The sequence below is a fragment of the Parafrankia colletiae genome (genome assembly GCF_001854655.1).
Taxonomy (GTDB): domain Bacteria; phylum Actinomycetota; class Actinomycetes; order Frankiales; family Frankiaceae; genus Parafrankia; species Parafrankia colletiae.
The window spans coordinates 1-88,661 of the sequence record NZ_MBLM01000135.1 but is presented as its reverse complement, the minus strand read 5'-3'; the positions used below and the strand labels follow the sequence as shown (position 1 = coordinate 88,661).

General features: G+C 72.5%; 71 protein-coding genes. 38 read left to right on the top strand and 33 right to left on the bottom strand.

Annotated elements, in window-relative coordinates:
• The 9 genes from CC117_RS22965 to CC117_RS22925 form a co-directional block, all read right to left on the bottom strand.
• Window positions 1-609, bottom strand: a 609-nt coding sequence (locus CC117_RS22965) for an HpcH/HpaI aldolase/citrate lyase family protein (RefSeq protein ID WP_131803121.1), incomplete at its 3' end; no start/stop codon positions are given.
• Window positions 610-1,149: 540 nt separating this feature from the next.
• Window positions 1,150-2,619, bottom strand: coding sequence for a class I adenylate-forming enzyme family protein (locus CC117_RS22960; protein WP_071087483.1), 1,470 nt, complete (start codon window positions 2,617-2,619; stop codon window positions 1,150-1,152).
• A gap of 63 nt (window positions 2,620-2,682) precedes the next feature.
• Complete coding sequence (locus CC117_RS22955; protein WP_241830336.1) at window positions 2,683-4,152, bottom strand: NAD(P)/FAD-dependent oxidoreductase; 1,470 nt, start codon at window positions 4,150-4,152, stop codon at window positions 2,683-2,685.
• Window positions 4,149-5,090 (bottom strand): acyl-ACP desaturase, encoded by a 942-nt coding sequence (locus CC117_RS22950; protein WP_071087480.1) that lies wholly within the window; start codon window positions 5,088-5,090, stop codon window positions 4,149-4,151. The genes CC117_RS22955 and CC117_RS22950 overlap by 4 nt, the downstream gene beginning before the upstream one ends.
• 21 nt (window positions 5,091-5,111) lie before the next feature.
• Window positions 5,112-6,050 carry an SAM-dependent methyltransferase gene (locus CC117_RS22945; protein ID WP_071087478.1) on the bottom strand — a complete coding sequence of 313 codons (939 nt, stop codon included), beginning with the start codon at window positions 6,048-6,050 and terminating at the stop codon, window positions 5,112-5,114.
• On the bottom strand, window positions 6,047-6,310 hold the full coding sequence (locus CC117_RS22940; protein ID WP_071087477.1) for an acyl carrier protein: 264 nt from the start codon (window positions 6,308-6,310) through the stop codon (window positions 6,047-6,049). Before CC117_RS22940 ends, CC117_RS22945 begins: the two co-directional genes overlap by 4 nt.
• Entirely contained in the window at window positions 6,310-6,927 is a 618-nt protein-coding gene (locus CC117_RS22935; protein WP_071087475.1) for a hotdog domain-containing protein, read from the bottom strand. Before CC117_RS22935 ends, CC117_RS22940 begins: the two co-directional genes overlap by 1 nt.
• Window positions 6,924-7,721: a ferritin-like domain-containing protein gene (locus tag CC117_RS22930; protein ID WP_071087473.1), complete on the bottom strand. Its 798-nt coding sequence runs from the start codon at window positions 7,719-7,721 to the stop codon at window positions 6,924-6,926. The genes CC117_RS22935 and CC117_RS22930 overlap by 4 nt, the downstream gene beginning before the upstream one ends.
• Before the next feature lie 129 nt (window positions 7,722-7,850).
• Window positions 7,851-9,668, bottom strand: coding sequence for an AMP-binding protein (locus CC117_RS22925; RefSeq protein ID WP_084132612.1), 1,818 nt, complete (start codon window positions 9,666-9,668; stop codon window positions 7,851-7,853).
• A gap of 247 nt (window positions 9,669-9,915) precedes the next feature.
• Here CC117_RS22925 and CC117_RS22920 point away from each other — a divergent pair, with 247 nt between their 5' ends.
• From CC117_RS22920 to CC117_RS22825, 20 genes are all read left to right on the top strand, one after another.
• Entirely contained in the window at window positions 9,916-11,166 is a 1,251-nt protein-coding gene (locus tag CC117_RS22920) for a cytochrome P450 (RefSeq protein WP_071087471.1), read from the top strand.
• Between the two features lie 151 nt (window positions 11,167-11,317).
• Window positions 11,318-12,253: a LysR family transcriptional regulator gene (locus CC117_RS22915; protein WP_071087469.1), complete on the top strand. Its 936-nt coding sequence runs from the start codon at window positions 11,318-11,320 to the stop codon at window positions 12,251-12,253.
• Between the two features lie 348 nt (window positions 12,254-12,601).
• On the top strand, window positions 12,602-13,471 hold the full coding sequence (locus CC117_RS22910; protein ID WP_071087505.1) for an MBL fold metallo-hydrolase: 870 nt from the start codon (window positions 12,602-12,604) through the stop codon (window positions 13,469-13,471).
• A 10-nt stretch (window positions 13,472-13,481) separates the two neighbouring features.
• Window positions 13,482-14,240, top strand: a complete 759-nt coding sequence (locus CC117_RS22905) for an HAD family hydrolase (RefSeq protein WP_084132609.1) — start codon at window positions 13,482-13,484, stop codon at window positions 14,238-14,240.
• A 157-nt stretch (window positions 14,241-14,397) separates the two neighbouring features.
• Window positions 14,398-16,308 carry an AMP-dependent synthetase/ligase gene (locus CC117_RS22900; protein WP_241830335.1) on the top strand — a complete coding sequence of 637 codons (1,911 nt, stop codon included), beginning with the start codon at window positions 14,398-14,400 and terminating at the stop codon, window positions 16,306-16,308.
• Window positions 16,309-16,439: 131 nt separating this feature from the next.
• Complete coding sequence (locus CC117_RS22895; RefSeq protein WP_071087465.1) at window positions 16,440-17,675, top strand: NAD(P)/FAD-dependent oxidoreductase; 1,236 nt, start codon at window positions 16,440-16,442, stop codon at window positions 17,673-17,675.
• A gap of 38 nt (window positions 17,676-17,713) precedes the next feature.
• Window positions 17,714-18,949 (top strand): acyl-CoA dehydrogenase family protein, encoded by a 1,236-nt coding sequence (locus CC117_RS22890; RefSeq protein ID WP_071087463.1) that lies wholly within the window; start codon window positions 17,714-17,716, stop codon window positions 18,947-18,949.
• Window positions 18,946-19,530, top strand: coding sequence for a YiiD C-terminal domain-containing protein (locus CC117_RS22885; RefSeq protein WP_071087461.1), 585 nt, complete (start codon window positions 18,946-18,948; stop codon window positions 19,528-19,530). The genes CC117_RS22890 and CC117_RS22885 overlap by 4 nt, the downstream gene beginning before the upstream one ends.
• Window positions 19,531-19,532: 2 nt before the next feature.
• Window positions 19,533-20,456, top strand: a complete 924-nt coding sequence (locus CC117_RS22880; RefSeq protein WP_071087459.1) for an alpha/beta hydrolase family protein — start codon at window positions 19,533-19,535, stop codon at window positions 20,454-20,456.
• Complete coding sequence (locus tag CC117_RS22875; protein ID WP_071087457.1) at window positions 20,453-21,103, top strand: SGNH/GDSL hydrolase family protein; 651 nt, start codon at window positions 20,453-20,455, stop codon at window positions 21,101-21,103. Before CC117_RS22880 ends, CC117_RS22875 begins: the two co-directional genes overlap by 4 nt.
• 90 nt (window positions 21,104-21,193) lie before the next feature.
• Window positions 21,194-28,093 (top strand): SDR family NAD(P)-dependent oxidoreductase, encoded by a 6,900-nt coding sequence (locus CC117_RS22870; RefSeq protein ID WP_407673575.1) that lies wholly within the window; start codon window positions 21,194-21,196, stop codon window positions 28,091-28,093.
• Complete coding sequence (locus CC117_RS22865) at window positions 28,090-30,387, top strand: hotdog family protein (RefSeq protein WP_071087452.1); 2,298 nt, start codon at window positions 28,090-28,092, stop codon at window positions 30,385-30,387. Before CC117_RS22870 ends, CC117_RS22865 begins: the two co-directional genes overlap by 4 nt.
• On the top strand, window positions 30,381-32,045 hold the full coding sequence (locus CC117_RS22860) for a PfaD family polyunsaturated fatty acid/polyketide biosynthesis protein (RefSeq protein WP_071087450.1): 1,665 nt from the start codon (window positions 30,381-30,383) through the stop codon (window positions 32,043-32,045). The genes CC117_RS22865 and CC117_RS22860 overlap by 7 nt, the downstream gene beginning before the upstream one ends.
• The gene (gene accD / locus CC117_RS22855) at window positions 32,042-33,868 is read left to right on the top strand and encodes an acetyl-CoA carboxylase, carboxyltransferase subunit beta (protein WP_071087448.1); all 1,827 of its coding nucleotides are present in this window, start codon (window positions 32,042-32,044) and stop codon (window positions 33,866-33,868) included. The genes CC117_RS22860 and accD overlap by 4 nt, the downstream gene beginning before the upstream one ends.
• Window positions 33,865-34,575 (top strand): acetyl-CoA carboxylase biotin carboxyl carrier protein, encoded by a 711-nt coding sequence (locus CC117_RS22850; protein ID WP_071087446.1) that lies wholly within the window; start codon window positions 33,865-33,867, stop codon window positions 34,573-34,575. Before accD ends, CC117_RS22850 begins: the two co-directional genes overlap by 4 nt.
• Window positions 34,572-35,918, top strand: coding sequence for an acetyl-CoA carboxylase biotin carboxylase subunit (locus tag CC117_RS22845; protein ID WP_071087444.1), 1,347 nt, complete (start codon window positions 34,572-34,574; stop codon window positions 35,916-35,918). Before CC117_RS22850 ends, CC117_RS22845 begins: the two co-directional genes overlap by 4 nt.
• A gap of 19 nt (window positions 35,919-35,937) precedes the next feature.
• Complete coding sequence (locus CC117_RS22840) at window positions 35,938-36,297, top strand: hypothetical protein (RefSeq protein WP_071087442.1); 360 nt, start codon at window positions 35,938-35,940, stop codon at window positions 36,295-36,297.
• 203 nt (window positions 36,298-36,500) lie between these two features.
• Window positions 36,501-36,842, top strand: coding sequence for a hypothetical protein (locus tag CC117_RS22835; protein ID WP_071087441.1), 342 nt, complete (start codon window positions 36,501-36,503; stop codon window positions 36,840-36,842).
• A 330-nt stretch (window positions 36,843-37,172) separates the two neighbouring features.
• Window positions 37,173-37,655 (top strand): cation:proton antiporter regulatory subunit, encoded by a 483-nt coding sequence (locus tag CC117_RS22830; RefSeq protein ID WP_071087440.1) that lies wholly within the window; start codon window positions 37,173-37,175, stop codon window positions 37,653-37,655.
• 16 nt (window positions 37,656-37,671) lie between these two features.
• Window positions 37,672-38,916: a cation:proton antiporter gene (locus CC117_RS22825; RefSeq protein ID WP_071087438.1), complete on the top strand. Its 1,245-nt coding sequence runs from the start codon at window positions 37,672-37,674 to the stop codon at window positions 38,914-38,916.
• 17 nt (window positions 38,917-38,933) lie between these two features.
• Here CC117_RS22825 and CC117_RS22820 read toward each other — a convergent pair whose 3' ends face one another.
• Entirely contained in the window at window positions 38,934-39,623 is a 690-nt protein-coding gene (locus CC117_RS22820; RefSeq protein ID WP_071087437.1) for an HAD family hydrolase, read from the bottom strand.
• Window positions 39,624-39,838: 215 nt separating this feature from the next.
• Between CC117_RS22820 and CC117_RS22815 the strand changes: the two genes are divergently transcribed.
• Both CC117_RS22815 and CC117_RS22810 read left to right on the top strand, forming a co-directional pair.
• Complete coding sequence (locus CC117_RS22815; RefSeq protein WP_071087435.1) at window positions 39,839-41,689, top strand: M3 family oligoendopeptidase; 1,851 nt, start codon at window positions 39,839-39,841, stop codon at window positions 41,687-41,689.
• A gap of 144 nt (window positions 41,690-41,833) precedes the next feature.
• Window positions 41,834-42,442, top strand: a complete 609-nt coding sequence (locus CC117_RS22810; protein WP_241830334.1) for a hypothetical protein — start codon at window positions 41,834-41,836, stop codon at window positions 42,440-42,442.
• A 119-nt stretch (window positions 42,443-42,561) separates the two neighbouring features.
• Here the strand turns inward: CC117_RS22810 and CC117_RS22805 are convergent, their stop codons facing one another.
• A complete protein-coding gene (locus CC117_RS22805; RefSeq protein ID WP_071087431.1) occupies window positions 42,562-45,783 on the bottom strand; it encodes an FG-GAP-like repeat-containing protein in 3,222 nt (1,073 codons plus the stop codon).
• A gap of 143 nt (window positions 45,784-45,926) precedes the next feature.
• The gene (locus CC117_RS22800) at window positions 45,927-46,754 is read right to left on the bottom strand and encodes an SDR family oxidoreductase (RefSeq protein ID WP_071087428.1); all 828 of its coding nucleotides are present in this window, start codon (window positions 46,752-46,754) and stop codon (window positions 45,927-45,929) included.
• A 197-nt stretch (window positions 46,755-46,951) separates the two neighbouring features.
• On the opposite strand from CC117_RS22800, the gene CC117_RS22795 reads away from it, so the two are divergent.
• Window positions 46,952-47,854 carry a MerR family transcriptional regulator gene (locus CC117_RS22795; protein ID WP_071087426.1) on the top strand — a complete coding sequence of 301 codons (903 nt, stop codon included), beginning with the start codon at window positions 46,952-46,954 and terminating at the stop codon, window positions 47,852-47,854.
• 72 nt (window positions 47,855-47,926) lie between these two features.
• Here CC117_RS22795 and CC117_RS22790 read toward each other — a convergent pair whose 3' ends face one another.
• The 12 genes from CC117_RS22790 to CC117_RS22735 all read right to left on the bottom strand — a co-directional run bounded on the left by CC117_RS22790 (window position 47,927) and on the right by CC117_RS22735 (window position 61,700).
• Window positions 47,927-48,892 (bottom strand): TIGR03564 family F420-dependent LLM class oxidoreductase, encoded by a 966-nt coding sequence (locus tag CC117_RS22790; RefSeq protein WP_071087501.1) that lies wholly within the window; start codon window positions 48,890-48,892, stop codon window positions 47,927-47,929.
• A gap of 118 nt (window positions 48,893-49,010) precedes the next feature.
• On the bottom strand, window positions 49,011-50,324 hold the full coding sequence (locus CC117_RS22785) for a folylpolyglutamate synthase/dihydrofolate synthase family protein (protein WP_071087424.1): 1,314 nt from the start codon (window positions 50,322-50,324) through the stop codon (window positions 49,011-49,013).
• A complete protein-coding gene (locus CC117_RS22780; protein WP_131803120.1) occupies window positions 50,318-51,598 on the bottom strand; it encodes a hypothetical protein in 1,281 nt (426 codons plus the stop codon). The genes CC117_RS22785 and CC117_RS22780 overlap by 7 nt, the downstream gene beginning before the upstream one ends.
• Window positions 51,595-52,251 carry an N-formylglutamate amidohydrolase gene (locus tag CC117_RS22775; RefSeq protein ID WP_071087420.1) on the bottom strand — a complete coding sequence of 219 codons (657 nt, stop codon included), beginning with the start codon at window positions 52,249-52,251 and terminating at the stop codon, window positions 51,595-51,597. Before CC117_RS22775 ends, CC117_RS22780 begins: the two co-directional genes overlap by 4 nt.
• A 173-nt stretch (window positions 52,252-52,424) precedes the next feature.
• On the bottom strand, window positions 52,425-53,285 hold the full coding sequence (locus CC117_RS22770) for a carbohydrate ABC transporter permease (RefSeq protein WP_071087418.1): 861 nt from the start codon (window positions 53,283-53,285) through the stop codon (window positions 52,425-52,427).
• Window positions 53,286-53,343: 58 nt separating this feature from the next.
• Window positions 53,344-54,294 carry a carbohydrate ABC transporter permease gene (locus CC117_RS22765; RefSeq protein ID WP_071087416.1) on the bottom strand — a complete coding sequence of 317 codons (951 nt, stop codon included), beginning with the start codon at window positions 54,292-54,294 and terminating at the stop codon, window positions 53,344-53,346.
• Window positions 54,295-54,471: 177 nt separating this feature from the next.
• A complete protein-coding gene (locus CC117_RS22760) occupies window positions 54,472-55,896 on the bottom strand; it encodes an ABC transporter substrate-binding protein (RefSeq protein ID WP_071087414.1) in 1,425 nt (474 codons plus the stop codon).
• 60 nt (window positions 55,897-55,956) lie between these two features.
• Window positions 55,957-57,102, bottom strand: a complete 1,146-nt coding sequence (locus CC117_RS22755) for an ABC transporter ATP-binding protein (RefSeq protein ID WP_071087412.1) — start codon at window positions 57,100-57,102, stop codon at window positions 55,957-55,959.
• Between the two features lie 263 nt (window positions 57,103-57,365).
• Window positions 57,366-58,310, bottom strand: a complete 945-nt coding sequence (locus CC117_RS22750; RefSeq protein ID WP_084132606.1) for a PDR/VanB family oxidoreductase — start codon at window positions 58,308-58,310, stop codon at window positions 57,366-57,368.
• A gap of 150 nt (window positions 58,311-58,460) precedes the next feature.
• The gene (locus tag CC117_RS22745) at window positions 58,461-59,426 is read right to left on the bottom strand and encodes a LysR family transcriptional regulator (RefSeq protein WP_071087411.1); all 966 of its coding nucleotides are present in this window, start codon (window positions 59,424-59,426) and stop codon (window positions 58,461-58,463) included.
• 412 nt (window positions 59,427-59,838) lie between these two features.
• Window positions 59,839-61,026 carry a cytochrome P450 gene (locus CC117_RS22740; protein ID WP_071087497.1) on the bottom strand — a complete coding sequence of 396 codons (1,188 nt, stop codon included), beginning with the start codon at window positions 61,024-61,026 and terminating at the stop codon, window positions 59,839-59,841.
• A 104-nt stretch (window positions 61,027-61,130) separates the two neighbouring features.
• Window positions 61,131-61,700 (bottom strand): PaaI family thioesterase, encoded by a 570-nt coding sequence (locus tag CC117_RS22735; RefSeq protein WP_071087409.1) that lies wholly within the window; start codon window positions 61,698-61,700, stop codon window positions 61,131-61,133.
• A gap of 257 nt (window positions 61,701-61,957) precedes the next feature.
• Between CC117_RS22735 and CC117_RS22730 the strand changes: the two genes are divergently transcribed.
• The 3 genes from CC117_RS22730 to CC117_RS22720 all read left to right on the top strand — a co-directional run bounded on the left by CC117_RS22730 (window position 61,958) and on the right by CC117_RS22720 (window position 64,966).
• The gene (locus CC117_RS22730) at window positions 61,958-63,247 is read left to right on the top strand and encodes a cytochrome P450 (protein ID WP_084132602.1); all 1,290 of its coding nucleotides are present in this window, start codon (window positions 61,958-61,960) and stop codon (window positions 63,245-63,247) included.
• Between the two features lie 238 nt (window positions 63,248-63,485).
• Window positions 63,486-64,778, top strand: a complete 1,293-nt coding sequence (locus CC117_RS22725) for a cytochrome P450 (RefSeq protein WP_026311008.1) — start codon at window positions 63,486-63,488, stop codon at window positions 64,776-64,778.
• Entirely contained in the window at window positions 64,778-64,966 is a 189-nt protein-coding gene (locus CC117_RS22720; RefSeq protein WP_071087407.1) for a ferredoxin, read from the top strand. Before CC117_RS22725 ends, CC117_RS22720 begins: the two co-directional genes overlap by 1 nt.
• 142 nt (window positions 64,967-65,108) lie before the next feature.
• Here CC117_RS22720 and CC117_RS22715 read toward each other — a convergent pair whose 3' ends face one another.
• On the bottom strand, window positions 65,109-65,747 hold the full coding sequence (locus CC117_RS22715; RefSeq protein WP_071087405.1) for a TetR/AcrR family transcriptional regulator: 639 nt from the start codon (window positions 65,745-65,747) through the stop codon (window positions 65,109-65,111).
• A gap of 159 nt (window positions 65,748-65,906) precedes the next feature.
• Window positions 65,907-67,247, bottom strand: a complete 1,341-nt coding sequence (locus CC117_RS22710) for an ABC transporter substrate-binding protein (protein ID WP_071087402.1) — start codon at window positions 67,245-67,247, stop codon at window positions 65,907-65,909.
• Window positions 67,248-67,675: 428 nt separating this feature from the next.
• On the opposite strand from CC117_RS22710, the gene CC117_RS22705 reads away from it, so the two are divergent.
• Window positions 67,676-68,539 carry an alpha/beta fold hydrolase gene (locus tag CC117_RS22705; protein WP_071087400.1) on the top strand — a complete coding sequence of 288 codons (864 nt, stop codon included), beginning with the start codon at window positions 67,676-67,678 and terminating at the stop codon, window positions 68,537-68,539.
• Between the two features lie 82 nt (window positions 68,540-68,621).
• Here the strand turns inward: CC117_RS22705 and CC117_RS22700 are convergent, their stop codons facing one another.
• Window positions 68,622-69,482 carry an LLM class F420-dependent oxidoreductase gene (locus CC117_RS22700; RefSeq protein ID WP_071087493.1) on the bottom strand — a complete coding sequence of 287 codons (861 nt, stop codon included), beginning with the start codon at window positions 69,480-69,482 and terminating at the stop codon, window positions 68,622-68,624.
• Between the two features lie 198 nt (window positions 69,483-69,680).
• On the opposite strand from CC117_RS22700, the gene CC117_RS22695 reads away from it, so the two are divergent.
• From CC117_RS22695 to CC117_RS22685, 3 genes are all read left to right on the top strand, one after another.
• Window positions 69,681-70,850, top strand: coding sequence for an acyl-CoA dehydrogenase family protein (locus CC117_RS22695; protein WP_407673574.1), 1,170 nt, complete (start codon window positions 69,681-69,683; stop codon window positions 70,848-70,850).
• A 168-nt stretch (window positions 70,851-71,018) separates the two neighbouring features.
• Window positions 71,019-71,945 (top strand): fumarylacetoacetate hydrolase family protein, encoded by a 927-nt coding sequence (locus tag CC117_RS22690; protein ID WP_071087398.1) that lies wholly within the window; start codon window positions 71,019-71,021, stop codon window positions 71,943-71,945.
• 40 nt (window positions 71,946-71,985) lie between these two features.
• Entirely contained in the window at window positions 71,986-72,363 is a 378-nt protein-coding gene (locus tag CC117_RS22685) for an SAM-dependent methyltransferase (protein ID WP_241830333.1), read from the top strand.
• A gap of 85 nt (window positions 72,364-72,448) precedes the next feature.
• Here the strand turns inward: CC117_RS22685 and CC117_RS22680 are convergent, their stop codons facing one another.
• The gene (locus CC117_RS22680) at window positions 72,449-73,210 is read right to left on the bottom strand and encodes an SDR family oxidoreductase (RefSeq protein ID WP_071087396.1); all 762 of its coding nucleotides are present in this window, start codon (window positions 73,208-73,210) and stop codon (window positions 72,449-72,451) included.
• 346 nt (window positions 73,211-73,556) lie between these two features.
• On the opposite strand from CC117_RS22680, the gene CC117_RS22675 reads away from it, so the two are divergent.
• From CC117_RS22675 to CC117_RS22645, 7 genes are all read left to right on the top strand, one after another.
• Window positions 73,557-74,780: an RtcB family protein gene (locus CC117_RS22675; protein ID WP_071087394.1), complete on the top strand. Its 1,224-nt coding sequence runs from the start codon at window positions 73,557-73,559 to the stop codon at window positions 74,778-74,780.
• Between the two features lie 295 nt (window positions 74,781-75,075).
• On the top strand, window positions 75,076-76,626 hold the full coding sequence (locus CC117_RS22670; protein ID WP_241830332.1) for an alpha/beta hydrolase domain-containing protein: 1,551 nt from the start codon (window positions 75,076-75,078) through the stop codon (window positions 76,624-76,626).
• Between the two features lie 967 nt (window positions 76,627-77,593).
• Window positions 77,594-78,547: an ABC transporter permease gene (locus CC117_RS22665; protein ID WP_071087391.1), complete on the top strand. Its 954-nt coding sequence runs from the start codon at window positions 77,594-77,596 to the stop codon at window positions 78,545-78,547.
• Window positions 78,544-79,491 (top strand): ABC transporter permease, encoded by a 948-nt coding sequence (locus tag CC117_RS22660; protein ID WP_071087389.1) that lies wholly within the window; start codon window positions 78,544-78,546, stop codon window positions 79,489-79,491. Before CC117_RS22665 ends, CC117_RS22660 begins: the two co-directional genes overlap by 4 nt.
• A 260-nt stretch (window positions 79,492-79,751) precedes the next feature.
• Window positions 79,752-81,314, top strand: coding sequence for an ABC transporter substrate-binding protein (locus tag CC117_RS22655; protein WP_084132600.1), 1,563 nt, complete (start codon window positions 79,752-79,754; stop codon window positions 81,312-81,314).
• 39 nt (window positions 81,315-81,353) lie between these two features.
• Complete coding sequence (locus CC117_RS22650) at window positions 81,354-82,367, top strand: ABC transporter ATP-binding protein (RefSeq protein WP_071087384.1); 1,014 nt, start codon at window positions 81,354-81,356, stop codon at window positions 82,365-82,367.
• Window positions 82,348-83,910, top strand: a complete 1,563-nt coding sequence (locus tag CC117_RS22645) for an ABC transporter ATP-binding protein (protein ID WP_241830331.1) — start codon at window positions 82,348-82,350, stop codon at window positions 83,908-83,910. The genes CC117_RS22650 and CC117_RS22645 overlap by 20 nt, the downstream gene beginning before the upstream one ends.
• Window positions 83,911-84,058: 148 nt before the next feature.
• On the opposite strand, the gene CC117_RS22640 is transcribed toward CC117_RS22645, so the two are convergent.
• The 4 genes from CC117_RS22640 to CC117_RS22625 form a co-directional block, all read right to left on the bottom strand.
• On the bottom strand, window positions 84,059-84,964 hold the full coding sequence (locus CC117_RS22640; RefSeq protein ID WP_241830330.1) for a PaaI family thioesterase: 906 nt from the start codon (window positions 84,962-84,964) through the stop codon (window positions 84,059-84,061).
• Window positions 84,965-85,198: 234 nt separating this feature from the next.
• Complete coding sequence (locus CC117_RS22635; protein ID WP_071087380.1) at window positions 85,199-85,861, bottom strand: nitroreductase family protein; 663 nt, start codon at window positions 85,859-85,861, stop codon at window positions 85,199-85,201.
• A 49-nt stretch (window positions 85,862-85,910) separates the two neighbouring features.
• Window positions 85,911-86,717, bottom strand: a complete 807-nt coding sequence (locus tag CC117_RS22630) for an HpcH/HpaI aldolase/citrate lyase family protein (RefSeq protein ID WP_071087378.1) — start codon at window positions 86,715-86,717, stop codon at window positions 85,911-85,913.
• 48 nt (window positions 86,718-86,765) lie between these two features.
• Window positions 86,766-87,260, bottom strand: a complete 495-nt coding sequence (locus CC117_RS22625; protein WP_071087376.1) for a MaoC family dehydratase — start codon at window positions 87,258-87,260, stop codon at window positions 86,766-86,768.
• A 476-nt stretch (window positions 87,261-87,736) separates the two neighbouring features.
• Between CC117_RS22625 and CC117_RS22620 the strand changes: the two genes are divergently transcribed.
• Window positions 87,737-88,417, top strand: a complete 681-nt coding sequence (locus CC117_RS22620; RefSeq protein WP_071087485.1) for an SAM-dependent methyltransferase — start codon at window positions 87,737-87,739, stop codon at window positions 88,415-88,417.
• Window positions 88,418-88,476: 59 nt separating this feature from the next.
• Here the strand turns inward: CC117_RS22620 and CC117_RS22615 are convergent.
• The coding region (locus tag CC117_RS22615) for a thiolase C-terminal domain-containing protein (protein ID WP_407673573.1) at window positions 88,477-88,661 on the bottom strand (185 nt) is incomplete at its 5' end.

Here is an 88,661-nt window from a genome sequence, read left to right as displayed (position 1 = left end):
CGCCTGCACACCCCGCGCCCGCGCCGCCTCCAAAATCTTGAACAGCACGTAGTGGAACGGATCCCCCGGATAGTCCGGGCTCAACGCACCCACCACCAGCGACGGCATGTTCATCGACGCCATGAAATCCGCCGGACCAAAGATGATCGTCTCGATCCGCGGACTCGCGAACGCGATCTCCTTCACGTTCGACAACCCCAACGCGTTCTCGATCTGAGCCTCGATACCGATCCGCCCCACCTCGAGACCCATCACCTCCTCGATCTGCGTCAACAACAGATCCAGCCACTGCACCTGCGCCGCCGTCTGCACCTTCGGCAACATCACACAGTCCAGGTTCGCCCCCGCACCCTCCACCACCGTCACGACATCCCGATACGTCCACTTCGTCGTCAGGTCATTGACCCGCACCACCCGCGTCTTACCCGCCCAGTCACCCTCGTTCAACACCGACACCACGTTCCCACGCGCCGACTCCTTCGCCCCCGGCGCCACCGAGTCCTCAAGATCACAGAAGATCTGGTCAGCGGGAAGGCCCTGCGCCTTACCCAGCATCTTCGGATTGGAAGCCGGAACCGCCAGACACGACCGGCGAGCACGCAGAGGCATTCTTCTCGAAAACTCCTTCATCGAGCCGGCCGCCGGGGCGCCGACGGGGCCGACGGGGCCGACGGGCGCCCCGGCGGCCGGCGAGGCCGGCAGTCACTGCTGGTCAGAGGTGCTGGTCATGTCAGTGTTGCTGGTCGGGTCATCGCGCGGCGGTGACGGCCGGGGAGCCGTCACGCCAGTCGCACGCTCCACACGAAATCAGGACGTTCCCGCGGCGTCCTGCCGGTGTGCCTGTCGTCACACTGGCACCCGTCACACTGGCACACCTGAGCGCTCCCGACGACCCGACGACCACGGGACCGGAGCCGGGAAAGAGCCCGGCCGTGTTGCGCCACCGTTCCGGACAATGCATTCCCGGCTGTCCGGGAGGCGTGATTCCAGGTCGGCGGGCATACCGGCCCCGAATCTCCCGCCCGGGTCACCACCAACCGGACCGGCGGTCCGCAAAGGAAACCGGCGCCGTTTGTCGACAAACGGCGCCGGTCCCTCGAAGCGGGTGAGCGGATGAACGGGCGAGCGGCTGACCGGTTCGGGCCGGGGTCAGCCGCCGCGGGTCGCGACGAGTGCCCCCCGGTTCACCTTTGTGGCCTCACTGCGCGGGATGGCGTCCACGATCTCCACCGTCTTCGGCACCTTGTACGGGGCGAGCCGGCTCTTGGCGTAGGCGATGACCTCGCCGGCTGTCGGCGGGCGGGACGGGTCCGCGGGCTGTATGACGGCGTGCACCCGCCGGCCCCACTCGGGGTCGCGCAGGCCGATGACGACGACGTCGGAGATCTCCGGGTGGTCGATGAGGGCGATCTCGACCTCGGCCGGGAACACGTTCGCCCCGCCGGTGACGATCAGGTCCACGCGGCGGTCGACGAGGAACAGGTAGCCGTCCGCGTCGAGGTAGCCGAGGTCGCCCACGGTCTCGTAACCGTCGCCGGTCCGGCGCAGCTGCGGCGCCTGGCCCAGGTAGGTGTAACCGCCGTAGCCGGCGCCGGGGGTGCGCAGGAAGATCTCGCCGATCTCGCCGGGCGGCAGTGGCTGGCCGTCGTCGTCCAGGATCAGGACCTCGGTGCCGCGCATGCCGCGCCCGACGCTGCCCTGGTGGCGCATCCACTCGTCCCCGCGCAGCGCGGTGATGCCGATCGCCTCGGTCATGCCGTAGGCCATCAGGATGCGCTCCGGGCCGATCAGCTTCGCCCAGCGGTGGACCAGCGACGGCGGCATCGGCGCGGCGCCCTGCAGGATCCACACGAGGCTCGACAGGTCACGGCCCTCGATGTCGGGCAGGTCGGCGATGCGCCTGAGCATGGTCGGTGTCGCCGTGAAGGTGCTCACCCGGTGCCGCTCGACCACGTCGACGACCCGGGCGGCGTCGAACTTCTCCATCACCACCAGCTGGTCCCCGCCGAGCAGGCTGTAGAGGGTGGAGAACCCGTTCGCGTGGTACATCGGCGCGAGCACCAGGATGACCTGCGGCCGCGGCACCGGTTCGGTGCCCCACAGGTCGATGAACGGCGTGGTGAACCGCGGGTCGAACACGGCCGGGCGGGTGTTGAGAATGACCTTGGGCGTGCCGGTCGAGCCGCTGCTGCAGATCCCGTTCATCTGCGGGGACGTCGCGTCGGGGAGCTCCGGGACGGCGAGCTCGGCGGTCGCGTCGATCCAGCCGAGGTCCGCGGCCCCCAGGTGGACGGGCGCGCCGACCGTCTCGCGTAGCCGGGAGAGCTCCCAGTCCGGCAGGTCCCAGCGCACCGGGACGGGGACGGCCCCGAGCTTCCAGGCGGCGAGCACGCTGAGGACGAACTGCGGCGAGTTGCGCAGGCCGAGGCCGAGCAGGTCCCCGGCACCCAGCCCGCGGGCGGCGAGTGCCCCGGCGAGCTGCCCGGAGCGGCGGTCCAGCTCCGCGCGGGTCAGGACGGCGGTGGAGCCATCCAGGGCGATATGACGTAAAGCAGGTTCATCCGGACGTTCGGTGGCGAGCTGATGAATGCGGCGTGCGTAGCTGACCTGGTCGTCCACGGCGCGTCCCTCCGTCAGTCCCGCCGACCCCCGCGGAGGGACGAATCGAAACCAGCGTAAAAATTAGCCGTTTTCGTTGTTCGGAGGAAGTGTCCGGATCCGTCGCAGGCCGAAGCGGACGGTACGCGCCAGCACCGCCGGCGCCAGCAGCGTGGACGACGGCTCGACCAGGTTCACCACCCGCAGCAGCGCCCGGGCCAGCACCGGGTCGGCCCGCGTCGCCGCCTGCACACGCGGGACGTACGCGTTGATCACCCGGGTACGCAGGCCACGCCGCCCGGGGATCTCCCGGTAGCGCAGGTCGGAGTCGGTGGCGATCGACCACGCTCGGGATGTCGGCCCCGCCGCCGCGGCGAAGTACCGGCGCGCCAGCCCGTCCAGCCTCGCCGCCCCGGCCAGCCCAGCCGCCCCGGACACCCCGGTCGCGGCTGACTGCAGGCAGTCGCGCAGCGCGAGCGCCTGCTGGGCCGCCACCGTCATCCCCTGGGCGTAGAGCGGGTTGAACGCGCAGAGGGCGTCGCCGATCGCGAGGAAGCCGTCCGCGCCCGGGCGCAGCCGGTCGTACCGCAGCCAGCGCGACGTCCGGAACCGGTAGCGCACCGGGTCGTCGAGCGGCTGCGCGCCCTGGATGAGTCGGTGGATGTCCCCGGCGGGCAGGGAGGCCGCGAACCGGTCGTAGCCGTCCGGGTCGACCGGCGGGTGATCGCCCAGCATGCCGGCCAGCGTGACGATCCAGCGGTCGCCCTCCTGCGCCACCGCACCGCCGCCGCGCCGCCCCGGCAGGGTCGAGATGATGACGCCGAAGTCCCCGCCCAGCTCCCCGGGCCGGCGCCGGTAGGTGCGGGACGCGTACGCGAGGTCCACGTCGACGCTGTCCGCGCGCGGCCGGGCGAGGCCCAGCTCCTCGAGCCACTCGGGCCCGCGGGTGCCCCGCCCGGTCGCGTCGACCACGAGGTCCGCGGCGAGGACACGGGCCGGTGCGTCCCCCGCGAGCGGCCGGATCCGCACTCCGGCGACCCGGGTGGTCCCGGCCGGGGCGAGGCCGACAGCCCGCACACCGGGCAGCAGGCGCGCCCCGGGCCGGGCCAGGGTGCGGGCCCGCAGCGCCGCCTCGAGCACCGGGCGGCTGGCCAGCACCGAGGTCAGCCCGGTCGACGCCGGGGCGACCCGGGCGCCGTCGAAGTACCAGCGGGTGCCGACCAGGGTCTCGGCCGCCGGGACCCCGCCGGCGGCGAGCTCGGCGGTCAGGCCGGGGAACAGCTCCTCCAGGATCTGCCGGCCCCGTTCCATCAGGGCGTGCAGGTGCCGGCCCTGTGCCGCCCCGCCGCGGTGCCGGCCGTGGGCCGAACCGGTGACGTCGTCACCCTCGACGATGATCACCTCGTCGACGTGGTCGGCCAGCACGCGGGCGGCGAGCAGGCCCGCGACGCTGGCCCCGAGCACCACCGCACGCGTTCCGGCCGGGCCGCCGTTCACCGCGTGCCCCGGGCCGCTGTTCACCGGGCCGCCGCCGTTCACGTCCGGCTGCGTCACGCCGGTGCCGCGGCACCGGAGCGGCACTCGGCGATGAAGCGGGTGAGCTCCTCGACCCGGTCCGTCCGGGCGTCCACCGCGCGGTTGACGATGCGGATCAGGTGGTCGTAGGCATCGGTGTGGTCGTAGCGGGCCGTGTCCGCGATGCGCAGCGCCCAGCGCCAGTAGCCGCGCATCGTGTCCGCGAGCGGCATCCGGAACCGGGCGATCACGTCGCGGATCGGCTCCACCACCGCGTCGCCGTGGGTCCGCAGGTAGCGCTCGACGACGTCGGCCATGAAGGTGAAGTGGCGCGCCTCGTCCCGGCTGAGCCGGCCGAGCAGCTCGGCCAGCACCGGGTCGCCGACGACGGCGCGCAGCTGCTGGTAGTAGATCTGCGTCGCCTTCTCCTGCACGAGCGCGTAGGCGAACAGCGCCACCGCGTCGTCGTGCGGGAGCTCGAAGGGCTTGCGGCCCTCCACCGCCAGCTCCCGGCGCAGGGTGTCGGCGTCGACGATGCCGGACTCGGTCTGGTAGCGGAACAGCGCCCGGGCGTGGCTGTCCTCCTCCACCGCCCAGCGGACGGTGAAGTGGTACAGCTCCCGGTGGTGGGCGAAGTCGGCCAGGTCGACGTCCGCCGTCAGGGGGAAGCGGCGGGTGTAGACGGCGAAGTAGCCCGGCAGGTGATCCTCGATCAGGGTCACGAACCGCACGGCGGAGCGCTGCCCGTCGGTGAGCCGGTCGGCGTCCGCGGCGGACCAGTTGACGGCGGACTCGACGTCCCAGCGCCGTGCGGGAGAGGTCGCCAGGTGGTAGGCGGTGACGGCCTGTTCCATGTCCCCGGGGGGCAGGAACGGCCCCCGCACCGGGCCGCGCAGCACCGGGTCCGACGTGCGGGACGGGGCCTGGGACGGCGCGGGCGGCGCGGGCGGCGGGGGCGGGGCACTCGTGTTCGTCATGGCGTCCGTCTCTCCGGCTCGTCAGCGCGACTTCTGGCAGACCAGCGCGTAGTGCTTGGTGGTGAAGCCCCAGCCGGCGTTGGCGACCTGCAGGTAGCGGCTCAGGGTCTGCGCCGTGCCGGGCCGGATCGCGTCGATCTGGTCCGCGTGCGCCGCGACGTTGTCCAGCCAGTGCTCGATGGTGTGGCGGTAGTCCTCGGTCAGGTCGTCGACGGAACGGACCGAGAAACCGGCGTCCTCGGCCGCCCGGATGAGCTCCGACAGCGGGCGCATGTCACCCCAGCCGAAGATCGAGTTCCGGACGAACTCGGTGCCGCCGCGGCGGTCGAACTCGGCGTGCGCGGCCGCGTTGCGGAAGCAGGACTCGGACACGTACAGCCGCCCGCCACGACGCAGGAGCGCCCGGGCCCGGCGGAACACCAGGTCCAGATCGGGCATGTGGACGATCGAGCCGAGCAGTGACACCGCGTCGAAGGACGCCGGCGGCAGGTCGAGGGTCTCGAAGTGGCCCTGGTGGGTCCGGACCAGCTCGGCGACGCCCAGCTCGGCGGCGCGGGCGGCGATGTACGCGTGCTGCCGCCCGGCCGGGCTGACCCCGACCGCGTGGCAGCCCAGCTCCGCGGCCAGGAACAGGACGACCGACCCCCAGCCGCAGCCGACGTCGAGCGTCCGCTCGCCGCCGCGCAGCCCGAGCCGCTCGGCGACGAAGCGCAGCTTGGCGAGCTGCGCGGACTCCAGGGTCGTGCCGTCCGTCCGGTACAGACCGCTGGAGTACTTGCGGCGCGAGTCCAGGAACAGGCCGAAGATCTCCGGGTCGAGGTCGTAGTGCTGGTTGGTGTCCGCGACGCCGGCACTGGTGCTGGCACCGGCACCGGCACCGGCACCGGCACCGGCACCGGCACCGCTGAGCGTCCGGGCCGTGGCGAGGGTGGCCGGTGCGGCCGGGAGGGCGGCGGTCATGCCGCCGTGCCGCCGGAGAGGGCGCGCTCGACGACCGCGGTCACCTCGCGGACGGTCGTCACGGTGAAGACGTCCTCGTCGTCGAGCTCGATGTCGTAGGCGCGCTCGATGCGCGCGATCATGCGCAGCACCTTCACCGAGTCGGCGCCGGCGACGGTGCGCAGGTCGAGATCGGGGTCGACGGTGTCCGGGCTGGTCGCCAGCTCGGTGGCGACGATGCCGGTGACGGTCGCGAGAACCGGCTCCGCGGTGGTGGGCATCAGGACTCCTCGGCTGCGGGAACGGCGGCGGGTACGGGTGTCGTGACAGGGGCGGCAGGGGCCGTGAGGGCATCTGCCAGGCGGCCGGCGGCGCGGTCGCTGAGCTGGATGCGGTCGCGGGCCGCGTCCAGGTCCACCGGCCGGTAGGTCGCACGCGCCGTGGCGACGAGGTCGCCGGCGGCGTTCAGGATGTCCGCCTCGGCGCTGATCAGCCCGTTGGCGGGCAGACCGCTGCCGGGCGGGTCGGCCGCGGGCAGCTCGGTGGTGATCCGGGCCCGGCACTCGTGCGCGACGTCCACCGGCATCGGCGCCAGGTAGCGCACCCGCATCGCCGTGGTGAAGGCCGGCCGGCCGGTCCGCAGGACGAGGAGGTTGCCCATCGTCTCGTCGCAGATCACGCCGACGAGCCCACCGTGGACCACGCCGGGATACGACTCGTGGGCGCGGCCGAGCCGGAAGGAGGCGGCGAGACCGTCGGGCCGCTCCCGGAAGCGCAGCTGCAGGCCGTGCGGGTTGTGGGGCGAGCAGCCGAAGCACTGGTAGTCGTCCAGGACGGCCCAGGGGGTCAGCAGCTCGTCGGAGTCGGGGGACGTGTTCTCGCCGGCCGGCGCGGTCACGCGACGACCTCGATGACCTCGGCGAGACTGCGGCGCACCCGGGCGTTGGTGGTCAGGTCGAGGCCGGTCATCCCGCCGAAGGCCCGGCGGATCTTGTCCTGCAGGTGGGCGAGCTCCCCCTCGGTCGCGACCTGGGCGAGGAAGAAGTCGAAGCCGGTGTCGATGGTGTCGTGGTCGCGCAGCGCGTCCAGCTCGCCCTTGAAGACGCCCACCGGGTGCTTGATGCGCTGCTCGGAGGTGTAGAAGAACAACGTCTCCAGCACGGAGGCCAGCTCGTCGGGATGCGCGGCGAGACGGCGGCGGGTGTAGTGGATGAACTCGCGGGYGTGCGCGGCCTCGTCCAGGCTCGCGTTGGTCATGATCCGGCGCAGCACCGGCTCCTGCACCCAGGCGGCGACCRCACGGTAGACGTGGTTCACCGTCAGCTCGGAGATGATGTTCGTGGCGAGGGTCGCTGCGGGCGTGGTGCCCGGCGCGTAGGGCTCCCGCATCGCCTCGACCGGGCCGGCCTCGACCGGCTCGCCGATCGCCTCCAGCCAGGCGCGGAAGGCGAAGTGGTGCTGCAGCTCCTGGTAGCCCCACAGGGCGACGAACGCGGAGAAGTCGTAGTCGAGGACGAACTCGTCGAAGAACCCGTGCTGGGCGGCGATCGAGTTCGCCTCGCCCATCACCGCGCCGCGCGCGATCCGGATGTACTCGGGGCGGACGGCCTCCGGCCGCACCTCGTCGAACGGGATGTCGGCGAGCCGCCACACCTGGCGCTCGTAGTGACGGAACACGTCATAGCTGTGCATCTGCCAGCACCTGCCTGATCAGACCGCAGGAGCACGGTCGGTGGACGAGGTCGGGACGGGCGGTCGGGACGGTCGGGCGAGCCAGTCGGGCGAGACGGTCGGGCGGCAGGTCCTCCGCGCCGCCGGGGCTCAGCCCGCCGGGGTGGTGTCGCGGGCGGCGAGGCGCCGGAACTTCCCGCTGGACGTCCGCGGCAGCGCGTCGGGGCCGACGAGGTGCACGGCCACCTCGCTCAGGCCGAGCGTGGCGCCGACCGCGGACCGGATCCGGACGACCAGCGCCGCCCGCTCGCCCTCGTCCTCGTCGGCCAGGGCCGTCTCGGCGATCACTGCCATGGTCTCCGTCCCGTCGGGTGCGACGTCGGCGCAGGCGACGCACCGCCGGCGATGGATGCCGGGCACCTCGCGGACGGCGTCCTCGGCGTCGTGCGGGTAGTAGTTCACCCCGCGGACGATCACCATCTCCTTGACCCGGCCGGTGACGTAGAGCTCGCCGTCGTGCAGGAAGCCGAGGTCGCCGGTGCGCAGCCAGCCGTCGGCGGTGAACGCCCCGGCCGGTGCGGCACCGGACTCGGTCAGATATCCACGGGTGACGGAGTCGCCGCGGATCTGGATCTCCCCGACCATGTCGTCGGGCAGCACCTCGACCCGCGGGTCGGCGCCGGCATCCGCCCCCGGTCCGGGGTCGCCGGCAGGGGTCGTGATGCGGACGCTCATCGCGCGCACCGGCCGGCCCACGCCGACCAGCCCGCGCGCACTCGGCGCATCCGACGGGACGTCCCGGACGACACCGGCGCGGGCGAGCAGGTCACGGTCCACCCAGCGGAACACCGGCCGCGCCCGGCCGGGCGGCGGGAAGGTGACCGCCAGCGTCGCCTCGGCCATGCCGTAGACGGGCAGCATCGCCGCCGGGGAGAACCCGGCCGGGACGAACGTCGTGAGGAAGCGCTCCAGGGAGACCGGCGACACCGGTTCCGCGCCGTTGAAGGCGACCCGCCAGCCGCTCAGGTCCAGACCGGCCGCCAGCGGGTCGGGCACGGCGTCCACCAGGTAGTCGTAGGCGAAGTTCGGCATCGGTGCGATGCTGGCGCCGCGGCGCAGGAAGTCCGCCAGCCAGCCGGCCGGGTCCTTCACGAAGCCGGCCGGTGACCACACCGTCATCGGCATCCCGGCGAGAATGCCGGCGAGCGTGCCGAACAGCCCCATGTCGTGGAACAGCGGCAGCCAGATGCCACCGCCGCCGTCGTTCTCGGTGAGCCCGGCACCGCCGATGATCGCGGCCAGCCCGGCCAGGATGTTGCGGTGGGTCAGGACGACGCCCTTCGGCGCGGCGGTGCTGCCGGAGGTGAACTGGACCAGCGCCTCGTCGTCCGGCGACACCTCGTCCGGCGGGATGATCGCCGGCCCCGTCCGGGCCGCCACGGCGCCGCCGGCGAGGAACTCGGCCACCGGCGCGATCCGCACGCCCCCGCCCACGTCGAACGCCCCGGCGAAGCGGCTCGCCAGCCGGGCCGTGCGCCCGCCCACCAGGACGAGGCTGATGTCGGCGACGGCCGCCGCGCGGGACAGCCGCGCCGAGTAGCCGGCGAGGTCCCGGGTGGAGGCGGGCAGCGGCAGCGGGCACGCGGCGCCGCCTGCCCGGTTCACACCGGCCAGCGCCACCAGGAAGTCGGGCCCGTTGTCGCTGAGCACACCGACCCGGGCGCCGGGCCGGACCCCGCCCGCGGCGAGGGCGGCGGCCAGTGCCTCCACCCGGTCGGTGAGCTCGCGCATCGTCAGCGTCTCACCGGATGACGGGAAGGCGATGCTGACATCGGGTCGTCGCGCCGCGACGACCGCGAGCGCGGCGTGCACACTACCGGCGGCCAGCGCCGCAGCGGCCGTCGCTCCCGCTACCGCCACCGCTCCCACGGCCGTCGAGTCGGATACCGCACCGCCCGTTCCTCCCATTGCCACCGGTGTCCTTTCCTCGCAACAGCCGGAACGCGTTGTGATGCCATCCCCGGGGAGAAATGTTTACGTACCGCGCGGTGCGCGTCAAACATTCGACTGCTCCGACTATGGGCCCATAAGGGTCTCTAATCGGCCTGTGCGGGGCCACGCGAAGAACGGACGATACGGCCGGCGTAATCGCGGGGCCGGCCGCGCACCGCGGCGACGGGAGACGTTAAGAATTCGACAGGACGGATATCACCTGATGTTCACCACGGAGAACCCGACCTCCCTGCTCGCCGAGCTCTTCGACCCCGCGACCAGGCCTGATCCCTATCCCGTCTACCGGCGGCTACGCGAGGCGGGAGCGCTGCACGCGACGCCGTTCGGGCTGCCGGTCGCGACCCGGCACGCCGACTGCGTGGCCATCCTCGCGAACCAGGACTGGGGGCACGACCTCGAAGCCCACCAGATGCACCCGACCCTGCCGGCGGAAAGCTTCCCGACCACGTTCCTGTGGATGGAGCCGCCGGACCACACCAGGCTGCGCGGCCTGGTCAGCAGGGGTTTCACCCCGCGCAGCGTCCAGCTGCTGCGGCCCCGTATCGAGGCGCTCGTCGACGAGCTGATCGACAACGCGCTCGCCGCGGGTGAGTTCGATCTCATCGAGATGCTCGCCTACCCACTGCCGCTCACCGTCATCTGCGAGATCCTGGGAGTGCCGGCGGCCGACCATCCGGCGGTGCAGGTCTGGTCGCAGGCACTGGCGCGGGCCTTCGACCCCGACGCCCTGATGAGCCCGCAGGCGCTGGCCGAGCGCAACCGGGCGATCCCGGAGTTCCTCGGGTACTTCAGCGAGCTGGTGGAGCACCACCGCAACGAGCCCGGCGACAACCTGATCTCCGTTCTCGCCCAGGTCGAGGACGGCGGCGACCGGTTGACCGCCGACGAGCTTCTCGGCACCTGCGTGACGCTGATCATCGCCGGCCACGAGACCACGGTGAACCTGGTCGGCAACGGCATGCTCGCGCTGCTGCGCAATCCGGACCAGCTCGCGCTGCTGCGCGCCGAGCCCGATCTGATCGGCCCGGCCGTGGAGGAGCTGCTCCGCTACGACTCGCCGATCCACCTCAACACCCGCGCCGCGAAGCGTGAGCTGACCGTCGGCGGGCAGGTGTTCGCGCCCGGCGAGGGTGTCGTCGCTCTGATCGCCTGCGCCAACCGGGACCCGGCGGCCTACCCCGACCCGGAACGGCTCGACCTGCGTCGGTTCGCCGGCGGGCCGGGCAGCTCGGGCGGACCCGTCGGCGGTGCCGGGGCACCCCGGCACCTGTCGTTCAGCCTCGGGCATCACTACTGCCTCGGCGCACCGCTGGCGCTGCTCGAGATGGAGCTGCTGCTGGCCGGGTTCACCCGGCGGGTGGCATCCGCGGAACTGCTCGACGACGCACCCGCGTACAAGCCGAACCTGCTCATCCGGGGCCTGGCCGAACTTCCCGTCCGGTTCCGCGCCTGACCCGCCTCGTCGGCGCCGGCCGATGTGGCGACCGGTCGACCTGACAACGCGCCGACTACCCGCCATCTTCCGGTTCCCCCGCCCACACATGCGCGTCACCGGCGGTTAGCGCCCGCCGGTAGCGTGGTGGCCGCCAAGTGGGAGGATGGCCATGGAACTGCGATATCTCACGTCATTCCTGGCCATCGCGGAGGAGCTTCACTTCGGCCGGGCGGCGGCCCGGCTTCACCTGGCCCAGCCGTCACTGAGCCAGCAGCTGCAGCGGCTGGAGCGCGACATCGGCGTCGAGCTGGTCGCCCGCACCTCCCACGAGGTGCGTCTCACCGCCGCCGGCCGCGCCTTCGAGGTGGAGGCCCGCCGGCTGCTGGACGCGACACAGCGGGCCGTCACGGTTGCCCGCGAGGCGGCGTCCGGGCGTACCGGCATGATCAGTATCGGGTTCAACTACCCGGCCGGGCAGCGGGTGCTGCAGCCGACGCTGCTGCGGCTGGCCGCCGACTACCCCGGGGTGTCGACCACGCTGTGGGAGGCGCGCAGCGGCCCGCAGCTGTCCGCCCTCACCGAGGGCCGCCTCGACGTCGCGCTGGTCTTCGCCGGCCCGCCCTCCGCGCAGCTGCGCTCGCAGCGGGTGGCGACCATCCCGCTGGTCGCGGTGGTCAGCCGCCGCCATCCCTGGTCGGCGCGGGCCGAGGTCCCGTTCCGGGAGCTCGCCGACCAGCCGTGTGTGCTGTTCCGCCGGGAGCAGAGCCCCGCGATGCATGATGCGATCCTCGCGGCGGCCGACCGCTGCGGCATCGCCCTGACGGTCTCCGACGAGGTGGACGACTCCGGGGCGACCGGCATCGTCGTCACCACCAAGCCGGTGGTCGGGTTCGCCTCGGCCGCCCGCGGCGCGCATCCCCCGGGGCACGGGCTGTCCGCCGTGCGCCTGGTCGACCCGGTCCCGACGGTGGGGATGTACGCCGTCTGGCGGCCGGATCCGCAGCCGGTGGTGAGCGCCTTCCTCGACTGCCTGGAGGCCGCCGGCCCCTTCGTCGACCGGCCCCCGGCCGCCGCCGCGACCCGCCCCGATCCGGCCGGCGCCTGACCCCCTTGCGGGTGACAACCCCCGGCACCTGACCATGCCCTGGCCCGGCTCCGCTGTGACCCCCGGCTCCGCTGTGGCCTGAACGTCCGCAGGACGACCCCGGAAGCCGGGGCGCGCACCCTGCCCACGGCGGACGATTGACATCCTGAATTGTCYGTTCGGGATTCATGCGTTGCCGAGGAACTGCGTGGCGCAGAACATCGCTCAAACGGGCGGTACCGGCTGGTCGCCGTACCGAGCCCTGCTGTTGTCCCAGGTCCGCGGCATGTATGACGGCGGCACCCGGGTCGCGGCGTTCACGACAGCGTCGCCGGAGTCCCGACGCTGCCCGACAGAATGGACACGGACATGCAGTTGACGGTCCTCGGATGCCGGTCGGGGATGCCCGGTGCCGGCCAGTGCAGCTCCAGCTACCTGGTGGAGACCGGTGCGGCCCGCCTGCTGCTGGACTGTGGCCCCGGGGCCGCCACCGCGCTCAGCACGATCATGCACCCGGACCGGCTCGACGCGGTCGTCATCAGCCACCTGCACCTGGACCACTGCTACGACCTGCTTCCCGTCGGGAAGACGCTGCTGGCCGGCCACGGCCGGTTCGCGAACCTCTTCCCGTCCCTGCCGGAGCTGGCCGCCCGGGTCCAGCGGGCCCCGGTGCCGCTGTACGTGCCGGAGGGGGGCCGGGAGCGGCTGCGGGCGCTGGCCGCGCTGTTCCCGGTCGCCACGATCCCGCTGCTGGACCGGGCCTTCGAGGTGGCGTTCGACGTCCGCGAGTACACGCCGGGTGACACCTTCGACGTCGGCGACGCCACCGTCAGCCTGCACGAGCTGCGGCACGCCGTCCCCAACTGCGGCACCCGGATCGACGGCGCGTCGGGCAGCCTCGCCTACACCGGCGACACCGGGGTGACCGCCGATCTGGTGCCGTTCGCGCAGGACGTCGACCTGCTGCTCGCCGAGTCGACCCTGGAGCTGACCGACACCACGGACCACGGCCACCTCAGCGCCACCGACGCCGGGACCGTCGCCTCGGCCGCCGGGGTGGGGCAGCTCGTCCTCACCCACTTCGTGACCGCCGAGCCTGCGTGGCTGCAGGCGCGCAAGGCCGACGCGGAGCGCGCGTTCGACGGGCCGGTGCACCTGGCCACTCCCGCCGGCCGCTTCGCCGCCCGCGACACCGGGCCGCTGCCCCGAGTCGCCCCCGAGCTGACCCCACGTGCCTGACAATTCGCCCATGACCGATCCGACCGTGGCAGCGAACGTGGCAGCGAACGAGGCACCCCCTGAGGCAGCCGACGAGGCCTCCGGGGGGCCGGTGGTACAGGCGGTGCAGGCGGTCTGGTGTGACTACGGCGGGGTTCTCACCTCCCCGTTGCACGGCCTGTTCGGCCAGGTCGCGGCAGCCGCGGGGGTCCCCGCGGACGAGCTCCTCGCCGCGATCCGGCGGGTCGCCGCCCCGTACGGGGGCACCCTCATCGAGCCGCTCGAACTGGGTCTGCTCACCCAGCGGGAGTGGGGCCTGCGGGTCACCGCGGAGCTGGCGCCCGCCTGGACGCCGCAGCTCGACCTGACCCGTTTCGGTGACCACTGGTACGCCGGACGGACCGCCAACACGGCGCTGTTCGAGCTGCTCGCCCAGGTGCGCGCCCGGGGCCTGCGGGTGGGGATGCTGACGAACAGCATCCGCGAGTGGGAGCCGCACCGCCGGGCGCTGGCGCCGGACGTGCGCCCGTGGCCGTTCGAGGTGACGATCAACTCCTTCGAGGTGGCGCTGCGCAAGCCCGACCCGGCGATCTTCGCGCTGGCCGAGTCGACCTTCGGGGTCCCGCCCGCGGCGTGCCTGCTGATCGACGACGTGGCGGCGAACTGCGCCGCGGCCCGGGCCCGAGGCTGGCAGGTCATCGAGCACGCGGACCCGCCCCGCACCCTGCGGCTCGTCGAGCACTGGACCGCCGCCGGCACGGGCCCGACATTCCCGCTGAAGAATAAATAGTTTCCATCGATCCATCGAAACGGCCAGCGGCAACGATTGACACCGTTTACGGATCGTTTGCGACAAAGGCATTGCCAACCACACCGTGCCGCACGGAGACTTGATTCGGAAATTCACCCAGGAATTCCCCGAAGCTCGTCACGAATAGGTGGTCGGTGTGTCGCAGTACACCCTGGGCGCGGGTCTCGTCCTGCCTGATGACCGTGGCCTGTACTCCCTTGTCCACGACCGGGCGCAGACCACCCCGGAGCTGGTGGCCCTCAGCCGGCCGGTGGCGGCGGGCTGGGCGGACGTCACCTACCGCGATCTCGACGCTCATGTCCGCCAGGCGGCCGGTGGCCTGCTGCGGGCCGGCGTCGAGGCCGGTGACCGGGTCGGCCTGCTGGGCCGGACCAGCTACGAGTGGGTGGTGGCCGACCTCGCGGTGCTCGCGGTCGGCGCGGTCACCGTCCCGATCTTCCCGACCGCGTCGGCGGTGCAGGTCGCCCACATCGTCACCGACTCGGGGATGCGCTGGTGCTTCGTCGAGACGGCGGAACACCTGGAGCTGGTGACCGCCGCCGCGGGCGGCGCCCTGCACACCGCCCCCTGGCCGCTGGCGGACCTCGACGGATGGGGCGCGGCGACCGGCGGCGACCCGGCCGGCACAGCGGAGTTCACCCGGCGGCGCGACGCCGTCCGCGCCGGTTCGCTGGCGACGATCGTCTACACCAGTGGGACGACCGGCATGCCGAAGGGCTGCATGCTCACCCACGGCAACCTGTTCGCCTCCAGCGCCAACACCGTCGAGCACACCGGCGACCTGTTCCGCCTGGCGGGTGACGGCGGCGGGCAGGCGTCGACGCTGCTGTGCCTGCCGCTGGCACACGTCTTCGGGCGGACGATCCTGGTCGCCTGCCTCTACGCCGGCACACGGACCGGGCTGCTGCCCGCCGTGACCGAACTGCTGCCCGCCATGGCGACCTTCCGGCCGTCGGTGCTGGCGCTGGTCCCCTACGGCCTGGAGAAGATCCGCAAGGGACTGCGCCGGGCGATCGACACCGACACCGAGCTGGCGGCGGTGGCCACCGGCCTGGCCGCGGCGACGGCGGTGGCGGCGGCTGGTGACAACACCAGCGGCGGCGCCGACGGGAACGGCGACGGCTCACCGGTGCGCCTCACCAGCCGGCCGGACCCGGCGGCCCTGGCTCGGGCCAGCGCGGTCTTCGGCGGGCGGCTGACCCATGTGATCAGCGGCGGCGCGTCGCTGGACACCACCACCGCGGCCTACTACCGCGGGCTCGGTGTGGAGATCCTCAACTGCTACGGGCTGACCGAGGCGGCGACCGCCGTGACGGTCAACCAGCCCGCGACGAACCGCCCGGGCACCGTCGGCCAGCCCATCCCGGGAACGACGGTCGCGATCGCCGACGACGGCGAGGTGCTGGTCGCCGGTCCCAACGTCTCCCCCGGCTACTGGCGGGCCGGCCAGGATCCGTCCGAGGTCGCCGCCGCCGGCGATCCGGGCTGGCTGCACACCGGTGACCTGGGCCGGCTCGACGCCGACGGCTTCCTGGTCATCACCGGCCGGCGCAAGGAGATCCTGGTGACCAGCGGCGGCAAGAACGTCACGCCGACGCTGCTGGAGGACCGGCTGCGGCTGCACCCCCTGGTCGCCGACGCCATGGTCATCGGCGAGGCCCGCCCGTACGTCGCCGCGCTCTTCACCCTCGAGCCGGCCGCGCTGCGCGCCCTGGCCGACACCGCCGGCTCTGCCGACACCGCCGGTATCGACCTGGACGCCGACGGCTGGTGGGAACACCCCGGCCTGCTGGACCGGCTGCGCGAAGCGGTGGACGACGCCAACGGCCTCGTCTCCCGCGCCGAGTCGATCCGGCGGATCCGGGTGCTGCCCGACCAGTTCACCATCGACGCCGGCCATCTCACGCCCTCGATGAAGCTGCGCCGCGCGCAGATCGAGGCCGCGTTCGCCGCCGAGATCGAGGAGCTCTACGCGGCGGCCCCGCCGGCGGTGGCATCCGTGCCGGCCACCGTGCCCGCGGCCACGGCCGCCTCGACACCCGCCTGACCACCTGGCCACTCGGCCGCCTGGCCGCCTGGCCGCCTGGCCGCCCAGGTTCGCCCGCTCAGGTTCATCCGAGCCGAACCCGCTCCGCCCGAACCCTCTTCCACCCGCCTGTACGACGGGAGCTCCCAAGGATGTACGACGTCATCGTGGTCGGTGCGCGCTGCGCCGGATCGCCCCTCGCCATGCTGCTGGCCCGCCAGGGCCACCGGGTCCTGGTCGTGGACCGCGCCACCTTCCCCAGCGACACCGTCTCGACCCACTACATGCACCAGACCGGGCTGGCCCGGCTGCGGGACTGGGGGCTGCTGGACCGCCTGGTCGCCACCGGTGTCCCGCCGCTGCGGCACCTGACGTTCTCCTACACCGGCATCTACCTGGAGGGCTTCGCCGACCCGATCGACGGTATCGACGCCGTCTACTGCCCGCGGCGGACCGTGCTGGACAAGCTGCTCGTCGACGCGGCCCGCGAGGCCGGCGCCGAGGTCGTCGAGGGCTTCACCGTCACCGACCTGCTGTTCGACGACGGCCGGGTGGCCGGGATCCGCGGCCGGGTCGGCGAGGGCCCCGAGCAGGAGTTCCGCGCCGGGTTCGTGGTCGGCGCGGACGGCCGGACGTCCACCGTGGCGGACAAGGTCGGCGCGGACTTCTACAAGGTGGTGCCCGCCGCCGGCTTCATCTACTACTCGTACTACGACGGCCTGGACTGRCCGATGCACCACCGGACGGGCTTCGGTGAGCAGCAGTTCGGCACCTGKCCGACGAACGGCGGGCAGCACATGCTGTCGATCATCCGCCCGCGCTCGGCGTTCAGCGAGTTCCGCGCCGACGTCGAGGGCAGTTTCCACGCCATCTTCGACAACGTCCTGCCCGAGCTGGGCGAGGACCTGCGGGCCCGCGGCCGGCGCGCGGAGGAGTTCCGGCCCATGCGGTACCCGGACAACTACTACCGGCGCTCGAGCGGACCGGGCTGGGCACTGGTCGGCGACGCCGGCTACCACAAGGACCCCTTCACCGGCTGGGGCATCACCGACGCCTTCAACCAGGCGCAGCTGCTCGCCGACCGGCTGCTCGCGGCGCTGGCCGGCGAGCGGACGCTGGACGACGCGGCGGCCGAGTACGTCAAGGTCCGCGACGAGGAGAGCCACGGCACGTTCCAGCTGACCTGCACCCTCGCGCACCTCGTCCTGCCGCCGTTCCTGGACTCGGTCTTCCGGGCCACCGCGGAAAGCCCGCGGTACACGAAGAGGTTCTTCGCCATGATCGCCGGCGGCATCCCCGGCCACGACTTCTTCCACCCCGACAACCTCGCCGAGCTCTACGAGGAGGTCGGCACGCCCACCGAGAAGCGCCTGCTGTCGGCCGGCTGAGCCGAAGGACCGAAGACAGAAGGATCGGAGGCAGGCTGATGAGTACCGATGTCGGCGAGCTCGCCCGGCGCACCCGGGCCTTCATCCAGGAGCAGGTCCTGCCGGTCGAGCGGGAGCTGATCGTGGCGGGTCGGCACATGGACGACGACGTCCGGGTCGACCTCCAGCGCGCCGCCCGCGAGGCCGGGGTGTTCGGGCCGCTCACCCCGGTCGAGCTCGGCGGGCTCGGCCTGGACAACGCCGGCCTCGCCGAGGTGCTGGAGGCCGCGGGGACGAGCCTCATCGGCCCCACCGCCGTCAACTGCGCGGCGCCCGACGACGGCAACATGCACCTGCTCGCCGCCGTGTGCACCCGGGAGCAGGCCGAACGCCACCTGCACCCGCTGCTGCGCGGTGAGACCCGCTCGGCCATCGCGCTCACCGAGCCGGCGCCCGGTGCCGGCTCGGACCCGTCGATGGTCCGCACCGCCGCCGCCCGCGTCTCCGGCGGCTGGGTGATCGACGGGGCGAAGCACTTCATCACCGGCGCCGAGGGTGCCGCGTTCACGATCTGCATCGCGCGGACCGGGGACGGCGGCACCACGATGTTCCTCGTCGACCAGGACAACCCGGGTCTGCGGGTCGGGCGCCGGATGCCCACCCTGGACCACAGCGCGGCCGGCGGGCACTGCGAGGTGACCTTCGCCGACTGCTTCGTGCCGGACGAGGCGGTGCTCGGCGATGTCGGCGCCGGCCTGCGGTACGCCCAGGTCCGGCTGGCGCCGTCGCGGCTGGCGTTCTGCATGAGCTGGCTCGGCCTGGCCGCCCGGGCGCACGAGATGGCCGCCGCCCACATCACCGGCCGGTCCTCGTTCGGCCGGCCGATCTCCGAGCACGGGATGGCGCAGGCCCACGTCGCCGACAACGAGATCGACATCGCCGCCGCGCGGGCGCTCGTGCGGTCGGTCGCGCGGGTGCTCGACACCGACGGGCTGGCGAGCTCCACCGCCCGCCACGGCGCGGCGATCGCGAAGACGTTCGTCGCCGAGGCGGTGTGGCGTGTGCTCGACCGGGTCGTCCAGCTCTACGGCGGGCTCGGGATCTGCGAGGACCATCTCGTCGCCCGCTTCCTCGTCGAGGCCCGCGGGTTCCGCATCTACGAGGGCTCGTCCGAGGTCCTGCGCACCTCGATCGCCCGCCGGGTGCTGCGGGCGCACACCACCCCCGCGCCCGCCGCCCCCATCGCCGCCGCCCCGGCGTCCGCCGCCCCCACGCCCGTCCTGGAGAGCCGATGACATCGACGTCCGCACCAGCCACGCCGCCGCGTCACGCCGTCGCCGGGCCGGCGGGCCCGGACCCGACCGCGAGGGATGCGGCCGGCCCGTTCGCGGTCTTCGGCCCGGCGACCGCCGACACGTCCGCACCGGACTTCGACCGGATCCGGGAGATCGCCAACGCGATCGTGCCGTTCCGGCGGTTCGTCGGCATCGACATCACCGAGATCGACGCCGAGCGTTCCGTCGTGGAGATCCCGGACCGGGCCGACCTGACCAACCAGCTCGGCACCGTCCATGCCGGTGCGCTGTTCCTCGCCGCCGACCTCGCCGGGGCCGCGGCGGTGGCGGGCGCGCTCGCGGCACGACTGAGCCGGTTCGAGAGCCTCGTCGTCCGCGACGCACGCTCGGCGTTCCGCCGGCCGGCCCGCGGCCGCATCCGCGCGGTGGGCCTGGTGGACGAGCGGGAGACCCGCCGCGTCCTCGCCGGCACCGGGCCGGAGCGGTTCGATCTCGACGTGCGCGCCGTGCTGTACGACGACGCGGATGTCGTGGTCGCCCGGTTCCACTTCGACTACGCCTGCGCGATCGCCGGGGACTGACCATGGCCACGACCGAGTCGACGAAGGCCGCCACGGGCCGTGTGCCCACCGAGAAGGTGCCGGTGCCGGTCGGCGACGGCATCACACTGATGCTGCGGATCATGGCGCAGGAGGACCGGACGTCCCCCGTCGTCGCGCTGCTGCCGGCGATGGCGCTGAAGGCGAAGTACTACTTCCCGCTGGCGACGGCGCTGCACGGCGCGGGGCTGTCGGTGGTGCTGTGCGACCAGCGCGGCCACGGTGACAGCACCCCGGGCCTGCGCGAGCAGCCGAACTTCGGCTACCGCGAGCTGATCGAGGTGGACGTCCCGGCCGTGGTCGCCACGATCCGGGCCCGCTTCCCCGACGCGCCGCTGTACCTGTTCGGGCACAGCCTCGGCGGCCAGCTGGCGCTGTTCCACGCGGCGTCCGCGCCGGGGAACGTCGCCGGCATCCTCACGATCGGCACCGGCACGCCCTACTGGCGGGCGTTCGCACGCCGGGACTGGTTCGAGGCGTTCTGGAAGATCCAGACGATCGGTCTGGTCGCCCGGGTGCGCGGCTTCTGGCCGGGCGGCATGCTCATCGGCGGGGCGATGTCCGGCCAGGTCATGGTCGACTGGGCCCGCCAGTCGCGGACGAGCTGGTGCCGGCCGCGCGGCTCCTCCCGCCGGCACGACGACGCGCTGCGCACGCTGGGCCTGCCCGTCCTCGCGATCTCGCTGGACGACGACCGGCTCGGCCCGGCCTCGAACGTCGACTTCCTGTGCTCCCGGATGCCTGCCGCACAGCTCACCCGCTGGCATGTCGTGGAGTCCTCCGGCGTCGAGAACCGGGACCACTTCGCCTGGGTCAAGGACAGCGCGGTGATCGGGCGCGCCGCCGCGACCTGGATCACCAGTGGCCGGCTGCCCGCCGGCACGGACTCCCACGGGGGCGGACGATGACCCGCGCACGGCTGGTCGTCCTCGGCGACAGCTTCGCCGAGGGCCGCGGCGACCTGCGGCCCGACGGCTCGTACGGCGGCTGGGTGCCGCGTTTCGCCGACCTGTTCGCGATCCCGCCCGGCGGCTACCGCAACCTCGGCACCCACCAGGCCACCACCCAGCACATCCTCGACCGACAGGTACCGGCCGCCCTGGTCAACAAGGCCACCATGATCGGGTTCATCGGCGGCGTGAACGACCTGGTCAGCGACTACGACCCGGGCCGCTTCGCGCACAACCTGCGGGCGATCCTGCGTCGCCTCGCCGGCCCGGACACCGTCCTGTTCACCGCGACCTACCCGGACATCCCCGGGAACCTGGACATCCCGGCGCCGTTCCGGGCGCTGCTGCGCGACCGTTTCGCCCGCGCGAACGAGGACCTGACCCGGGCCGCCGCGGCGGCCGGCGCGCTGTGCCTCGACATCGGGGCGGCGACCGAGTGGCACGGCCCGACGCTGTGGGACGCCGACGGTCTGCACCCGAACCCGCGGGGCCACCACCACTTCGCCGAGACCATGGCCGACTTCGTGGGCCTGCACACCGGCATGGCCCCGGTCGGCCGCGAGCCCGCGGGCGTCGGCGCCGGGGTCGGGCTCCTGTCCTACTGACGTCCTGTCCCACCTGTTGAGGAAAGGGCCATCGTGCGCGAGAGCGAACCGCCCCGGCGACTCGCCGACACACCCATAGCCATTGTCGGGATGGCGGGTCTCTTCCCGCATGCCCGTGACGCCCGTGAGTTCTGGCAGAACATCGTCGACGCCCGCGACTGCATCGAGGACGTCCCGGCCAGCCGCTGGAACATCGACGACTACTACGACGCGGACCCGACCAGGCCGGACCACACCTACTCGCGCCGCGGCGGCTTCGTCCCGGACGTCGACTTCGACCCGCTGGAGTTCGGTCTCCCCCCGAACCAGCTCGAGGTCACCAGCACCCTGCAGACCCTCAGTCTGGTCGTGGCGAGGGATCTGCTCCGCGACGCCGGCGCACCGAGCTCCGCCTGGTACGACGCGGAGTCGACCGGGGTCGTGCTGGGTGTCACCGGGCCCGTCCCGCTGATGCACCCGCTGGCCGCGCGGCTCACGACGCCGGTGCTGCGCGAGGTGGTGCGCGCCTGCGGGCTGACCGAGGACGACGCCCAGGCCATCGCCACCCGCTACGCGGAGGCGTTCGCGCCCTGGGAGGAGAACTCCTTCCCCGGTCTGCTGGCGAACGTCACCGCCGGGCGGGTCGCGAACCGCCTGGGCCTCGGTGGGATGAACAGCACGGTCGACGCGGCCTGCGCGGCGTCACTGTCCGCGGTGCGGATGGCGATCGCCGAGCTGGTCGACGGCCGCGCGGACATGATGATCGCCGGTGGCGCCGACACCGAGAACTCGATCTTCGGCTACATGTGCTTCAGCAAGACGCAGGCGCTGTCGAAGTCCGACCGCATCAGCCCGTTCGACGAGGGCGCCGACGGCACCCTCATCGGCGAGGGCATCGGCATGCTCGCCCTGCGCCGCCTCGCCGACGCCGAGCGGGACGGCAACCGGATCTACGCGGTCATCCGCGGGCTCGGCTCGTCCAGCGACGGCCGTTCGAAGAGCATCTACGCCCCGCGGGCAGAGGGTCAGGAACGCGCGCTGCGCCGCGCCTACGCCGACGCCGACTGCTCCCCGGCGTCCGTCGAGCTGTTCGAGGCGCACGCCACCGGCACCGCGGTCGGCGACCGCACCGAGCTCACCGCGCTGGACGGCGTCCTRCGCGCCGCGGCCGGCGGACACACGCACTTCGCCGCGATCGGCAGCGTCAAGTCGCAGATCGGGCACACCAAGGGCGCGGCGGGCACGGCCAGCCTGATGAAGCTGGCGCTCAGCCTCTACCAGAAGACGCTGCCGCCGACGATCAACGTCGAGCGGCCGGCCGGCCCGCTCGCCGACGACGCGACCCCGCTGTACGTGAACACCCGCACCCGGCCGTGGATCCGGGACCCGCGCCGGCCGGTCCGGCGCGCGGCAGCGTCCGCGATGGGCTTCGGGGGCACGAACTTCCACGTCGTCCTGGAGGAGCACAGCGCGCTGCGGCCGGCCGCCGGGATGGTGCACCGCACCGCCCGCGCATGGCTCTGGCATGCCGAGGACCCGGCCGCGCTGCGCGCCGCCCTCGAGTCCGGTGTCCCGCCGGTGGACGGCACCGCGGCACCGGTCCCCGCGGACCACGCCCGGATCGGCTTCGTCACCGCGCCCGGCGACGCGGACGGCGCGGACCTGCGCCGGATCGCGCTCGGGCAGCTCACCGCCGCGCCCGACGCCGACGAGTGGACCCACCCGGCCGGGGTGTACTACCGCCGCCGGGCCCTGCCCGACGCGCGGGTCGGGGCGCTGTACGCCGGCCAGGGCAGCCAGTACCTGGAGATGGGCCTGGACGCCGTCCTCGGCGTGCCGACCGTCGCGCAGGCCGTCGACGACGCGAACGCCGCGTTCACCGACGACGCGACCCCGCTCGCCGCGGTCATGTACCCGCCGCCCGTGTTCGACCCGGAGCTGCGCCAGGAGCAGGAGTCCCGGCTGCGCGCCACCCGGTACGCCCAGCCGGCGATCGGCGCGCTGTCCGCCGGCCAGTACCGGTACCTGACCGAGCTCGGCCTGCGCTGCGCCGGCCACCTCGGCCACAGCTTCGGCGAGCTGACCGCGCTGTGGGCCGCCGGGGCACTGGACGACACCGCCTTCTTCCGCCTCGCCCGCGCCCGCGGCGCCGCGATGGCACCTCCCGCCAACCCGGCCGACACCGCCGACACGGCTGCCAGCGGCCCCGAGGCTGCCGACCCGGGCACCATGGCAGCCGTCCAGGCCGGCCGGGAGCAGATCGAGGAGATCCTCGGCGCGTTTCCGGACGTGGTCGTGTGCAACCACAACGCGCCCGACCAGGTCGTCGTCGGCGGCGGCACGCAGGCCGTCGCCGAGGTGCTCGAGGAGCTGGCGCGGCGCGGCATGACCGGCCGGCTGCTGCCGGTCTCGGCCGCGTTCCACACCCGCCACGTCGGCCACGCGGTCGACCGCTTCGCCCAGGAGCTGGACGCCGTCGGCGTCGGGGTTCCGGCCTCGCCGGTGTACGCCAACACAGCCGGCGCTGCCTACGGCGCGGACCCGGCGGCGAACCGCGCCGTGCTCGCCGGCCAGCTGCTGGCGCCTGTCGACTTCGTCGCCGGTGTCGAGGCGATGCGCGCCGACGGCTGCAACGTCTTCGTGGAGTTCGGGCCGAAGCAGGTCCTCGCCCAGCTCGCCCGCCGCATCCTCGACGGCCAGCCGGTGGTGGTCGTCTCCACCGACGGTGGCCCGCTGCGCGACGGCGACGTGGCGCTCAAGCAGGCCGCGGTGCAGCTCGCGGTGCTCGGTCTCCCCCTGGCCGACATCAACCGGTACGACCCCGCGTCCCGCTCCGGCGACGCCGACGAGGCGCCTGCCCGCAAGGGCATGACCATCACGCTGACGGGCGCGGAGTACATCCCCGACTCCCGACGCGCGCTGTACGCGGCCGGCCTGACCGACGGTTTCCGGGTCAGTGCGCTGGCAGCACCGGCGTCCGTCGCGATCGCACCGTCCGCGGCTCCGTCCACCGCCGCCCCGCAGCCCGCGCCCGCTGAGCCGGCCGTCGCTGCGGCGCAGGCGGTGGACGGGTCGTGGGGCGGTAACGGATCCCACGCAGTCGCGCCGGTGGAGGCGGTCAGTGAGCCGCTGCTCGATCCGGCGGCGGTCACCGAGGCGGTGAACCGGCACCTCGACCTGCACGACCGTTACCTGGACGGGCAGCTCCAGATCGCCGGCGAACTGGTCGCCCTGCTGCGTTCAGGCACCGAGGCGGCGCTGCCGGGCTGGGTGCCGACGGCGGTCGAGCACGTGAAGGAGCAGAGCCTCGCCGCCGGCCGCACCCACACCCGTGCCAACGAGGTCCTCGCCGCGCTCGCGGGCCTGCGGCTGCCGGCCGGGCCGGACGGCCTCGCCGCCGGCGGCGGTACGCCGCCCGGCCGCACCGAGATCGCGCCGCCGGGCCCGGCCGTTCCGTTCGTGCCGCTGGTGCCGGCGCAGACCAACGGAAACGGGTACCGGCCCGAGGCGGCCCCGCCGGTCGCCGGGGCCTACGGCGAGGCCGGCAGCGGTCCCGTCGCCAGGTCGAGCGATGCCGGCCCCGCGGCGCCCACCGACGGCGTCAACGGCGCGGCCGCCGCGAACGGCGCGGCCCACGCGAACGGCGCTGTGAGCACGAACGGCGCGGCCGGCGTCAACGGCGCGGCCACCGTGAACGGGGCGACGGCTCCCGCGGGACCTGGGCCGGACGCGGTGCGCGCGGCGCTGCTGAGCGTCGTGGCCGACCGGACCGGCTACCCCGCCGAAATGATCGACACCACCATGGACCTCGAAGCCGACCTCGGCGTCGACTCCATCAAACGAGTCCAGATCCTCGGCGCCCTCCAGGAACACTTCCCCACCCTCCCCGCCGTCGGCCCCGAACGCCTCGCCGACATGCGCACCCTCGACCACATCACCAACCACGTCCTCACCTCGCTGACCACCGGCGCGCCCGGCATCCCCAGCACCAACGGCACATCCGTCATCACGGCCACCGCACCAGCCGCCGGGGCCGCGGTCTCAGTCAGCCCGGACGCGGTGCGCGCCGCCCTGCTCGGCGTCGTGGCCGACCGGACCGGCTACCCCGCCGAAATGATCGACACCACCATGGACCTCGAAGCCGACCTCGGCGTCGACTCCATCAAACGAGTCCAGATCCTCGGCGCCCTCCAGGAACACTTCCCCACCCTCCCCGCCGTCGGCCCCGAACGCCTCGCCGACATGCGCACCCTCGACCACATCACCAACCACGTCCTCACCTCGCTGACCACCGGCGCGCCCGGCATCCCCAGCACCAACGGATCCGCTGGCGGCGCCACCTCCACCCCCGTGGAGGCCGCGGACACGACAGCGACCGGCGCCCCCGCCGGCACCGGCCGACCGGACGAGGCCCCACTGGCCCGTCAGCGCGTCGAGCTGGTCGCGACCGCGGCTGTCGACATCCTGGACGCGAGCCCCTACGGGTCGGGCCCCGTCGCGGTTCTCGTCGACGCCGGGGGTGCGGCTGACGACGACGAGACCCTGGCCGCCCTGCGTGACGGGCTCATCGAGCGCGGCTTCACCATCCGCACCCTGTTCCTGCCTGGCAGTGCGCCCTCGGCCGCCGGTACCGGGTCGGAGGCGACCGACCTGGCCGACCCGTTCGCGGGCTGGGACGCGGCAGCGGTCGAGCAGGCTCTCGACGTGGCGCTCGGCGGTGACGGGACCGTCGACCTGTGTCTCCTGCTGCTCGCCGCGCCGCGGGTGGACACCGACTCCGCCGGGCCCGACGCTGCTGCCTGGGCGCCGGGGATTCGGCGTCTCGGCGAGGCCGTCCTGGTCGCCAAGCACGCCGCCGGCCCGCTCGCCCGCGCCGCGGCCCGCGGTGGCCGGGCCGCGTTCGCCACGATCACCCGGCTYGACGGCGGACTGGGGCTGCGCGGCACGGCACCCGCGGCGCAGGGCCTCCTCGCCGGGGTCGCCGGTGTCGTCAAGACGCTGGCCCGCGAGGAGACGGCCCTGTTCTGCCGCGCTCTCGACATCGATCCCGCCCACATGCCGGCAGCGCTGGCGCAGCTGGCACTGACCGAGCTGTGGGACGCGGCAACCGACCTGCTCGAGGTCGGTGTCGACGCGGACGGAACCCGCTGGACGGTGCGACCCGGCCCGTTCGGCGCCGGGGCACACCCCGGGGCCGGCCTGGCAGCGGACGCGGACGAGCCCCCCGCCGCTCCCGTGCTCGGCCCGGACGAGACCGTGATCGTCACCGGCGGAGGCCGCGGAGTGACCGCGGACTGCGTCAGAGCACTCGCGGCGCGGGTCCCGGCGCACTTCGTGCTGCTCGGGCGGACCGAGGCCGACGCCGATCCGGACTGGGCGGACGGGATCCCCGACGCCGGCCTGCTCGCCGCCGCCGCCGCGGACCTCGCGGCCCGCGCCGGCACGGGCGGAGGGCGGCCGACCCCCCGCCAGGCGGAAGCCGCCCGGCGCGACGTCCTGGCCCGGCGCGAGATCCGCGACACCCTGGCGGCACTGGAGGCCGCCGGTGCCAGCGCGACCTACCTCAGCGTCGACATCGCCGACCAGGCGGCGGTCGCGACCGCGCTGGCGCCCTACCGGGGCGTGGCCAGCGCGCTGGTGCACGGCGCCGGGGCGCTCGCGGACAGCGCGCTCACGGCGAAGACGCCGGACGCCGTCCGCCGCGTCCTCACGCCGAAGCTGACGGGGCTGCGCAACGTCCTCGAGGCACTCGGGGACGGGCCCGGCTCGCCGCTGCGCCACCTCGTCCTGTTCACCTCGGTCGCGGGTCTGATGGGTAATCCGGGCCAGGCCGACTACGCGGCGGCGAACGAGGCCCTCGGCCGCCTCGCCGCAGGGTGGAAGCAGGCCGAGCCCGCCCGGCACGTCACCGCGATCGACTGGGGCGCCTGGGACGGCGGCATGGTCGACGCCGACCTGCGGGAGCTGTTCCGCTCCCGGGGCGTCGCCCTGATCGACCGGGCGGCCGGGGCGCAGGCCTTCGCCGACCAGTTCACCCCGCCGCGCGACGGGGACGTCCGCGTTCTCATCGGCTCGGCCGAGGCGCTGACCGGCGCGGCGGGCAGCCGCCCCGCGACGGCGCTGGTGACCCGCCGGGACCTGACAGAGCTGGCCGCCGACCCGGTGATCCTGCATCACCAGGTCGGCGGGTTCCCGGTCCTGCCGGCGACGTTCGCGATCGGCTGGCTCGTCAACGCCGCCGAGCGGACCCATCCGGGACGCACCGTCGTCGAGGTCCGGAACTTCGACGTCCACAAGGGCGTCGTGTTCGACGGGACCGGGGAGCTGACCCTGCGCCTGCACGCGGCGGCGGCCGAGCCCGAGCCGGACCCGTCCGGTGACGGTGACCGGCTTGTCGTGCGGGCGAGTGTGCGCAGCCCGGGGGCGCGCCCGGTCGGGCTCTCCCGGTACGCGGCCACGCTGGTGCTCGCGCCGAAGCTGCCGGCTCCCGCGCAGGTGGAGGACTGGCCGCGGCTCGACGCCGTCTGGTCCGCGCCGGGCGAGGACGGGCTGGCGATCTACACCGGCGGCACGCTCTTCCACGGACCGCTGCTCCGCGGGATCCGGCGGATCCTCGACCGCGGCGCGAACAGCGTGCTCCTCGAGTGCCAGCTGCCCGCCGCGCCGGTCGCGCACGGCGCCTTCGCCGGCGCCGCGCACGACCCGGCGCTCGCCGACCTGCTGCTGCACGGCCCGTCCGTGCTCGGCCGCTGGCTGACCGGGCAGGCCTGCCTGCCACTGGCCGTCGGGCGGATCGACTACCGGGCGCCGCTGCCCGCGGGCGAGCCGTTCGCGGTGGTGGTCGACGAGGCGAAGGTCAGCGACACCGGCGTCGTCAGCCGGGTCACCGCCGTCGGCCGCGACGGGCGGATCCTCGTCCGCCTGCACGACGTGGCCATGGTCGGCACGCCTGACATGGCCGCGAAGTTCGCCGAGGGCGCCGCCCGCTGGCAGCAGGAGGTGACGGCATGACGCTGGCCGAGGACACCCTCCGGTTCAACGAGACCGTCCGGTTCGACGAGACCCTCGAGTTCGACGGCGAGCCGTTCGACCCCCTCCGTCTGACGGCGGCCGGCAGCAGCGCGCCGGTGGGCGCAGACCTGGCGCCCACCGGCGGGGCGGTGCCGGCCACGGTCCCGAGCCCTGGCCCGTCCGGCGGAAGCCGGTCCGCCGCGCAGATCGCCGCCGTGGTCAGGGAGGTAAGCGCTGCCGTGGCCGCCGCGCACGACTCCGCACTGGTCGCGCAGCTCGCGCTGAGCCGGCTCGCCCTCGCCGGTCCGTCCCGTTCCCTCGGGGCTGAGCTTCCGGCACCTGCCCGGCTCCCGGCGCCTGGGCGACGTCCCTCGGCACCGCCGGCCCTGACCGCAGGGCCGGCAGGACCCGCGACGGCGGCTCCGCAGGAGACCAGCCCTCGGATCACGGAGGCGTCCTTCAAGCCGCTGGCGCGCACGTCGCGTGACGCGCTGGACGCGGCCGACCTGGCCGCGCTGAGCCGCGGCGAGGTGGCGGCCGTCTTCGGGGCTCCCTACGAGCAGCACGGCGTCAACCCGGACGTCACGCTGACGGAGTCCGGAGTACCGACGCTCCTCGGCTGGGTCGCGGACCTGCGCCTGCGGGGCGGCGCCCAGAGCGCCGGCTCCCTGCGCGCCGGGCTGCTGCCGCTGGCAACCACGCCCGCGAACAGCGGTTCCACTGGCGGGGGGCCGGTGGGTGATGCGCTGGCCCGCGGGCTGCTGGCGGCGGCGGGGCAGGCGGTGCGGGTGTTCGCGCTGTACGCCGGGCTGCACCTGTGCCTGGCGGACGCACGCTTCGTCCCCGAGGCGCCCACCGAGGATCCGGACGGCCGCCCGCGCACCGGCCCGGCCCACCCCACCGCGTCGGTGCGCCTCACCGACGCGGGGCAGGGCTGGGACGGCGCGGGCGGGGAGATCCAGCTCGAGGTCGGCACGATCGATCTCCTGCCGCGGCCGTGGCTCGCCGCCCGTGTGCTGGTGCACGCGGACGGTCGGCTCGTCGCCGAGCTCGACGACGTCGCCGTCACCGTCCGGGAGCGGCCCGGCGCGCCGGTCGGGCCCGAGCACGGCGGTGCGGTGCCGGCCGACCTCGGCCGGCGCAACGCCGCCGGGGAGCGGGCCCTGCTCAGCGAGTTCCACATGGCGCACTGCGCCCGCGGGGACCAGGGCATCGGGCTCGGCCCGGAGTTCGGCGGCTACCGGGGCCGGCGGGCCACCCGGCTGCCCGGCGGCGGGCTGCGGCTCGTCGACCGGATCATGGCGACGGACTCCCGCCGCGGCGACCTGCGCGGCGGGGCCACCCACGTCACCGAGTACGACGCGGCGGCGGACTGCTGGTACTTCGCCGACACGGCGAACGCCTCCATGCCCAACTGCGTGTACATGGAGACGTCCCTGCAGTCGGCACTGCTGCTCGGCTACTACCTCGGGGCCACCGTGGCCGAGCCGGCCGAGGACTACAGCCTGCGCAACCTCGGCGGCAGCGCCACGGTGCTGCGCGAGGTGGAGCTGCGCGACGCGACCATCCGCCAGCACTCGACGCTGCTGTCGACGAACCCGATGCCCGGGACGGCGCTGCAGGACTTCTCCTACGAGATGGCGGTCGACGGCGAGCCGTTCTACCGCGGCGAGTCGATGTTCGGGTACTTCAACGCCCCGGCCCTGGCCCGCCAGACCGGACTGGACGGCGGCCGGCTCGTCCCGACCTGGCTGGACGCCTTCGACGAGCGGGAGCGGCCGGCGATCCGCACGATCGACGTGGCCGCGCGGCGCGCGGACCCGGCCGCGCCGCTGTGCGCGCGGGGCCAGCTGGCGCTGCTCGACGACGTCGAGGTCGTCGACGGCGGCGGCCGGCACGGGCGCGGCTACCTGCGCGCGCAGCGGCCGATCGACCCCGGGGACTGGTTCTTCGCCCGGCACTTCCACCTGGACCCGGTGATCCCCGGCTCGCTCGGGGTGGAGGCGGTGATCCAGGCACTGCAGGAGTGGGCCGTCGACGCCGGGCACGCGGACGGGATGGCACGGCCCGGGTTCGTCCTGCCCGTCGGCGTGACCCTGCACTGGAAGTACCGGGGCCAGCTGCTCCCCTCGGACGGGACGTTCACCCTGGAGGTGCACATTTCCGACGTCAGCCGCCGGCCCGGCCGGGTCCGCGTCACCGCCGACGCGAGCCTGTGGAAGCCGACGATGCGCATCTACGAGCTGACCGACATCGCCATCGAGCTTCGGGACGAGGGTGCGCCGTCATGGTGAGCGCGACTGTGCTGCCGGCACGGGTGCCGGTTCCGGTGCTCGCGCGTGCCCCGCGGGACGTCCACGAGGTGCTCGCCGACCTGGACCGCCCTGTCTACGTCGTGCGCGACACGACGGGGATCGCGGTCACCGGCGACGAGCGGGCCGCCGCCGCGGCCGGGCAGGTGCTGGCCGCCGCCGGGCCGCTGCCGCCGCGACGACTCGGCTCCCCCGCCTYCCGCCGCGACCACGGTGTGGACCAGGCGTACATGGCCGGGTCGATGGCGAACGGCATCGCCTCGGCCGACCTGGTCGTCAACCTGGCCCGGGCGGGCTACCTCGCCTCCTTCGGCGCGGCCGGTGTCGTCGCCGCGCGGGTGGACGAGGCGCTCGCCGACATCCGGCGGCGGGTCGGCGGACGTCGGTTCGCCTGCAACCTGATCCACAGTCCGAACGAGGCCGCGATGGAGCGGGACGTCGTCGACGCCTGTCTGCGCCACCAGGTGCGCTGCATCGAGGCCTCCGCCTTCCTGGACCTGACCCCGCAGGTGGTGCGCTACCGGCTGGCCGGCCTGCGCCGTGGCCCGGACGGGCGGGTCGTCGCGGACAACCGCGTCGTCGCCAAGGTGTCGCGGACGGAGGTCGCCGACCTGTTCCTGCGGCCGGCGCCGGCCGCGCTGGTCCGTCCGCTGGTCGAGCAGGGGCTGGTCAGCGCCGAGCAGGCCGCGCTCGCCGCCGCGGTGCCCCTCGCGGACGACGTGACCGCCGAGGCGGACTCCGGCGGCCACACCGACCGCCGGCCGCTGCCCGTCCTGCTCCCCGAGCTGCTCGCGCTGCGGGACGCCCGGCGCGCCGAGACCGGCGGCTGGCCCGTCCGGGTCGGGGCCGCCGGCGGACTGGGCACCCCCCGGGCCGTCGCCGCCGCCTTCGCCCTCGGCGCGGACTACGTGGTGACCGGCTCGGTCAACCAGGCGGCGGTCGAGGCCGCGCAGTCGCCGGCCACCAAACGCCTGCTGGCCGCCGCCGGGGTCACCGACTGCGCCCAGGCCCCGTCCGCGGACATGTTCGAGATCGGCGCGGAGGTGCAGGTGCTGAGCCGGGGCACCATGTTCGCCTCGAAGGCCCGCCGGCTCTACGACCTCTACCACCGGCACGACAGCCTGGACGACATCCCCGCCGACGAGCGCGCCGCGCTCGAGCGGCGGATCTTCCACCGGCCGCTCGACGACGTCTGGGCGGACACGGTCGCCTACTTCACGACCCGCGACCCCGACCAGATCGAACGAGCGAAGGATGACCCGAAGCGGCGGATGGCGCTGGTGTTCCGCTGGTACCTCGGCCTGTCGTCGGGGTGGAGCATCACCGGCACGCCGGACCGCGTCGCCGACTACCAGGTCTGGTGCGGGCCGGCGATGGGGGCGTTCAACTCCTGGGTGCGCGCCAGCTCGCTGGAGCCGCTGGAGAACCGGCACGCCGCCGCGATCGCCACCGAGCTGATGCACGGCGCCGCGTTCACGTCCCGGGTGGCGGTGCTGGCGCAGGCCGGCGTCCGGCTGCCGACCGCGACCACCACCTACCTGCCGCGCGCCCGCCCCCGCCCGGGCCATGCCCCCGGCAACGGCGCGGGCCCCGCTGGCCCCGCCGGCTCCGGCCCCGCAGAACAGGACCAACGGACATGACTGCACCCGTACTCCAGCACCAGCCCGAGGTGGACGTGGACGGCGGGACACCCGCCTGGCTCGTCTGCGACGGCTGCCGACGGATGATCTACGGGCGGCGCTTCGCCCGCGGCGGGCACGTCTGCCCCGAATGCGGCTGGCACGCCCGGCTGACCGCCGCCCAGCGGGTCGACCTGCTGCTCGACGAGGGCTCCGCCGAGATCGTCGCCACCCCGGTCACCGCGGCCGACCCCCTGGACTTCGTCGACACCCGGCCCTACGCCGACCGGCTGCGCGCCGCCCGCGCCTCGACCGGCATGCCCGAGGCGGTCCTGGTCGCCCGCGGCACCATCGAGGGCTGCCCCGTCGTGACCGCGGTGATGGACTTCCGCTTCCTCGGCGGCAGCCTCGGCGCCGCCGTCGGCGAGGCCATCACCGGCGCGTGCGAGATCGCCCTGCGGGAGCGCACCCCGCTGCTGCTGGTGACCGCCTCCGGCGGCGCGCGGATGCAGGAGGGGGCCCTCTCCCTGATGCAGATGGCCAAGACCGCGCAGGCCATCGGCCAGCTCGACGAGGCCGGCATCCTGACCGTCTCGCTGATCACCGACCCGACGTTCGGCGGGGTCGCCGCCTCGTTCGCCACGCTGACCGACGTCATCATCGCCGAGCCCGGTGCCCGGCTCGGCTTCGCCGGCGCCCGGGTGATCGAGCAGACCATCCGCGAGACCCTGCCGCCCGGCTTCCAGACCGCCGAGTTCCTGCTGGAGCACGGCGTCGTCGACCTGATCAGCCCGCGCCCGGCGCTGCGCCCGACGCTCGCGCGGCTGCTCGGCGTCGCCACCCGTCGCCCGACGTCCACACCCGCCGCCACGATGCCCGCCGCCGCGCCCGGCCGGGATGTCGTTCGGGAGCCCGGGCTTCTGGTGCAGCGGCACCCGTGGGAGGCAGTGCGACTCGCCCGCCGGCTCGGCCGCCCCAGCGCGCTGGACTACATCGGGGCGCTGGTCGAGGACTGGACCGAGCTGCACGGCGACCGGGCCGCCGCCGACTGCCCGGCCATGGTCGCCGGCCTCGGCCGCCTCGACGGGACGCCGGTCGTCGTCATCGGAACACAGAAGGGCCACACGGCGGCCGAGCTGTCCGCCCGCGCCTACGGGATGCCCTCCCCCGGCGGCTACCGCAAGGCCGCCCGGGTGATGCGGCTGGCCGCGAAGCTGGGCCTGCCGGTCATCACCCTGATCGACACCGCCGGGGCCCATCCCGGCATCGAGGCCGAGGAGAACGGCCAGGCCGTCGCCATCGCGCAGAACCTGCGCCTGATGGCCGGGCTGCCGGTGCCCGTCGTCGCGGTGGTCACCGGCGAGGGCGGCAGCGGTGGCGCGCTCGCCCTCGCGGTCGCCGACCGGGTGCTGATGTGCGCGAACGCGATCTACTCGGTGATCAGCCCCGAGGGCTGCGCCGCCATCCTGTGGAAGGACCCGGCGGCCGGCCCCGACGCGGCCGCCGCGCTGCGGGTCGACGCCCGCGCCCTGCTGACGGCCGGCATCGTCGACGGGGTGATCCCCGAGCCCGACGGCGGCGCGGACGTCGACCCGCTCGGCGCCGCCGACGCGCTGCGGGCCGCGCTCACCAGCACGCTCGCGGAGCTCATCCCCCTCGACCCGCCGACGCTCGTCTCGGGCCGCCGGGCCCGCTTCCGCCGCTTCGGCACCCCCACCACTCCCACCCCCACCACCCCAATCACCGCGCCACCAGCCACCGCCCCCAGCGTCCCGGCGGCACGCCCGCCGATGGGTGGACACCGCTCCACCGCCGATCTCGACGAGGCGAGGCGATCCTCTTGACCATCACCACCGCCAACGGCACCTCCACGACACTGGCCCCCACACCCGCCGCACCCACCACACCCAAGCCCGCACCCGCACCCGCAGGCCAGAACGGCGAGCACGGGCAGAGCGGACTCGGCGAGGTGCTGGCCGTCCTGCGCCTCGCCGCGCAGGAGGCGGGCGCCGGCGGGGCACGACCCGTGAGCCGGGTCCGGGTGTCCGCCGGCGACCTCGCCGTGGAGATCGACTGGACGACGCCGGACGGATCCGCCGGGCCAGGCGGGTCCGCGCCGGCCGCGGCCGACCGCCGGGACGTCTCCCCGCACGGCGCCGCGCGCCCACCCGCCGCGTTCCCGTCGGCACCGGCATCGCTGCCCGCCGTGCCCGGAGCCACGGGACCGACGACGGCAGCAGCAGCAGGGTCGGCGGACACGGCGGCGCATGACGGCTCCGACGACGCGCTCGCGTTCGTCGTCCCGGCGCACACCGTCGGCGTCTTCTACCACGCCCCCGAGCCGGGCGCGGACCCGTTCGTCCGGGCCGGTGACACCGTCGTCCCCGGCCAGCAGGTCGGGATCATCGAGGCGATGAAGCTGATGATCCCGGTCGAGGCGGAGCGCGGCGGCCGGGTCCGCGAGATCCTCGTCGCCGACGCCACCCCGGTGGAGTACGGCCAGCCCCTGCTCACCCTGGACGTCGACGTGCCGCACGGCGACAGCCGATGATCAAGAAGGTTCTGATCGCCAACCGCGGCGAGATCGCGCTGCGGATCGCCCGCAGCTGCCGCGAGCTGGGCATCGCCACCGTGGCCGCGTACTCCACGGCCGACCGTGACAGCGCCGTCGTCGCGTTCGCCGACGAGTCCGTCCAGATCGGCCCGGGACCGTCGCGGGAGAGCTATCTGAACATGCCGGCGGTCATCGAGGCCRCACGCATCCGCGGGGCCGACGCCATCCACCCCGGGTACGGGTTCCTGTCCGAGAACCCCGACTTCGCCGAGATCTGCGCGGCCGAGGACCTCACGTTCATCGGCCCGCCGCCGGACGTCATGGCCCGCCTCGGCGACAAGGCCGTCGCCCGCCGGATCATGGCCGAGGCCGGGCTGCCGCTGCTACCCGGCAGCCGTGGCACCGCCGACCAGCCCGAGGCGGCGGCCGTGACCGCCACCGAGATCGGTTACCCGGTCATCATCAAGGCCGCGGCCGGCGGCGGCGGGCGCGGCATGAGCGTCGTGCACGACCCCGACGCCTTCGACCGCGCCTACCGGCACACCCGCGCGACCGCCCAGGCGGTGTTCGGCGACGGCCGTCTCTACGTCGAGCGTTACCTCGCCTCCGCGCGCCACGTGGAGGTCCAGGTGCTGGCCGACGCGCACGGCACCGCCGTCCACCTCGGCGCCCGCGACTGCTCCCTGCAGCGGCGCCACCAGAAGCTGGTCGAGGAGACGCCCGCCCCCGGCCTGCCACCCGAGATCGTCGAGCCGCTGTGCGCCGCCGCCGTGCGCGGCACCCTCGCCAGCGGGTACGTCGGCGCCGGGACCTTCGAGTTCCTTGTCGACCCGCAGGGCCGCTTCTACTTCATGGAGGTCAACTGCCGCCTCCAGGTGGAGCACCCCGTCACCGAGATGGTGACCGGCCTCGACCTGGTCGCCGAACAGATCCGGATCGCCGCCGGCGAGCCGCTCGGTTTCGCCCAGGCGGACGTCGACGCCCGTGGGGTGTCGATCGAATGCCGCATCAACGCCGAGAACCCGCGCCGCGACTTCGCCCCCGCGCCCGGCACCCTCACCGACTTCGCCGTCCCGGCCGGACCGTTCGTCCGGGTCGACACCCACGCCACCCCCGGCTACCGCATTCCCGCCTACTACGACTCGCTGCTCGCGAAGGTCGTCGTCTGGGCCCCGGACCGGCCCCGCGCCCTGGCCCGGATGCGCCGCGCCCTCGACGAGCTGCGCGCCCAGGGCCCGGGCGTCGTCACCACCGCCGAGTTCCTCCGCGGCCTCCTCGACCATCCCCGCTTCGTCGCCGCCGAGCACGACACCGTCCTGATCGAGAACCTCATGTCCTGACTCGTGCCACACTGACGTCATGCGCCAGGCGTTCGTCCACGAGGCTGTCGTCGAGATGGCGTATGACGGTGACATCGGGGCGCCTGGCGCCGCGGTCACCGTGGCGCTGTGCGGGCACTGGGATCATCCCTCGCCGTGCTCGGCCGCCCCCCATCACACCGACGCCGTCCGGACGGAGCAGGGCGTACGGCTGCGGATCCTCTTCGCCGCCGACCCCGACAACGAACATCCGGTCCGCCGCCGCGTCGAGGCCGCCCTGGCCACGGGGCAGCTACGCGGCCCGGACGGAACCCTCACGCACTGGCGGCTGTGTGCCAGCCGCTCCGACGCCCTCACCTCCTCCGAGCTCGACCACGGCGAGCGGCTCACCCGCAGCTGACCTCGCGCGCCGGACGCGGCCGGCGGTCATCGAGGAGACCCCCGCCCCCGGCCTGTCATCAGCGGGACGGCCGGGGGTGGCGGGACAGCCGGTGACCGGCGGACGCTTATGGCGAAGTTCATGACGGAACGCGCCGACCGTCGTGGTTGCCCTAGCCTGTCTCTGTGCCAGCGCCTCGCCGCCTGCATGCCCTGGCGGCGTGGATGGCGGTCACCGTCCTCGCGGCACTGCTGTGCGTAGGCACCGCCACCGCCGCCCGGCCGGGCGATCCCCTGTACGGGGGGATGCGCGCCGCCGGTGACGCGGCGCTGTCCGCCGCCGTCCACGGCACCGTGCCGGTACCCCGCATCGACCGCGGGGCCCGCCTGGCGAGCTGGTTCGCCTCGTGGAACGGTCCGGACGAGGTCGGCCCGGCCGCCGCGCTCGCGCTGTTCCTTCTTCGCGCCGTCTTTGTGGGCCGGCGGTCCGCACACCCGTCAGCCCGCCTGCGCGGTCCGATCGACGACTGCGGCGCACGCGCTCCGCCGCTTCACAGCCACGCCTGACCGAGACGACGTCCGACGGCATCGGACGTCGCCCGACAGTGCGCGGACGGGGCACCACTTCTCGCACACAGTGCGCGCACGACGTCGACACACGTCCGGAACCCACGGATCCGCTGCTCGCCGGCCCACCCGCAGGAACTCACCGGCCTACGGCAGTCCCGTCTTCGGGTGACGCCCACGCGGGCGCAGCGGTCTCCCGCGCCCCGCCGAGGGCTCCCGCCGTTCGCCGGCGGTGTCGGAATCGGATGCCCCGGCAGCGCCGGTGAGGCCGGCCGACCGGCCCCGCCCCCTTCTCCTGACTCGGCACAGACATCACTGATGAGGTTCCGCATGAACGTCGATGAGACCGCCCTGCCGGGTATCGGTCTGCGGCACGACTTCTCGACCCGCGCCGGAAGGCGGATCGGTGTGGTCTCGCACCACAGCGGCCGCCGTGACCTGGTCGTCTATGACGCCACCGATCCGGATTCCTGCGCCGAGTCGATAGCCCTGACCGCCGAGGAGGGCGATGTGCTTTCCGAGCTGCTCGGAGCACCCCACATCGTCGAGAAGCTGGCCGATCTGAGCCGGGCCTTCGCCGGGCTGGTCGGCGAGCAGATCACGATTCTTCCCGGCTCGCCGTACGACGGGCGCCGGCTGGGTGACACCCAGGCCAGGACGCGCACCAGCGCCTCGATCGTGGCGGTGGTCCGCGACCGGCAGGTCCTCGCCTCCCCGCGGCCCGACTTCCGGTTCCAGGCCGAGGACGTCGTGGTCGTCGTCGGGACGCCGGAGAACACCGCCGCCGTCGGCGAACTGCTGCGGTCCGGCTGAAGGGCGCCGCGACCATATGCATGACCTCGGGTCAATCATGGTGGAACTGGGCGGGGTTCTCTTTCTGCTCGGCCTTGTCGGCCACGCCGCCTCCCGGTTCGGTATCTCCCCTATCCCCTTCTATCTGATCTGCGGCCTCGCCTTCGGGCATGGCGGCCTGCTCCCGCTCGGCGCGAGCGAGGAGTTCATCGAGATCGGCGCCGAGATCGGCGTCGTTCTGCTGCTGCTCACCCTCGGGCTGGAATACACCGCGGGCGAGCTGCTGGTGGGCCTGCGCCGCAACGCACCGGCCGGCGTCCTGGACCTGACTCTCAACGCCGCGCCCGGGGTGGCCGCCGCGTTCCTGCTCGGCTGGGACTGGCGCGCGGCGGTCGTGCTGGGCGGCGTCACGGCCATCTCGTCCTCCGGCATCATCGCGAAGGTTCTCGCCGACCTGGGCCGGCTCGGCAACCGGGAGACACCGGTCGTCCTGTCGGTGCTCGTCCTCGAGGACCTCGCGATGGCGGTCTACCTGCCCGTTCTGACCGCTCTGCTGGCCGGCCAGACGATCGCCCGCGGCGCGCTGTCGCTCGCCATCGCGCTCGGTGCCATGGTCGGCGTCCTGTTTCTCGCGCTGCGGTACAGCGCGAAGGTGACGCGGCTGGTGTTCAATCCGGCGTCCGACCGCAACGACGAGATCCTGCTGCTGCGGGCGCTCGGCCTTGCGCTGCTCGTCGCGGGCGTCGCGCAGCAGGTGCAGGTCTCAGCCGCGGTCGGCGCGTTCCTGGTGGGTATCGCGTTGTCCGGCCCGGTCGCCGAGGGTGCGCGGGAGGTGCTGAGCCCGCTGCGTGACCTGTTCGCCGCGGTCTTCTTCGTGTTCTTCGGCCTGCAGACCGACCCGACGCAGATCCCCTCGGCGCTGCTGGCCGCGGCGTTGCTGGCCATCGCCGGAGTCGCCACGAAGACGATCACCGGCTGGTGGGCGGCGAAGCGCGCCGGAATCGCCACCCTGGGGCGGTTCCGCGCCGGCACCGCCCTGATCGCGCGCGGCGAGTTCTCCATCGTCATCGCCGGCCTCGCGGTCGCCTCCGAGGTCGAACCACGCCTGGGACCGCTGGCCGCCAGCTATGTCCTGCTGATGGCCGTCATCGGCCCCATCGCGGCTCGCTTCGTCGAGCCGGTCACCCGGGCGGTGATGCGCCGCCGCCGGCCGRCCGCCACCGGGCAGGAGAAGCGACCGGCACCACGGCCCGGCACGCAACCGGACGTCGCCGGGAAGTAGCGCGCCGCGGCCCGGCGTCAGCCTCGCTGTCGCCCCAGAAGGGGCATCACCTCGACGAGGGTGCGGACCTCGGCAACGGCTGTGAGCGGGGCCGGCCGAGGTCGTGACGACCGATTGATCCAGACGGCTGGAATGCCCAGGGCGTGCGCGCCGGCGATGTCGGCGGACAGTGAGTCGCCGATGTGAAGAACGGCGTCAGCGCGTAGTCCGAGCATGCCCAGGGCTGCTTGGAAGATGGCCGGGTGCGGCTTGTAACATCTCGCGTCCTCGCTGGTGACCAGCAAGGTCAGCGGAAGCTGATGATGGTCGAGCGCGGCTTCGAGGTCCGGGCGATCAATGTTGGACACAACACACACGGGCAGGTCGAGCCCTTCCAGGAAGGGCCTGGTGTCCGTGCAGAGCTCCGGCTGACGCCAGAACTCGAACTGTGGTCCGCACAGGGCGGCGGGATCGGCGGTGGAGCCGAAGTGCCGCAGGGTGCGCGCCAGCGACGACACGGCGATGTCACGCTGGGCGCGGAAGGCATGCTCCCTGCTTCCCGCCGTCTCCTGGAGGAACACACCACGCCACAAGGCGCCCACCTGGTCGGCGGTGACAGCGTGCGGTGTCGCGCAGGTCTTCCTGGCCTCTTCGCAGATACCGACAATGATGTGATCATCTTCGGCGACCACGGTGCCGTAGAAGTCGAGAAGAAGAGCCTCCACCATCTGGGTATCGTGGTCCGGCGGCGCTGCGACAGGCCAGCGGTCACGCAGACCACGTCCAGGTCGTCCAGGTCGGCGACCGGGCGTCCGACTCCTGCCCCGGCAGACAACCGGAGGCCCAGAGCCCTCCCCGCTGGTCCAGCCTCTCCGCGCTGGTCCCGGCGCCGGGCTGTGGCCGCGTGCGCGGGGGCCGGGCCGGGCGCCGGTAGCGTACGGGAATGGCTACCGAGACGCAGTCCGATCCGGCCCTCGACGTCGTCGCCTGGGACCTCGGTCCGCTGCTCGACGGCCGCGGCGAGGAGGGCGTCGAGGATCTCCTCACCGAGGCCCGGCGGCGGGCCGAGGAGTTCGCGCGGAGCCATGCCGGCCAGGTCGCCGCGCTGGACGGGCCGGGGCTGGTGGCCGCGATGGCCGAACTGACGGCGGTCTACGAGCTGGTGGGCCGGGCCGGCAGCTACGCGTCGCTGCGCTTCTCCACCGACACCGCCGATCCGGCGCGGGGGGCGCTGCTGCAGAAAGTGCGGGAGCGCTCCACCGCGATCCGCACGACGCTGCTGTTCTTCGGCCTGGAATGGGCGGCGTTGGACGACGAGGTCGCCGAGCGGCTGCTGGCGGCGGACGGGCTCGACCAGGCCCGCCACCACCTGCGGTTGGAGCGGCGCTACCGGCCGCACCTGCTCAGCGAGCCGGAGGAGAAACTGCTGACCGAGAAGTCGGTCACCGGGGCGGCGGCGTGGAGCCGGCTGTTCTCCGAGCAGGTCTCAGCCATCGGGGTCCGCCGGCCCGCCGGCGCCGTCGCCACGGCCGACGGCGACGGCGCCGACGGGCAGGCCGGCGGGGAGGCGCTTGACGTGGCGCTGAGCCGGCTGGCCTCCGGCGACCGGGAGGTGCGGCGCACGACGGCCGAGGCGGTCACCGCGGCGCTCGCGCCGGGCCTGCGCACCCGTGCGTACATCTTCAACACACTGATACACGACAAGGCGGTCACGGATCGTCTGCGCGGCTATCCGACCTGGTTGACCAGCCGCAACCTGGCGAACGAGGTCTCCGACGAGTCGGTGCGCGCACTCGTCGACGCGGTCCGGGCGCGCTACGACATCCCGCAGCGGTGGTACCGGCTCAAGGCGCGGATCCTCGGCCTGCCGAAGCTCGCCGACTACGACCGGATGGCCGCCGTGACCAGCGCCGACGAGCAGTACGGCTGGGAGGAGTCGCGCGATCTGGTGCTGTCCTCCTTCGGCGCGTTCTCGCCGGAGATGGAACGTCACGCGCGCCGGTTCTTCGACGAGAGGTGGATCGACGCGCCGGTGCGGCCGGGCAAGCGGGGCGGTGCGTTCGCCAGCTCCGCCGTCCCGTCGGTGCATCCGTACGTCATGCTCRACTTCACCTCCCAGCGCCGCGACGTGCTGACGCTCGCGCACGAGCTGGGGCACGGTGTCCACTTCGCCCTGGCGGCGAAGCAGGGCATCCTGCAGCAGCACACGCCGCTGACGGTCGCCGAGACGGCCTCGGTGTTCGGCGAGACGATCGTCTTCAACCAGCTGCTGGCGCGGACGTCCGAGCCCGACTCGCGCCTCGCGCTGCTGGCCGAGGCGGTCGAGGGGGCGATCGCCACCGTCTTCCGCCAGACCGCGATGAACCAGTTCGAGGACACCGTCCACACCGCGCGGCGCACCGACGGCGAACTGTCCGTCGAACGCCTCAACGAGGCGTGGGCGTCCACCCAGCGCGACCTGCTCGGCGACTCGGTCGAGCTGACCGACGGCTACCGGACGTGGTGGAGCTACGTCCCGCACTTCATCGGCACGCCCGGGTACGTGTACGCCTACGCCTACGGCCAGCTGCTGGCGCTGTCGGTCTACCAGCGCTACGTGGACGAGGGCGACGCGTTCGTCCCGCACTATCTGGAGATGCTCGCCGCCGGCGGCTCCCGGTCCCCCGAGGACCTGGGCCGCATCGTCGGCATCGACCTGACCGACCCGGGCTTCTGGTCGGCAGGCCTCGACCTGGTGGAGGCCCAGCTGCGGGCCGCCGAGGCGGCCGCCCGCGACGCCGGCCGCCTCGGGTGAAGTCTGCCCGGTCCCGCCCCGGACAGGCCTGGCTCGCAGAACGACGGAGGACGGCCACGCCGAGTGCGCCAACCAGCTTGATTCGTCAGAAACTGGCTTCTTTCCGACAGGCACGCCCTGATCAGGACGCTACAGTCGCTCACCGTGGGTCATCGTAGAATTCCTGGTCTGTCGGTCCGCCTCAGTCCGCTGGCCGTGGCCGCCGGCATGGTCGTGGCCCTCGCGGCCGCCGCGGGGTGCAGCAGCAACCCGGACACCGGCGCCACGCCGGTCGCCCCCCCGATCACCACCACCGCGGTGGCAGTCGGCCCGTCCACGAGCCCGCCCGCGGGTGCCGGTACGAACATTCCACCGCCCACGGCAGCACCGACACCGATGCCTTCGGCCGCCTACCCGCCGCTGTCCGGGTTCGGTGCGGTRCACGAGCTCGGCAGCGCGGTCGCGATCTCCGATGCCGCCGCCGGCACCGTGCTGAGCCTGGATCGGATCGAGTACATCACCTGCCCGCTGCAGGCCGGCGACCCCGATCCCTGCCTCGACGGCTACCGCACCAGGATCATCGAGGGAGAACGGCGGGACTTCGTCGTGGCGCCCGAGGTCAGGTTCACCTACTGGGAGCAGCCCGAGATCTACCTCACCGGCGGGCTCGCGAAGCTGCGGGAGTTCGTCGCGAACGCGCCGTCCAACATGGTCCTTCTGCAGCTTGACCAGGCCGGACGGGTGATCGCTGTCGGGCAGCCCTTCCTGCCCTGACGGTCCAGGCGGTCCTGAAGACCCGGGCAGCTATGGCGGCCCGGACCAGGGCCGGCAACGAACCATGGGCCAGCCGGAGCCGTTGGAGGCTGCCGGCCGGCCCATGATGGTGAAGCGGACTAGCCCTTGCGGACGATCCCGGTGCCGGTCCAGGCAGTCACCACGCCGGTGGCGGAGGAGACTAGGTAGTCGAAGCGGCGGTCGCCGGTGAGGTCGGCGAGGAGGACCTGGTTGCGCGTCGCCCCGACGCCGGTGGCGATCTCGCCCTGGGCAAGCCAGGTCGAGCCGCCGCCGCCGCGGTTGTTCAGCCAGGCCCAGATCCGGCCGTGCTCGTTGACCGACAGGTAGTCGTCCCGGCTGTCACCGTCGAGGTCCGCGAAGGTGATCATCGAACCGGGAAGGCCGATGCCCGCGGCGATCTCGCCCGCGGACTGCCAGGACACCCCGCTGCTGCCACCGGCGGTGTTGAGCCAGCCCTGCACCTGGCCCTGCGCGCCGACGACGAGATAGTCGTCCCGGCCGTCACCGTTGATGTCGGCGAACCGGACCGTGTCCCGCGCCCCCGAGCCCGTGGCGACATCGCCCTTCGACTGGAAGGAGATACCGGCACTGCCACCGGCGACGTTGAGCCAGAGCTTCACCTGGCCCTGCGCGCCGACCAGCAGGTAGTCGTCCCGGCCATCCCCGTTCAGGTCGGCGAACCGCACCTCCTCGCGCGGCCCGGCCCCCGAGGCGACCTGGCCCACGTAGTTCCAGCCGCCGGAGACCCGCAGCCAGGCCTTCACCGCGCCCTGCGGGCCGACGGCCAGGTAGTCCTCCTTGCGGTCACCGTTGAGATCGGCGAACCGCAGCTCCTCCGGCGGCACGCCCGTCCCGGAGGCGACCACACCCTGGCGGTCCCACCGGTCGTTCTGGGCGAACTGCTCGTTCAGCCAGGCCGAGACCTGCCCGGTGCTGTTCACCGCCAGGTAGTCGCTGCTGCCCCCGCCGTCGATGTCGGCGAACTCGACGTTCTCCCGGGACACCCCGACACCGGCGGCTATCTCGCCCTGGACCAGCCACGACTCCGCGCCGGTCGCACCGATGGCGTTGAGCCAGGCCCGCACCTGCCCCTGGGCACCGACCACCAGGTAGTCGTCCCGGCTGTCACCGTCGAGGTCGGTGAACCGCACCTCGTCGCGGGTCGCCCCGACCCCCGAGGCGACGACGCCCTGGTAGCTCCACCCCGTACCGCCGGGGCCGCGGACGTTCATCCAGGCCCGCACCTGGCCCTGGGTGTTGACGGCCAGATAGTCGTCACGGCCGTCACCGTTGATGTCGGCGAACCGCACCTCCTCGCGGGTCGTGCCGACACTGCCGGCGATCTCCCCCTGGGACGCCCAGGACACGCTGTTGCCGGTGCCGGCGTTGAACCAGGCCCGCACCTGCCCCTGGGCACCGACGGCCAGGTAGTCGTCACGGCCGTCACCGTTGACGTCGGCGAACCGCACCTCCTCGCGCGGCGCGGAGCCGGAGGCGACGGTCCCCAGAGACGTCCAGGACGTGCTGCCCGAGCTGCGGTTGTTCACCCACGCACGCACCTGGCCCTGCGGGCTGACCACCAGGTAGTCGTCGCGGCCGTCACCGTTGAGATCGGCGAACCGCACCTCCTCGCGGGTCGCGCCCACCCCGGAGGCGATCGTGCCCTCCCACTTCCAGCCGTCCTGGCCGGTGCCCGAGGGGTCGACCGCTCCCGTGGTGCCGCCGCCGCCTCCCGTCGGCAGGTCACCGCAGGCGCCGGCGACACCGTTGCGGGCCCGCAGGAAGACGTCGCGCCTGACGACGCCGTCGATCGTCCGGTGGAAGGCCTCGGCCATCTTCCGGAACCCGTTCGCGTTCGGATGCAGCGAGTCGGTCATGTCTCCCGGTGTCACCGCTCCCATGTCGACCAGGCGCACGGGCCGGCCCGCCTTCTGGAAGTCCGCGACGATGCCCGGAATGGCCGCGTTGTACTGCTGGATGCGGTTCATGGTCGCCGGAGTCGTGGAGGGGATGAGCGTGGAGACCAGCACGGTCGTCTCGGGAGCGGTGTTGACGATCTGACGGATGAGGCTGCGCAGCCGCTCGGGGGCGCTCGCGACGGAGACGTTGCGCGCCATGTCGTTGGTACCGATGTGCAGCAGGACGACGTTCGGCCGGTACTCACGCATCGTGCAGGACGCGATGGAGTGGATCTGGCTGATCGTCCAGCCCGGGTGCCCCTCGTTGTCCTGGTCCGCCAGCTGGCCGGTCCGCTGGGAGCCGACGAAGTTCACGGGACCGCCCACGCCGCCCAGCAGCTGCGCCAGCCGTGCCCGGTAGCTGGAGTTGTCCGGCGTCCCGACACCGTAGGTGATCGAGTCGCCCAGGGGCAGCACCCGCAGCTCCGCCGCGGTCTCGCTGGCACTGTCCTCCAGCGCGCTGGCGACGCCCTCGCCGATCGCCTCGGCGTTCTCCTCCAGTGCGATTCCGGTGTCGACGGCGGCGGGAGAGGCCGACGAAGCCCAGCCCGTGAGGCTTCGACCCCAGTTGGCCAGCGCCTGACCCATCTTTCTCAGGTCGGTGATCAGGCCACCACGCGCGAATCCAGCCGCCCACCCCTCCCAGACGACTCCGAAGAAGGAGGCGACTGCCGCGATACCCACCGCCCAGCCCCAGGCGCCGCCGTCATGCTGGTGTCCCTCGTCGACGACTCGCACGGCCTGGGGAATGAAGGTGGAGATGAAGTTCCCCAGGGCCGCGCAGAATGCCGCGGCGAGGATGGTGCCCGGCCCTGCGGTGGCGACACCGAAGAAGCCCTCGCAGAGGATGCGCGCCAGCAGGGCCACGGCGAAGGAGCCGATGTATATCAGGAACCACTGCCACCCGGTCAGTTCCGTGATCTGCACGGCGTTGGTCGGGTCGACGGTGAGGGACAGCGTGGAGCCCGTCACCGCGAAGGCACCGTCGAAGTCATGCTGCACAGTGAACGTATCGACATCGGGCTCGAGATCGACCGGGGCGAAGCGGTCCTGCTCCTCGTAGAGCGTGTCGCTCAGCAGAGCATGACGGCTGTTGAGCTCCGCCACCACCCCCCGCAGCTTGGGGAGGTCGACGTTCTCCGGAATCGCGAAGCTCACCGTGAACTCGGTCGGCGCCTGGTCACCGTCGGCGGCCTCGGCCGGCTTCGCCAGGCTCACCACCAGCGCCACCGCGACCAGGATCGCGACCGCGACAATGCCCCACCCGCGGCCTCGCGGCGGCTGCCCGAACCCCACAGCCCCGCCGCCGAAGCCACCGACCAGCCTGACGCCAGGGTCACCCTGAGCGCTGTCGTTCGCCACGCCACCCCCATCGACACGAGCAAGGCCCATCGATGGACATCGGGGGCAGCGAGCATCAAATCGTTGCAGGCGTACCGGCTGGTAACCAGAACATGAACGGCTCTGGGTGAATCTGGCGACACTGGCGGCGGGCAGTGGCGGGTTCAGGTGGTGGGGAGGGTGCCGCCATCGATGACGTACTCGGCGCCGGTGATCGACTGCGCGCGGTCCGACACCAGGAAGGCGACCAGTTCGGCGACCTCCCCCGGGCGCGCGGGCCGGCCGATCGGGATTCCCCCGAGGGAGTCCATGAGCCGGTGGAGTGCCGCGTCCCGGTCTATGCCCGCGCCACGCGCGAGGCGGTCGATGAGCGCCTCGGCGCTGTCGGTCTGGATGAAGCCGGGAGTGACGACGTTGACCCGCACGCCGCGGGGCCCCACCTCGTTCGCGAGACCCTTGCTGTAGGTGGTCAACGCCGCCTTCGCCGCGGCGTAGCCCAGGGTCGCCTCGAACAGTGGCATCCGCCGTTGGATCGAGGACACGTGCACGACCGCCCCGAGGCCGGCTTCGATCATCGCGGGCAGCAGCGCCCGGTCGAGCCGGACCGCGGCGAGAAGGTTCACGTCCAGTTCGCCGCGCCAGTCGTCGTCGGTGAGCGCGGCGAAGCCGCCCGGGTTCGCGTGCGAGCCGCCGAGCGCGTTGACCAGGATGTCCACCGCGCCGAGACGCTCGCGGACCTGGTCGACGACGACGCGCACGCCCTCGGAGGTGCTGATGTCGGCGGGGACGAACAGGTCCGGAGCCGGATAGCCGTCCGGCATGGCGCGGGCGGTGGTCAGCACGATGGCCCCGGCCGCGGCCAGTCGGGCCACGATGGCGGCGCCGGTCCCCCGGCTGCCGCCGGTGACCAGCGCACGCCGCCCGGCGAGGGAGTCGGTGGGGACGCCCGAAGCGGTGAGGACGGCGGGAAGAACGGCGGGAGGGGTGGCCACGTGAACTCCTCGGTACGGGCCTACACGCAGGCGGGCAGGCGGACGACACGGCCGGCGCCTCCGGCCGGCCTGCCCGCCACGGTGGTGTCTCCTCCGGGGGAAGGGTCAACGGCGATGCGACCGGCGACCGGCGACCGGGACACGCGTGCGGACAGGGGCCGACTCTCCCCCCCGGGGGAGGGCGCAGAGTTGCTGTCATGCGCACGGGCCTCACCATTGGCGACTTCTCCCGAATCACCCACCTGAGCGTGAAGATGCTGCGCCGCTACCACGAGGCGGGCCTGCTGGAGCCGGCCGAGGTCGACCCGTCGAGCGGCTACCGCTACTACACGACGGCGCAGGTGCCGACCGCCCAGGTGATCCACCGCTTCCGCGAGCTCGGCATGCCCGTCCGCGAGATCGGGAGGATCCTCTCGACTCCTGACCCCGAAGCGCGCGCGCTGCTCGTCGCCGAGCATCTGCGGCGGGTCGAGCTCCAGCTGGAGAGCACCCGGTCAGCGGTCGCGACCCTGCGGCGGCTGCTCGTGCCGACGGGCACGCCCGTCGAGGTCGACCTGCGGACCCGCCCGCCGACGAGAGCCGTCGCCATCGGTGCGACGGTCGTCCGCGACCAGGTGGTGGCCTGGTACGACGAGGCGATGACCGAGCTGGACGCAACGCTGGCCGCCGCCGGCCTCGAACCGTCCGGGCCGCACGGCGGTCTCTACGACGACACCCTGTTCACCGACGGCCACGGGCACGCTCTCGTCTACATTCCGGTGCACGTGCCTGCGTCGGCCGGCGGCCGGGTGCGTACCGTCACCCTGCCGGCCGCCGAGCTGGCGGTGACGGTGCACCACGGGCCGCATGACGACATCGACGTCACCTACGGGGTGCTGGGCACCTACATCGCCGAGCAGGCCATCACTGTCAGCGGACCGGTCCACGAGATCTACGTCGTCGGGCCGCGCGACACCCCGGACGCCTCCGCCTGGCGCACCGAGATCGGCTGGCCGGTCTTCCGCACCTGGGCCGGCCAGCCGTCCGCGTCCGGTGCCGCCCGCGAGGCCGACCCCGTCGGACCCAGCGAGGGCTGGCCACGGCCGAGCGCCCGCGGATGACCGGCCCGCGGACGGGTCAGTGGTCAGGAGACCGACGGTCAGAGGTTCGGGCAGACGATCGACGGTCAGAGGTCAGAGGTTCGGGCAGAGGTCGGTGAGGAACTCGGTGGTGCGGCGGCGGGACTCGGCGCGGGCGGTGATGTCCGAGCCGAGCGGGATCACGCGGGCACCCAGATCGGTCACTCCGGCGTCACGGTAGCGGCGCAGGCGGTCGATGATGGCGTCCTCGTCGCCGGCAACCATCACGTCGCCGATGCCCCGGGCGTCGCCGTGTTCCAGCAGCCGCAGGTAGTTCGGGGAGAGCTCGGCGTGCCCGAGGGTCTGCTCGGCGTACTCGCGCGCCGCGTCCACCTCGCCCGGTGCGCACAGCGCCACCGGCACGCCGGCGACGATCCGCGGGGCCGGCCGGCCGGCGTCGGCCGCCGCCTTCGCCAGCCGCGGCGCCACGTGCTCGGCGATGGCACGCTCGTCGGCCATCCACAGGATCGTCCCGGCGCCCTGCCCGCCGGCCAGGCCGAGCATCACCGGTGCGAGCGCCGCCAGCAGGACCGGGGGCGCGCCGACGGCGGTGAGGTCCGTGACGTCGAGGGGGCTGTGCACCTGATAGGTGTCGTTCTCGACGTCGATCCGCCCCTGCCCGGTGAAGGCGGCGTTGAGCACCTGCAGGTAGTCGCGCATCAGGCGGGCCGGGCGCTCGTAGGGCAGGCCGAACTGCTCGGTCACGATCCAGTGGTGGGACGGGCCGAGCCCCAGGGCGAACCGGCCCCCGCAGGCCGCCTGGGTGGAGAGCACCTGCTGCGCCATCGCGAGCGGGTGCCGGGTCTGGACCGGCACGACGGCCGTGCCCAGCTCGATGCGGCTGGTCGCCTGCCCCATCAGCGTGACGGCGGTGAGCGCGTCGAAGTAGCCGGGCACCTGCGGGACCCACATCGAGGTGAAGCCGTGCTCCTCGGCCGCCCGCGCGTCGGCGATCAGGTTGGCCACCCTGTCCCGGGCGGGCCTGTCCCGGTCCGAGCCGATCATCGTCCCGATGCGCATCATGTCCGTCCCTGGGATGTCGGTCCGCCGCCCGCGTTCGCCGGGGCAGACCGCACGATATCGAGACAGGCCCGCACGCACGGGTTCTGCGCCGCGGGCCCACTCCTGCCCGACGGTCTCAGCCGGCCGCGTCGCCCGGGTACGGAGGCCGCGCCTGGTACGCGCCGTCCGGCGGAGCCGGGTAGAGGACGTCGCAGGGGACGTCCAGATGCTCCAGGACCTCCCCGACGAAGCTCATGGTGCCAAGGGCGAGGACACCGCCCTCCACCCGATCAGCCAGGTCGAAGGCCTCGGTGGCGGGCAGCAGCGGGAGGGGCCAGCGGTGCCCGGAGAAGTGCAGGTACGACTCGCCGGCTCGCACGGCCACCACCGTGTGACCGTCGAGCGCACGCAGGCTCCCCTCGACGTCCTTGATGTCGGGCATACACAGCAGCACGACCTGCGGTGTTCCCAGGACACGGAGAAACCACTCGAGCGCAGCAGTGACGCCACGCTCGTTCACCGGGGCATCGACCACCCACGTCCGCGGCCCGTCGTGGTGAACGGACAGTCGCCCCGGAAGGGCGATCGGTGGCGGTACGACGTCCCGCGGATCCGGGTCCGGATCCGGACCTTGGTCCTGGTCCGGTCCGGCGGGCGCTCCGCGCAGGGTTGCCATGGCGCGGCCCGCGCTGGTTCCCAGCATGGCGTTCATCCGCGAAAGGCCCGGGGGCGTGGGGAAATCCGGCTCCGCGGAGCCGTCGACCAGGCCGACGTCGGCACCAAGATCGCTGGCCCGCGCGACCAGGGCCGCCCAGACCTCGGGCTCCTGCGGCACCGACAGGACTGTTCTCGTCTCCGGAGTGATCACCCCGAGGAGGTCGGCCGCGATCTCCAGCAGGTTCTCGCCGATGACCCCGAGATGCTCCTCGAAGACCGCGGTGACGGCGACCACCTGTGGCGGGAACAGCGAGACCTCGTCGCTGGCTCCCCCGAGGCCCTCCTCCAGCACGATCACATCGACCTGGCTGCTCAGGAGATGACGCACACCGCTGATCGTGAACGATCCGGTCGGGGAGAGATAGCCACCGTCGGACTGGACCGGCCCCAGCTCACCGAGGGCCTCGGCGAGCTCGTCCGCCATCCGCCGGTAGGCCACGTCGTCCACCGCCACCCCGTCGACGCGCACCCGCTCGCGGTTGGTGCGGAACGGCGGGCTGGTGACCAGCCCGGTGCGCATGCCCGCCGCGGTCAGGGTCGCCGCCGCGTAGGTGGCGGCCGTGCCCTTCCCCTTGCTTCCGACGACCGTCAGCACGGGCGGCAGCCGGTCGGCCCGCAGATCCCACAGGTCCCGGAGTCTCGCGGCCCGAACCAGGCTACGACGCCGCGTCCCCGACCATTCCTTGTACTCCCGAAAGAACGGCTCGTCGGCATCAAGCCACCTGGCTACCAAAATGGCCACTTCCCTTTTGGCGGACTCGGATATCGGAAACTGATCAGCTGGAATGCAAATATTATCGATGTCGCAGCAACGGCGGGAACCCGGGCACCACCCGGAACAGCCAGCGCCGCGAGAATCAGGCCACCCACCGGGAGTGTAGCACGCCCGAGACGGTTCACCAGATAGGTTCGCAGTCTGCGCCGTACCCGGACGACTGTTGTTGCCGGAATTCCGAGCGACAACCGGAGACGGGAAGCCACCTGAATGGTGAGCTGTTCACGGAGGTCGTTCTCGTCAACCAGGATCCTTTCAACGCCCTGGCTGTCGAATATGCGGGAGGTGGCCTGCGACGAGCTCTGGTCGGGAATCGTGAACGCGACCGCCACGGCCTGCCGGTAGCCCCAGGAGATGATGATCTGGTCACCGCTTTCGATACCGAGCAGCGCCAGCGTGTGCTCCGGGATCCGGACGACCAGTTCGTCGTCGTCCCCGATGGTCGCCTGCTCGGTCAGCAGCGAGATCGACGGCGCTCGCAGGATCGGCCTGATGATCCATTCCAGCAGTTGGTCAGTCGCGCGGAAGGGGAGCCGCACGGAGCGGGCGAGCGCAGCGGCCCTGCGCGGTTGCCGGGTCCAGGGTCCCGGCCTGCTCAGGTCCCCTGGCGGAAACTCCGACAGCTGCACCCGCTCACTGACACGGACCCCGCCCAGCAGCACTCGCCCAGCCATCGACAGCCGCATGCTTCCCGGCGTGACGGCCACGCGGTTACGCAGGCGGACCGGCATACAGAGCTTCCCGTTGCTGGCCAGCGCGTAGCGGCTGCGGAAGCGGATTCCGCGGGAGAAACGGTCGTACGTCTCCCGGGTCACATCCGCCTCGGTCGCCCGCGGTACGTCCTCCACGAAACCGGGCCTTACGTGCAGGAACTCCCGGGGCGGCAGCAGGACTGTGATGGTGGCGCCGTTCTCGACACCAAGCAGCTGTCGCGCCCGGGCCGAGAGGTGGCATTCTCCGGGATTCAGCCGCAGTGTCTGCCGAGCTTCGACACCCGAGGGCTGCGGGGAGCCGGATCCGTCTCGGTGCTGCGCGACGCCGTAGGCCCAGACCAGGATACGGCTGCCCGCGCTGGCCACCGACAACACGGTGGGCAGGGTGATCCGTAATCGTTCGATATCAGGCCCGCTGAGCAGCATCGTCGGCCGGGGGGAGCTTATGCTCGCGGACGCTCGAACCACGGTCAGTTCCGCTTCGCTGGGCAGGTGCTGACCGGAGGGCGACGAGGTCAACCGAGCCACATCTCCATGGACAGGAAATCCCGAAGAGTTCGGAACATCTGCATGGACGGTTCCCGTGCCCCGGTCGGCGGGCGCAGGCGGGCCGCGATCTCGATCTGGATCGCGGACATGCTCCGCCGTTGCGCCCAGCTGGTCAGGGTCTCGACACGATCGCCCTTGAAGACGCTGTTGACTCCGGCCCGCAGTCCCTGGGCGCGCAGTGCCTCCGACAGGCCCTCGCACAACGAGGTCATCCGGCTGTCCGGAGCCCCTCCCAGGCCCAGGTCGATGTCAAGCCCGTAGCTGTCGCGCATGCCATGCAGGTCGATCAGATACCGCGGCGTGGGGTCGAGATCCGCCAGAGCGTTCTTGAAACCGTTCCGGGCGTCCCAGGCGGGATCCCCGCTCTGGCGGCCCACAGCGCACACCGCCCGGACGTCGCTCACCGCGGCGAGAGCCATCGCCAGACCGCCGGTGCCGCGTTCGGCGAGCTTTGTCCTGCCGGCCCGTATCTGCGCCACCGCGTGTGGTGCGGTGAGGACGAGATGGGCTCGGCGGCCCTCTCTGACCAGCACGGAGTCCAGCGCGCTGGAACCTTCGTAGTTCTGCGCGGAGAAAACTTCCTCCTCGGCGATCCAGCTCTCCCACGATGAGGTGGTTCCCATGTCCCCAGATTCCGTCCGCTGTTCCGTCGACGACGCCGGCCCGCGAGCCCGGAGAGGAGCGGTGTGGCGCCGTCCCACCGGTCGGCAGAGCAACCGAACGGCCACAAAGCCACGCCGAGACTACAGCGGTCCGCCTGACCGGGCTGGTTCGTCGGCCCCGAGCCCGCAGAAGATCATTTGAGTCCGGAGCGGACGAAGGCGTTGACGACGTGGCGTTGGAGGAGCAGGTAGATCGCGAAGATGGGCAGGCAGGCCAGGCCCGAGCCGGCCATGAGCCCGCCCCAGTCGGGGCCTTCGACACCGACGAACAGGCCGCGCAGGCCGAGCTGGACGACGGAGTCGGCACGCTGGAGGACCAGCGCCGGCCAGAAGTAGTCGTTCCAGGCGTTGATGAACAGCACGATCGCGAGCGCGGCGAGCGGGGCGCGCAGGTTCGGGACGATGACCGTCCACAGGATGGACCAGGCGGAGCGGCCGTCGATACGCGCGGCGTCGATCAGGTCGCGGGGGAAGCTGGCCATGTGCTGGCGCAGCAGGAGCACGCCGAGCGCGGACACCAGATTCGGGACGATCACCCCGGGCAGCGTGTTCAGCAGGCCGGCGCGGTACAGCAGCGTGTAGTTCGGCAGCATCGTGACCTGGAACGGGACGAGCCAGGTGCCGACGAACGCCAGGTACAGCAGGGTCTGGCCACGGAACCGCCAGGCGGTGAAGGCGTAGGCGGCGAGCAGCCCGACCAGAAGCTGGCCGACGGCGATCACCAGGGCCACGACGAACGTGTTCAGGATCAGCCGGCCGATGGGCAGGACGTCCGCCACGTGGGTGTAGTTGCCGACGGAGAGCGGCCACGGGAACAGGGAGACGCTGTAGACCTCGTCCGGCCGGCGCAGGGACGTCGCGTACATCCAGTAGATCGGGAAGACGCAGAACAGGCTCAGCGCGGCGAGCAGCCCGTGCCCGACCGCGCCGCGCACCCGGTCCCGCCAGCCGGTCTCGCCGGCGGCACCGGGGTTGCTCGCGCGGGCCGTTGTCATGACAGGGGCTCCTTCGGGAATGCGATGGCCGGCGGCGGGTTACGCGGGTTGCGCCCGGTCAGGAGTCGTGGAAGGTAAGGCGGTCGGAGAGACGGATCAGTGCGAGGGCGACCAGGCCGAACGCGGCGAAGAACAGCAGGCCGGCGGCGGACGCGAAGCCGGTGTCGAAATTCTGGAAGCCGTACTCCCAGAGCAGGTAGTAGACGTTGGTGGTCTGCGAGTCCGGCCCGCCCTGGGTGAGGGTGTCGATGAGCGGGAAGGTCAGCTGGCCGGACATCAGGATGGTCATCAGCGCCAGGAACACCAGCGTCGGGGAAAGCAGCGGCAGGACGATCCAGCGGGTGATCTGCCAGCGCGACGCCCGGTCGAGCAGCGCCGCGGCCCGGTACTCGTCGTCGATCCCGCTGAGCCCGGCGGCTACGACGAGGACGGCGAAGCCGAGCAGATGCCAGCCGGTGATGACGACGATGGCGATCTGCGCGGGCCGGACCTCGTGGATCCAGTTGATCGGATGCCCGAGCACCCGGTCGACGGCGCCGCTGCGCGGGTCGAGCATCCACTGCCACAGCGCCGCGCCCGCCACCGGCGGGACCAGGACCGGCGCGAAGATCAGTGCGCCGTAGACCGCCCGACCACGACCGCCGAGTGCGGACGTCCACAGGGCGACGACGGTCGGCAGTACGACGGTGAACAGCAGCAGCGCACCGGTCATCGCGACGGTGAGCCACAGGGCGTTCCGCAGCTCGGGCAGGTCGATCAGGCGACGGTAGTTGTCCAGCCCGACGTATTCCTTCGGGGTGGTGGGCAGCAGGTTCCAGGAGAAGAACGACAGGTTCAGCGCGGCGCCGAGCGGGCGGTACGTCCACACCACCAGTGCGCCGACGGCCGGCAGCAGGAACAGGTACGGCGGCAGTGCCCGCACGGCGCGACGGGCCAGGGCCGGGCGTTGCGCCGTGACCACGGCACGCGGCCGCGGCACCGCCGCCACCTCGACGAAGGTTCCGGTCATCCGTCGCTCACCTGCTCGGCTCCGTTTCTCGGTCTTCTCACGTCAGCTGCGCGGGTTCGTGGGCCCGTGGGTCCGTGGGTCCGTGGGTCCGTGGGTCCGTGGGTCTGGGCATCCACGGTTCCCCGCCCGGCGGGCGGGACGGCACGCCGGGCGGGGACGCATCGAGGGACAGGCCGCTCAGGACCTCGGCAGCAGCTTCGCCGCCTGCTCCTGGGCCTCGGTCAGCGTCTTCTGCGGGTCCGCGCCGTTGTAGACGACGTTCTCCACGGCGCCGAGCATCGTCGTACGGATCTGGACGTAGTCCTTGCCCGGGAACGACACCCACGGCTTCAGCCGGGCGAGCTGGTCCAGGTTGGGCTTGACCAGCGGGTTCTCGGCGGCCCAGGTCTTCAGGCCGTTCGGGTCGTCGAGCAGGCCGGTGCGCAGCGGCAGGTACCCGATCTTGCTGGTGATCTGGGTGTAGGCGGCGTCGCTGGTGAGGTACTCGATGAGCTCCCAGGCGGCGCGCTGCTTCGCCGGGTCCTTGCCGAACATGAACAGGGCGGCGCCGGAGTTCGTCGGGACGACGGGCTTGGTGCCGAAGCTGGGCATCACGGTGGCCCGCAGTGTCCACGGCGGCTTGGCTCCGGCCGCACCCTTGAGGAAGATCTGCTGCGCCGAGCTGCTCTCCACGATCATGCCGATCTCGCCGCGGGCGAAGGCGGGGTAGGCCTGGTCCTGCGACAGCTTCGGGCTGGCGCCGGAGGTCACCAGATCCTGCGCCATGCTCACGGCGGCGACGGCGGGGGCGTCGGCGAAGGTCAGCTTCGACCGGTCCTCAGAGATCACCGAGCCGCCGTTGGAGGCGACCAGCGCCTGGTAGCACCAGTCACCGGAGACCTTGGTGAGGCAGTCGATGTAGCTGCCCTCCTTGCCGGTCTTCTCCTTGATGGCCAGCGCGGCGGTCTTGAACTCCGCCCAGGTCGTTGGCGGCTTCTCCGGGTCGAGGCCGGCCTGGCGGAACAGGTCGGCGTTGTAGTAAAGCACCGGCGTCGAGAAGACGAACGGCACGCCGTACGTCTTGCCGTCGGCGTCGCCGAGCGTGCGGGCGGCCGGGGCGAACGGATGTGTCCCTGCGAAGTTCGCCTGGACGGCGTCGTGCCCGACGACGTCGTCGAGCGGCTTCGCGCCGAGCGCGTCCACGGTGTAGTCGAGGTCGCCGAAGGTGAGCTGAGCGACGTCGGGGGCGTTGCCGGTGGCGAGCTGCGCCTGGATGCTGGCGGTCGCGGCGCTGCCGTAGCCCTTGAGGGTCGAGGACTGCGGCTTCTGCGCGGTCACGGTGATGTTCGGGTGGCTCTTCTGGAAGTCGGCGATCAGGCTCTTGAAGGTGTCCGTCCACGGACCGGCCTGGGCGAGGTTGTAGCTCTCGAAGACGATCGAGACCAACTGGTCGGGGCCGAGTTCGGGCACCACGTTCGCGGTGGTGGTGGACGTCTGGTCGCCGTCACCGTCGTCGGATCCGCAGGCAGCGAGGCCGAGGGTGAGCGCGAGTGCGGCAGCGCACGCGGCCGCCGTGCCGCGGGCTGAGCGCCGTCGAAACACAGCGTGCTCCTTCAGGTTCATGCATCTGGGCGTTCTGTCTGTGCTGTCTGGGTGCGCGGGCAGGTCTGGGAGCCGGATGGTTCAGGCGCGCGGGGTGGCGGGAGCGGTCCGGGCGGGGTGTGGGCGCCAGACCAGGCGCCGTCCGCTGCCCCGGTCGAACAGGTGGATGTGGTCGGGCGCGGTGGCCAGCTGGACGGGCTGGCCGGGGGCGAGGCCGAGCGGGCGGGCGCCGCGGAACTGGACGGTCTCCCCGCCGACCGCGCACTGCGCGACCTCCTCGGCGCCGAGGTTCTCCACCGCCCGCACCACACCCCGCAGCACCGGTGTCCCTGCCCGCCCCGTGCCGTCGGTCAGACGGAGGTGTTCGGGCCGGACTCCGAACACCACATCGCGGGCCTCGACCCCCTCGACCGACCCGTCCGGTTCACCCGGCCGGAGGTCGGCCTCGATGCCGTCGGCGCGCACCCGCACCCGACCGTCGAGGTTCTCGAGCCGGGCGGGCAGCAGGTTCATGGGCGGTGAACCGAGGAAGCCGGCGACGAACACCGAGGCCGGCTGGTCGAAGATCTCGGTGGGGGTGCCGACCTGTTCCAGCCGGCCGCCGTCGAGCATCGCGATCCTGGTTGCCAGGCTGAGCGCCTCCACCTGGTCGTGGGTGACGTAGAGGACGGTGGTGCCGAGCCGTTCGTGCAGGGTCCGGAACTGGGCGCGGGTGGACTGGCGCAACCGGGCGTCGAGGTTCGACAGCGGCTCGTCCATGAGGAAGGCCCGCGGGTCGCGGATGATGGCGCGGCCGACGGCGACCCGCTGGCGCTGGCCGCCGGACAGCTCCCGGGGCCGGCGGTCCAGCAGTGCGCCGAGTTCGAGCAGGTCGGCGACCTCCGCCACCCGGCGCCGGACCTGCGCGCGGGGCAGCCGCGCCGCGCGCAGCGGGAAGCCGATGTTGCGGGCGACCGTGAGGTGCGGGTACAGGGCGTAGCTCTGGAAGACCATCGCGAGGTCACGGCGCGCGGGGGCGGCGTGGGTGATGTCCTCGCCGTCGAGAAGCACCCGGCCGCCCGTCGGCGGGATCAGGCCGGCGACGAGCCGCAGCAGGGTGGACTTGCCGCAGCCGCTGGGGCCGAGGAGCACGAGGAACTCGCCGTCGGCGATGTCGAGGTCGATGCCGTCGACGGCGACGACGTCGCCGTACTTCCTGGTCAGTCCGTCGAGCTCAATTCGGCCCACGGTGCTGGCTCCTCCCCCCGTGCGCGGGCCGCACGACGTTCTGTGGCCCGCGCGCTTCCCCCAGGCGCTGCTGGTGCGCCACCGGGGCGGCCCGGCAGCCCCGTTGCCCCCGGAACCGTCCCCGGTACGCGCAAACGCAGAATACGGAGCCCTGGTATTCCCGGAGCGGCCGATTGTGAATCCGGATGAACCGATCGCCAACCCGGATTAACAGCCTACGGAGAATTCACCGGGAATGGCGCGGGCGTACTTTCCGGTGTATTTCAGATGTCCAGTTCCAGACGTTCGCCGCGGCTGCGTGAGACGCAGACCATCATCGTCCGGCCGCTGGCCCGCTCGGCCGCGCTCAGGACGGTGTCGCGGTGGTCCACCTCACCGGCGACGACGGTGGTCTCGCAGCTGCCGCAGGTGCCGTCCCGGCAGGAGGAGGCGACCACCGCACCGGCTGCTTCCAGCGCGGCCAGGATGCTCTGCCCGGGCCGGACCGTGAGGATCCGCCCGCTGCGGGCCAACCGCAGCTCGAAGGCCTGGTCACTGTCTCGGCTGGCGGGCTGGGCCGGACGGAAACGCTCGACGTGCAGCGCTTCGGCCGGCCAGTCGGCGCAGGCCTGCTCCACGGCGGTGAGCAGGGCCTCCGGCCCGCAGCAGTAGACCGCGGTCCGCTCGCCGCCCCCGGAGCGGTGCAGGTCGTCGAGGACGGCGCCGATCGGGAGCAGCCCGTGGGTGTCCTGCGGGTGCAGAACGACCCGCTCGCCATAACGTTCGGCGAGGTCGTCGGCGAACGCCATCGCCTCGCGCCGCCGGCCGCCGTAGAGCAGGCGCCAGTCCGCGCCGCGCGCGGCCAGCTCGGCGGCCATCGGCAGCAGCGGGGTGATCCCGATACCACCGGCGATGAGCAGGTAGTTCGGTGCGGCGACGAGCGGGAAGGCGTTGCGGGGGCGACCCGCCGTGAGCAGCGTGCCGGGGGCGACCCGGTCGTGCAGGTGCACCGAGCCACCCCGGCCGGCGCCCTCGCGCAGTACCGCGACCTGCCAGCTGCCGCGGTCGGCGGGGTCGCCGCAGAGCGAGTACTGGCGGATCATCCCCGGGCGGACCGTGATGTCCACGTGGGCGCCCGGTGTCCAGGCCGGCAGCGGCTCCCCGGTGGGGTCGGCCAGCTCGAGGCAGACGACGTCGTGCGCCACCCGCCGCCGGGCGTGGACCACCACCGTCAGATCCGTCCCGGCTGGCAGGGCCGGCCCGGCTGAGGGGCCGGGAGACGAGGAGAAGGAGACGGACACGAGCGACCTCCCGCGGAATTCCGCACGGTCACGGCATATGCCCTGCCACGGTAACGATGAATGCGCCTGGGCGAACCGTCAGCGCGCTGTCATTGAAACATCCGATCGATGTTCTTCGGCGAGTCGATCGGTGTTCTCCCCGGCGGTCACGGCAAGGTCGTGACCCAGGTCCGCCGCAGCGTTCTCCAGGCTGTCGAGCAGTGTTTCCACCAGCCGGGTGCGGGGCGGCCGCCACACGACGTGCACGGGTACCGACGGGACCGGGTCGACGAGCGGAACGGCACGCGCGCCGGCGATACCGAGTGCGCGTTCCCGGGAGGCGAACCCGACCACCGGTCGGGTGGTGACCAGCAATGCGCTGGCACCGGGATCGTCGACCTCGGCCACCACCCGCAGCCTGATACCGGCGCGGTCGGCGGAGCGGGACATCGTGTCGTAGAAGGCCGGGCACTGCGTGCGGTGAAACAGCAGGCAGGGCTGCCGCTCCAGGTCTCCGAACGGCACCTGGGCGCGGCCGGCCCATTCATGGTGCTCCCCCACGACGGCGAGGATGCGCACCCGCAGCACCTCCCGTGACTGCAGGCTGGAGGTGGGCGGCAGGCCGAAGATGAAACCGACGTCCAGCTCGCCGCTGAGCAGGCTCTTGATCTGGGGCCCGGTCCGGCGCTCCCACAGGCGGGGCTCGACCCCGGGGTGGGAGGCGTGCAGCCGCGCCAGCGTCGGCGGAAGAATGCGGTGCCCGGCCGGCAGGTTGAACCCGATGTTGATCCGCCCGGCCCGGCCGGCGGCGGTGTCACGGGTTATTTCGAGGGTGCGGCGCTTCAGTTCAAGAATTCTCTTCGCCTCACCCCGGAACGCCTGTCCGGCAGGAGTGAGACGTACCTCACGCGAATTTCTCGCGACCAGCTGGACACCAACCTCCCTTTCAAGGCGGGCCAGGTGCTGACTCAGCGAGGGCTGGGTCAGGTTGAGCCGCCGCGCGGCCCGCCCGAAATGGACCTCGTCGGCGATGGCGAGAAAAGAGACCAGATGTCGGAACTCCACGAGTTTCCTCCCTCATTCCCCCGTCCGCCAGTGTAGTCCGGACGTCTAACAGGCGATGAAGTCGGAGTAAGCCCGAGTAATTCTTCGGATGACCGTGTGGAGTGTTGACCCGGCAATCATGCCGCGCACAGCCGGAAAATGTGTTCCGCACCTCTTCCCGTCGGATTCGGCGCGGATCTGCCCGCCACGGCGTACAGGCACCGCCGGCCGCGGCGCCGACCAGAACAGAGAAACACCCCAAAACCTAACCTGCCAGACGAAACGGACAGTGACTCCACCGCGGGGAAGCCCCCGGGCACCGAGTCACGACCCGGCGACGGGTCCTGCCAGGACGCTGGCGACGGTCGGCCCGGGAGCCTGGAACAGGAGCCTGGAACGGGAGCCGGATCGCAATGCCGGCGAGCGCCCAGGGTCAGCCGGTGACCCGCACCGGGAGCTCCGACATCCCACGCACCACGATGTTCGGCCGGTAGGGGGGCGGATCCGCCAGCGGGGTGATGCTGCTCAGCCGGGTGGCGATGCCGCGCAGCGCCTCGCCCACCTCGAGGCGGACCAGCGGTGCGCCGAGGCAGTAGTGCAGGCCCATCCCCAGCGCGAGATGCCGGTTCACCTTCTCCCCGCCCGCGTAGCGGTCGATGCGCAGCCGGTCGGGCTCGGTGAACGCCCGCGGATCGCGGTTGGCCGAGCCGATCATCACGATGACCGCCTCGCCCGGGGTGAACGTCCGGCCCGAGACCGTGACCTCGCCGCGGGCCGTGCGGGTCGTGACCTGCGCCGGCGGGTCGAGCCGCAGCATCTCCTCGACCGCCGGCAGTGCCAGGTCGGGATCCTTCCGCAACGCGTCCAGCTGCCCGGGGTCCCGCATCAGCGCTAGGACACCGTTGCCGATCAGGTTCACGGTGGTCTCGTGGCCGGCGACCACGAGGATGAGCAGCGTGCCGAGGAGCTCGGTGGTGGTGAGCCGGTCGCCCTCGGCGTACACCTGCCCGAGGGCGGAGATCAGGTCGTCGCGCGGGTCGGCCCGGCGGGCCTCGACGAGCCCGCCGAAGAACTCCCGGAACTCGTTCACGGCGGCGGTGCGGGCGGCGAGCTCCGCCGGGGAGAGCAGGGCGTCGGGGTCCAGGCCACGCGCGATGCCGGCGGACATCCTGCGCACGGCGACATGCTCGGATGCCGGCACGCCCAGCAGGTCGCAGATCATCGTCAGGGGCAGCGGATAGGCGAAGTCCTCGATCAGGTCGACCTCGCCGGCGGCCAGGGCGGCGTCCAGCAGGCCGTCGACGACGCGGCGCGCGGTCGGGCGGGTCGCCTCGATCGTGCGCGGGGTGAAGGCCCGGCTCACGAGACCACGCAGCCGGGTGTGGTCCGGCGGCTCCATCCACAGGAACGACCCGGGCAGTTCGACGTCGCTGTCCGGGTGCAGCAGATCGGATTCCTCGGCGTGGCTCCACACCGGATCGGCGAGGATCGCGGCGGACTCCGCGTAGCCGGGGACGAGCGACGTCCCGAGCGGTCCGTCGACGAACAGGCCGGCCTCGCGCAGCGTGCGGTAGGCCTGGTAGGGGTCGTGCCGCCAGGCCGGGTCAAAGGCGTCGATCACAGCCTGGCCGACCTTCGCGTCACCGACGGCGCTGTGGGCTCCGGTGGAACTGTGGGCTCCGGTGGAACTGTGGGCTCCGGTGGAACTGTGGGCTCCGGTGGCGGTCACGCCGGGCCGCCCGCGGCCTCGAACAGCAGGCAGGTGGACGTCCCGTGTGCCACCAGCGCGCCGGCGTGGTTGGTCACCCGGGCCTCGGCTGTGGCCGTGCGGCGTCCGACGTGGACGGCTGTGGCGACACAGGTCAGCGCCTCGTCGTCGAGGGCGACGGCGCGGATGAAGTTCACCTTCAGTTCGAGCGTGGTGTAGAGCATGCCGTCGGGTAGCCGGGTGTAGACGGCGCTGCCCATCGCGGTGTCCATCAGTGTGCTGATCACTCCGCCGTGCACCGTGTACATCGCGTTGGCGGCGGCCGGGGACGGAGTGAGCGTCCACACCGACAGGCCGTCGCCGAGCTCGCTGAGCAGCACGCCGAGCGAGTGGCCGACGCCGATGCCGGCGGTCAGGCCGTGGGAGACCAGGTCGGTGAGCTCGCGCAGCCGCCGCGCCTGCCCCGTCTCGGCGGCCTCGTCCGCCTGCCCGGGACGTTCCGGGTGTTCGGGTTGCTCAGGTTGCTCGGGTTCCTCGGCGCTGACGACTGGCTCGGCGGCGCGGTCCCGGTCCAGGGTGCGGTCCATGGGCGGCGGTCTCCCGTGCGTCGGTGGCGGCAGGCGATGCGTCGCGCTGCATCGTGACCCCGGCCGTCCGTCCCTGACGACATGCATTCGCATCTCTAATCGATCCATGCACCGTGCTCGCCCACGAGGGTTGGCACCGGCCAATCGCGCGATTGGAGTCTGCCGCGCTCGCTGTCGCACCCGGACGCGGTCCGCCAGAGTGCACCCGAGCCGGGCGGACGGACGCCGTCCCGGCAGCGACCTGACCGGGAGACGCCATGGCCGCAGCAGAGACCGCCGCGCAGATCTCGACCGGACCCGCCGCCCGGCCCGCTGCCGGACCCGCCGCCGGGCCCGCCCCGGTGGAGTTCACCGCCTTCCACCCGGCGCACAAGGCCAACCCGTACCTCAACTACCAGCAGGTACGGGAGACCCGGCCGCTGTGCCCGTTCATGCTCGGCGACGTCCCGGTCACCGTGCTCACCCGGTACGCGGACCTCGAGACCGTGCTGCAGAGCGACGACTGGGTGCACGGCTACGACGCGGACATCAGCCCGTTCCGCGAGGGCAACGCCAGCGCGCCCCGTTCCTTCCTGCGGATGGACCCGCCGGATCACACCCGGCTGCGTGGGCTGGTGAACAAGGCCTTCACGCCGCGCATCGTGAACGCGATGGCGCCGCGCATCCAGGCGCACGCCGAGCGGCTGGTCGCCGAGGCCCGCACCACGGGCACGCTGGAGGTGATCAACGGCTACGCGGCCCTGCTCGCCAGCGCTTCGCTCGGCAAACTGCTGGGTGTGCCCGACGACGTCGGTGCGTCGCTGCGCGGCTGGGCACTCGCGATCGCCCGCGGCACCGACCCGGACAACCTGCTGACCGAGGACGAGCTGGTGGCCCGCCGGACGGCAACCCTCGACTTCCAGCGCTACTTCCAGGAGCTCATCGCGCAGCGCCGGGCCCAGCCGACCGACGACCTGGTCAGCATGCTCGCGGCCGCCCGGGACCGGGACGACGCGCTCAGCGAGACCGAGCTGCTCGGTGTCTCGTCGCTGATGGTCGTCGCCGGGATGGAGACGTCCATCAACTACATCGGGTCATCGGTGCTGACCCTGCTGCGCCACCCCGACCAGCTGGCGCTGCTGCGCGCCCGGCCGGAGCTGCTGCACTCCGCGGTCGAGGAGGTGCTGCGCTACGACCCGCCGACGCAGTTCACGATGCGCACGGCGTGCCGGCAGACGGAGCTGGCCGGGCGGACCTTCGAGCGTGGAGACGGTGTGCTGCTGGTCAGCGCGGCGGCCGGCCGGGACCCGGAGGCCTACCCGGACCCGGACCGCTTCGACATCACCCGCTATCACGGCCCGCGGCCGGCCCGCCGCCACCTGGGTTTCAGCGTCGGTATTCATTTCTGCCTCGGCGCCCCGCTGGCACGCATCGAGGCGGCGGCGGCGATCGGCGCACTGGTCCACGGGACGTCAACGCTTGAACTCGCGGTGGACGACGCCGATCTGGTCTACCTTCCGAGCCTGATCCACCGAGCTCTGGCGACACTTCCGATCCGGGTCGGCTGACCTGGGCCGCGCCCGCCCCGCACGGTCGCGGCGCATGCCCTGACCGGCGCCTGCACGCCCTGACCGGCGCGCGGCGAGGACATCCTGCCGCTGTCTGRCCGTTACCCGGCCGGGCGGCCGGCGTCCGGCCGATCGGCAGGGCACGCTCGGTCACGCCCCCTGCAGGGACGCGTCGTTTGTGTCGCCCTGACCCGGATGGGAGACTGGCCGCGAGGCCATGGAAGGAGCAACACAAACTGTGAGTGACCTTGAGGTGCCCGACTACTTCCGGGACGAGAAGCTGGTCGCTGACCCGTACCCGTTCCTCGAGGAGATGCGCGGGCAGTGCCCCGTGCTCCGCGAGAAGCACCACGACGTGGTAATGGTGACAGGTTACGAGGAGGCCGTCGAGGTCTTTCACGACTCGGCCACCTTTTCCTCCTGCATCTCGGTGACCGGTCCTTTCCCGGGCTTTCCCGTCCCGCTCGAGGGCGACGACGTGACCGAGCTGATCGAGCGGCACCGGGACGAGCTGCCGATGAGCGACCAGCTACCCACGCTGGACCCGCCGACGCACACCGCGCACCGCGCGCTGCTGATGCGCCTGATCACCCCGAAGCGGCTGAAGGAGAACGAGGCCCAGATCTGGAACCTCGTCGACCAGATGCTCGAGCCGTACCTGGCCCAGGGCGCGGGTGAGTTCATCACCGGCTTCGCCGGTCCGTTCACCCTGATGGTGATCGCCGACCTGCTCGGCGTTCCCGAGGAGGACCGCGAGGAGTTCCTCGACAAGCTGCAGCGCCACCCCGAGACGCAGGGCGGCGGGATCGGCAGCACCGACGACGACCACCTGGCGCACAATCCGCTGGAGTTCCTCTACCAGCGGTTCAGCGCCTACATCGAGGACCGCCGTGCCGCGCCGCGCGACGACGTCCTGACCGGTCTGGCCAAGGCCACGTTCCCGGACGGGTCGACGCCGGAGGTCATCGATGTCGTCCGGGTCGCGGCGAACCTGTTCTCCGCCGGCCAGGAGACGACCGTCCGGCTGCTCAGCACTGCGCTGAAGATCCTCGCGGAGGACCAGGAGCTGCAGGCGCTGCTGCGCCGCGAGCCGGACCGGGTCGGCAACTTCATCGAGGAGACGCTGCGGCTGGAGAGCCCGGTCAAGGGCGACTTCCGGCTGTCCCGGGTACCGACGACCGTCGGCGGGGTCGACCTGCCCGCCGGGACGACCGTCATGGTCAGCAACGGCGCGGCGAACCGTGACCCGCGGCGCTTCGAGAACCCGAACGTGTTCGACGTGACCCGCGCGAACGCCCGTCACCACCTGGCCTTCGGGCGTGGCATCCACACCTGCCCCGGCGCGCCGCTCGCCCGCGCGGAGGCCCGCGCGGCCATCGAGCGGATCCTGGAGCGCACCACCGAGATCCGGATCGCCGACAGTGTGCACGGCCCGGCCGGCGACCGCCGGTTCAGCTACCTGCCGACGTTCATCCTGCGAGGTCTGACCCACCTCGCCCTCGAGTTCACCGTCGCACCGAAGGCCATCTGATGAAGGTCGTCGTCGATGAGGACCGGTGCTGCGGGCACTCCACCTGCGCCACGCTGTGCCCCGAGGTGTTCACACTCTCCGACGACGGCTTCGCCGTCGTGACTGTCGACGAGGTGCCCGCCGAGTTCGAGCGGGTCGTGCACGAGGCTGTGGGCAACTGCCCCGAGCGTGCCATCTCCGAGCTCTGACCGCTGCGCGGCGCCTGCCCACACGCCGCGTCGCCCCGCGAACAGTCCGCACAGCCGCCCTGGGCCTCACCGGGGCGGTACGCGGTCGTTCGCGGGGCGGGTGGCGTCAGGCGCCATCCCACCCGGGTGACCGCCGCGGGTACTACTCCGTGATGTCGCGGAGAGTCAGTGGGCCGCCGGGCAGCAGCGGCCCCCGGCGGGTACGTAGGCCGTCGAGCACGATGGCGCACGACCGCTCGTAGACGGCCTCCCCCACCTCGCGCGGCATCTTCTGCATGCCCTGCAGGAGCAGCGAGAACAGGTGCACGACGTCGCCCGTCCCGACATCCGCGCGCAGCGTGCCCTCCTGCTGCGCGGCCTGCACGAGGGTGTCGATCTGGGCCATGAGCTCGCCGCGGATGCGGCGGATCTCCGGGTCGGCGCGGATCACCTCGGTGGTCGCGGGCTGGAACAGGTTCGGCAGACGCAGCGCGAGGCGGATCTCGGGCGAGCCGCTCATGCTGCGGATCAGCGCGTCCCACGCGCAGGGCTCGTCGACCGCCGCGGCCCGCGCCCGCGCGAGCATGGTCCCGAGACTGTCCTGGACGACCGCCATGATCAGCGCGTCACGGTCGGGGAAGTGCCGGTACAGCGTCCCCACTCCGACCCCGGCGAGCCGGGCGATCTCCTCCATGGGCAGATAGGGGCCGTCCTCCGTGAACGCGTGCACCGCGGCGGCCACGATCTTGTCACGGTTGCGCCGGGCGTCGGCCCTGAGGCGGACCGGGGGTAACGCCGTCATGACTTCCCACCCTCCTGTCATCGAACACTGCCCATAACAAACGGAAGAATACCGTCCACTTTCGCTGCGGGGCCCTTCTCCGCGCACACCGGTCCCCTGCGGCCACCGGACGCACCACTGGACGCACCGCCGGTGCGGGGTCTGCCCTCGCGGGGCAGCTCAGGTGATCGCCGTCGGCCTCGGCTCGGACCAGTCGCGGTTCTCGTTCGACCAGCAGACGAACGGCTCCGCCCTCGTCCCGCCGACGACCTCGAACTTCCCGCCCTTCACCTGGACCAGCGCCTGGCACTCCTCTTTGTACCCGTGCGTGGTCGGATCCTCCTCGGTCGGGTACTCGTGCTGGCGCGACCAGTCGATCGGGTTGATGAGGCCGTCCGCGCTGTAGTCCGTCAGCCTGTTTGTCGCCTCGACGACGCTGGCGCGGGTGAAGTTCGGCCCGGCGGCGAGGATCCCCTGGTAGGCGAGGTCGGCGTTGATCCAGCCGGCCATGGCCGCCTCGGTGATCCCGGCGCCGGTCTCCTGCATCCACCTGAAGTAGTCGGCGAGGCCGGTCCCGGCCGGGTCCGCCTCGAACGGGCGGAACGACACCCCGACGTAGTCGCCCTCGAACAGGTCACCGGCAGCGGCGACGAAGTCCTGGTCGTAGGTGTTCGAATGGTAGAGCACGACGTCCCGCATGCCCTGGCGCTCCAGCTCCTGGGCCAGGGTCCTCATCCCGTTGAGGTCCAGACAGGTCATGATCATCTGTGTGCCGACACGCTTCATCTCCGAGACCTCGGGGCCGATGCCGTTGGGCAGGCCGAAGCCGAGGCCGTCGTTCTTGTAGACGATCTCCTGCCCGGTGTCACCGTGGTAACGGTCGATCGTCCGGGTGATCGTCGACGTGCACTCCTTGGAGACGTCCGAGACTCCGTAACCGAGCGCCGCGATCTTCGTCGCGTTCGCCAGCCCGGCCACGTACGGGTAGGTCCGCAACGTGCAGTCGAGGCAGACGGGAGCGGCGTTACCGAAGATCGACTTCTGGTTCACCATGGCGGCGGGCTGAATGGCCCAGACGTACTGGGGGACGCCGGCCCTCGCCAGTTCGGCCCAGCCGAGCGGGAGCTGCGCGGCGCCGAACGTCGCGAACGTGTTGTTCCCGGTGATGATCTGCAGGGCGCCTTCCCTGTTCCTGCCGAGCTCGTCGTCGATCTGCTCGGCGACCACCAGCCTGCGGCCATGCACCCCGCCCTCGCTGTTGCGGAAGGCGAAGTAGGCCTCGACACCGTCGTTGAAGCAGTCGAGGATGCACGTTCCGATGGGATTGTTGCTCCTGGTGGCCAGCAGCGAGAACCGGATCTCCGTGGTGCTGACTCCGGGGTTACCCCTGTTCGGCGTGCTCGCGGGAGGTGCGTTCGTATCGCTCTCCTCACCGGTGGAGTTCGAACAGGCCGCGACCACCAGGCACAGTAAAACCAGGAGACCCGATAAACGAAAGCCGCGGGTGCGACGACGCCTCATCGATGCACGTTCCTTTGACCTCAGGCGCTCGAGAGCGCGTCTGCGATGGCACTCGCCGCCGGGCCGCGACGCGGCTGCTCGACCGGTAAGCAGGATTATGCAGCTCGGGCACTGCACGGGCGGGACCTGCGGAAATCACGGTGCAGGAATAGCGGGAACGGCCCCGTCGTACGCTTTTCCGCGGGCGCGAAGAAGCCCGGAATCCCGGAAGCCCGCCGTTGGCTCGGGCCTGCGCCGACCAGGGGACGCCGTACCACTTCCTACGACGTCGGTGTCCGGCCTTTTCCGTGGCCGCCCCGGGCCACCACCCGACGCTCTCGTTCCGTCCGCCGCCGACGCCCCGTTCCGCGATTCCCCGACGCCGCGGACGACTGTCCGGGCGGGGCACCAGGTGCCGCCGGCCCGGTGCTGCCGATACTGTCCGTCGGGTGGCATACGCGAACGTCAACGGGCTGCGCATCGGTTACGACATCATCGGCGAGGGCGAGCGCACCTGGGTTCTGACCCTCGGTGGCCGGTTCACCAGGGACACTGCGGGGGTCGCGGACCTGGCGCGGTCGATCGCCGGGCCCGGCAACCAGGTACTGCTGTGGGACAGGCCGAACAGCGGCGAGTCCGACCTGCACTTCGCCGGGCCGAGCGAGCCGCGGATGCAGGCGGACGCTCTCGCCGGCCTGCTCACCACCCTCGGCCTCGGGCCGGCCGTGCTCGCCGGCGGGACGGTCGGTTCCCATGTCTCACTGCTCACCGCCGCGCACCACCCCGAGGTCRCCGCCGGGCTGGCGCTGTGGTGGGTCAGCGGTGGCGCCCCGGGCCTGATGATCCTGGCGAACGCCTACTACTCCGCCACCGTCACGACCGCCTGGACGCGCGACATGGCGGCGGTGGCGGCACTGCCGGAATGGGCGCCCTCGCTCGAGCGCAACCCGCAGAACCGCCGGCTGCTGCTGGCCCAGGACCGCGACGAGTTCCTCGCCACCGTGCAGCAGTGGATGGCCGCGTTCAGCCCGCGGCCCGGCGAGGTCGTACCCGGGCTCTCCGACGAGGGCGCACGGTCGATCCGGGTGCCGGCCCTGGTGTTCCGCAGCGGGGCGAGCGACCCGTTCCACCCCCGGGCGACGTCCGAGGCGCTGGCCGGGCTGCTGCCGGGCGCCCGACTGGTCGAGCCGCCCTGGGGCGACCGCGAGTACCTGGAACGGCAGGCGGAGATGGCGACGGCAGGGAGCCTGTTCGTCCGCTGGCCGCTGCTGGCCCCCGCACTCTCGGCCTGGGCCGCCGACACCCTGGCCTGACCCCGCACACCCCACCCCGCACACCCCGCCCGCCACTCGCGGCGGGCGGGGCGCAGCGGCGGCGCGGCGCGGGCGCCGGATGCTAGAGCAGTGCGGCGGCCAGGCGGCGCCACTGCGCACGCGGGACGGCCCGCTGGTCGGCAAGAAGCACCTGCAGGCACACGTGGTCGGCGCCGGCGGCCCGGTGTGCCTCGACGCGCCGGCCGATCGCGGCCTCGTCCCCCCAGGCGATCATGGCGTCGAACAGCCGGTCACTCACCCCGGTGATGTCGTCCTCGGTGAAGCCGAGCCGGCGCATGCTGTTCTGGTAGTTCGGCAGCTCCAGGTAGCCGGCGAGCCACGGCCGTCCGATCGCCCGTGCCTCGTCGGCGTCGGTGGTGAGAATGACCGTCTGCTCGGGCAGGATCAGCGGGCCCTCGCCCAGCCGCTCCCTTGCCTGCCGGGTGTGCTCCGGTGTCACAAGGTAGGGATGGATGCCGCGGGACCGGTTCGCGGCCAGGTCGAGCATCTTCGGGCCGAGGGCGGCCAGGACCCTGTCCCCCACCGGGACCGGCGGGTCGGCCTTGTCCAGCCCGTCCAGGAAGGCTGTCATCGCCGCGAGCGGCCGCTGGTACCGGCCGGCCTCGGCGGCGTCGACGATGGGTGCGTGGCTGACCCCGATGCCCATCAGGAAGCGGTTCGGGTGGTCGGCGGCCAGGTCGGCGGTGCGCGCGGCGATCTGCGCCGGGTCGTGCATCCAGAGGTTGAGGATGCCGGTGGCGACGGTCACCCGGCTCGTCGCGGCCAGCAGCGCGCCGACCACGTCGAGGACCGGGCCGCCCGTGTCGGGTATCCACAGTGCCCGGAAGCCGAGTGCCTCCAGTTCCGCGGCCGCGTCGGCCGCCACGGCCGGATCGCCATACCGCAGCTGATGGCTCCACACCCCGATGCCTGAAAGATCCATGTCGGCCGTCCCGCCCACGTGTTGGTCACGAACGTCGCGCTCTTATAACCCTGCCTATCAGAGGTCCCGCCGGGTCGCGACCCGGGATGCGGCTATCCGCGCAGGTGCCGGCACGGGTGCCGGCGATCGATGGACCCGTACCCGGTTGCGCGGCACTCTTGGTCCTCATGTTCAGCGGGCCGTGCGGGCCCGGGCCCGATGGGAGATCCCGTGCTCGATGACGAGGTGCGTCAGATCATCGCCGCGACGCGGCGTTTCGTCCGTGAACGGGTCGTCCCGGCGGAAGCCGCCATCGACGACACCGACGCGATTCCCGCCGACCTGCGCCGCGAGGCCGCCGAGATGGGGCTGTTCGGATTCGCCGTTCCGGAGGAGTACGGGGGTCTCGGCCTCGACATGAGCGCCGAGGTCCGACTCGTCTTCGAACTGGGTTACACCACCCCGGCCTTCCGGTCGATGTTCGGCACCAACAACGGCATCGCCGGTCATGTCCTGCTGGAGGGCGCGACCGAGGAACAGAAGAAGGCCTACCTGCCGCCGATCGCCTCCGGCGAGTGGACCGCCTCGTTCGCTCTCACGGAGGAGAACGCCGGTTCCGACCCGTCCGGTCTCACTACCGCCGCGCGCCGTGACGGCGACGGCTGGGTGATCAGCGGCTCGAAGCGGTTCATCACCAATGCCCCGCTGGCGGACGTCTTCATGGTGTTCGCGCGGACGGACCCCGACGCCGCCGGTGCCCGCGGCATCACCGCGTTCATGGTCGAGCGCGGCCTCCCCGGCCTGACCGTCGGCCCGAAGGACCACAAGATGGGCCAGGCCGGCGCCTGGACCGCCGACGTCCATCTGGACGAGGTGCGGGTCCCGGCCAGCACAGTGATCGGCGGCGAAGAAGGGGTGGGCCGGGGGTACGCGACGGCGATGCGGTGCCTGGCGCACGGCCGGGTCCACATCGCCGCGCTCTGCGTCGGGCTCGCCCAGCGCCTCCTCGACGAGTCCGTCTCCTACGCGGCGAGCCGGGTCCAGGGCGGCGGCGTGATCGGGACGCACCAGCTCGTCCAGGGCCTGCTCGCGGACTCCGCCACCGACCTGTACGCCGCGCGGGCACTGGTCACCGACGTCGCGGCCCACTACGACGACGGCAGCGACACCCGGCTCGGCCCGTCCTGCGCGAAGTACTTCGCCTCCGAGGCCGTCGGCCGCATCGCCGACCGGGCGGTACAGATCCACGGCGGCGCCGGGTACATGCGCGGTGTTCCCGTCGAGCGGTTCTACCGCGACGCCCGCCTCTTCCGGATCTACGAGGGCACCAGCCAGATCCAGCAGATCGTCATCGCCCGCGAGCTCCTGCGCAACGCCGGCGTGCGGTAGCCCGCCAGTACCTCGGCGCCCGAACCGTGACGCCCGAGCCGTGGCACCCGGACCGGCACGCTCGGGCGGCGGTGAGGCGGGGCAGACTGGGGGGCGGGCCGGGCAGCACGGCGGCGCCGGTATCGGGCCGCGGCGTCGTGGCCGGCAGTCGGTGGAGAGGGCGGGCGGATGCGGTTCGTGGGCGTGCGGGACGGTCGACGTGTCGTGGTCGGCCGGGTGCTCGACCCCGCGGGCGACCACGCGGGCGACCAGACGGTGGACGGCGGGCTCCCGGCGGAAGGCGCCGGGGCGGACGGCAGCACCCCGAGCCGCCTGCGGGTGGCCCGGATCGCGGAGGTGGACGAGTTCTACGCCGACCTCCCCCGCTGGGCGGAGGCCGCCCGTGCCGCCACCGCCGCCGACGGCGAGCATGACCTCGACGACCTGACGCTCGCGCCACCCGTGCCGGCCGGCGCCCGGGTACTCGGCATGGGCCTCAACTACCATGCGCACGCCGCGGAGACCGGCCTCGACCTGCCGAAGCGCCCGCCGATCTTCGGGCGTTGGACGGCCTCGCTGGTCGTCGACGGGACGCCGGTCCCCGTCCCGCCCGGGGAGCGCGGCCTGGACTGGGAGGGTGAGCTCGCCGCGGTCGTCGGCACCAGGCTGACCGACGTCGACGAGGACACCGCGCTGCGCGGCGTGTTCGGCTACGCGGCGTTCAACGATCTGAGCGCCCGCCGGGCCCAGGGCGCCTCCGCGCAGTGGACGCTGGGCAAGAACGCCGACCGCAGCGGCCCGATGGGCTCCGTGGTCACGGCCGACCAGGTCGGCGACCCGGGCGCGGGGCTGCGGCTCGTCACCCGGGTCAACGGCGAGGTCGTGCAGGACGGCGACACCAGCGACATGATCTTCTCGGTGGGCCGGATCCTGTCCTTCGTGAGCCGCACCATCACCCTGAACCCGGGCGACGTCCTGATCACCGGCACTCCGGCCGGGGTCGGGTACATCCGCACCCCGCCGCGCTACCTGGGTCCCGGCGATGTCGTCGAGGTCTGGGTCGAGCGGGTCGGCTCTGTCCGCAACCCGGTGGTCGACGCCTCCGCGCGTCCCTGACCACCGCCGGTCACCCGCCGGCCACCCGCCGAGGATGCCCGTGTCACTGCCGATCATCCAATTTGACGAGCCCGTCGGGCTGCTGCTCTTCGCCGTCGTCCACCACATCGAGGACGACGAGGACCCGGCGGGGATCCTCGCCACCTACCGGGAACGCCTGGCCTCCGGCAGCTACCTGTTCCTGAGCCACTTCGTGACCCATGGCGAGGAGACCAGGGAGCTGGAGAAGGTCATGCTGGCCGATCTCGGGCGGGGCCGGTTCCGCACCCTGGACGAGATCACCGCCTTCTTCGACGGGTTCGACCTCCAGGAGCCCGGCGTGGTCTTCAACCCGCTGTGGCGCCCGGAGGAGCCGCTGCCCGAGACCATGACGCTGACCGAGCGGCTGGTCGCCGGCGGCCTGGGGCGCAAGGCCTGACCTGGCCGACCGCAGACCTGGTGCGCGGGGCCGGTACGGCCGGCGGCGGCGCAGGCCGCCGCCAGCCGCCACCGGCCGCCGCCACTCAGGCCTTCGGGCCGCCGGCCACGTAGACGACCTGGCCGGAGACGAAGCCGGCGCCCTCGCTGACCAGGAACGACACGGTGTGGGCGATGTCGTCGGGAACGCCCACCCGGCCCACCGGGATGTCGGTCGCGCGGGCGGCCGCGTACTCGTCCCACGGCCGGCCGAGGCGCTCGGCGGTCGCCCGCGTCATCTCGGTCTCGATCAGACCGGGCGCCACCGCGTTGCAGGTGACGCCGAACTTCCCGAGCTCGATCGCCACGGTCTTGGTGAAGCCCTGCAGGCCGGCCTTCGCCGCCGAGTAGTTGGCCTGACCACGGTTGCCGAGCGCCGAAGTGCTCGACAGGTTCACCACCCGGCCGAAACCGGCGTCCACCATGTACTTCTGCACCGCGCGGGTCATCAGGAAGGTGCCGCGCAGGTGCACCTCCATGACCAGGTCCCACTCGGCCTCGGCCATCTTGAACAGCAGGTTGTCGCGGGTGATGCCGGCGTTGTTCACCAGAACGGTGGGCGGCCCGAGCTCGGCGGCGACCCGGGCGACCGCGGCACCGACCTGGTCGGAGTCGCTGACGTTCACGCCGACGGCGATCGCCTTCCCCCCGGCCGCGACGATCGCGTCGACCGTCTCCTTCGAGGCGCTCTCCTCCAGGTCGAGGGCGGCGACGGCCAGCCCGTCGGCCGCGAGCCGGCGCGCGGTGGCGGCGCCGAGACCACGCGCGGCCCCCGTGACGATCGCGACCCGTTCCTGGGCAGCGGACATGATGGGCTCCTCCCACTGTCGGCGTGACGTCCCGGGTCCGCGCCGTGCGGCGCCCACCCGGGTCGGAGCAGATCTCCAGGACAGCAGATCGCCGGGGCATCGGATCGCTGCGCCGGCAGATCGCTGGGGCAGCAGTCTTGCAGGCGGCGGCGACAGGTGCATCGCTGCCGACAGACGCCCAGGTCGGCGGCGTCGCCGGCGCCGGCGACGCCGGCATCGCACCGGCGCCGTCGCACCGCGCAACAATTCGTTGGCCAACAGCGAAGGAAGCGGCCATCGTGGATCAGGCCGGCCCCCGGCGGATCGGGCCCGATCCACCCCCACCACCACAAGGAGTGACCTCACCGTGTCCCCCGTGGACGAGCTGTCCGGCGCCGCGGCGCCGATCTGGATGTGGACCCGTCCGCACGAGGTCGAGAGCGCCGCCCTCGACCAGCTCCGCACCATCGCCGACCTGCCCTACGTCCACCACCACGTCGCCGTCATGCCGGACGTCCACCTCGGGAAGGGGGCGACGGTCGGCTCGGTCATCGCGCTGCGCGACGCCGTCTCCCCCGCTGCGGTCGGCGTCGACATCGGCTGCGGGATGGCGGCCGTGCGCACCAGCCTGACCGCGGCCGACCTGCCAGACGACCTCGGCCCGCTGCGCGCCGCGGTCGAGGCGGCCATCCCCGTCGGGTACCGCGGGCACGCGGAGATCTCCCGGCGGGTCCGCGGCTACGACGACCTGTGGGCGGGCTTCGGTGACCTGCACCCGTCGGTCAGCGGGCGCAGTGGCGGCCTGGACCGGGTGATGGCGCAGATGGGCAGCCTCGGCTCGGGCAACCACTTCGTCGAGCTGTGCCTGGACACGACGGACGCGGTCTGGCTGATGCTGCACTCCGGCTCGCGCAACGTGGGCAAGACCCTGGCGGAGGCCCACATCGCCGCGGCGAAGAAGCTGCCGCACAACGCCGGCCTGCCCGACCGTGACCTGGCGGTGTTCCTCGCCGGCACGCCGGAGATGGCCGCGTACCGGCGCGACCTCGACTGGGCCCAGACCTACGCCCGGTACAACCGCGACACCATGCTCGGGCTGTACGTCGAGGCGCTGCGCACGCAGCTGCCCCGGCTGCGGGTCCCCACACCACCGGCGGACGGGCCGCACGCGGGCGACGCGGCGTTCGCCGCTGTCAACTGCCACCACAACTACGTGGCCGAGGAGCACCACTACGGCGCGGACGTCCTCGTCACCCGCAAGGGCGCCATCTCCGCCCGGGCCGGCGAGTACGGCATCATCCCGGGCTCGATGGGAACCCGCTCCTACATCGTGCGCGGCCTGGGCAACCCCGAGTCGTTCCACTCCGCGTCACACGGCGCGGGACGGCGGATGAGCCGGACCCGCGCCCGCAAGGAGTTCACCACCGACGACCTGGCCGCCCAGACCATCGGTGTCGAGTGCCGCAAGGACCCCGGAGTGCTCGACGAGATCCCGGCCGCCTACAAGGACATCGAGGCCGTCATCGCCTACCAGGACGACCTGGTGGACGTCGCCGCCGAGCTGCACGCCGTCCTCTGCGTGAAGGGCTGAGGCCCCACGGCGGAGGCGACCCACGGCGGGAGTGGCCCGTAGCCCGGGTCACCCCCGCCGGCAGCGGCCGTGAGCTGGCACGCGGGCACCGCAGCGCCCCTGCGGCGGGCCCCGTCACGGCCCCGCCGCGGCCCCGCTTCCGCGCCCTGATAGCACTTTTGGGCCCGCCACCTGCCGTCGGGGGGCGTTATGCTGCCGCACCATCACATCCCGGGCGTTCTCCGAACGCTCACTCAGGTGGCGGCAGCAGGTGCGACCCGCACCGTACCGCCGCTGCGGACGGAGGTACCGACCGGTGGAGCGGCTCGGCACGACGGCACGTCCGCACCCGGTCACACGGTTGCGGCTGGCGGTGGCGCTGCTCGTCGGCGCCGCGCTGGTGCTGGGTGTCTCCTGCTCCGACGGCGGGACTAACACGGGCAGCTCCGAAGGCGCGACGCCCTCTCCGGGCGTGGACCGACCGGCCCGGCCGGCGCCGCCCGCCGGGCCGGCGGCCGACCTGTCCACCGAGCTGACCGGCGGCAACGGCCCGTTCACGGCAGCCGGCTCCCCGACGGACCTGGCTGCCGCCGGCTACGTCCAGCAGGAGTTCGCCGCGGCCGGAACGGCGACGGCCTATCAGGCCGCCGGTGCGCTCGGAGCCGACGGTCGCTGGGAGTTCACCCCGGGCTCACCGGCGCCCTACCGGACCAGGGTGCTCGTCCGCCGCCCGGCGAAGGCCGCGGACTTCAGCGGGACCGTGGTCGTCGAATGGCTCAACGTGAGCGGCGGCGTGGACGCCGACGTCGAATGGGGCGCGCTCCGCGAGGAGATCATCCGCCAGGGCCATGCCTGGGTCGGTGTGTCCGCCCAGCGGATCGGCGTGGTGGGCGGTCCGGTGCTCGTTCCGGTGACGGAGGGGGCCTCGCTCGCCGGCCGGGGGCTTGTCGCCATCGACCCGGCCCGTTACGGCTCGCTGCGCCATCCCGGGGACGGCTTCTCGTTCGACATCCTCACCCAGGTCGGGCGGGCGGTGCGGGCCGGGGTGGGGCTGGGCGGGCCGCACCCGCGGCAGCTGATCGCCGCCGGCGAGTCGCAGGCCGCCTACGCGCTGGTGACCTACTACAACGGCGTGCAGCCACACACGAGGGCCTTCGACGGCTTCTTCGTGCACAGCCGGGGCGCGTCCGGGCTTCCGCTGGTGGGCCCGGAGGAGCACGCCGACCTGGTGAAGGCGCTCGGCAGCACCCCCACGGTGTTCCGCACCGACCAGGACGCACCGGTCCTCGACGTGCAGACGGAAAGTGACCTCACGGGTCTGCTGAGCTCACACCGGGCCCGCCAGCCGGACAACGACCGGCTGCGGTTGTGGGAGGTGGCGGGTACCGCACACGTCGACACCCACCTCCTCGGCGCCGCCGCCGCGAGGATCGACTGCGGCGTGCCGATCAACAGCGGCCCGCTGCACCTCGTGGCCAAGGCGGGACTGCGCGCGCTGGCCGCCTGGGTCACGACCGGCACGCCGCCGGCGGCAGCGCCCCGCATCGAGGTGACCGCGGACGGGGAGCCGAGCGTCCGGCGGGACGCCGACCGGATCGCGGTCGGCGGGATCCGAACACCCCCGGTGGAAATACCCGTCACCGTGCTGTCGGGAGAGCCCGGACCGACCTCCTCGGCAATCTGCCAGCTGGCCGGTTCGAACCGCCCGCTACCGGCCGGCCGGCTGGCCGAACTGTATCCGTCCCGGAACGACTACCAAAAGCGCTACAACGAGGCAACTGAATCAGCCGTAAGGTCCGACTTCCTCCTTTCCGAGGACCTGCCAGCGATGCTCGCAATGGCGGATTCCAGCCTAATAGTGGCCTGATCTCGGGCGTTCTCGGCCCCGCCGGGAACGCCCGCGGACAGCCGCACCGGTGGTTGCGGCACGCAGTAGTCCCACTACCCTGGGCGACCCACCCCGCCTGCACCTGTTCCCCGGACTGGCGGCACAGGTGACCGGCGGCCGCAGCCGTAGGTGCGGCCGGCGGGCGCGGCGGCGGCCGATGCGAGCCCCCCGCGCCGCAGCCACCTCCGTCCTTCCTGGCAGCAGCCCGAGACGTTTCCGATGGCCCGGCCCGTCCCCACCGCGACCGCCGCCGGCCCTGCCGGCCCGCCCGGCTGCCGGCCTGGGTGGGCCCGCGGACGCCCGACCCACCGGGCATGCGCGGGGCGGGACGGCAGACAGGCACCGCCGGCATCCGAACCGGGCCGACCCGTATCCCGCTCCTTCCGGACCACCGGTCCGCCTGGGATTTGCACGGCGATCAACACGAACTCCGGCGCGGGCCCCGCGGTCGCCGCCGGCCGACGACACCAGAGCAGCGGACCGAATCCGTGGCGTGGACCACACCGAACCGCCATTCCCGGACCCGGGCGAAGTGTCCGCCCACGACCCCGCCGAGGTAGCCGCCCGGGCACTCGCGGAGACCCTCCCAGCCCTTCAGTAAATGCCATTTCCCTCCACTGAAAGAATTGCGGAACGGCATTTATTTTTCGGTGATATTGCAATCTCCAGACTGAGAACGCCATGTCCGATATGTCGCGCCCCGAGCACAGAGAGTCCATGATCGTCATCTGGCGGGCCCTCGACGGTACCCAGCTCGCCGCGCGATGGCCAGGTCAGCACCGGTGCGACCGGAGCGGTCCGTCCGTACGGCACAATGTTGGCAATCGCTCGATCTCCGGCTATAACCTTGCCCACGACATATCGGCGTATTCGCCGTCAGTGATGTAACGCAGGTCGGTTCGGTCGTTGTCCGTGCGACCTTCGAAGGATCAAGGAAGCGAGCTGCATGCTGCTCACTGCTGCGAGACGTGTAGGGCGCGCCCTGCTCGTGGTCTTACTGGTGACCATGGGGGCTGTGGTGCTGCTGAGCCTGGCTCCGGGGTCTGCCGCCTCTGTCATCCTGGGAGAGAACGCGACGCCCGAGGCGATCGACGCACTCAACGCCGAGCTCGGACTCGACCGGCCCCTGTGGTCCCAGTACGTGCACTGGCTAGGCGACGCCGTCACCGGCGACCTCGGCGAGTCGCCGATCACCCACCAACCGGTCCTGGACGCGATCTTCGAGCGCCTGCCGGTGACCCTGGAGCTGGCCGCGCTGGGCCTGATCGTGGCGCTCGTCATCGCCATCGGTCTGGCCGTGCTGTCGGCGACCTGGCCCGGCTCCCCGCTCGACCGGGCGATCGCGGCCCTGTCCAGCGTCTTCCTCTCCGTCCCCGCCTTCATCGCCGGCCCCGTCCTCGTCTACCTGTTCGCCCTCCAGACCGGCTGGTTCCCGGTCACGGGCTGGACCCGCATCAGCGAGGACCTCGGCGAGAACCTGCGAGGGGTGGTCCTGCCCGTCATCGCGATCTCCCTGACGGAGATCGCCTCGTTCCACCGGCTGCTGCGCACCGACCTGATCAGCACGCTGCGCGAGGACTTCATCGGGGCCGCCCGCGCCAAGGGCATGGGCCCGAGCTACGTGATGGCCCGGCACGCGCTGCGCCCCTCGTCGTTCTCCCTCGTCACGCTCGTCGGCATCAACCTCGGCCGGCTGATCGGCGGCACCGTGATCGTCGAGTCGTTCTTCGCCCTTCCGGGCCTCGGGCAGCTCGTGATCTACTCGATCACCGCCCGTGACATCATCACCGTCCAGGGTGTGGTCGTGTTCATCGCCGTGGTCTACGTGGTGATCAACATGATCGTGGATCTCAGCTACGGCTGGCTCGACCCGCGTGTCAGGAAGGCGGCCACCGCATGACCAGCCCCGACGTGGTGGAGAGCGCCACCCCCTTACCCGCAGACTCCGAGAGCGCCGCGACGGCCGTCGGCCCCGCCGGCGCCACCCCGGTCGCCACCGGCGGCCTGCCGGATGTCCCGCGCGTGCACCAGCCCCGCTCGATCCTGGTGTACCTGTCCTACGCCTGGCTGATCGCGACGATCCTGCTGGCCGCGCTGGCCGACGTGCTGCCRCTGGCCTCCTACTCCATCCCGATCGGCCGGCCACGCCAGCCACCGAGCTTCGAGTCCCTCGACATGCTGCTGGGCACCGACCAGCAGGGCCGGTCGCTCCTCTCCCGCTGTGTCTACGGGGCCCGGGTGTCCCTGCTCATCGGCACCGCCGCCGGGCTGATCGGCGCGGCCGTCGGCACCCTGCTCGGCATGATCGCGGGCTACCTCGGCCGCGGCACCAAGACGACCATCAGCCTGGTCACCGACGCGATGCTCGCCTTCCCGCCGCTGATCCTCCTGCTGGCCCTCTCGGCGATCCTCACGCCCAGCGTGAAGACGCTGCTGTTCGGCCTGACGCTGCTGATCATCCCCACGTTCATCCGCCTCGCGATCGCCAACACGCTCGCCTGGTCGTCCCGTGAGTTCGTCACTGCGGCCCGGAACATGGGCGCCAGCCACAGTCGGATCCTGGTCAAGGAGATCCTGCCGAACCTGCTCCCCCCGCTGGGYGCGTTCCTGCCCGTGGTGATGGCGGCACTGATCGTCGCCGAGGGCTCCCTGAGCTTCCTGGGCGTCGGCATCCCACCGCCCCAGCCCAGCTGGGGCGGGATGATCTCGGACGGCAAGGAGGCCATCGAGACCGCGCCGCACATGGTGTTCGTCCCGGCCGCCGCGATCTTCCTGACGGTGTTCGCGCTGAACCAGGCCGGCGACCACCTGCGCCGCCGGTTCGACCGGACGATGCGCGACTAGCCCGGTCCGCCGCCTCCCCTCGCCACCATCGGCACTGTCGACCTGATCCGGTCCGCAGGCACGGCGATTGCGCTCCACCTGGTCGCCCGTACCGCGCCGGACCCCGCGGAGCACCGGCTTCTGAGCCGCGACAGCGCGACCCGTGGAGCGCTGGATCGAGTTCCATTCCTGACCGGTGCACGGACCTGGGACCCCGTGCCCGCGTCTCCCCGCTCCGACACAGCGAAAGGCACGGAATGTTAAGGAACACCCGGATTGCCATGACGGCGATCCTCTGTAGCGCAGCACTTGCTCTGGGGGCCTGCGGCGGCGGAAGCAGCAGCAGCGACAGCGACAAGGCCGACACCTCGTCCTCCTCAGGAGCCGCGGGTGAGGCGGTGGCCGGTGGCACAGGGCGGATCCTCGCCCTCAGCGACCCGAGCACTCTCGACCCCGCGGTGCTCGGCAACGCCGCGCCGACCTCGGCCGCCATCGGCAACGCGCTCTACGGCACGCTCCTGATCGACGACGCCAGCGGCAAGACCCAGTACAAGATGGYCGAGTCGTTCGAGACCACCGACGAGGGCGCCACCTTCACCCTGAAGCTCCGCTCCGGCCTGGTCTTCTCCGACGGCACTCCGCTCGACGCCGAGGCCGTCAAGTTCAACTGGGACCGCTACAAGGACCCGGCGAACCGCTCGACCCACCTCGCCGAGGCGACGCTCGTCTCCTCCACCGAGGTCGTCGACGCCCAGACCCTCAAGGTCACCATGGTCAGCCCGATCCCGTCCTTCGCCGGAGCCGTGATCAACAGCTGCCTGAACTGGATCGCCTCCCCCGCCGCGCTGCAGAAGGGCGCGGCCGCGTTCGACGAGGACCCGATCGGCGCCGGGCCGTTCACCCTGGAGAGCTGGACCCGCCAGGCCGAGCTCAAGCTGGTCAAGAACCCGAAGTACTGGGACGCGCCCAAGCCCTACCTCGACAGCCTCACCGTGCGTGCCGTGCTTGACGCCAACCAGCGCCTGAACACGGTGACCACCGGTGGCGCCGACGTCGCGATCGACTCGAACCCGCAGAACATCGACAAGGCCAACACCGACGCCCTGTCGGTCAACGTGGAGAGCCTCAACGGCGGCTTCTTCATGGCGCTGAACACCCGCCGCGCGCCCTTCGACGACGTGCGTGCCCRGCAGGCGTTCAACGCCGCGGTCGACCTGGAGTCGGCGAACCTGGCCGTCTACGACGGCACCGCCGAGATCCCCGAGACGCTGTTCACCAAGGACTCCCCGCTCTTCGAGGACATCCCGCTGCACAAGACCGACCCGGCGAAGGCGCAGAAGCTCTTCGACGAGCTCGCCGCCGAGGGCAAGCCGGTCACCTTCACGTTCAGCAGCTTCCCGTCCACCGAGAACCGCTCGCTGGCCGAGAACATCCAGGCGCAGCTGAGCGCCTTCAAGAACGTCAAGGTCGAGGTGAAGGTGGTCGACTACGCGCAGATCCCCGCGCTGCGCGCCACCTACGACTTCGACGTCCTGGTCTCCTCCTCGTTCTTCCGCAGCCCCGACCCGCGGCTGGTGACGGCGTTCTCCGTCGACTCCCCGGCGAACCTGTCCGGCATCAAGGACCAGCAGCTGTCCGACGCGCTGATCGCCGGGCGCACCGCGACCACCGACGCGGAGCGCAAGGCCGCCTACGCCACCGTGCAGAAGCGGCTGGCCGAGCTGTCTCCGATCCTCTACTACACCCGGGCCACCTTCGCCGCGATCGGGCGGCCGGCGGTCGGCGGGCTCCAGCAGTACGGCAGCGGCTCGCTGCTGCCCGAGGAAATCTGGATCAAGAAGTAGTCGGCTGACCGGAGGATGGACGAGAGGTCCCACACGCCCATGAGTACTGAACCTGTCCTGCAGGTACGCAACCTGCGCGCCTACATCGGCACCCCGCGCGGTGTCGTCCGGGCCGTCGACGACGTGTCCCTTGACCTCGACCGTGGGCACGCCCTGGGCGTGGTCGGGGAGTCCGGGTCCGGCAAGTCGGTGATGGCCCGGGCGATCATGGGACTGATGCCCGGGCGGTCAGGATGCTCGGGTCAGGTGCTCTTCGAGGGCCGGGACCTGCTCACCCTCCCCCGCAAGCAACGCGCCGAGATCTGGGGCAAGCACATCGCGATGGTGTTCCAGGATCCCGGCCGGTCGCTCAACCCGGTCGTCCGGGTGGAGCGCCAGCTGACCGAGGGAATGCGCAAGCATCTCGGGGTCAGCCGCACCGAAGCGCACGGCCGGGCCCTCGACCTCCTTCAGGAGGTCGGGGTGCCCGACCCCGAGAAGCGGCTGCGCAACTATCCGCACGAGCTGTCCGGCGGCATGCGCCAGCGGGTCATGATCGCGACCGCGCTGGCCTGCCGGCCGACGCTGCTCATCGCGGACGAACCAACCACCGCGCTGGACGTCACCGTGCAGCGCCAGATCCTCGACCTGCTGCGCCGCGTGCAGCGCAGCCACGGCATGTCGATGATCCTGATCAGCCACGACCTGGCGATCGTCGCGGGCCGGACCGACCGGACCGCGGTCATGTACGCGGGGAAGCTCGCCGAGAGCGGCGCCACCCGCGAGGTCTTCGACGCGCCCCGGCACCGCTACACCCACGCGCTGCTGGAGGCCACCCCCACCATCGACCACGAGCGGCATGCACCGATGCGGCTCATCACCGGCTCCCTGCCCGACCCGACGGCACCGCCGCCGGGCTGCCGCTTCGCGGCCCGGTGCTCGCACGCCGACGCGGCCTGCAGTGACCCCGGACCACAGATGGTCTCCATCGGCACCGACCACGAGGTCGCGTGTCTGAGCCCGGTGCAGACCAGCACCGAGCAGATCACCGGAGGTGAGCTCGTTGGCCGGTAGCGGCACCGCGCACCTGCGCGGCGAGGAGGCCCTGCTCAGCGTGCGGGACCTCGTCGTGGAGTACCCGACGAAGGGAGGAGTCGTCCAGGCGGTCTCGAAGGTCAGCTTCGACGTCCTGCCCGGCGAGACCCTCGGGATCGTCGGCGAGTCCGGCTGCGGCAAGTCGACCACCGGGCGGGCGGTACTGCGCCTGGACCGGCTGACCGCGGGTCAGATCGACTTCGCCGGCGAGCGCATCGACGAAGCCAGCGGGAAAAGGATGCGCGAGCTCCGGCGCTCCATTCAGATGATCTTCCAGGACCCGGTGGCGTCTCTGAACCCGCGGCGCAGCGTGAAGGACATCGTCGTCGAGGGCCTGGCGGTGACCGGCGCCCCGGCCGCGGAGCGGGCGTCCACCTCGTCGTCCATCCTGGAGCAGGTCGGCCTGGGCAGCGAGCGCTTCGCCGACATGATGCCCCGCCAGCTCTCCGGTGGGCAGGCCCAGCGGGTGGCGATCGGCCGCGCGCTCGCCCTGCACCCGCAGTTACTGATCTGTGACGAGCCGGTGTCCGCCCTGGACGTCTCCGTCCAGGCGCAGATCCTCAACCTCATCGAGGAACTGAAGGCCCAGTTCAACCTGACCGTCGTCTTCATCGCCCACGACCTCGGGGTCGTGCGCGCGGTCAGCGACGACGTCCTGGTCATGTACCTGGGCAAGGTGTGCGAGTTCGGCGACGCGGACATGGTCTACGACCAGCCCGCCCACCCCTACACCCGCGCGCTGCTCGACTCCGTCCCGTTGACGGACGCCGAGCGCGGGTTCACCGGCCCGGCGCTGGAAGGCGACCTGCCCTCCCCGCTCTCACCGCCGACCGGGTGCCGTTTCCGGACCCGGTGCCCGCGGGCGGAGGAGCGGTGCGCGGCCGAGGAGCCGGAGATCCAGGAGATCCGCCCCGGCCAGTACGCGGCCTGCCACTTCCCGCTGAGCCTCGGCGCCACCGTGACCCTCGCCCCGGCCGCGGAGGAGCCCGCGGCCGAGAGCACACCTGAGACCACCAGCGAGACCGAGGCAGCAGCCGTACCTGCGGCCGCCGCCGAGCCTGCAGCAACGGTCGAGCCTGCGGCAACGATCGAGGCCAGGACCGATCCCGTGGCTGTGCCCGCGGCCCTGGAGAAGCCCGCCCCGACGGACGAGTCCGCGGCTGGCGCGAAGTCCGCGCCGCTGGAGAAGCCCGCTCCGGCGGAGAAGCCCGCTCCGGCGGAGAAGCCCAGCCCTGCGGAGAAACCCGCCCCTGTGGAGGAGCCCGTGCCGGCAGCGAAGTCCGTGCCGGCGGAGGCGGCTGTGCCAGCCGCGGCGGTGGCGACTGCTGCCGTGGTCGAGAAGTCCGAATCCGCGGGCGAAGCCGCCGCCGCAACGACATCCGAGCCGGCAGCCTCTGCGGAGGATGTCGTCCCGGCCGAGGATGTCGTCCCGGCCGCGCCGGCGGCCACGGCCGAGGCCGCGAAGCCCGCCGCGGCTGCGGCGGAGCCGGTGAAGAGCGAGCCTGCGAAGAGCGACATCTGAGGCCTCGCCGCACGCGCAGGGGGCGTCTCCCGGTCGGGGGACGCCCCCTTTCGCCTGTCAGGCCGGGATCAGCAGCCCGGTACCGTCATCCGCCGACGCCGGGTCAGGCGGGTCAGGCGGGTCAGGCGGGTCAGGCGGGTCAGGCGGGTCAGCGGACGGTGCGGGCCACCGTGGCGATCGAGCAGGGCCTGCCGCCGGAGCCGCGGGCGGTCACCCGGTACACGGCCACCGAGCGCCCCTGGTGCTCGGGCTGCACCTCGTAGACGACGGGATCCGCCAGGTCGGCCCGGCGCAGGTAGTGGATGGTGACGGAGGCGGTCGTCAGGCGCCCCTGGGGATCTGCCGCGGCGGCCGCCTGCTCGGAGCCGCAGAACAGGATGCCGCCATGCACGGCGCCGCTGCCGTTGCCGAACTCGGGGCGGTTCGGAACGACGATCGGGCCGCCGCGACCGGCACCGGTCGAGCCGGCGGGGCCGAGGGTGTCGCGGGCCGAGAGGTCGGCGGCGGCGGTGAGAGTGCTCGCGCGGATGCCCTCCGGCTGCGACCAGCCGGCCGGAACGATGCGCAGGTGTGCGCGACCGGTGGCGACGAGGCGTCCCGTACCGTCGACGATCTCGCAGCGGGACAGGCCACGGGCAGCGTCGATGGCGACGACCGTTCCGGTCGCGAGCAGACGCGGCCCGACCCACGGCGGCGGCAGGACGACCTCGACCGACAGCTCGAAGGTGACCAGATGCGTGCCGGGCGGACGGCTGACGAAGACGGGCCGGCCGAGCACGTCGTCGGCCAGGATGCCGAGGGCGCCCACCGCCGGCGTGCCGCCGACGCCGTCCAGCCAGGGGCCCACGGCCATCGACAGCTCGGTGCCGTCCGGCCCGGGCCGGTATCCCGACACCCGGAAGAGCGCCTGCGGGCCGCCGATGCCGTCGCTCGGCTCGGCCGGCTCGCCCCGATCAGCTGCGCCGGCCGGGGCGGGAGTCCCGCTGTCCTCCTGCGGGATCTGCCGCGCACGCGGGACGGAGACGCCTGGTGCCAGACCGGATCTGCTGGTCACGAACGAAGCCCCTCCCCGTGGTCACCGCCGGTGGCGACAATCCGTCCAGGTCGGGACGAAGGGCACTACCGGTTCTCGCATCCTCCGGGGGCCTTGCTGCCCACGACAAGCCACGCTGTGTGCGTGTCAGCAAGGACACATCAGAGGTGCCAGGTCACCGACGGGACGTCCACAGGATTGTCAGGGGAGGTCGAGGGCGGCGATCGTCGGGTCGCCGATCAGGGCGTTCGGCGATCAGGGCGTCAGGAAGGGGTTGTCCCAGGTGTCGAGAGCCGTGACGGTGTGCAGCGGGCGGCGGCGGACCGGCCCGTGCCTGCCCACCGGCCAGCCGGCCGCCACGAGCGCGGCGATACGCCAGTCGTCCGGGATGCCGATGATCGAGCGCAGCTTGTCCTCGGCGAACGTGAACCAGGTGCTGGGTACCGTGCCGAGGCCCTCGGCGCGGGCAGCGAGCAGGAAGTTCTGCATCGCCGGGAAGATCGAGCCGCCCTCGATGAACTCCGGGACGAACCCGGTCAGCCGATAGCAGAACAGCACGTAGACCGGCACGTTCTCGAAGTTGTCGACCAGGTGCAGCATCGTGCGGGTCAGCCGGGCCTGCCGCGAGGTGTCGTCGGCCGGCGGCGCCTCCGCGGCCTGGCCGTAGATGGTGCGGACCCAGTCCCAGCCCTCCCGGAACGCCGGGCCCAGCACCGCGCGGACCTCCGGCGAGCGCAGCACCAGGAACTTCCACGCCTGCGCGTTCGAGCCCGACGGAGCCCAGGTCGCGGCCTCCAGGCATCGGGCCAGCACCTCGTCGGACACCGGTTCGGGCCGGAACCGGCGCAGCGACCGGGCGGTGCGCATGGCCTCGCGCAGGTCGATCGCGGGCGCCGCACCGGGTTCCAGATCACTCATCTGTCCTGAACTCCTTCGCTACCGCTGCCGGCGACACCGCCGGCCGGGTTCAGCCCTCCGCCCGGCGCAGGATCTGACGGGCCTGCGCCACCAGCGGGGCGTCGATCATCTGGCCGTCGAGGAGGAACACCGCGCTGTCCGCGCTGCCGGCCACGACCCGCCGCGCCCAGGCGACCTCGTCGGCGGACGGCTGGAAGGCCTGGCGGACCACCGCGGCCTGTGACGGATGGATGCAGGCCTTCGCGACGAAGCCGCAGGCGACCGCCTCGTCCGCCTCGGCGGTCAGGGCGGGGACATTGCCGACGTCCAGGAACACCGTGTCGATGGCGGGCACCCCGGCGACGGCTGCGTTGAGCAGCACCGTGGACTTCGCGAACCGCGCGATGTCGCGGTAGGTGCCGTCCGGCAGGCGGCTGCCGCTGCCGCCGAGGGAGGCCATCAGGTCCTCGGCGCCCCACATGACGCCGACGACGTTCGGCGCGCGTACAACCTCGGCGGATGCCAGCACACCGCGTGCCGTCTCACACAGCGCGAGGACCTGGTAGGGCGCGGCGTCCTCGACCTGCTGGGCGCTTTCCGTCTTCGCCAGCATGATGACCCGGTACTCGGTCTGCGCCAGGGCGCGCATGTCCTCGTCGTAGTCGGCCGTCGTACGCGGGTTCACCCGCACGATCACCCGGGCGGGATCCACCGGGTTCCCGACGAGGGCCTTGCGGGCCTCGGGCCGGTTCGCCGCGGCGACGGCGTCCTCAAGATCGATGATGACGGTGTCGGCCGCCGCCAGCGCCTTCCCGTATCGCTCCGGCCGGTCGGCGGGGCAGAACAGAAGGGATGATCCCAGGGTCCACTCGGTCACGTTGTCTCCCAGCTCGACACAGCCCGGCGCATCAGAACCACGGACCGTTCAGCCGGCCGCGGCGGAATCGCCGGAACCAGCCGGGACGCGCAGCATCAGCGCGGTGCGGTCGGCCCGGGCGACAAGAACACCCTTCTGGTTCAGTGCCCGGTGCTGGAACACGACCACGCCGTTGTCGGGCCGCGACCGCGAGTCCCTTTTCGACAGGACCTCCGTCTCGGCGTAGAGCGTGTCACCGATCAGGACCGGCGCCGGGAAGGCGATTTCGCCGAACCCGAGGTTGGCGACGGTGGTCGCCTGGGTGAGCTGCGCGACGCTCAGGCCGACCATGATGGACATCGTCATCAGGCTGTTCACGAGCCGCTCGCCGAACTCCGTCGACGCGCTTGCCGCGGCGTCAAGGTGCAGACTCTGCGGATTCATCGTGAGGGTGGAGAACAGCGTGTTGTCCGCCTCGCCGACCGTGCGGCCCGGGCTGTGGGCATAGACCACACCGGTCTGCAGTTCCTCGAAATACAGCCCTCGCTGCTGAATGCGCGTCACATCTCCACCTGAATGTTTTCGCCGATTTCACGACGCATGACGTCCTGTACTGTACGGACCTGACAACACGACTGTCAACGCGCCTACCAACCAGCGAGACGCCTGTTGCCGTCGGGTACACATATCAGCTTTCCGGATCACGGTCGAGCGATGCGGTGTTCCTGGTGGCAAACATCGCTTTCCGTCGGCGGGCCGCGAACCGCCGCACTGAACTCGGGCAGCAGCAGAGAAGCGGGGCACTACGCCGGAACGTCGTCATCGGCGGATCCGGCGGCGGGCTCGGCGCCAGGAGGGCGCTGCCAGCCGAAGGTCCAGTGGCGCGGTGCCCTTGGTCGGGTCCACGGTGGCTGCCGGTGGCCGGAGGATGGCTCGTGGCATGGTCGACGACGGAGAGCACCCCGCATCCGAACACCCGGCATCCGAACACAGGGCCTTCCTCCTCCGCTGGCGTCTCCCCCGCCGCTGAGGCGTCCGGTGTGCGTAGTGAGTGCGGTCGGTTCTGGGAGAAGCGCTACCGCGAGACAGAACGGATGTGGTCCGGCGCCCCCAACGATCTGCTCGTCCGCGAGCTCGGCTCCGCGGCGGCGGCGGGGCGCCCGGCGACGGGCGCGGAGGCCGGGGCGGCGCTGGACCTGGGCTGCGGCGAGGGCGGTGACGCGATGTGGCTGGCGGCCCGCGGATGGCGGGTCACCGCGGTCGACGTCTCGCCGACCGCGCTCCAGCGGGGAGCCCGGGCCGCGCAGGCGGCGGGTGTCGCCGACCGGATCTCCTGGCTGTGCCAGGACCTGACCGACGGTCCGCCGGCTGGCCCGTTCGGGCTGGTCATCGCGATGTTCCTGCACTCCCCGACGGGGATGCCCCGCGACGAGGTACTCCGCGCGGCGGCGGYGCGGGTCGCTCCCGGTGGCAGCCTGCTGATCGCGAGTCACTCCGGTGCGCCGTCGTGGCAGCCGAGGACGGTCCCGCACACCCGGCTCACCACCCCCGACGACGTCCGCGCCGAGCTCGGTACGGCCGTGGACGGCTGGACGGTGGGGCTTCGGGAGATGTACGAGGCGCCGATGTCCCGCCCGAACGGACAGGTGGGTTTCCGGGTCGAGAACGCCCTGCTGCTGCGCCGGCCCGGCGGACCAGCAGGCGCCGGGCCTGCGACGTAGTCGGGGCAGGGTGCGGTGTGGGTGGGGCGCCTCACCGGGACGCCCCACCCGCACGGCTGTCAGGTGGTGATGATGGAGACGCCGGCGGTGCCTGGTGCGCCGTAGAGCTGGGCGTAGCCCACACGGGGGGTGCCGGGGACCTGCCGGTCCCCGGCCTGCCCGCGCAGCTGCAGGACGAGTTCGTGGATCTGGCGCAGGCCGGAGGCGCCGACCGGTTCACCGTTGGCGATGAGCCCGCCGTCGG

Bases quoted from the DNA above. Each gene is read 5' to 3' on its own strand.
- CC117_RS22880 (WP_071087459.1), top strand. From the start codon at position 19,533: ATGGCCACGACCGAGTCGACGAAGGCCGCCACGGGCCGTGTGCCCACC.
- CC117_RS22720 (WP_071087407.1), top strand. From the start codon at position 64,778: ATGAAGGTCGTCGTCGATGAGGACCGGTGCTGCGGGCACTCCACCTGC.
- CC117_RS22885 (WP_071087461.1), top strand. From the start codon at position 18,946: ATGACATCGACGTCCGCACCAGCCACGCCGCCGCGTCACGCCGTCGCC.
- CC117_RS22790 (WP_071087501.1), bottom strand. From the start codon at position 48,892: ATGCGCATCGGGACGATGATCGGCTCGGACCGGGACAGGCCCGCCCGG.
- CC117_RS22680 (WP_071087396.1), bottom strand. From the start codon at position 73,210: ATGTCCGCTGCCCAGGAACGGGTCGCGATCGTCACGGGGGCCGCGCGT.
- CC117_RS22925 (WP_084132612.1), bottom strand. From the start codon at position 9,668: ATGGGAGGAACGGGCGGTGCGGTATCCGACTCGACGGCCGTGGGAGCG.
- CC117_RS22945 (WP_071087478.1), bottom strand. From the start codon at position 6,050: ATGACCGCCGCCCTCCCGGCCGCACCGGCCACCCTCGCCACGGCCCGG.
- CC117_RS22760 (WP_071087414.1), bottom strand. From the start codon at position 55,896: ATGAACCTGAAGGAGCACGCTGTGTTTCGACGGCGCTCAGCCCGCGGC.
- CC117_RS22920 (WP_071087471.1), top strand. From the start codon at position 9,916: ATGTTCACCACGGAGAACCCGACCTCCCTGCTCGCCGAGCTCTTCGAC.
- CC117_RS22690 (WP_071087398.1), top strand. From the start codon at position 71,019: ATGCGGTTCGTGGGCGTGCGGGACGGTCGACGTGTCGTGGTCGGCCGG.
- CC117_RS22770 (WP_071087418.1), bottom strand. From the start codon at position 53,285: ATGACAACGGCCCGCGCGAGCAACCCCGGTGCCGCCGGCGAGACCGGC.
- CC117_RS22710 (WP_071087402.1), bottom strand. From the start codon at position 67,247: ATGAGGCGTCGTCGCACCCGCGGCTTTCGTTTATCGGGTCTCCTGGTT.
- CC117_RS22765 (WP_071087416.1), bottom strand. From the start codon at position 54,294: ATGACCGGAACCTTCGTCGAGGTGGCGGCGGTGCCGCGGCCGCGTGCC.
- CC117_RS22715 (WP_071087405.1), bottom strand. From the start codon at position 65,747: ATGACGGCGTTACCCCCGGTCCGCCTCAGGGCCGACGCCCGGCGCAAC.
- CC117_RS22905 (WP_084132609.1), top strand. From the start codon at position 13,482: ATGACCGATCCGACCGTGGCAGCGAACGTGGCAGCGAACGAGGCACCC.
- CC117_RS22915 (WP_071087469.1), top strand. From the start codon at position 11,318: ATGGAACTGCGATATCTCACGTCATTCCTGGCCATCGCGGAGGAGCTT.
- CC117_RS22635 (WP_071087380.1), bottom strand. From the start codon at position 85,861: ATGAGTGATCTGGAACCCGGTGCGGCGCCCGCGATCGACCTGCGCGAG.
- CC117_RS22665 (WP_071087391.1), top strand. From the start codon at position 77,594: ATGCTGCTCACTGCTGCGAGACGTGTAGGGCGCGCCCTGCTCGTGGTC.
- CC117_RS22840 (WP_071087442.1), top strand. From the start codon at position 35,938: ATGCGCCAGGCGTTCGTCCACGAGGCTGTCGTCGAGATGGCGTATGAC.
- CC117_RS22875 (WP_071087457.1), top strand. From the start codon at position 20,453: ATGACCCGCGCACGGCTGGTCGTCCTCGGCGACAGCTTCGCCGAGGGC.
- CC117_RS22940 (WP_071087477.1), bottom strand. From the start codon at position 6,310: ATGCCCACCACCGCGGAGCCGGTTCTCGCGACCGTCACCGGCATCGTC.
- CC117_RS22820 (WP_071087437.1), bottom strand. From the start codon at position 39,623: ATGGTGGAGGCTCTTCTTCTCGACTTCTACGGCACCGTGGTCGCCGAA.
- CC117_RS22735 (WP_071087409.1), bottom strand. From the start codon at position 61,700: ATGGACCGCACCCTGGACCGGGACCGCGCCGCCGAGCCAGTCGTCAGC.
- CC117_RS22910 (WP_071087505.1), top strand. From the start codon at position 12,602: ATGCAGTTGACGGTCCTCGGATGCCGGTCGGGGATGCCCGGTGCCGGC.
- CC117_RS22865 (WP_071087452.1), top strand. From the start codon at position 28,090: ATGACGCTGGCCGAGGACACCCTCCGGTTCAACGAGACCGTCCGGTTC.
- CC117_RS22775 (WP_071087420.1), bottom strand. From the start codon at position 52,251: ATGGGAACCACCTCATCGTGGGAGAGCTGGATCGCCGAGGAGGAAGTT.
- CC117_RS22890 (WP_071087463.1), top strand. From the start codon at position 17,714: ATGAGTACCGATGTCGGCGAGCTCGCCCGGCGCACCCGGGCCTTCATC.
- CC117_RS22730 (WP_084132602.1), top strand. From the start codon at position 61,958: ATGGCCGCAGCAGAGACCGCCGCGCAGATCTCGACCGGACCCGCCGCC.
- CC117_RS22950 (WP_071087480.1), bottom strand. From the start codon at position 5,090: ATGACGAACACGAGTGCCCCGCCCCCGCCGCCCGCGCCGCCCGCGCCG.
- CC117_RS22650 (WP_071087384.1), top strand. From the start codon at position 81,354: ATGAGTACTGAACCTGTCCTGCAGGTACGCAACCTGCGCGCCTACATC.
- CC117_RS22795 (WP_071087426.1), top strand. From the start codon at position 46,952: ATGCGCACGGGCCTCACCATTGGCGACTTCTCCCGAATCACCCACCTG.
- CC117_RS22700 (WP_071087493.1), bottom strand. From the start codon at position 69,482: ATGGATCTTTCAGGCATCGGGGTGTGGAGCCATCAGCTGCGGTATGGC.
- CC117_RS22695 (WP_407673574.1), top strand. From the start codon at position 69,681: ATGGGAGATCCCGTGCTCGATGACGAGGTGCGTCAGATCATCGCCGCG.
- CC117_RS22835 (WP_071087441.1), top strand. From the start codon at position 36,501: ATGGCGGTCACCGTCCTCGCGGCACTGCTGTGCGTAGGCACCGCCACC.
- CC117_RS22830 (WP_071087440.1), top strand. From the start codon at position 37,173: ATGAACGTCGATGAGACCGCCCTGCCGGGTATCGGTCTGCGGCACGAC.
- accD (WP_071087448.1), top strand. From the start codon at position 32,042: ATGACTGCACCCGTACTCCAGCACCAGCCCGAGGTGGACGTGGACGGC.